Annotated in this window: 92 protein-coding genes, 1 pseudogene and 4 riboswitches; of the genes and pseudogenes, 30 read left to right on the top strand and 63 right to left on the bottom strand. The window is 35.9% G+C overall.

Annotated elements, in window-relative coordinates:
• The 3 genes from ACFFIS_RS16995 to ACFFIS_RS17005 form a co-directional block, all read right to left on the bottom strand.
• Positions 1 to 636: Rpn family recombination-promoting nuclease/putative transposase (locus ACFFIS_RS16995; protein WP_390188480.1), on the bottom strand; the 636-nt coding region annotated here is incomplete at its 3' end.
• A gap of 305 nt (positions 637 to 941) precedes the next feature.
• A complete protein-coding gene (locus tag ACFFIS_RS17000) occupies positions 942 to 1271 on the bottom strand; it encodes a CotD family spore coat protein (protein ID WP_320379687.1) in 330 nt (109 codons plus the stop codon).
• A gap of 259 nt (positions 1272 to 1530) precedes the next feature.
• Positions 1531 to 2820, bottom strand: a complete 1290-nt coding sequence (locus ACFFIS_RS17005; RefSeq protein ID WP_390188482.1) for an NCS2 family permease — start codon at positions 2818 to 2820, stop codon at positions 1531 to 1533.
• Between the two features lie 117 nt (positions 2821 to 2937).
• Positions 2938 to 3038, bottom strand: a riboswitch (purine riboswitch).
• Positions 3039 to 3270: 232 nt separating this feature from the next.
• Between ACFFIS_RS17005 and uvsE the strand changes: the two genes are divergently transcribed.
• Positions 3271 to 4224 (top strand): UV DNA damage repair endonuclease UvsE, encoded by a 954-nt coding sequence (gene uvsE, locus ACFFIS_RS17010; protein ID WP_320379688.1) that lies wholly within the window; start codon positions 3271 to 3273, stop codon positions 4222 to 4224.
• Positions 4225 to 4300: 76 nt separating this feature from the next.
• Here uvsE and ACFFIS_RS17015 read toward each other — a convergent pair whose 3' ends face one another.
• Positions 4301 to 4597 carry a transposase gene (locus ACFFIS_RS17015; protein WP_320379689.1) on the bottom strand — a complete coding sequence of 99 codons (297 nt, stop codon included), beginning with the start codon at positions 4595 to 4597 and terminating at the stop codon, positions 4301 to 4303.
• 116 nt (positions 4598 to 4713) lie between these two features.
• Positions 4714 to 5043, bottom strand: coding sequence for a PAS domain-containing protein (locus ACFFIS_RS17020; RefSeq protein WP_390188483.1), 330 nt, complete (start codon positions 5041 to 5043; stop codon positions 4714 to 4716).
• A gap of 234 nt (positions 5044 to 5277) precedes the next feature.
• Between ACFFIS_RS17020 and ACFFIS_RS17025 the strand changes: the two genes are divergently transcribed.
• Entirely contained in the window at positions 5278 to 6423 is a 1146-nt protein-coding gene (locus ACFFIS_RS17025; protein WP_390188484.1) for a VanZ family protein, read from the top strand.
• A 288-nt stretch (positions 6424 to 6711) separates the two neighbouring features.
• Here the strand turns inward: ACFFIS_RS17025 and ACFFIS_RS17030 are convergent, their stop codons facing one another.
• The 5 genes from ACFFIS_RS17030 to ACFFIS_RS17050 form a co-directional block, all read right to left on the bottom strand.
• A complete protein-coding gene (locus ACFFIS_RS17030; protein WP_390188485.1) occupies positions 6712 to 7827 on the bottom strand; it encodes an ABC transporter permease in 1116 nt (371 codons plus the stop codon).
• Entirely contained in the window at positions 7824 to 8708 is an 885-nt protein-coding gene (locus ACFFIS_RS17035; RefSeq protein WP_320379694.1) for an ABC transporter ATP-binding protein, read from the bottom strand. Before ACFFIS_RS17035 ends, ACFFIS_RS17030 begins: the two co-directional genes overlap by 4 nt.
• 24 nt (positions 8709 to 8732) lie before the next feature.
• Positions 8733 to 9968, bottom strand: coding sequence for a hypothetical protein (locus ACFFIS_RS17040; RefSeq protein WP_390188487.1), 1236 nt, complete (start codon positions 9966 to 9968; stop codon positions 8733 to 8735).
• Between the two features lie 267 nt (positions 9969 to 10235).
• The gene (locus tag ACFFIS_RS17045) at positions 10236 to 10826 is read right to left on the bottom strand and encodes a hypothetical protein (protein WP_320379697.1); all 591 of its coding nucleotides are present in this window, start codon (positions 10824 to 10826) and stop codon (positions 10236 to 10238) included.
• 117 nt (positions 10827 to 10943) lie between these two features.
• Complete coding sequence (locus ACFFIS_RS17050; protein ID WP_390188489.1) at positions 10944 to 11276, bottom strand: hypothetical protein; 333 nt, start codon at positions 11274 to 11276, stop codon at positions 10944 to 10946.
• 731 nt (positions 11277 to 12007) lie between these two features.
• Between ACFFIS_RS17050 and ACFFIS_RS17055 the strand changes: the two genes are divergently transcribed.
• The 4 genes from ACFFIS_RS17055 to ACFFIS_RS17070 all read left to right on the top strand — a co-directional run bounded on the left by ACFFIS_RS17055 (position 12008) and on the right by ACFFIS_RS17070 (position 15889).
• Positions 12008 to 12523, top strand: a complete 516-nt coding sequence (locus tag ACFFIS_RS17055) for a DUF4279 domain-containing protein (RefSeq protein WP_320379699.1) — start codon at positions 12008 to 12010, stop codon at positions 12521 to 12523.
• Positions 12524 to 13125: 602 nt separating this feature from the next.
• Entirely contained in the window at positions 13126 to 15189 is a 2064-nt protein-coding gene (locus tag ACFFIS_RS17060; RefSeq protein WP_320379700.1) for a thioredoxin domain-containing protein, read from the top strand.
• A gap of 152 nt (positions 15190 to 15341) precedes the next feature.
• A complete protein-coding gene (locus ACFFIS_RS17065) occupies positions 15342 to 15479 on the top strand; it encodes a hypothetical protein (protein WP_320379701.1) in 138 nt (45 codons plus the stop codon).
• Between the two features lie 29 nt (positions 15480 to 15508).
• Positions 15509 to 15889, top strand: a complete 381-nt coding sequence (locus ACFFIS_RS17070) for a hypothetical protein (protein WP_320379702.1) — start codon at positions 15509 to 15511, stop codon at positions 15887 to 15889.
• A 416-nt stretch (positions 15890 to 16305) separates the two neighbouring features.
• Here ACFFIS_RS17070 and ACFFIS_RS17075 read toward each other — a convergent pair whose 3' ends face one another.
• Together ACFFIS_RS17075 and ACFFIS_RS17080 are read right to left on the bottom strand one after the other, a co-directional pair.
• On the bottom strand, positions 16306 to 16545 hold the full coding sequence (locus ACFFIS_RS17075; RefSeq protein WP_320379703.1) for a ferredoxin family protein: 240 nt from the start codon (positions 16543 to 16545) through the stop codon (positions 16306 to 16308).
• 197 nt (positions 16546 to 16742) lie between these two features.
• Entirely contained in the window at positions 16743 to 18917 is a 2175-nt protein-coding gene (locus ACFFIS_RS17080) for a DNA topoisomerase III (RefSeq protein ID WP_390188491.1), read from the bottom strand.
• 496 nt (positions 18918 to 19413) lie between these two features.
• On the opposite strand from ACFFIS_RS17080, the gene ytaF reads away from it, so the two are divergent.
• From ytaF to tenA, 6 genes are all read left to right on the top strand, one after another.
• The gene (gene ytaF, locus ACFFIS_RS17085) at positions 19414 to 20061 is read left to right on the top strand and encodes a sporulation membrane protein YtaF (protein ID WP_320379857.1); all 648 of its coding nucleotides are present in this window, start codon (positions 19414 to 19416) and stop codon (positions 20059 to 20061) included.
• Between the two features lie 353 nt (positions 20062 to 20414).
• Positions 20415 to 20792, top strand: coding sequence for a GntR family transcriptional regulator (locus ACFFIS_RS17090; RefSeq protein WP_320379858.1), 378 nt, complete (start codon positions 20415 to 20417; stop codon positions 20790 to 20792).
• A 6-nt stretch (positions 20793 to 20798) separates the two neighbouring features.
• Positions 20799 to 21644, top strand: a complete 846-nt coding sequence (locus tag ACFFIS_RS17095) for an ABC transporter ATP-binding protein (RefSeq protein WP_512700599.1) — start codon at positions 20799 to 20801, stop codon at positions 21642 to 21644.
• Between the two features lie 6 nt (positions 21645 to 21650).
• Positions 21651 to 22322 carry an ABC-2 transporter permease gene (locus ACFFIS_RS17100; RefSeq protein ID WP_320379860.1) on the top strand — a complete coding sequence of 224 codons (672 nt, stop codon included), beginning with the start codon at positions 21651 to 21653 and terminating at the stop codon, positions 22320 to 22322.
• A 19-nt stretch (positions 22323 to 22341) separates the two neighbouring features.
• The gene (locus ACFFIS_RS17105) at positions 22342 to 22998 is read left to right on the top strand and encodes an ABC-2 transporter permease (RefSeq protein WP_320379861.1); all 657 of its coding nucleotides are present in this window, start codon (positions 22342 to 22344) and stop codon (positions 22996 to 22998) included.
• A gap of 523 nt (positions 22999 to 23521) precedes the next feature.
• Positions 23522 to 23624, top strand: a riboswitch (TPP riboswitch).
• A gap of 92 nt (positions 23625 to 23716) precedes the next feature.
• Positions 23717 to 24394, top strand: coding sequence for a thiaminase II (gene tenA / locus ACFFIS_RS17110; RefSeq protein WP_390188492.1), 678 nt, complete (start codon positions 23717 to 23719; stop codon positions 24392 to 24394).
• 223 nt (positions 24395 to 24617) lie between these two features.
• Here tenA and ACFFIS_RS17115 read toward each other — a convergent pair whose 3' ends face one another.
• The gene (locus ACFFIS_RS17115) at positions 24618 to 24773 is read right to left on the bottom strand and encodes a hypothetical protein (protein ID WP_390188493.1); all 156 of its coding nucleotides are present in this window, start codon (positions 24771 to 24773) and stop codon (positions 24618 to 24620) included.
• 222 nt (positions 24774 to 24995) lie between these two features.
• Positions 24996 to 25280 (bottom strand): hypothetical protein, encoded by a 285-nt coding sequence (locus ACFFIS_RS17120; RefSeq protein ID WP_320379864.1) that lies wholly within the window; start codon positions 25278 to 25280, stop codon positions 24996 to 24998.
• A 414-nt stretch (positions 25281 to 25694) separates the two neighbouring features.
• On the opposite strand from ACFFIS_RS17120, the gene ACFFIS_RS17125 reads away from it, so the two are divergent.
• Positions 25695 to 26897: a dicarboxylate/amino acid:cation symporter gene (locus ACFFIS_RS17125; RefSeq protein WP_320379865.1), complete on the top strand. Its 1203-nt coding sequence runs from the start codon at positions 25695 to 25697 to the stop codon at positions 26895 to 26897.
• A gap of 313 nt (positions 26898 to 27210) precedes the next feature.
• Positions 27211 to 27440: pseudogene (locus tag ACFFIS_RS17130) on the top strand (M3 family oligoendopeptidase); the annotation flags it as partial.
• A 115-nt stretch (positions 27441 to 27555) separates the two neighbouring features.
• On the opposite strand, the gene ACFFIS_RS17135 reads toward ACFFIS_RS17130, so the two are convergent.
• Positions 27556 to 28986, bottom strand: coding sequence for a uracil/xanthine transporter (locus ACFFIS_RS17135; protein ID WP_320379866.1), 1431 nt, complete (start codon positions 28984 to 28986; stop codon positions 27556 to 27558).
• A gap of 443 nt (positions 28987 to 29429) precedes the next feature.
• Between ACFFIS_RS17135 and ACFFIS_RS17140 the strand changes: the two genes are divergently transcribed.
• A complete protein-coding gene (locus ACFFIS_RS17140; protein ID WP_390188494.1) occupies positions 29430 to 30461 on the top strand; it encodes a trypsin-like peptidase domain-containing protein in 1032 nt (343 codons plus the stop codon).
• A gap of 274 nt (positions 30462 to 30735) precedes the next feature.
• On the opposite strand, the gene ACFFIS_RS17145 is transcribed toward ACFFIS_RS17140, so the two are convergent.
• The 20 genes from ACFFIS_RS17145 to fdrA form a co-directional block, all read right to left on the bottom strand.
• Positions 30736 to 31446 (bottom strand): GntR family transcriptional regulator, encoded by a 711-nt coding sequence (locus ACFFIS_RS17145; protein WP_320379868.1) that lies wholly within the window; start codon positions 31444 to 31446, stop codon positions 30736 to 30738.
• Positions 31447 to 31453: 7 nt separating this feature from the next.
• Entirely contained in the window at positions 31454 to 32476 is a 1023-nt protein-coding gene (locus ACFFIS_RS17150; protein WP_320379869.1) for a sugar kinase, read from the bottom strand.
• An 8-nt stretch (positions 32477 to 32484) separates the two neighbouring features.
• Positions 32485 to 33216 carry a 2-dehydro-3-deoxy-phosphogluconate aldolase gene (gene dagF / locus ACFFIS_RS17155; protein ID WP_320379870.1) on the bottom strand — a complete coding sequence of 244 codons (732 nt, stop codon included), beginning with the start codon at positions 33214 to 33216 and terminating at the stop codon, positions 32485 to 32487.
• Between the two features lie 3 nt (positions 33217 to 33219).
• Entirely contained in the window at positions 33220 to 34311 is a 1092-nt protein-coding gene (locus tag ACFFIS_RS17160; RefSeq protein ID WP_320379871.1) for a DgaE family pyridoxal phosphate-dependent ammonia lyase, read from the bottom strand.
• Positions 34298 to 35395 carry an amidohydrolase/deacetylase family metallohydrolase gene (locus ACFFIS_RS17165; protein WP_390188496.1) on the bottom strand — a complete coding sequence of 366 codons (1098 nt, stop codon included), beginning with the start codon at positions 35393 to 35395 and terminating at the stop codon, positions 34298 to 34300. The genes ACFFIS_RS17160 and ACFFIS_RS17165 overlap by 14 nt, the downstream gene beginning before the upstream one ends.
• Before the next feature lie 44 nt (positions 35396 to 35439).
• Positions 35440 to 36057, bottom strand: a complete 618-nt coding sequence (locus ACFFIS_RS17170; RefSeq protein ID WP_320379872.1) for a YesL family protein — start codon at positions 36055 to 36057, stop codon at positions 35440 to 35442.
• A gap of 33 nt (positions 36058 to 36090) precedes the next feature.
• The gene (locus ACFFIS_RS17175) at positions 36091 to 36987 is read right to left on the bottom strand and encodes a carbohydrate ABC transporter permease (RefSeq protein WP_390188497.1); all 897 of its coding nucleotides are present in this window, start codon (positions 36985 to 36987) and stop codon (positions 36091 to 36093) included.
• 12 nt (positions 36988 to 36999) lie between these two features.
• Complete coding sequence (locus ACFFIS_RS17180; protein ID WP_390188499.1) at positions 37000 to 37935, bottom strand: ABC transporter permease; 936 nt, start codon at positions 37933 to 37935, stop codon at positions 37000 to 37002.
• 275 nt (positions 37936 to 38210) lie between these two features.
• Positions 38211 to 39836 carry an ABC transporter substrate-binding protein gene (locus tag ACFFIS_RS17185; protein ID WP_390188500.1) on the bottom strand — a complete coding sequence of 542 codons (1626 nt, stop codon included), beginning with the start codon at positions 39834 to 39836 and terminating at the stop codon, positions 38211 to 38213.
• A gap of 312 nt (positions 39837 to 40148) precedes the next feature.
• Positions 40149 to 41180 (bottom strand): lactonase family protein, encoded by a 1032-nt coding sequence (locus ACFFIS_RS17190; protein WP_320379876.1) that lies wholly within the window; start codon positions 41178 to 41180, stop codon positions 40149 to 40151.
• Positions 41181 to 41243: 63 nt separating this feature from the next.
• Positions 41244 to 43154, bottom strand: a complete 1911-nt coding sequence (locus tag ACFFIS_RS17195) for a beta-N-acetylhexosaminidase (RefSeq protein WP_390188501.1) — start codon at positions 43152 to 43154, stop codon at positions 41244 to 41246.
• A gap of 283 nt (positions 43155 to 43437) precedes the next feature.
• On the bottom strand, positions 43438 to 44145 hold the full coding sequence (locus ACFFIS_RS17200) for an SDR family oxidoreductase (RefSeq protein ID WP_390188503.1): 708 nt from the start codon (positions 44143 to 44145) through the stop codon (positions 43438 to 43440).
• A 32-nt stretch (positions 44146 to 44177) separates the two neighbouring features.
• Positions 44178 to 45680 carry a glycerol kinase GlpK gene (gene glpK, locus ACFFIS_RS17205; RefSeq protein ID WP_390188505.1) on the bottom strand — a complete coding sequence of 501 codons (1503 nt, stop codon included), beginning with the start codon at positions 45678 to 45680 and terminating at the stop codon, positions 44178 to 44180.
• Positions 45681 to 46115: 435 nt separating this feature from the next.
• A complete protein-coding gene (locus tag ACFFIS_RS17210; protein WP_390188506.1) occupies positions 46116 to 47351 on the bottom strand; it encodes an MFS transporter in 1236 nt (411 codons plus the stop codon).
• Between the two features lie 274 nt (positions 47352 to 47625).
• Positions 47626 to 48345 carry a response regulator transcription factor gene (locus ACFFIS_RS17215; protein ID WP_390188507.1) on the bottom strand — a complete coding sequence of 240 codons (720 nt, stop codon included), beginning with the start codon at positions 48343 to 48345 and terminating at the stop codon, positions 47626 to 47628.
• On the bottom strand, positions 48346 to 50961 hold the full coding sequence (locus ACFFIS_RS17220) for a sensor histidine kinase (RefSeq protein ID WP_390188508.1): 2616 nt from the start codon (positions 50959 to 50961) through the stop codon (positions 48346 to 48348).
• A gap of 497 nt (positions 50962 to 51458) precedes the next feature.
• Positions 51459 to 52397, bottom strand: a complete 939-nt coding sequence (arcC, locus tag ACFFIS_RS17225) for a carbamate kinase (RefSeq protein WP_390188509.1) — start codon at positions 52395 to 52397, stop codon at positions 51459 to 51461.
• Positions 52382 to 53293 carry an oxamate carbamoyltransferase subunit AllH family protein gene (locus tag ACFFIS_RS17230; RefSeq protein WP_390188510.1) on the bottom strand — a complete coding sequence of 304 codons (912 nt, stop codon included), beginning with the start codon at positions 53291 to 53293 and terminating at the stop codon, positions 52382 to 52384. The genes arcC and ACFFIS_RS17230 overlap by 16 nt, the downstream gene beginning before the upstream one ends.
• Positions 53294 to 53306: 13 nt before the next feature.
• Positions 53307 to 54569: a YlbE family protein gene (locus ACFFIS_RS17235; RefSeq protein WP_390188512.1), complete on the bottom strand. Its 1263-nt coding sequence runs from the start codon at positions 54567 to 54569 to the stop codon at positions 53307 to 53309.
• Between the two features lie 95 nt (positions 54570 to 54664).
• A complete protein-coding gene (gene fdrA, locus ACFFIS_RS17240; protein ID WP_390188513.1) occupies positions 54665 to 56413 on the bottom strand; it encodes an acyl-CoA synthetase FdrA in 1749 nt (582 codons plus the stop codon).
• A gap of 368 nt (positions 56414 to 56781) precedes the next feature.
• Here fdrA and ACFFIS_RS17245 point away from each other — a divergent pair, with 368 nt between their 5' ends.
• Entirely contained in the window at positions 56782 to 57642 is an 861-nt protein-coding gene (locus ACFFIS_RS17245) for an alpha/beta hydrolase (protein WP_320379887.1), read from the top strand.
• Positions 57643 to 57739: 97 nt separating this feature from the next.
• Here ACFFIS_RS17245 and ACFFIS_RS17250 read toward each other — a convergent pair whose 3' ends face one another.
• From ACFFIS_RS17250 to ACFFIS_RS17265, 4 genes are all read right to left on the bottom strand, one after another.
• On the bottom strand, positions 57740 to 57946 hold the full coding sequence (locus tag ACFFIS_RS17250; RefSeq protein WP_320379888.1) for an alpha/beta-type small acid-soluble spore protein: 207 nt from the start codon (positions 57944 to 57946) through the stop codon (positions 57740 to 57742).
• 164 nt (positions 57947 to 58110) lie between these two features.
• The gene (locus tag ACFFIS_RS17255) at positions 58111 to 59073 is read right to left on the bottom strand and encodes a dipeptidase (protein ID WP_390188514.1); all 963 of its coding nucleotides are present in this window, start codon (positions 59071 to 59073) and stop codon (positions 58111 to 58113) included.
• A gap of 123 nt (positions 59074 to 59196) precedes the next feature.
• Entirely contained in the window at positions 59197 to 59904 is a 708-nt protein-coding gene (locus tag ACFFIS_RS17260) for a gamma-glutamyl-gamma-aminobutyrate hydrolase family protein (RefSeq protein ID WP_320379889.1), read from the bottom strand.
• Between the two features lie 107 nt (positions 59905 to 60011).
• The gene (locus ACFFIS_RS17265; protein WP_320379890.1) at positions 60012 to 61064 is read right to left on the bottom strand and encodes an asparaginase; all 1053 of its coding nucleotides are present in this window, start codon (positions 61062 to 61064) and stop codon (positions 60012 to 60014) included.
• Positions 61065 to 61413: 349 nt separating this feature from the next.
• Here ACFFIS_RS17265 and pflB point away from each other — a divergent pair, with 349 nt between their 5' ends.
• From pflB to cydC, 6 genes are all read left to right on the top strand, one after another.
• Complete coding sequence (gene pflB, locus ACFFIS_RS17270) at positions 61414 to 63657, top strand: formate C-acetyltransferase (protein WP_390188516.1); 2244 nt, start codon at positions 61414 to 61416, stop codon at positions 63655 to 63657.
• Positions 63658 to 64682: 1025 nt separating this feature from the next.
• The gene (gene pflA / locus ACFFIS_RS17275; protein ID WP_320379891.1) at positions 64683 to 65408 is read left to right on the top strand and encodes a pyruvate formate-lyase-activating protein; all 726 of its coding nucleotides are present in this window, start codon (positions 64683 to 64685) and stop codon (positions 65406 to 65408) included.
• A 391-nt stretch (positions 65409 to 65799) separates the two neighbouring features.
• Positions 65800 to 67200, top strand: a complete 1401-nt coding sequence (locus tag ACFFIS_RS17280) for a cytochrome ubiquinol oxidase subunit I (protein ID WP_320379892.1) — start codon at positions 65800 to 65802, stop codon at positions 67198 to 67200.
• Positions 67187 to 68203, top strand: a complete 1017-nt coding sequence (gene cydB, locus ACFFIS_RS17285; protein ID WP_320379893.1) for a cytochrome d ubiquinol oxidase subunit II — start codon at positions 67187 to 67189, stop codon at positions 68201 to 68203. The genes ACFFIS_RS17280 and cydB overlap by 14 nt, the downstream gene beginning before the upstream one ends.
• A complete protein-coding gene (gene cydD / locus ACFFIS_RS17290) occupies positions 68203 to 69936 on the top strand; it encodes a thiol reductant ABC exporter subunit CydD (RefSeq protein ID WP_390188517.1) in 1734 nt (577 codons plus the stop codon). The genes cydB and cydD overlap by 1 nt, the downstream gene beginning before the upstream one ends.
• A gap of 6 nt (positions 69937 to 69942) precedes the next feature.
• Positions 69943 to 71697: a thiol reductant ABC exporter subunit CydC gene (gene cydC / locus ACFFIS_RS17295; RefSeq protein WP_390188670.1), complete on the top strand. Its 1755-nt coding sequence runs from the start codon at positions 69943 to 69945 to the stop codon at positions 71695 to 71697.
• A 344-nt stretch (positions 71698 to 72041) separates the two neighbouring features.
• Here the strand turns inward: cydC and ACFFIS_RS17300 are convergent, their stop codons facing one another.
• The 7 genes from ACFFIS_RS17300 to ACFFIS_RS17330 form a co-directional block, all read right to left on the bottom strand.
• Positions 72042 to 72575 (bottom strand): chromate transporter, encoded by a 534-nt coding sequence (locus ACFFIS_RS17300; RefSeq protein ID WP_390188518.1) that lies wholly within the window; start codon positions 72573 to 72575, stop codon positions 72042 to 72044.
• Positions 72572 to 73129, bottom strand: coding sequence for a chromate transporter (locus ACFFIS_RS17305; RefSeq protein ID WP_320379895.1), 558 nt, complete (start codon positions 73127 to 73129; stop codon positions 72572 to 72574). Before ACFFIS_RS17305 ends, ACFFIS_RS17300 begins: the two co-directional genes overlap by 4 nt.
• A gap of 437 nt (positions 73130 to 73566) precedes the next feature.
• On the bottom strand, positions 73567 to 74520 hold the full coding sequence (locus tag ACFFIS_RS17310; protein ID WP_320380601.1) for an agmatinase family protein: 954 nt from the start codon (positions 74518 to 74520) through the stop codon (positions 73567 to 73569).
• Between the two features lie 120 nt (positions 74521 to 74640).
• Positions 74641 to 76143: a sodium/proline symporter PutP gene (gene putP / locus ACFFIS_RS17315; protein ID WP_320379896.1), complete on the bottom strand. Its 1503-nt coding sequence runs from the start codon at positions 76141 to 76143 to the stop codon at positions 74641 to 74643.
• 436 nt (positions 76144 to 76579) lie between these two features.
• Complete coding sequence (locus ACFFIS_RS17320) at positions 76580 to 77623, bottom strand: ribonucleotide-diphosphate reductase subunit beta (RefSeq protein ID WP_390188519.1); 1044 nt, start codon at positions 77621 to 77623, stop codon at positions 76580 to 76582.
• A complete protein-coding gene (locus tag ACFFIS_RS17325) occupies positions 77604 to 78038 on the bottom strand; it encodes a flavodoxin (protein ID WP_320379897.1) in 435 nt (144 codons plus the stop codon). The genes ACFFIS_RS17320 and ACFFIS_RS17325 overlap by 20 nt, the downstream gene beginning before the upstream one ends.
• A gap of 161 nt (positions 78039 to 78199) precedes the next feature.
• Positions 78200 to 80464: a ribonucleoside-diphosphate reductase subunit alpha gene (locus ACFFIS_RS17330; RefSeq protein WP_390188520.1), complete on the bottom strand. Its 2265-nt coding sequence runs from the start codon at positions 80462 to 80464 to the stop codon at positions 78200 to 78202.
• Between the two features lie 102 nt (positions 80465 to 80566).
• Positions 80567 to 80763, bottom strand: a riboswitch (cobalamin riboswitch).
• 143 nt (positions 80764 to 80906) lie between these two features.
• A riboswitch (cobalamin riboswitch) is annotated at positions 80907 to 81098 on the top strand.
• A 132-nt stretch (positions 81099 to 81230) separates the two neighbouring features.
• On the opposite strand from ACFFIS_RS17330, the gene ACFFIS_RS17335 reads away from it, so the two are divergent.
• Together ACFFIS_RS17335 and ACFFIS_RS17340 are read left to right on the top strand one after the other, a co-directional pair.
• Positions 81231 to 81719 (top strand): acyl-CoA thioesterase, encoded by a 489-nt coding sequence (locus ACFFIS_RS17335; protein WP_320379898.1) that lies wholly within the window; start codon positions 81231 to 81233, stop codon positions 81717 to 81719.
• A 284-nt stretch (positions 81720 to 82003) separates the two neighbouring features.
• Positions 82004 to 82867, top strand: a complete 864-nt coding sequence (locus ACFFIS_RS17340; protein ID WP_320379899.1) for a Cof-type HAD-IIB family hydrolase — start codon at positions 82004 to 82006, stop codon at positions 82865 to 82867.
• Between the two features lie 90 nt (positions 82868 to 82957).
• Here the strand turns inward: ACFFIS_RS17340 and ACFFIS_RS17345 are convergent, their stop codons facing one another.
• Entirely contained in the window at positions 82958 to 83173 is a 216-nt protein-coding gene (locus ACFFIS_RS17345; protein WP_390188521.1) for a DUF4083 family protein, read from the bottom strand.
• Positions 83174 to 84547 carry a leucyl aminopeptidase family protein gene (locus ACFFIS_RS17350; protein ID WP_390188522.1) on the bottom strand — a complete coding sequence of 458 codons (1374 nt, stop codon included), beginning with the start codon at positions 84545 to 84547 and terminating at the stop codon, positions 83174 to 83176. It lies immediately after the preceding gene.
• A 283-nt stretch (positions 84548 to 84830) separates the two neighbouring features.
• Between ACFFIS_RS17350 and ACFFIS_RS17355 the strand changes: the two genes are divergently transcribed.
• Positions 84831 to 85577: a DUF2935 domain-containing protein gene (locus ACFFIS_RS17355; RefSeq protein WP_320379902.1), complete on the top strand. Its 747-nt coding sequence runs from the start codon at positions 84831 to 84833 to the stop codon at positions 85575 to 85577.
• A gap of 58 nt (positions 85578 to 85635) precedes the next feature.
• On the opposite strand, the gene ACFFIS_RS17360 is transcribed toward ACFFIS_RS17355, so the two are convergent.
• Positions 85636 to 86295: an HAD family hydrolase gene (locus ACFFIS_RS17360; protein ID WP_390188523.1), complete on the bottom strand. Its 660-nt coding sequence runs from the start codon at positions 86293 to 86295 to the stop codon at positions 85636 to 85638.
• 201 nt (positions 86296 to 86496) lie between these two features.
• On the bottom strand, positions 86497 to 87432 hold the full coding sequence (gene cyoE / locus ACFFIS_RS17365) for a heme o synthase (RefSeq protein WP_390188525.1): 936 nt from the start codon (positions 87430 to 87432) through the stop codon (positions 86497 to 86499).
• A gap of 291 nt (positions 87433 to 87723) precedes the next feature.
• Here cyoE and ACFFIS_RS17370 point away from each other — a divergent pair, with 291 nt between their 5' ends.
• A complete protein-coding gene (locus ACFFIS_RS17370) occupies positions 87724 to 88176 on the top strand; it encodes an SRPBCC family protein (protein WP_320379904.1) in 453 nt (150 codons plus the stop codon).
• Between the two features lie 152 nt (positions 88177 to 88328).
• On the opposite strand, the gene ACFFIS_RS17375 is transcribed toward ACFFIS_RS17370, so the two are convergent.
• Positions 88329 to 88700 (bottom strand): ASCH domain-containing protein, encoded by a 372-nt coding sequence (locus ACFFIS_RS17375; protein ID WP_320379905.1) that lies wholly within the window; start codon positions 88698 to 88700, stop codon positions 88329 to 88331.
• Positions 88701 to 88943: 243 nt separating this feature from the next.
• Here ACFFIS_RS17375 and ACFFIS_RS17380 point away from each other — a divergent pair, with 243 nt between their 5' ends.
• Positions 88944 to 89192: a hypothetical protein gene (locus tag ACFFIS_RS17380; RefSeq protein ID WP_320379906.1), complete on the top strand. Its 249-nt coding sequence runs from the start codon at positions 88944 to 88946 to the stop codon at positions 89190 to 89192.
• A 56-nt stretch (positions 89193 to 89248) separates the two neighbouring features.
• Here the strand turns inward: ACFFIS_RS17380 and ACFFIS_RS17385 are convergent, their stop codons facing one another.
• Positions 89249 to 89521 carry a YciI family protein gene (locus ACFFIS_RS17385; RefSeq protein WP_320379907.1) on the bottom strand — a complete coding sequence of 91 codons (273 nt, stop codon included), beginning with the start codon at positions 89519 to 89521 and terminating at the stop codon, positions 89249 to 89251.
• A gap of 84 nt (positions 89522 to 89605) precedes the next feature.
• Entirely contained in the window at positions 89606 to 89815 is a 210-nt protein-coding gene (locus ACFFIS_RS17390; protein WP_390188527.1) for a hypothetical protein, read from the bottom strand.
• 327 nt (positions 89816 to 90142) lie between these two features.
• Here ACFFIS_RS17390 and ACFFIS_RS17395 point away from each other — a divergent pair, with 327 nt between their 5' ends.
• Complete coding sequence (locus tag ACFFIS_RS17395; protein WP_390188528.1) at positions 90143 to 91126, top strand: proline dehydrogenase family protein; 984 nt, start codon at positions 90143 to 90145, stop codon at positions 91124 to 91126.
• 294 nt (positions 91127 to 91420) lie between these two features.
• Here ACFFIS_RS17395 and ACFFIS_RS17400 read toward each other — a convergent pair whose 3' ends face one another.
• From ACFFIS_RS17400 to ACFFIS_RS17415, 4 genes are all read right to left on the bottom strand, one after another.
• The gene (locus tag ACFFIS_RS17400) at positions 91421 to 92698 is read right to left on the bottom strand and encodes an Nramp family divalent metal transporter (RefSeq protein WP_390188529.1); all 1278 of its coding nucleotides are present in this window, start codon (positions 92696 to 92698) and stop codon (positions 91421 to 91423) included.
• A 278-nt stretch (positions 92699 to 92976) separates the two neighbouring features.
• Positions 92977 to 93681 carry a DUF1028 domain-containing protein gene (locus ACFFIS_RS17405; protein WP_390188531.1) on the bottom strand — a complete coding sequence of 235 codons (705 nt, stop codon included), beginning with the start codon at positions 93679 to 93681 and terminating at the stop codon, positions 92977 to 92979.
• 240 nt (positions 93682 to 93921) lie between these two features.
• Positions 93922 to 95265, bottom strand: coding sequence for an MATE family efflux transporter (locus tag ACFFIS_RS17410; protein ID WP_390188532.1), 1344 nt, complete (start codon positions 95263 to 95265; stop codon positions 93922 to 93924).
• Positions 95266 to 95404: 139 nt separating this feature from the next.
• Complete coding sequence (locus ACFFIS_RS17415) at positions 95405 to 96322, bottom strand: LCP family glycopolymer transferase (RefSeq protein WP_320379912.1); 918 nt, start codon at positions 96320 to 96322, stop codon at positions 95405 to 95407.
• Between the two features lie 579 nt (positions 96323 to 96901).
• Between ACFFIS_RS17415 and ACFFIS_RS17420 the strand changes: the two genes are divergently transcribed.
• Entirely contained in the window at positions 96902 to 97291 is a 390-nt protein-coding gene (locus tag ACFFIS_RS17420) for a DUF2500 domain-containing protein (RefSeq protein WP_320379913.1), read from the top strand.
• Here the strand turns inward: ACFFIS_RS17420 and ACFFIS_RS17425 are convergent.
• The 3 genes from ACFFIS_RS17425 to ACFFIS_RS17435 form a co-directional block, all read right to left on the bottom strand.
• Positions 97286 to 98017: an amino acid ABC transporter ATP-binding protein gene (locus ACFFIS_RS17425; protein ID WP_390188534.1), complete on the bottom strand. Its 732-nt coding sequence runs from the start codon at positions 98015 to 98017 to the stop codon at positions 97286 to 97288. The two genes, ACFFIS_RS17420 and ACFFIS_RS17425, sit on opposite strands and share 6 nt — an antisense overlap.
• Positions 98014 to 98658, bottom strand: a complete 645-nt coding sequence (locus ACFFIS_RS17430; protein ID WP_390188535.1) for an amino acid ABC transporter permease — start codon at positions 98656 to 98658, stop codon at positions 98014 to 98016. The genes ACFFIS_RS17425 and ACFFIS_RS17430 overlap by 4 nt, the downstream gene beginning before the upstream one ends.
• A 119-nt stretch (positions 98659 to 98777) precedes the next feature.
• Positions 98778 to 99536, bottom strand: a complete 759-nt coding sequence (locus ACFFIS_RS17435; RefSeq protein WP_320379914.1) for a transporter substrate-binding domain-containing protein — start codon at positions 99534 to 99536, stop codon at positions 98778 to 98780.
• 301 nt (positions 99537 to 99837) lie between these two features.
• Here ACFFIS_RS17435 and ACFFIS_RS17440 point away from each other — a divergent pair, with 301 nt between their 5' ends.
• Entirely contained in the window at positions 99838 to 100683 is an 846-nt protein-coding gene (locus ACFFIS_RS17440; RefSeq protein WP_320379915.1) for an HAD family hydrolase, read from the top strand.
• 223 nt (positions 100684 to 100906) lie between these two features.
• Here ACFFIS_RS17440 and ACFFIS_RS17445 read toward each other — a convergent pair whose 3' ends face one another.
• From ACFFIS_RS17445 to ACFFIS_RS17455, 3 genes are all read right to left on the bottom strand, one after another.
• On the bottom strand, positions 100907 to 101782 hold the full coding sequence (locus ACFFIS_RS17445) for a GNAT family N-acetyltransferase (protein WP_390188536.1): 876 nt from the start codon (positions 101780 to 101782) through the stop codon (positions 100907 to 100909).
• A gap of 43 nt (positions 101783 to 101825) precedes the next feature.
• Positions 101826 to 101990, bottom strand: a complete 165-nt coding sequence (locus ACFFIS_RS17450) for a hypothetical protein (RefSeq protein ID WP_320379917.1) — start codon at positions 101988 to 101990, stop codon at positions 101826 to 101828.
• A 542-nt stretch (positions 101991 to 102532) separates the two neighbouring features.
• A complete protein-coding gene (locus ACFFIS_RS17455) occupies positions 102533 to 102667 on the bottom strand; it encodes a hypothetical protein (RefSeq protein ID WP_320379918.1) in 135 nt (44 codons plus the stop codon).
• Positions 102668 to 102915: the final 248 nt, after the last annotated feature.

Genomic DNA, 102915 nt, shown 5'->3' on the forward strand with positions numbered 1-102915 from the left:
TTCTTTGAAGATGTCATCATACACTTTCCCACCACGTCGATCAACTATACCGAGCAGTAAGAGCCATCTTGCAAGGATATCATCCCACGGATTCAACTTATCCTCTTTCCAATCACCAAGTAGTTTTGGCATTTCAACAAAATGGAATTCCATCACATCGGTCAACATAAACTTTTTTTCATCTTCATATAAATGGTAAGTCGTGTGAAAAGCATTCGTTTGTTCAAAAATACTAAAGTTTAGGATGTTAATAGAGATGACAGGATGTAATTCCCGATAACCCATCTTTGGTTTCATCGGTGAACGGTACACGCCTGCCCAATAATAAATAGAACGCTTAATCATATTGTATGGATTTGAGAATTGAATTTCGATATTTATCCATTCATCTGAATTGGTCACAACCAATAAATCTAGCCTGGATTGCTTATCTTCCTGATACTCTCCACCCGCTTCCGTATTTGAAAACACAATATCTTTAATCCGGTCACGACCCGTTTTTTGTAAAATTGCATTTAAGAAAACTACGGTGATTTCCTTATTCTTTTCACTTCCAAACAACTGTTTAAATGCGTAATCAATTTTTAAATCCATTAACTTTTCAAGAGGGATCCGTTTTAATACTTTCGATCGCATGATTTTATCACCTACCTTTTAGCCATTTCGTTAGCTTAAGTATAACATTTTCTTCATTAGCCATGTTAATATTGATTTTTGACTAGATATCCTTTCTTTGTACCTCAGTTCTATTTGCCATCCTTCCATTAGAAAAATACATTCACTTAGGGGCTTCCACCAGCCTATATTTTAGTATGTAAAAGCCCATTTGAAATAATTTCCAAATGGGCAAAACTGTTGATAAAACTGTTTTATTATCGTTTCGAGCAAGCGCAACTCTTAGACCGTACTGCTTTCGTTCAGCCATACGCAACTCGTAATTATTAACATCTTTTATTATTTACGGGTCTACAACGTGGATTATTTACATCACTACCGCAATTATATTCCTCGACAATATTTTTATTTTTTTCCGATTGTGTTACCGGAAAGAAGTTTTCAACCCTTGTAATATTACGATTAACATTCACGATATGCGTTGGATGAATTTTTCTTACTGTACGCCTCGTTGTAGTAGGTCTTATAACTGTTTCAGTAGGAAATACAATCGTCTCAACATCATTGTTGTTCCCGCGAGAATTGTTATTTCTATTACTAGCATTTGATCCAAGGATAAATTCGTCAGCATTTCTATTATTTCTTCCAAAACCCATTCATATCACCCCCTATTAGTAGATTCAATAATAATATATGTATAAGAAGTAGAGTTGACTAAACATACATAACATGAAACATAAAATCCGTGATGACCTAATCATGGTAGGGTTAGTTGATAGATAATATTAATTTGAGGGTGTTAGAACTGGATTTAATGAATTTACAATGAGTAGAGGTTTTCGAATTCCCCTACTCATTGTTAGTTGAACAAAATGGTTGAATCCACTCCGCATTGTATTTCACATAACGCTATTATTACAAAACCAAATATAATATAAATAATAAGCCTATCACATACATAATTGGATGTATTTCTTTAAAACGTTTTTGTGCTACTAAAGCTAATGGATAAAGAATAAATCCGAAAGCGATACCGGTTGCCACACTGGAAGACAAAGGCATCATAATGATAGTCATAAAAGCTGGAATCGAGACTTCCGATTTACTCCAGTCAATTTTACTCATCTCCATTGCCATGAAGGAACCCACAACAATCAATGCTGGTGCGGTCACTTCGGTAGTGATAACAGAAAGAATTGGTGAAAAGAAAAGTGCAATTGCAAAACAAGCTGCAATTATGACGGATGTAAAGCCTGTTCGCCCTCCAACTGCAATACCAGCCGAAGATTCAACACTTGTTGCGGGAGTCGTTGTTCCTAACAGCGCGCCAATTACACCCGCAGATGAATCAGCAAGTAGTGCTTTTCCTAAGTTCGGTATTTCATTATTTTTCATAATACCAGCTTGGCTTGTTAGACCAATTAATGCACCCGCTGTATCAAAAAAAGCTACAAATAAAAACGTAAAAATAACTGCCAATAATTGTGGCGAGAATATTTCATGCAAATGTGAAAGTACAACACCGAAAGTCGGTGAAAGACTAGGTATTTTTCCTACAACTGCAGATGGCGTATCAATTAATCCAATTATCATGCCAAGTGCTGTTGTCATAACCATTGCATAAAAGATTCCACCATTTATACCACGTACTAACATAAGTATCGTCATTACAAGACCAATTAAAGCAAGAGCTGTCATTGGCGAGGTTAAGTTTCCAATCGTAACAAAAGTAGCATCGTCTGGCACAATAATCCCTGCATTTTTCAAACCAATAAATGCGATGAAAAATCCAATACCAGATGCAATGGCATATTTTAAGTCTTGGGGGATAACATTAATAATCTTTTCTCTTATCTTCATTAAACTCAGTATAACAAAAATGATTCCTGCTATAAAAACCCCTGTTAAAGCAACTTCCCAATCTATTCCCATTCCGATACAAACCGAAAAAGTAAAAAATGAATTTAACCCCATGCTAGGTGCAATTGCAACTGGATAATTTGCAAGTAAACCGATGAATAATGTACCAATAATTGCAGTAAACGCGGTTGCAGTAAATACGGCTCCTTTATCCATCCCTGCTTGGCTTAGGATAAGGGGATTTACGATTAAAATATAAGATATAGAAAGAAACGTTGTAATACCTGCAAAAGTTTCCTTTTTAAATGTAGTATTTCTTTCGTTAAATTTAAAGTAGTTTTTCATTGATGATTATCTCCTATCCACCACTTTCATGTATCCCTCCTAAAAGAACTTAAACAAAAAAAACTTGGCCAGCTTTTAGCATGCCAAAGTAACTTATACAAGTATGGAAATAAAAAAAGATAATCATCCATTCCTTGTAGACAAGCTATTTAAGGTAGCTGGTAGAGACGTCCAAGCCATATTCTTGGACTTATACAAGTAGTAGCTATTCTATTTAGACAATAGAAAAATGATAGCAGGAGACGGATAACACGTCAACAGTAAATTTTTGTAAAACGTAATATTTACTTCACTCCCCTTATACGATAACCTTCTTTGATTTATCAGACTAGACATCGTTTTCATTCGTTAAAATTCAGATTCATCTTTACGCTGAATAATACTATGCTCTATCACAAATCATAAAGGTACAATTATATTTTTTATGTCATGTTGGAAAAGGAGAAAACAATGAAAGTTCGTTTTGGTTATGTGGCAAATGCATTAAGTTTATGGGATGCAAGCCCATCAAAGGCACTTACATTTACACGTTATTCGGAACTTCCAAAACAAGAAAGATTAGAGAAGCTTAAATCCGTTACTGCACAAAATTTATATCATACAAAAAGAATCTTGCACTATAATATTGCACACGAAATTAAACTTTATCGTTTTTCCAGCTCATTAGTCCCGTTGGCTACACATCCAGAAGTGAACTGGGATTTCATTTCCCCTTTTCAAAGTGAGTGGAAAGAACTTGGACAGCTTATTAAACAATATGAAATGAGACCCAGTTTTCACCCAAACCAATTCACACTCTTTACAAGTCCTAAAGACGATGTGACTAAAAATGCAGTAAAAGACATGGAATTTCACTATAAGATGCTCAAAGCAATGGATGTTCATCAATCAGCAATTATTAATATTCATATTGGTGGTGCCTATGGTGACAAGAAAAATACTTTAAAAAGATTTCACCATAATCTCCAAACATTACCGACTGATATTAAAGGACAAATGACCCTTGAAAATGATGATAAGACATATAATGTAGCGGAAACCCTCGCTACTTGCGAAAAAGAAAACATTCCTATGATATTAGATTATCATCACCATATGGCAAATCAAACGGAAAATAATTTATCCGTGTATTTGCCAAAAATATTTCATACATGGCATACCACGAATAAAACACCAAAAATACATCTTTCTTCACCAAAGTCAGATCAAGCTTTCCGGTCACATGCTGATTTTGTTTCATTGAAATTTGTGCTGCCCTTTTTTGAATTGGCAAGGGAACTCAATCAGGACTTCGATGTCATGATTGAGGCAAAACAAAAGAATGTTGCTATGCAGCAACTAGTAGAGGAACTAGCCTCCATTCGTGGTATCAAACGGATTGCAAGCTCCACTATTATGTGGTAATAAGTGTTCAGAGGTAAAATTAAGAAATGACAATTGTCCGACTTGGTTATGTTAAGTTGCTATGAAAAATAGTGTTTTATCGTGTATCCAAGTCTTCTAACGTCAAAATAAGCAATTTATAAACAATATAAACACCCAAATAAGCACCGGTAATTAAGAAAAGTGGATTTAAAAATAGCCCGTGGATATTCGTCATGAACACTGCATTTTCTTTGATTACTTGGTAAATCGAAGTCGAAGCAATATTACCAAATATAAGTGCAGCTATTATTGCAATTAAATTAAATATGAATTTGAAATTCATCTGATATCTTTGCAAAAGGAACATCAGAACAGGAAATATAACACTACCAAAGATTAGTAAAATTTTCATGAAGTCATCTCCTCGTGTAAAGATGTTATGTTATATTTCCCTACTGTTTCAAATTGATTCATAAAGTAAAAGTTCAATCCGCGCGGTCCAACAGCTGGTTAGTCCGCACGAATAAACTATTCGTCAAGTTTACGAAGTTCCCTTTTTACTTCCCTTGGTAAGTCCAAAAAGGGCTGGATATCTTGCACGTACTCTAAAATCCCTACATACTCCCCTTCATCATCAAATACAGCTTTATACGTAATATGAATATAATGATCACCTTTTCTGAACCACATATTCTCTGAGACACGTCTTTTTGTTTTTAAGTCCCGAATTAATCTCATTACCTTACTCATACTGTTAGGTGGGTGACAATTTGCTACATTACGACCAATTGAAATCGGTGTCTGAGCCATCTTTTCACTTCTTCTTAAAAATATGAAATGACTAGCTATTTCATCCATCTACTCCTATTAAGTATAAAAGGCTTTATTCAAAGTGTGCAATACGCAGTGAAAATGATTCACGAACCTTTCGAATACTCGACTATTATTGAGGCTAAAGATTAATTATTAGATTCACACTAAATTTAATGATATCTATATGAAGGGGTATAGTAAGAAAGTAAACAATGGTGTAATATGTATTTTGCTGAAGGACTGTTCTTCTATTTATATTTCTATTATAGAGGTGCCAATATGTCTGTATATTTATTTCCAATAAAAACTGCCTTTATTATATTTAGTCTAATAGGCTTTTTTCTTATTATCCCTTGGCTAATTTATAGTTACAGAAAATATGGTCATGTAAGTCTTTGGGCTTCAATCGTCGCCTATTCTTTTACTTTTTATATGTTAACGGCTTTATTTTTAGTTCTTTTGCCACTTCCAGATACCCGGGATACTTGTGCCTTGCAATCACCTGATACGGTGCATTATTCACTTGTCCCATTTTATTTTATCTGGGATATTATTAAAAGTAGTTCAGTCGTTTGGTCACAACCATCTACCTATATTCAACTATTTAAACAAAGTGCATTTTTGCAAGCAGCTTTCAATTTTCTATTATTATTACCTTTTGGTGTTTATCTAAGGTATTTTTTCCAAAAGAAAAGATATTGGAAGATGGCATTTGGTTTGGGATTTGTGTTATCTCTTTTTTATGAGATAACACAAATAACAGGTATTTACGGAATCTATAATTGTGCTTATCGGATATTAGATGTTGATGATTTGATATTAAATAGTACTGGTGCTTTATTCGGATTCCTTGTTGCTCCAGTCATACTTGCTTTATTTCCATCTCGAAAGAGCCTGCTGGCGAAAAGTGAGAAAATGCGGGAAAGTCATTTTGTACCACCATTATCGCAATTGGTGGCTATAACTATAGATTATCTATTGATTAAAGTTAGTTGGATTCTAATAGTTAGACTCTTTCCAACGAACGGATTCTTAGCATTTACTTATACAACATTTGGCTTTATTATTCTTTACTTTTTAGTTCCTCTTATTTGGAATGGCAAAACAATTGGAACAAATATAATGCGTTTCAAACTGATTAAATCTGGTGGAGAACCGCCTTCGTGGCAATCCCTACTGAAAAGGTTCTTTGCACTATATTTACCTTGGACAGTATCATGGTCACTGAATTTATTCAACAGTATTCAGTTAGACATGGATTCAAATCTTTATCCTTATCATGTATGGACCACCGTGGCTATATTTGCATTCCTAGTTATCATGTGGATTGTATTATTTATCCATGTTATGTTCATCTTAATTAGTAGAGGGAAACGAAACTTTTACTTTGACTATGTAGCGGATTTAGTACCGAGGAGAAAATAATATAATCTATAACAGCAAATCCCACTTTGGGGTTTGCTGTTATTTTTAAGGTTTATTTAAGAGGTTAAGGTGATGGGTTATGATGCGATAGCGAATTTTGCAATTTCGAAAATGCAATTGTCCATACAGTCATTGTGTTTATTCTCATTACAGTCGTTACCTCATTTCATGGATATAGATTAATTTATCGATTTAAGTTGGCGGTAACATTAATTTTCATACATTGTTTACTGCCTTCCCAACACAAAAGACGCAACGAATAAATTAGTGGAGCTTTTTGCATCCCCACTAATTTAAATTACGCTTTATTCTAATTATCGAAGCAACGATTAATAGCAATGTCGCCAATAAAGTAATTGGAATACCTTGGTAGAAAAGATGGTTATTTTGGTATAGGATTGCTTCTTTGGAGATTGTGTATTGAAATGGATTAACCCAAGATAATGCTTCCCAATTCATCCATTTCCCCAATTGATATCCTCCTAAAAGGGTAGCAATCATGGCTGATAATGCGGCGAGTATATGTTTGAATATGAAACTATAAAATATATATAGTGCAATGACAAACAGAAGCATGATAGTAAATAAAAGGACGACAAAATATATATAGTGTATCGTTGACAAGTAGTAGAAATGTCCCTCCTTCTCAACCAGTACAGGGTAAGCAAATGTCCCTTCTTGCCCGAATAGCTTTCCAATCATTAATCCGACAGCTATGATAAAGCTGAAAGTGAAAATTGAAATAATCAACGCACTTAAATACTTACTCCAAATTATTTTTGCTCGGCTTAATGGTAATGTAAATAATAGATTAATTGATTTATTCTCAAATTCTCTTGTTATGATTTCTCCTATAACAAGTAAGACGATCAAGAAACCACCATAATTTAAAAATAAATCTACTACTTGCTTGAAATAGTTAGGAAAAGCAGTACTGTAGTTTTCTGGTTCAGGGCGAATCCCTAAATCCAATAAGGTATGATTCATGGCAAGCCGGTATGAAATATCATCTTCGGAAATTGGATAATCCTCGCCTGTAGCTTTATATTTACGAATCGCTATGAATAGTCTATTTTCAACTGTTAATGTCGTTTTCCAATTATCTGTTGCCACTGCTCCTCGTAATTCCTCTACTAAACGCAACACGTGAAGGTTTAATTCTTTTTTCTCTTCCAATTCCTCATCGCTACCAAGCCGCTCTATTTCATTGGTATATGTATTATCTTTTGATTTACTTGTTTCAATGAATAAGGCTATTTCTGCATTTTTTTGTTCCTGTGCGTAATCCGCAAATAAAATATTTCGAATGAATAAAAATGCGACAGAACAGACGAGAGCTATTAGTACAACTAAAAACTTTTTAGTCCATGCAATCTTTTTTAATTCAAATAGAAATATTTTCATTCCGATACGGTCCCTTCAAACAATTCAAGGTATCTCTTTTCTGCACCGATTCGTATGATTTCAATATCTTCAACTAGAATGTCATGTTGGTTTAAATGGGTCATCACTTCTTGAAAGGATATCTCATGATCAGTAAATACAATTTGGTCATCCTTGTTCACTGTAAAAGTAAAGGGTAGGCGCTCTAAAGTTACTTTTGCTTGCACTAGATTATTTACGTTTAATACATATTGTTTCATATGGTAGTTCTTCAGCGATTCTTCTAAAATGACCCCATCCTTCATAAAATAAATCGTGTTGGTTAAGCGATCAATTTCATCTAAATTATGGGAAGAAATAATAATAGTCGTTCCTTCTTTGTGTAGTTCCAGTAAAATTTTACGCATATTAATTGCACTTGACGGATCTAAGCCATTTAATGGTTCATCCATCAAGAGTAACTTCGGACTGTTTATAATCGCCATTGCTAAAAGTAAATGTTGCTTCATACCAAGTGAAAGTTTCTGAACGCGTTTTTTTAAATAACTTTCCATTCCAACTCGTTCTGCTACTTCTATTATTCTAGAATCCGGTAGCTTCATGACACCACAAATAAATTTCAAATGATCATAGGCAGTTAAATTTTCATATAGTATGCGATTATCCTGTAAATAGGAAATATCATAAAACAGTGATGTATCAGTATGATCTTTTTCTAGTAATTTAATTGTCCCACTATTAATAGACAATAGGTTCGTCATGCAATTGAATAATGTTGTTTTTCCCGAACCATTTGGTCCAACTAATGCAACAATTTGTGGATGACTAATCTCAAATTGTACTCCTTGTAAAACCCATTCTTTTTTATATTTCTTTGTTAAATTATCAACTTGAACAATCACATCTAGATCCTCCCCTCGTAATCGTTATGTAGCCTTCCTGCTAAAAATGAAATAGGAAATGCAGACGATAATAAAGCTAGCGATGACCAAGCTGAAAATACCATTCCAAATCGTAAAGTTGAAATTTTCAGCGGTTAAAGCGTATTCCATTGTAATCATGTCGATAATATGAAAGTAATGAAAAGGATTTATTGGGGCTAAAGATTGATTCAGTACTATTTCAGAACCACTCAATTGTATACCCAAAACCAATGTTAATATGGTAAGCACAATAGCCATAAACGTTCGCTTTATTAGAACGGAATATAAAAACAGCCAGCTATAACAGAATATCAAAACAATAAAAAAGAGTAGTAAACATAAAAGAATAAAGGTTCCCATTTCCATAAATCGAAAAGAAAAATCAGGTCCATAAATAAGTACTGGATAATTCCAGTCACCAAAACGATCGAACATAACACTTAGGAGTATCCCCCATAGACTCGTTGCTAATAAGACAAAAAAAGTTAACATAACTAGAGTGAGCATCTTACTCCAGATAATTTTCCAACGTTTTAATGGTAGTGTTCCCAAAAAGTAAACGGGGCCATTACGGTCAAGCCCTTCCCTTGTAATTGTATTTCCAAATAAGAATAAAAAGAATATCGCCCCGCCAATGTTTAGACCGATTCCAACAAGAGAATATAAAAAGTATACGGAAGATGAATCGTGCTTATTATAAAAATCATAGGCAATTTCTTCTTCTGCAGCTGTATTGAACACTCTATCATAAGCTGTTATTTCTGAATTATTATGTATAGGGAAAATAGGTTGAATATGATGTTTCATTAACCATTTATTTTTCTCATAAACAACTTCATTTGTAAAATGGGTTGGCCATGTATAAACATTTTCCTCTGCTTGAGAAGGGGATAATCTAACTTGTTCTTCGCCAATATCTATCTCATGTTGAAGAATCGTCTTCCAATCATGATTCCTTGCTGCTTCAGAAAGCATATCAAGTTCCGCTATTTCATCGATAAAGAATTCAATTTCCTTTTCATTTGCAGCATTTCCCTCCGTACTACTTAACTCATCAACTGTTGATTGGAAATTTGATTTAATCGTTTCGTTTTTATAAATATAATCATCGACACGTTCCGTATGCACATAGCTATAAATAAAGTAAAAACTAACAAACACGATGAGTGCTAGAAGCATCATGATGAAATATAGACTTTTCATTGTTTTTTTACATTCAAATAATAATAAGTTTTTCATGAAAACACCTCCTAAACTTAAAACTGAGGAAAAGGCCCAGCAAACCGATTAGGCTGTATTTAAAACGTATTTTTTTAAAATACAAGTAGTAGGATCCCTATTTCTAGAATTTAGGGAAATTCCAATCAAGTGAGTGTTCAACTACCTTTATATTCCAATTCATTGAGACCTACACGATGTAGTTGCAACAAATGTCTTTGGTGGGATTTGTGACAATGAATCCCAAGGGATGGAGAGGCAAGGTCTACAATCAAATGCAACCTCCCTTTACCTCACGACTGTTCGAAAAGCATAATAGACTCTCTTTGTCTGCTCCTCATTCCAGATAATATGAATCAGGTAATAGTGTGCACCTTTTTTATCAGGCGCTGAAAATGTTATATCGTGCTCCACTAATTTACTGTTAATGATTTTTCCGTCATTATCACCGAGTCCAAATTCAGTAACTTCCACTTTATATGGTCCAGCAAAATCCGGCAATTCTTGACCTCCAGGAAAAATACGGATTTCTAGTTTTTCTCCCCTATTTGCTGATAATGGAAGTTCAGTAGATGACCTTTCTCTAGGATGTTCCGGTTTTAGTATACAGTCCTCTTCTACACTTTCATTCCAACAAAGAGCCGTTTCATATGCTCCAACAACATCAGTTCTACTATATACCGCAATTTCTTGATTAGGTTTTTCTGGGATATTTCTATCGTCATCTTTTTTATCCTTTTCATCTTTTCCTTCCCCTATTTCCACTTCAGGCTGTAATTCATTATACTCTTGAATGGGGACGACTATTTTGGCATCTGTACAACTAGTTAAAATGAATAGACTACCTATAAAAACTATTAACCTTTTTATCTTACACACCTCTTTTCTGGTGGAAGTGTAGGACGATTATGAGTTTTTATTAATCGTGATTAAATGGGAATGCTTCAATTAAATAAATGAAGCATTCCCAACTTTTTCCCAACTTTTCAACCTGCATTAATTTTGTTCATCTGCATCCAGCTCGGATACCATTCCACAAATTCCAGAACAATGGACCGTTCCTCTATACGTTGCAAGAATATGGTCACCCGTGGATTGTGTGTTAACCAAGTAGAGCGTCCCACTCCAACCAGCAACATTATAAGGAATTGATGATTTTACAGGTTTATTAAGACCATAAACTTCCGTCTTTGTTATTGTTTTAGTTTGAGTAGATTGAATAGATTCTTCCGAGTCTTGTGCAGATACCTGTGTCTGTGACGGTGCGAAAATGAATAACAAAGCGATTAAAATACCTGTAAAAATAGGAACAACTATTTTCTTCTTCATGCCAATTTCCCACCCTTCTTGATCTCCTATATATATAGATATTCTCTATTTAATAAAAAAGCCCTTTTATTTTTTAGAATTTATTATCCTCTTCCATAAAGATAAATAACTTATCATAAAACATGGGGATAGTTTATGGATTGTGAAAGAAATCGCTAGAGATTAATTAAAGAAAAATCTTTTAAAAGTATATTCTCCCATAACTACACCAAAATAATTTAGATTTCTATACATAAACCATCCCATTGTCGAGTATTTTTCCACTGTATTTTGAAATCTTGTACTTCAAGTAGTACGATACCGACTACCATCTTTTCTATCACTCTAATTACTTCATTGAATGTTTGATAAACCAACCCGTCTTCCTTTGACTTAAATATAATTATTTTGTTGCTAATTCATCGGATAAGTGTTTTACTATAGCCATATTATTGATAACTTCTTGATTGCTAACAATAAGTTATGCAAATTGATTCAGGTACATTTTTCTAACCTCTGACCATCCCATAGCTTTTATCGTCCTTTCCTTTCTACTGCAGACCATGTAATACTAATACCTTCTATCAAAATAAAGCTGGGTTTCATATGTACTTTGCTATAAACAAAATATATGATTCTAATTGTGGATTTTTAGATATTACGCTATAGTCAAATTATAGTTCAATTAAATAAGGAGCAAAGTGTACACTGGGTATACCTATATTTCCTATTAATGAGGGAGAATGACTAATTTGAACCAAACGATGATAATAGCATTTATGATATATAGCGATATAGATATAGAAGGTATGAAAAGGCATTTTGATCCACAATATTTAACTAAAAAGTTAGATGTAATACCTATTCACAGTCAAACTTATAATCCAAAATTCGATGGTAATCCTAGAACAAGAATGCCTGGCAATCCTTATTGCTCGTCTTGGATATATCGTATTACGGGTATAATGCTTGAGGAAAATAATACATCACCTGAATTACACATGATAAATCTATTAAAGGAATTGGATAGAACGCTATTTACTCCAGTAAATAAGAGGTTCATACGTGAGCTAACCGATAGTAATGACATATATTGCTCTGTAGATATTTATACATTTAATGTTGGGGATATGATTGCAATTGTGGACATTCCGCATAATATATTGAAATCTTTTATCGATATAAAAGCTGATTTATCGATTCATACACATAGTAAGCCCCTAAATGAATATGAATCTTACAGGTATAAAAAGCTATTTCAACTTTAATTTGAGATAACATCAATAGTTTAAGAATAACCATTAATCATAAAATATGCGCTAATAGTTTTTTGATTTCTGACAGTCTTTTTTCAATTACCTTTTTCAATTACTTTTCGTCAATTTCTACTCGAACTTCGTTATAAACGGAGTTCTTTCTTTGTTTCTCCTAACTCTAGCAATATTATAAGCAACAAGCTGGGTTAAACCGTTACCTCGAGATATGTAACGTAAAATCGTTCTTGTTCATAATCCTCATTTTCTTCTTTCCGAGAATGATATTGCCTTTTCCCTTAACACGCTAACCCTTATCTCATAAATATCTTGTTTTTCAAAGTACTTTTGTGCATAATAATACCCGAGATTGTATAATTGTTGAATCCCATCTTTCTAGTAACCAGTTAATTCCTCTTCCTCGTTGTTTTCACCAACTTCTCGATTTGTTAATAGCTTTTTATACTTAATTTTTTCAGACAACTTATTAGTTTGGTTTGTTTGTAAGTAGATCGGCCCTAGCATAAGTGATAAGGTAAAGGTATCATATAAGTTTCATTTTCTATTATTCGGTTAAAATATGTAATGGAAGGATTACTCGAGAAAGGGGCTAAAAAATGGCCACCATTAAAAATAAATTAATTAATGAAAAATCCCCATATTTACTACAACATGCTTACAATCCAGTTGACTGGTTCCCTTGGGGCGAAGAAGCCTTTGCAAAGGCCAAACAAGAAAACAAACCAATCTTCCTTTCCATTGGCTACTCTACTTGTCATTGGTGCCACGTCATGGCTCATGAATCTTTTGAAGATGAGGAAATTGCAAACATTTTAAATGAGCATTATGTTGCTATTAAAGTTGATCGCGAGGAACGGCCTGACATTGATTCAATCTACATGAAAATATGCCAAATGATGGCTGGACATGGTGGTTGGCCATTGACGATTTTTATGACACCGGATAAAGTTCCTTTTTATGCTGGAACGTATTTTCCGAAAGAAAGCCGCCACGGTATGCCTGGATTAGTTGAAGCGCTCGTGAAATTACATAAAAAATATGTAGAGGATCCTGATCATATTAGTGAAGTGACAGATAGTGTAAGGGATGCGCTTGAGCATACCGTAGAGGAAAAAAGTAATATCAGGCTTTCTAAGGATACGACAGTCCAAGCATCTGAACAATTAAGACGGATGTTTGATATGAAAAACGGTGGTTTTGGTGGAGCACCTAAATTTCCTCAGCCACAAAACCTGTTATTTTTGCTACAGGATTATCAATTTAACAATAATGAAGCTAGCTTAAAAATGGTGGAACATACGCTACAAAAAATGGCCCGTGGTGGCATTTATGACCATATTGGTTTTGGCTTTGCGCGCTATGCGACAGATAAAAAATGGCTTGTCCCCCATTTTGAAAAGATGTTATACGACAACGCTTTACTGCTTACAGTATACACAAACTGTTATCAAGTAACCCAAAATCCTTATTATCAACAAATTAGTGAGGAGATCATGACCTTCATTATCCGGGAAATGATGGGTCCTGATGGCGCATTTTACTCTGCAATTGATGCGGATTCTGAAGGTGTGGAAGGAAAATATTATGTTTGGGATGACGAGGAGATTTTTGACTTATTGGGCGAGGACCTGGGAGCACTTTATGCAGATACGTATGGCATTACCCCCCATGGCAATTTTGAAGGGAAAAATATCCCGAATTTAATTCACGTTGATCTTACTTCCATTGCAAAAGCGCATAGTATGACTATTGATGTAGTCAAGCAAAAATTAGAGACTGCTCGCGGAACCTTGTTAACGGCACGGGAGAAACGAGTCTATCCGCATGTAGATGATAAAATTTTAACGTCCTGGAATGCATTAATGATTGTTGGTTTTGCTAGCGCTGGTCGCATATTTGGTAACAATTCCTATATCGAAACTGCTGAGAAAGCAATGAAGTTTATCGAGGAGAAACTTTTTGTTGATAATCGTTTAATGGCACGGTATCGTCATGGTGAAGCCAAATTTAAAGGTTACCTAGATGACTATGCCTTCTTACTTTGGGCGTATGTGGAATTATATCAAGCGACATTTTCAACTGCCTATTTAGAGAAGGCAAGAAAACTAACGGATCAAATGATTGCTTTATTTTGGGATAAAAAAAATGGTGGGTTTTTCTTTAGCGGAAAAGATAGTGAACAGTTGATTTCCTCAGACAAAGAAGTGTATGACGGGGCGCTCCCTTCTGGAAATAGTGTGGCTGCAGTTATGCTTACCAAATTAAGTTATTTAACTGGCGCCGCCTCTTATTTAGAATTAACCGATGAGATGTTTTATACGTTTTTTCATGATGTAAATCGCCAAGCATCAGCTGCCTCCTTTTTCGTACAAAGCTTGTTTCTTGCGGAGTATCCGACAAAAGAAGTAGTCGTCATAGGATCGAAAAATGATCCGGAATACCAGCGTATTTTGCAAATTATTGGGAAACATTATTTACCGAATGTTACAGTATTAGCTGCAAATCAAGATAATAATTTGAGTAAAGTTGCCCCTTTTGTTGCTGATTATCAACAAATTGGAGATCAGACGACCATTTATATATGCGAAAACTTTTCATGTCAACAACCGACAACTGATGTGAATTTGGCTTTAAAACAGCTAGGGATCATGACAGATTAAAACGAAAAAACAATGAAAGGGAGCCCAAATTTGGTTCCCTTTTATACCTAGGTCTCTATTCATTTTCTATTTGAAAGTTACGACAATTGATTAGCCTTCAAACTAAAAAGTCTATATAATATAATTATGATGAAATAAGAGGAGGTATTCTAATGGTGAAAGTTAAAATGAACGTGCAAACGTCATATCGTGGAGATTTATTGCGCGCTGGAAAAATCTATGAAGTGGAAGAGGAAACCGCAAAACGCTGGATTGCTAGTCAACTAGCGGAAAAAGCTTGTGATGAATAGTAAACTGCCATTAAAGGAGGTGAAGTTGATTGCAACAAATACTGACTGAGATGCAAGGTGTGCTTGCAAAGCTAAAAAGGGAAATCAACAGCATAGAGGGAAGTGACTCAATAACGAAATTAAACGAACTATTAACCTTCCAACAGCGACTGATGGATGTCTTCCAACACATTCACGAAACACAGTTTGATGTTGAACAGGAGGTTTCATTACTTCGTGAGGAAAACCAACTTGTAAAGCAAGATATACATAAAGTACAAAAGGATAATCAACGATATAAAAAGGAACTAGCTAGGTTGAAAAAGGAACAGGCAGAAATCAGGCAAGAGCTTGCTATCATGCGTAAAGAATATAACTTGCGCGCTAAATACGGGGATCCACACTTTGGAATCGGCAACATTGTACATTAATTTCGATTTAAATTCTTTTCAAAAGAACCAGCCTACCATTCTCCTGAATTAAATTCCTGGAATCTATCATATTCTATCTTACTATTTAAAATAAAACTTCTATCAGTGGGACTTACATCATTAACCCGTGATAAAAGTTTCATCATTGAAGCGGTAAAATTCACTATCATTTGAAATCAAAAATCATGCATGTCCATTAAAATTCCATCTATCGATTAGCTTTTAAGACAAAGTTAGGTGGATGGCCATTTAAATGTTGGTCCTTGCATGAGTTCTCAAAATATAGTGGCAAATACTGTTTTAAAGCAAAAATATCATCACAACACAGCCCCCTATTGCATGAAATCGTAATGGAGGGCTGTGTTCATTCTATTTTAGATGTCCTAATAGCATGATCATATCCAGGACATTCTTATTTATTTGTTGGCAAAAAACTCCTCTGCCTTTTCTAAATATACTTCTTGGTCCGGTGTTAAATCGTATTCCTCAACGATAGCATCTACTGGGCAAACTGCTAAACATGCACCACAATCTATGCAAATGTCTGGATCTATATAAAATTGGTCAGGACCTTCCTCAATACAATCAACAGGACAAACACTGACACATTCCCCTGCCTTTTCACCTTGGCATGGTTCTAAAATTACAAAAGCCATCTATGTATACCTCCTTCATAACTATTATTCTCATATTACTTATGATAAATTAAATCTTACTTACATCATAACCGAAATAAGCTATAATAGTAAACTGATTAAAACAAAACTTCTTTGAAAATTAGATAAGCAGTAGTACATCGCAAACTATCTCTATTTGTTTGACAGAGATTGGGGTCTGACCCCCAACCTCTAGCCTATTTTTTCAATTTTGCTAGCGCCTCGGCAAATGGGTTGTTTTTAAATCCTTCGTCTTGTTTCTTCAAGTAACGATTTACATCTTTACGAGATACGTGGTTTTTCTTTTCTTTTTGTCTACGTTGATTAAAGGTGGACAGTTTTTCACGGTGACCACAAACGCATGTAAACATCTGCCCTTCCCCTTCACCACGTAATTCCATACGTTTATGACAGTTTGGACAACGTGCGTTTGTTAATTTTGCAATGTTTTTACGGTGACCACAGGCACGATCTTGGCAAACGAGCATGCGACCGTTACGGTTGCTAATCTCCAACATGAGCTTGCCACAATTTGGACATTTCGTGCCAGTTATATTGTCATGCTTAAACTTCTCATCCGTCTCTTTAATTTCATGGACAATTTCTTTTGTATAATGTTTGATTTCTTTCATAAACTGATTTCGTTTTAAACGACCCTCGGCAATTTGACTTAGTTTTTGTTCCCATTCAGCAGTTAAGGCTGGAGAACGTAAGTCTTCTGGTACGAGCTCTAATAATTGTTTTCCTTTTGAAGTGAGATAAATATGTTTACCTTTCATTTCCATTAATGAACTACGAAACAATTTATCAATAATATCTGCTCTTGTTGCGACAGTACCTAGTCCACCTGTTTGTTGCAATGTTTTTGCTAATTTCTTTTCATCCGTTTCCATAAATTTAGCGGGGTTTTCCATTGCTTGTAAAAGTCTACCCTCTGTAAAACGCTCTGGTGGCTTCGTTTGTCCTTCTGTTATATGATTTGTAATATCCGCTATAACAGTTCCTTGCTCTAAGTTTGGCAAATTACCATTATCTGTATCCTCGTCTTCTTCCATTCCACGATTATACACCGCTTTATATCCTTGTTTTTTGACAATATTTCCACGTACAGTGAACATTTCATTCCCGATTTTAGCAATGATTGTCGTTTGTTCATATTCGTATGGTTCTGAGAGTACAGCCAAAAATCTTCGTACAACGAGATCATAAATTTTGCGTTCGTTTTGATCAAGGTCTGCTAATATTACCGGTTGTTCTGTAGGGATAATCGCATGGTGATCACTTACCTTGGCGTTATCTACTACTGATTTTGGCAGTTTCCAATCCTTCCTTTGCAATACTTTTTTGGCAAGCGTTGCATATTGGTCAACGCCGCATGCTTGTAATCGATCTGTTAAGGTTGGTACAATATCCGTCGTGATGACACGTGAATCTGTACGTGGATACGTAAGAACTTTATGATGTTCATATAATTTTTGCATAAGATTGAGTGTCTGTTTTCCAGAAAACCCAAAAATACGGTTTGCATCACGTTGTAGTTCTGTTAAATCATATAACTGTGGTGAAAATTTCTTTTTGAACTGTTTCTCTACTCTTTCCACTTTCATAGACTTTCCTTGAAGCTGTTGTAGCCGTTTTTCCATATGTTCTTTTGAAAAACTGCGTGTATTTCCCTTTTGGTCTTGCCATGTTAGCATGAGTCCTCGTTTTGTCTTTGCTTGTAAACCGTAATATGTGCGAGGTGTAAAGTTCTTTATTTCTTCTTCACGTGTTGCGATAATTGCCAATGTCGGTGTTTGTACACGACCGGCAGAAAGTTGTGCATTAAACTTTGTTGTTAATGCTCGCGTTGCGTTTAGCCCTACATACCAGTCCGCTTCTGAACGTGCAATAGCAGATTCATATAAATGTTCATATTGCTTTCCTAGTTTCAAATTTTTGAAGCCATCACGAATTGCTTTGTCTGTTACGGATGAAATCCAAAGACGTTTAACTGGTTTTCTAATATGGGCCTTTTCTATAATCCATCGGGCAACTAGTTCCCCTTCACGACCAGCATCTGTCGCAATAATAATTTCCCCAACATCTTTTCGAGTTAATTGCGATTTTACAGCATTAAATTGCTTACCTGTTTTCCGAATAACAATTAATTTCATTTCATCTGGAAGCATTGGTAAATCCTCTAACTTCCACGTTTTATATTTAGGATCATAAGCTTCTGGATCCGCAAGTGTCACAAGATGACCAAGTGCCCACGTTACAATGTATTTATTTCCTTCTAAATAGCCATTTCCTTTACGATTACAGCCCAAAACACGGGCAATATCTCGAGCTACTGAAGGTTTTTCAGCTAATACTACGGTTTTACTCATATTTGAATTCCTTTCCATAAACATAATAAAAAAACAGATTCATCTTATATGTTAACTTTAGCATACTTTTTTTATTTACTAAATGAAGACACTTCTAACATTGTCAATTTGAAGATACTGGAATACTCCTATATTTGCCTCACCAATAATAGCATTAGACTTTTGTAGCCAATCATCTAACCTACGCATAAAATATAGCGCGTCATCACCGTCTTCGTACTTGAATAGGTAATTGGTTCGTTCTAGCAATTCATATTGGATTTTTTCTGAGATGCCACCATGTAGGTTGCAGCCTATACACTCCCGTCTCCACTTCCATACAATAACGTATCAATGCCTAAGGTCGTTAACAAGGATAAAAAATATATTGATTCTATTTTTTGTACCAACAATTGATAGACGCTACCTAACATTCATTTAAAAATTAGCTTTATCTTCATTCTAGTATCATATTTCTTACTCCATTTGAAGAGTCTAATGCAAAGGATTTGGTGATATGCTTTATTATGCAGGTTTGTTATTTTTGGTTATCGCAGTAAGTATAGACGGATTTGGTGTCGGAATGACGTATGGAATGAGAAAAATCCGTGTTCCATTTTTAGGTTTATGTATTATCATGTCTTGTTCAGGTGCTGTCGTACTTTTATCCATGACATTAGGAGATTATTTAAAATCATTTATTTCGCCACATTTAGCTGAAGTTTTTGGTGGGATAATTTTAATTTCCCTCGGGATATTTTCTTTCATAAATGCAATCCGTTCACAACGAAACAAAGATAAAGAGGAAACAACAGTCGTTGACAGCATACACGGTAAGGAACAACATGGTAAATTTAAATCTGTAACCTCGGTATTTTCCACACCTGATAAGGCTGATTTGGATAGATCGGGTATCATTACAGCTGGCGAGGCAACTATTTTAGGTACTGCATTAGCTATGGATGCTTTTGGTGCAGGATTTGGCGCAGCTATTATTGGCTATGCTCCGTGGTTAACATCCATTCTTATTGCGATTATGAGCGGAGGATTTCTTTACACTGGAATTAAGCTCGGCATGATCCTATCTAAAAATAAACGACTGCTAAACCTCGCATTTATAGCCCCTATATTGCTCATTACAATAGGAGTGTTGAATATCATATAAGCATTCGTTAATGTGAATATCTTTTTAAAAGACTGAAACTACTATAATTGCTGAAGTGACCCGCAAAAGTTAGATTACTATTCTAATTTTTGCGGGCAATTTATTTATTCCAATTAAATAAAAATCGTGTCCTTTTATATGTAATCATACATGGAAAGTGTAATAGGTTAGGAGCAACTGCAGTCAAAACCCCGATTTATATAATCAGCTAGGGTTGCGAGAGCCCCACTGTTTCCATTCATACAGCAACTACTTATAAAATTCCCTCCACCACTACCTATTGACATCACAACTTATTATGTATATATTGTATATAATGTGTATACACAATACAATTTAATGAGGGATTGCAAATGAATATTTTAATCTCAAACACAAGTAAGGAGCCTCTTTTCCAACAAATTAAAGAGCAAATTAAAGAACAAATTTTTTCCGGCATTTTAAAAGAGGGAGATGCGCTTCCTTCCATGCGTATTCTAGCTAAGGAATTAAAGGTCAGTGTTATCACAACCAAACGAGCGTATGAGGAGTTAGAGCAAGATGGTTATGTCGTATCTGCTGTTGGAAAAGGGACATTTATTGCAGGACAGCAACCGCATGTACTTCGTGAATGGCAAGTGCGTGAATTTGAAAATGACTTAGAACTTATTGTTCAGCGTGGAAAACGAATTGGGTTAACGAAGAAAGAAATGATTCATTTACTTGAGATTTATTTTGAGGAGGATATGTGAATGAATATCGTTGAATTTCACAATGTGGCAAAGAAACGGAAAGATTTTTCAATTGAAAACTTATCTTTTTCCATTCCAAATGGATATATTACCGGGTTTATCGGACCAAACGGTAGCGGAAAGACAACAACAATTCAAATGATGATGGATATTTTACAAATCGATACAGGAGATATTAAGCTATTTGGCACAAGTCATAAAAATTACCGTATCAAACAAAAAATTGGCTTTGTTTATGATGATTTATATATGTACGAAGATTTTACAATTAAAAAAATGAAAGCCTTTATCGCACCACTATATGAAACTTGGAATGAAACACTATTTCAGTCCTATCTTAAAAAATTCCAATTACCTTTCACGAAAAAATTAAAGCACTTTTCCAAAGGTATGAAAATGAAATGTTCTCTTCTATTCGCTTTATCTCATGAACCGGAGTTTATTATTATGGATGAACCAACCGCTGGGCTTGATCCAATCTTTAGACGAGAACTATTGGATATTTTACAAGAGATGATGACACGAGAAAATCAAACTATCTTTTTGTCTAGTCATATTACAAATGATTTGGATCGTATTGCTGACTATATCATCTTCATTCATGAGGGAAAAATTTTGCTTCAGGCAAGTATGGAGGAAATCCAAGAACAATATCATATTGTAAAAGGCGAACGAAATTTATTAGACGCGGATACAAAAAGGCTATTCATTGGCTTCCAAGATTCAACTGTTGGATTTCAAGCATTGTATCGTGGTGATTTAACATTGTTTGATGACGTATCAGATCAGCTGATTTTTGAAAAGGCGACACTAGAAGATATGATTTATTTTATGACAAGAAAGGGGATATAATTTCCTATGGTACAAATGATGAAGCGAGATTATATGCTAAATAAAATTTACTTTTTCTTTATATTGATTGGCGTACCTATCCTTTATATTTTTCAATATATCCCTACTACAATGTTTATCGTGATGACGCTTGGTTTGGTTTTTAATGTATTTTTCTATGAGGATCGAAATCACGTAACAAGGGCAATAATAAGTATGCCGGTATCGACATCGCAAGCTGTTGTTGCTAGATACATTTTTATTACACTTACTGCAGTCTGTAATATGATGTACTTTGCTGCATCTAGTTCCATTATCAAACATTATCCAAATATTATTGTTGGGAATCCAGCTTCATTTCAGCCATTAACTATTTCGCAAGGGATTCTCACACTTCATATCACGTTCATATTACTTGCGATTTCTTTACCTTTTTATTACTATTTTCAATCTGCCTACAAAAGTTTAATCATACAAGGTATAGTCGTATTTTTAAGTACATTAGCTTTTATCATCTTCATCAATTCACGGGCATTAGGGGTACTAGCAAATATACCTGATTGGTTCATTGCGAAAGTTATGTTTTTCGTGGAAAATCCGAATATAACCATTGGATTTGGTTTTGTTATTTCAATCGCATGTCTCTATCTATCTTATATTATATCTTTTCGATTTTTTACAAAACGAGATATTATCTAATTTGGAAAGGATGGCCAATATGCTTCAATCTATAAAAGCGGATGTCATGTTAAACTCGCCCCTACAATATCTATTAGTTTTTTTCCTTGTAGGGATAACTTACTTTTTAACAAGTACCCCGTCTTTCATATTAATTTTCGCAATCAGCAGCTTTATCATCACGTTATTTTATTATGATCGTAAAAAACATACTGAATCCTTCTTTGTAAGTTTGCCACAGTCTAAATTAGCAATTGTAGCAAGTAGATATGTCTCTTTTTTTCTAATTTCATTGTCTCTCATTATATTTCAAACTGGACTTGGACATTTATTTTATTTCTTTGATTATCAAGCTATTTACGTATATGGTTGGAAAGATGTATGTATATTACTTAGTATGAGTGTGAGTATTGCAGCTATCATCATACCGATCTACTTTGCGATTCGTTCTTTTCTATTCTCGACGGTAGTCGTCATTGTTTTATTCTTTATAGGATTTTATGCTTTCTTGGAAATGTCTACCTATGCACAACCTATTGATGGTTTTATACAATTAAATAACTTAGAACCATCCATTATAATCTTACACTACATTCCAACACATCCCATCCTTATTTTATCAAGTGTAAATATAATTTTGCTCATTGCTTCCATTTACCTTTCAAATTGGCTTTTTACACGAAAAGATATTCGCTAAGGAAATATGTTGACAAATAAATGTTTATATGAGATTATAGTAAGGTTGCTGTAACATGTGAGTAGCTGGCATTCTGCATTTGTTTTTGAGGATGCTTATTCACTCTGGCGCGACTAAGGGGTCGCAGGGACGTTAGAGTAGGTAGGGCTAACGTTGCTTAAGTTAGAAAACGAGAGTGGAACTTTTACCGCGGTTAACGTTGACCTTTTTTATGAAGGTCCGATGAAAGTTCTTTATAAAACGTATAAAGAAAAATATAAAACGCTTCCCATCGTGTCTATGGGAAGTATAAAAATATACTTGTATGTTACATTGAAACAGTAGGGGCCCCTTTATTAGAGGCCCCTTTCCAATTTCAAATTGTAAATTTGATACATAGTGCTTTCCATTAGATTTCCATTCACTTTTCAAATCCGATCTCTTTGGTTACCACGTAAAAACTCTTAATCTTCAATATTATCAAAGTGAAAACTTGACTTATTATGATTCTTTGCTAGCATAGGAGTTGAATCGAATATAATAATTTTTCTACTAGGGGCGCCATATTGGCTGAGATAAATGTAAATTTAGCACCCTTAGAACCTGATCTGGTTAGGACCAGCGGAGGGAAGTAGATTTTTCTTAAAATAGCTTTGCGCCCTATTTGTGCACCTTGCTTTATTTTGTAATGCTTCCTTCTACTAGTCTTTAGAAAAAAAGATTAGAGGAGGATTTTTTTATGCAGTTTACTGATCAATTGAAGATGGCTACAAAAGATAGCTGGGAACAAAGTTTGAATCATCCATTTGTTCAAGGGATTGTAAGAGGAGATTTACCGCTAGATACTTTTAAGTATTATATTTTACAAGACATTTATTACTTAAAACATTACGGTAAAATTCATGCGATTGCGGCTTCACAAGCAGATGACTTTAAACTAACAGCAATTTTGGCGAAAAAAGCAAGCTCTACTGCTGAAGCTGAATTAACGGTTCACAATGAACACGCAGCAATTTTAAATATCACGCAAGACGAGGTGGGAAACTTTAAACCTGCTCCGACAGCTTACGCATATACATCTCATTTATACCGTGCGACAATGTCCGGGAACTTAGCTCATACTGTCGCGGCAATGCTACCTTGTTATTGGCTATATGCTGACATAGGTAAGAAAAATGAAAACGCTACACCTGAACCGGATATTTATCGTAATTGGATTAAAATGTATGCAAGCGACTGGTTTCAAGATGCAACAAGCGAAATGATTGACATGTTAAATACACTTGTTGCAGACATGAATGAAAAGGAGAAAGAAAAAGTAAAAGAACAATTTGTTATTGCAAAAGAATACGAACTCCATTTCTGGGAAATGTCTTACACAAAGGAAACATGGTTATCCAATAAAAAATATACTTGAATATAAGATCAGGGAATCTAATAGTTAGTACTTTAAGTAACTGCGGTGTATGTTATGTGTTGAGGTTGGTAGGCTATAGAAGCCACACTCGCAAAAAGCGAAAAATTCTACAGAAGCGATATTTTAGCACTTAATCAGACGGGAGTATGTCTAAAAAAATAAGCTGGTGATAGGCCAGCTTATTTCTATTTGTTCTGCGTTTTGATTATAACCTAACATGTAGTTATTTACGCTTACGCTTGTTTTTCTTACCATCTAGGTTAAGAAATTCACTTTCCTCTGAGATCTCCACATCATGTTTTGGGCTCGTGTCATACTTATTCGCGATATTTTTCTGTTTTCCTTTATCTCTTCGACGATTTTTATTTTCCTCAGACATCGTAATAGCCTCCTTTGCATGTTTACTATGTCCTTTTATAACGAAAATTATTATTTTACCAATAGATGATAGCGTAAAGTATCTCATAATATGGTGTGGACGCAAATTCACTTTTTATACAGAATATCAAATTGATCCTAAAAAGCCCGAATTTCCCCATTAAAAAAAGAGCACACTTTAATATTACATGCACTCTTTTTCCATTCATATTTACTTCATTATTTAAGCAGTTGCACCTTGGAATGAATCGACAATGGAAGTAATAATAAATCCAATTGCAGATGCAAATAGGAAAGCTATTCCCCAGCCACCGAGGCCTGCCCCCATAATTGTTACCTTTCCAATCACGGTTGGAATTGTTACTAATATAATACCAGTACCAAAAATAACCATTGCAGGGTAATAAGGTAAGTATTTTGCTTTGCCTGCAGCTTTTGTTAAGACAATTCCAATTAAAACTAATACCGCAGCCATTACTGCCCCTATGATGACAACAGACTGTACCAAAGTATCACCTCATAATTATTCTATGTATTAATGATATTTCACTCCTTATAGTCTACATTTTCAAGTTGATAAAGTCAATAAAAACAAGGTATGCACGTTGTTTATGCTAAAAGCTATCTTGAAAAACATAGTAATTGTTTCGAATTATTTGAATACAATTGAAGTAAAGTATATTATTTGGTCTCATACACATACCCCACCACGTTGTATAAAGCCCATAACCTAAGTTCCGTCATTTTGTAAACGATTACATCATAAGGAGATGATAAAAAAATAATAGCATTTACTTGTTAACTCGTCATTTATAACAACACTTCATGGCCAGGTAGCGCCAATGCATGAAGTGAACACGAAATGAAAGATCAACAAATCACGTGAAAAAAATCTATTCTTTAAAGGGAGGGAATCTTTAGTATGAAGAAGCATTTTATTTACCAAATTATTGGCGCCTTTATATTAGCTATAATTGTTGGGGTCATCTTTGGTGATAACTCAAAATACGTACAACCACTTGGCGATTTATTTTTAAGACTTATTAAATTTATCATCGTTCCTTTAATTCTTTCTACTATTGTTGTCGGTGTAACTGGTGCTGGTGATGTAAAAAAACTAGGTCGCCTAGGTGGTAAAACAATTACGTATTATCTTGTAACGAGTTTCATTGCTATCTCACTTGGAATTTTAGCTGGAATTATTTTTTCTCCAGGAACTGGAACAGATTTAAACGTAGAATCTACAACGACGGAAGTAAATGAAACAGAAGGTGTCATCCAAACCTTGTTGAACATTGTACCAACAAACCCGATTGAATCTTTAATGACTGGCGATATGCTGCAAATTATTTTCTTTGCCATATTTTTAGGAATTGGCATCACCCTTGTTGGTGAAAAGGCAATACCTGTGCAGCGCTTTTTTGATGGGTTAGCAGAAGTGATGTATAAGATTACTGGCATTGTGATGAAATTAGTTCCGCTTGGGATTTTCGGACTACTTACACCAATTGTTGGTGCATATGGGTTATCTGTATTAATGCCACTAATGAAATTAATCATAGCTATGCTTGTCGCATGTATCGTTCATGCAGGAGTAGTCTATTCTGTTGCAGTTAAATCTTTAGGGAAAATGAATCCATTACAATTTTTCAAAGGGATATTCCCTGCTGCTACTGTAGCGTTCAGTACGTGCTCCAGTTCAGGAACACTGCCTGTTACAATGAAAAATACCGAAGAAAACCTTGGTGTATCAAAAGAGACTTCTAGTTTTGTGCTACCACTTGGCGCAACAATTAATATGGATGGAACCGCCATTTATCAAGGAATTTCGGTTATGTTTATCGCGCAATACTTTGGTACGGGATTAACATTTGCGCAGCTCCTCACTGTTGCCCTAGTTGCAACACTTGCATCTATCGGTACTGCCGGTGTACCAGGTGCTGGATTAATTATGCTAACGATGGTTTTAACAGCTGTTAATCTACCGCTAGAGGGGATTGCATTAATTGCTGGAATTGATCGGATTTTAGATATGATGCGGACATCCGTGAATATTGTTGGAGATGCATCAGCTGCAGTTGTCGTGGAGCAATCAGAACGAAAATATGATTCCGTTGCATCATAATATTGGATTTTGTATTATATTGTCGTCTTCGTAAAGTGAAACAACAACGGGCTTCCTTTTGCCGACATAAGGAATTGTAAGCCTCGTATGCAAAACTTTACAAGGGAGATTTGGGTTAACATTTTGTTAGCCCTTTTTTATTATTTAGGAGACATTTTTTAAAGAAGGCACGGAAAATATCCGGGTTTAAGTTCTGCCCTATTAATTTTGCGAAATATTACAAGGTCATATTTTTTTGCTTGCAGGATATTGTAAGTTATTTGTCGAATGTTACAAGGGTTAGGGCTTGCGAATTTAGTCGTGGGAGTCTCAAACACTAGCACAAATCTGTGCTTTTCAATTTTGGAATAAATCCCAAGAAGACCATGAAGCTGCATGGAAAGATTACATACATTTATGCAATCTCGGAGGATTTAAACCTTTTCTAGGACTTGTTGACAGTGCTAATCTTCTATCACCATTTCATTTGAAGAAGGCACTTTAGTAAATATCATCAGTTCTATTGAAACTTGGCTTAACCAAGTAGATGATCAAGCATTATAATAATGAAAACCGCCTCAGTAGAAACTTTTAGCAAAAGTTCCGTCCACTGTGGCGATTTTTTTATCTTTTAGTACGATAACAGCATATTTATTAGAACAAATGTATACGCGTAACTTTAGTAGGAATTTTTATCATTTAAAGCGTTGTTCATTTCCTCTTTTCCTTTTACACCAACTAAAGTTTCATGACTTTCATGGGAAAGGAAAACATGATGATACTGCACCTTGTTGGAAGCATGACCTTTCGATGGTTGATATGCATCCCATGAAATAAGATTTTCTAATAACAATGCCAAGATGATTCCAACTAATAAACCATTACTTATAAGTGGTTGCATGAGCTTTGGTAATGATTCAAAATACACAGGTGGCATAGTCATTATAACAATACCGACAAATAATGGGATTGCTGTTCGATACACATTTACCGTATTAAATTCTACTTGTTTGAAAAAATCCGATGCTGCATTAAATAACTGTAAATATGCAACAAATAGGACGGCACTTCCGACACTTAGTGGCATGAGAGAAAAGAAGTAACCAATTGTCGGAATACAGCCCATGATAAAAAACATGACCCCACCGATAATAAATGGTAAACGTCGTACATCATTCGTCTGCTTTAAAAATCCGATAGAAGACACATAAGGTGCATAGGGAACAATTCCTATGCACGCTGCACATGTATTTATCAAGCCTGTTAATACAAATGAATTGCGATATTCTTTATCGTTTGTCTGTTTTTGAAACATGGAGTCCGTTCCTTTTAGTGCACCAAATGTATTAGACATATTTAATAATCCCGTCACAATCACAGTCACAATAATGCCAGTATTCCATGTTGGCCGACCGAGTGGAAAAAGCGTGAATTCTAATTGCGATGTTGTACTGAGTCCAGTCGGTGTACCAATCATAACTTCATACATCCCCCAACCAATAAAAATACCAATAAGTAAACTGTACTTTCGAATATGTGTTGGTGCTTTTACACTAATGAATATAACAAAAGTTGCAATGACGATGGATAGCAATGCAATTGGAACTTGTATGTTAGCTTGGGCTGCATCACTTTCAAAAGGAATTCCTAACATTCCTTTCATAAAAATAAGGATTAATTGGCAGCCGAATAAAAACATAAAGACTCCCATCACTGTAGGCTTGAATAGTGTGGCCAATTTAGGTCCGAGTCCTACTAGGCCTATCAAAATAGTAATTAAACTAGATAGCAAAATACCAACTGCTAAACTACCACCAAGCTCTGTTAAAGGCATTCCTTGCGCAGCCGCTGTTGTCGCTAATGTTAAAATGACTCCCCACCATAAACCTGATTGTCCTTCCATAATTGGTCGTCCGTGCCCAAACAATGCTTGCAAAAGACAGGCAATCCCTGTCACGATAAATGAAAGTTGTAATAATAACACAACCCGCTCACTCGGCAAGTGAAATGCTGCACCTACTGTAATTGGGATTACAACGATATTGGAAAAAATAAAAAAGAGCCATTGTAAGCCCGAAATCCAAACATCTGATTTTGTTAATTCTTTCACTTTTATCACTTCTCCCTACAAACAGTTAACCCGCGATAAAACAATGAACATGATTTTTTTTATTCATCATATTATTAAATTATGACATAGTTTGAAACTGGTTCAGCGTCATTTTTTTATAAACTACGCAAATGCAATTCATTTTAAATGTAGCATTACAAAAACATTAAAATATAGCACAATTACATTAAAATAACATGACATAAACAGTGTATAATAAACCTTCTCATCAAGCAAATACGCTACAAACTGATATAGACCTTTTCATTTCAACACTATCATCATGAACTCCTTATCAACGACATGATATAATGAATAAAACCAGGCGTACAGCGATAAAGAGTCGTGTTATATCTAGGTTATCTAACTATTAAACTGTGAATAGATTTAACTCATTTGGAAAGATCATTGCATTTAATTACTCCGAAAAAGGGGAATCTCATATGCATTGTGCAAATTGCGGAAAGACTTTTGAAGAAAAAAGCCGTTTTTGTTCTTATTGTGGTTTGAAAGTTCCTAAACGTAGACGTACGTTACTCATTTTTTGGGGCATAACCGTCATGTTTATAAGTTTTTACTTGTTGAGCAACATGGGTAATCTGTTGCATACGAATAAAACCGCTATCCATCACACAACACTTCAAACTAGTGTGCATCATTTTTTTAAGGATACGTCATCATTAGGTTTCAAGCGAATATTTGCAAATGATCAACCACAACCTTATACAGATCTGATTTCGCAAGCACAAGAAACAGTCTACACCGTACTAACAGCATATAATCAAGGGTCTGGCTTTCTTTACAATGAAAATGGTATTGTCATCACAAATGCCCATGTTGTCGAAGGAGAAGTACAAGTCTTTGTAAGAACTTCGGATGGTGATGAATTTCTTGGTACTGTAATCGGCTATTCAAATGAAACAGATATTGCAGCCATCCAGGTACCACGTCTTATTGGCGTTCAGCCATTCTCTTTAGAAACAGCAAACAAACACGAAATCGGCGAAGAAGTGATTGCCCTCGGCAGTCCGCACGGTTTAGACAATACCGCAACATTAGGATATATTACAGGAAAAGACTATCATTTTATTATCGGCTTTTATCAATATAACGACTTATATCAAATATCAGCTCCAATTGCAGAAGGTAGTAGTGGTGGTCCTTTAATTTCCAAGCGGGATAAAAAGATTATTGCAATAAATGCTGCTAAAAGTCTTGAAGATGAGACAGTTGGTTTTAGTATCCCACTGTATACAGTGCAACAACTGATTCAAGATTGGCTTGATAATCCCATGTCAGAAGATGATGTAATTGAAACATTTTATCGTGCAGCAGGAAATTGGTTCTTTCAAAGTAAACCAACTGATAAACAATCCTTTCAAGATGATACTAATTCTGACGCTCAATCGGATTATTTTTGGCATGATAAAGGACATAATGAAGCGGGATTTACTCACTTTTTGAGTGATGTTTGAAATATATGGACCAAATTATTTGAATAGTCATAAGGGTTAATTTGAATAGAGAATACCAGACAGAATTTAAACATACGAGAGTTAAGGTCACGAGTGTGTCCACGTGGCCGCTACATCATTTTTCAATAAGAAGAAACAGTTATAAATGCCAGGCAAAACATATTTTATCAACAATAAAAAGGGTATTGAACTCGCCAATAACCCCCTTTTTGAATCAAGTTGCCGCATATTTTCTTTTATTATACCAACCACAATTACAACTCTCCCCCAAACCTTACACATCAAAGTTTACAATATACTTGTTAATCTCTGTATTATAAAAGGCAACAGAACATTCCACCACACGTTCATTAATATCAAAACTATACCTTGTTCGTTGTAACAAAGGTTTCAAATCAACATTTAAGATTTTGGCGATCCGTTCATCTGGTACTTCTACGCCAAATTCATCTTTAAACCGATTAAATTTAACTCCTTGCTGAAATAAAATCTCATATAAAGAATTTAATAATTGTTCCTGTTCATTTGGTAGTTTGATTGACTGTGAAATGTAATGCTTGAAATGAATGTATGGTTTTTCATCTAATGTATATAAGCGTTCAATACAGTAACATGTATCCCCAAAGAGTTTTGCTAGTTCAGTTCCAGCCTCAGGATGTACGATTGATAATGATGCAGATGCCTTTTTCAAATCATGTCCTTCAGATATTAAGTACTCTGAAAATCTTTGTCCCTTCGACAGCTTGGAAACCGCATGATTATCTAATACAGTTGTACCAATGCCACTTCGTTTTTCAACATAACCTTGTAATGATAATTGCTCTACTGCCTTCCTTATCGTAATCAAACTGACATCAAATTCATCTTTCAATTCCGGTTCAGAAGGAATAAGTGTATTTTTAGGGTACACACCATTAATAATACGTTCTTTCAAAATCTCTTGCACTTGCATATATAAGGGACCTTTTTTTAAAGATAATTTCATAGTATTTCTACCTTTCTATTTGTACTTCATTATTATTCATAAAGGACCATACTTCATCTTCTGTACAAATAGGCGAGTCACCGTAAGTTGTATGTGCTAGGACAGAAGCAACTGTAGCAAATTCAACAAGCTTCTCATGAGGATATCTTTCCACTAATCCATGAATGACACCACTTGAAAACCCGTCACCAGCTCCGAGTCGATCCAATATCTTTAATTTATATTCACTTGAAAAATGTATTGTTTCATCACGATAAATAAATCCTTGTAGCCATTGTCTATCTTTCATTAAATCATTTTTTCTCATTGTTCCAGCAATGGTATGAATCGCAAATTTTTTAGCAACCTTAGGAATTAAATCTTCAATTTGTTTTTGTTGCTCTGTTTCTGATGTTTCCATATTCAATATATATTGTGCATCTTTTTCCGCCATAAAACAAATATCCACATATTGTAATAGTTCCTTATAATATGGTCTTGCTTGTTCATATTGATTATCCCATAATTTCGGTCGATAATTAAAGTCGAATGCAACAGTAATTCCTAATTGTTTTGCTTTCTTTGCAATTGCTAATACACTTTCACGCGTTTTATCCGAAATTGCTAAAGCAATACCACATAAATGAATAAGCGATGTGTCTAGCAATAACATTTCTAAATCATATTCCGTTATGGAGGCTGTACAAAAGCTACTTTCATATCGATTCGAATACGTAACCTTTGTTGGTCTTGGATGAAAGCCATTCTCTAAAAAGTACATACCTAAATATTCTCCACCACGAATAATATCTGTTGTAGTAATTCCCAAAGAACGAATATACGCACTCGCTGCATCACCTAAACTATTATTTGGTAATTTTGTAATCATCGCAGTATCATGACCGTACTTACTTAGTGCACTCAAAATATTAACACCTGTACCGACATATAATACTTGTAGTTGACGTGCTTGTTCTAATTTCAAATAGTTTGGCGCCTCTAAACGCATCATGACTTCACCGAAGGCTTTTATTTTACCATCTACGATCATTTCTGTCCTCACCCAACTTTTTTCATTATTTTATAAAGTTGCGCCACATCTTCTAATCGTGTGTCACCAGTTTGCTTATCAATAATGGAAGAGTAAACATGTGGAATTACTTTTGGCACACCTGCATCTAATGCAATACGGACAATCTCCTCAAAGTTATGCAGATCAATTCCGCCTGTCGGTTCCAATGCAAACTGTTCCTTTCCACATACTTCAGCAATATATTTATAATGTTCGCGATGCTGCATCCCGTTAAGTGGAAATAGTTTAAGCGAGTTACCACCCATCTCTTTAATTAACGAAATTGCAGTTTGGATAGGTATGTTCGCACTTTCTCTTTCGGAAGAAAGCGGGCCAGTTGCAATATTGACATAGCCTATTTCTTCAGTAGGCTTCACTAGCCCATTAATAAAAGCCGATTTATTCTTTGTACTACAACGTGTATAACCAACAGCTGAAAAGACCTGATTAATATGAGCAACTTCTACTTCACGACTAATATGTGCAACCATTTCCGCTTGTTTCGGGTTACCAGAACCAAGTCCTAATGATATTGCACCTTCGACAGCATTAGCATACGTTTCTATACTATGAACAGCCTGCTCAACAGATGTATATGCACTTGATAAAAGACCAATGATGACATGTCCTTCCGTTGCTTCATAGATTTCCTTTGCATTTTCAACATGGTTTGCCAGAACATTTAAACAAAGTTTATCATGATAAAAATATGGTTCCACGTCTTACCCCTCCATTATATGTTGTATTCGTTCCACGATAGTTTGTATATCTTGTATTTGCAAAGAACGTGGATCAATATCAAAATATCCTTGTGCGATGCCATAATCTCTTGTATAAATTGCTTCAGGGCCATTTTTCAATAAATTGACAACATCTTGTGCTGACTTTGCTTCATTTTCACCTATTGTAATGCGTGCACGATGAATATTTCGCTTTGCTTCATCTTTAAGTATGGATACCGTCACACCTTCAATTTGATTTAAAACGGTTATTGGTTGTAACAACTCTAATTGCTCATCTGCACTTCGCTCATTATTTGGGTATTGTTCCATTGCTTTTAGTAAACCGAAAATAGCCTCTTTGCCAATTTTCATCGCTCTTCCTATCCCAACTTGATGGTTACGAACATATTGAATAAACTCTTTCTTTCCAGCTAAAATTCCCGAGGTTGGCCCCTTTAAAGCTTTTGAGCCACTAATAATATATAAATCTGCTTGTTTACGATGATCATAAAATCCTGTTTCTGCAGCAGCATCAACAATGAGTGGAATTTCTTTATGCTGTAAAAGAGAATACACTTCAGCTAATTTCGGCATATTGTTTTGTTGGCAATAATGTGATTGCACATAGACCATGGCAACTGTTTTATCTGTTATTGCTTTTTCAATATCTGCTAATGTACAGCCATTCTCATTTCCTACTTCCTTCACCATTCCCCCACCCAAATGAATCATTGTCTTAATAGGGGCGCCGTAATCGATTGCATGCCCAGTCATGATTAATACTTCTCGGTTTAACTCAAGGTCTGCATCATGTAACCGATGGACTGCTTCTTGTGAATCCTTCGTAATGAGACTAGCAACACTCTGTATGATGGCTGCCGATGCACAATTTGTTAAAAAAGCTGCTTCCGTATGTAAATATTGTGCCACAACTTTCCCCGCTTCCGCATGAAGCTGTTCCATTTCGAAGTAGTGCTGTCCCCCATGTTTCATCGCGGAAACTACTTCGTCTGATAAAGTGGATACTCCTAATTTCGTCATACGTCCACTAGCATTAATAACGTAACGCAAATTTAATTTATTCACACTCATAATATTCACCACCTATGATCACAGCGTATGGCTTTATCCGAACAGGGCTTACTAATATATTTCCTACTGAATCAATTAATGTTGTCTCTGCTTGTTCTATTGTAAAAAATGTTAAATCCGCAACCTTTCCAGGAGCTAATTTACCTAGAATTGGCTTATGTAATATATTCGCAGGGACTTCCGTTACACTCCTTATCACTTCTTTTAAATCATAACCTAAGGCTAAAAACTTTGTTAATGTTGTGGCCATATTATACACAGGTCCATATTTGCGATTTTGATCATAAATATCTGTACTTATACTATCGAAGAAGACATCCATTTCCTTCGCTTTTCTAGCCATATGGAATGAAAAACTTGATGTTCCATGACCAACATCAAGATATACCCCTCGGTTCATTGCCGCTTCTACTGCAGGTTTTAGTATTCCGCCGTCATAAAAAATATTATTTCCTTCTTTCTCATGAAAACAATGGGTGATAATATCACCTTTTTTTAATAACGATACAATATCTTCTAAAGACGGAGGAGCACTGCCAATATGTACCATTAAAGGTTTATGTAATCTTGTGCTAAATTCCCGTGCACTTTCTAATGGCTTTATCCCATTACTACCTACAACGCTTGCGCTCATTCTCGCTTTCATACCAACGATAAAATCTGGGTATTTTTTACAGGCTTCATTAATCCCTTCAAACGATATATCATCTAAATTGGCTAGCTCATTCCTCACTTCAAGCCCAATACGTGAAATATTTATAAATGCCAAGACATTGGTTATACACTCGTTCGCAATATCATATAATTCATGGATTGTATCTGCTCCAGAACTTCCCGCATCTACTACAGTCGTTACACCTGTTTTATACCCAATTTCATCTGGATGTGAGCAATAAGGTTGGAACTTCGGAAAGGCATGCGTATGTAAATCAATCCAACCGGGGGAGACATAGACATTTTCGGGTACATGAATCATCTCTCCCCCTTGTATAGGTTTTTCCGATATTTGCTTGATTTGACTATTTTCTATGACGATATTTTTTCTTTCTCCAGTTACTAATTTGACTCCTTGGATGTTTATCATATGCTTTGCTCCTTCGCCACTCCCTAATCCGCTCATTTATTCAATTAACCTTCGTTATATTCATACATTTGAAACGTTTGGGATACTGCCCATGATGTGAATAAGGCTGTTACACTCCCCCCGAAGAAAAACAACAGGGCCGGAATAGAAATCCACGTTGTATAGTAAACAATTCCTGTAACACATAATATAAACACCGTTAGGATTGGGTGTTTAATCCCAATAATGAAAGGCCATTTTAAGTAATCGATAAATTTCAACTTAAAGTGAACAAATATTGGAAAAAAGTAAATAACTACTACAATATATATCACAATCGTTACCAATACACTAAAACTTACAATCTGATAAACAATACTATCCTGTAAACGTAGTATATTAAATTCAATGATTAATAAATAACCAATCGCAAATAATATCATTCCAATACCGTTTGTCTTGAAAAACTCTGTCCGATACGTTTTCCAAAAGGTTGAAAATATCGGAATATCTTCTTGGCCTTGTTGCCATTTTCGGATGACTGCAAACATTGCTGTCGTTGCAGGCATAAATCCAAAAAGAACAAGGCCAAATATTGTAAACAGTACCCAACAAAAGTTTAAATAGGCAAGTCGCATTGTCCATAGTGAAAAACGATAATAGCCACCAACAAATCCACTCATCTATTTACCTCCTTTTGTACGTTTATCTATCCTTTACTCTTTTACAGAACCGATTAACACACCTTTTACAAAGAAGCGTTGTAAGAATGGATAAACGATTAACAGTGGTAATGCAGAAACAATAATAACCGCATATTTGACGAGAGATGCTGTTTTCACCTGATCAGCAAATGATTGGGCAGCTCCTGCAATTGATGCCGCACTGTCTGCACTTACTTCATTCAAAATTAATATTTGTCGTAAAATCAATTGTAATGGATATAGATTTTCATCCGACAAATAGATGAGTGCACTGAAATATTGATTCCATAGAGCGACCGCATGGAATAAAGCCATAACCGCAATAATTGGTAATGACAATGGTAATACAACTCTAAGGAATAAATAAAAGTCACTTGCACCATCTATCTTAGAAGCTTCGACAAGTTGATCTGGTATCGTTTGTTGAAAGAATGATCGTGCAACCAAAATCGACCATGCACCAACTACACCGGGGATTACAATTGCCCACATCGTATTTACCATATGTAAATTTTTTACGACTAAGTAAGTTGGTATTAATCCTCCATTAAATAACATCGTAAATAATATTACCCAAAGGAAAAATTTCTTCGCCATTAATTCCTTACGTGATAAAGCATATGCTGCTGGTAGTAGTAAAAATAAGTGAATACAAACCCCTACAAATGTATACAAGATTGTATTACGATACCCTACCCAAATTGCCTTGTTCTTAAATACACGAATAAAACCATCGAATGTAATATCAACTGGCCACAACCACATTTTCCCCGTATTTACAGCATGAGGATCACTAATGGATGCACTTACAACAAAAATAACCGGATAAATAATAATGAGTGTAACCAGGAGTACGAAGATAGTATTTAATCTATCAAATGCCCGGTCTGATAACGTAAATCTAGCCATCATGTAACCCCCTTACCATAAACTATTTTCACTTACTTTACGTGCAATCTGATTTACTGTGATGAGTAACACGATATTAATTGCTGATTCAAATAAACCTATTGCCGCCGCAAAGCTATATTGTCCTTCTAAAATACCTGTTTCATATACAAAAGTTTGAATAATATCTGATGTTTCCGAGTTTAAATTGTTTTGCATAAGTAGTACTTTCTCAAATCCAATTTGCATAAAGTTACCGATATTTAAAATGAATAAAATGACAATTGTCGGCATAATTGATGGTAAATTGATGCGCATAATTCGCTGAAATCTAGAGGCACCATCTACTTTTGCTGCTTCATGTAATTCTGGATTTACGCCAGCTAATGCAGCTAAATAAATAATTGTTCCCCAACCTAATGATTGCCACTGACCTGACCAAACATATACATGTCTAAACCAGTCTGGACTCGTTAGAAAAGGGATAGGATCCATTCCTAACCAACGAATGAGATGGTTAATAATGCCAGTGTTCGGATCTAGAAATGCAACTAGCATTCCTACCACAACAACGACAGAAATAAAATGTGGTGCATATGTAAGCGTTTGTGACCATTTTTTAAATGGACCATTTCTTAGTTCATTTAAAGATAGCGCAAAAATAATCGGTAATGGAAATAATATTAAGTTATACGCATTTAAAATAATCGTATTTTTTAATAGTCTCCAAAAGTAATAGGAATCAAAAAAACGCTCAAAGTGTTCAAACCACACCCACGGACTTCCTAGAATTCCGAGGTTTGCAAAATAATCTTTAAAAGCTATTTGTACCCCATACATCGGGACATAATGAAAAATAAAGAAATAAAGCAAAACTGGAGCGAGGAAAACATATAATTGCCAATTTCTCAGGAAATTTTTCCTTATTTTATAACCTCTTTTTTTACCTACACGCTGCTCCAACTCCATATTGTTTCCTCCTGTAAGTTCCAAATCTCACGAAATTGAAATCGTAATATTTTTTAATTACATATGGTGAGCAAGTCTGCTAACTTTCATTCATTTCTTATATATCTAGGTGGGATTATACATAGGTGGTATGCCATGAAATATCAAGTTATTAGATGAGCTTTTTACTATCGTACTTCACCAACATGATTAGCACTTCGTTCCCTTGCTTCATATTTATAAGGAGGAGGGCAAGGGGACCCCTCCTCCCTTTCAAATTTAAGGAATATTAATGATTAGCTTTCTTTGTATCTGTCATATGCAGTTTGATAGATTTCCATCAATTCGTCTAAACCTTGTTTTTCAATAGTTTCTACATATTCATCCCAAGTAGAAAGGTCTGCATCACCAGAAATAAATTTATCACGCATTTCTTCTACATACTTCGCAATATCTTGACCTTTTGATTGTAGGAATTTATTTTCATCAGCTGTAAAAGTAAATCTTGGCCATATCTCATCAGGTACAAATGGCTCTATTTTTTCTGCTGCTTCCATTGATTGAGGTGCTGATTCCCCACCTTGGAAAAAGTCTGCTTTAATGATTCCACTAATAGAACCAAGCCATGTTAATTGTTTCGCAATTGCTTGTTCAAAAGTCATGTCGCCTTCTGGATTTAAAATATGGTCCATATAAACTGCTTTACCATCTTTTTCTTCAAAAGTTTCCCCTTCAACACCCATATAATAAAGCTTTGCACCTTCATCGCTATAGAAATGGTCCATCCAACGTACTGTTGCCTCTGGATTTTTATTCTCGCTTGTTAAAACTAAGTTTGCTGGATCCCAAACAGAAGATGATAATTTATTATACGATTGATGACCTTGAGGTCCTTCTAATGCTGCAACACTATTATATTGTGAGCCAATTTCGTCCCCAAATAGTTCAATAGGATCATAGAAAATCATACTTGCATATAAGTTTTCAGACGCATTTGCTAAAAACTGTCCCCATTCAATCGAGAATATACTTTGTTCAATTAAACCTTCATCATATAATTTATGGATAAACTCTAACATTTGGCGATACTCATCTGTTGTAGCATAAAACCGTACTTTATTATTATCATTTGGATCTAAATCTAAGTTAGCGTTTGATGGTCCATGATTCATAACGCCAAATGAACCTGACAGCCACTGTACCAATTCTTGAATATGTGTTCCACCGTATGGAATCGTCTTTCCTCCACCGGCTGGATCCAATTCTTTAACTGCTTTTAAGTACTCATAAAACTCTCCAGTCGTTTCTGGAATCTCCATATCTAACTCTTTAAGCCAATCTTCATTAATCCATGGTCTTGCACTTAAACGTAGTGATAAGAAATCTTCTTCTATAAGAGATGGCATCGAATAAATATTTCCATCCGGAAACGTAATTGCTTTTCGAATACTTGGATCGTTATCCATTAAAGCAGTTAAGTTCGGTGCATATTTTTCGATTAAATCGTTTAACGGAAGGAAAACTTCTTGAGAACCATAACGTAACAAATCGGTATTAGGTATTTGTGCTAGGAAAAATGCATCTGGTAAATCTCCACCTCCAAGTGCAAGGTTCCTCTTTTCCTCCAAAGCATCTGGATTTTGTAGGTCCCATTTCACATTTATATTTGTATCTTCACTATATTTGTTCCAAATCAGAATGTCGTTCCAATCATTATCTTCGTTTTGAGCTGGTTTATTTGCAAAGAAAGTTAAATCAATTTTCTCATCTACAATTGGTAGCCCAGTCTCATTTACATTTTGTCCTGATTCGTCACCTTTTTTTGATTCATTTGTACTTCCTTTGTCACTACATGCGGATATTAACAAACTAAGAATAACAATCATAAGTAGCAGTAATCTCTTATTCAACTTCTTATTCAAAATAATCACTCCCCTGAATTAATTAATTTTTTCTGTAAATTCATGGTAGAAATTTGCTTATGAACATAAGCGATAATACGTATTGCAACTAATGCACCCCTTACTTGACAACCCTTTTCATCACCCCTTATATTTTTTCAGAAAGCGTTTTCAAGCTATATTCAAAATAATAATACTACTATTCTTTGTATAAGTCAATATAACATTATAATGTTTGTAACGAAATTTTTTTATGGAAATTTTCATTTCCATAATTTCACTAATTTCTCATCGCTAGATTTTAAATTTAGACATGTCTGGGGTACTAGATTTCTATTTTAATACTTGGACGCATACCGGTCTATTCAACTTATAACGTCCATTTGTTACTTCTAAACTACCATCTGACTGCCTTTTCATCACAACAAGTTCATGAGAATGTTCATTCGCTACAATCACATAATTACTATTTGGAAGAACTAGAAAATGTCTTGGCCAATTTCCCATAACCGAAATATCCGAGATTTTTTCTAATCTACCATCTTGTAAAACTTGGAAACTTGTAATCGAGTCATGCCCACGATTAGATGCAGATAAATATTTTCCACAACTTGATAACTGAATTTCTGCTCCATGACTCTTACCATGAAAGTCTTCAGGTAATGTTGCTATTTTTTGTTCAAGTTTTATGATCTTCTCATGCAAATCATAAGTATACACAAAAATAGTAGAACGATGCTCGTTTATGACGTACATCTTATTGTGCTGAGGATGGAAAGCGATATGCCTTGGTCCAGAACCTTGCGGCAAATCTTGGCTACACACGTCGATTAATTTCCCTTCTTCTTCCAAAAGCTGATAAAAGTATAGTTTGTCTTTTCCTAGGTCCGTCGCAACAAAATAGTTTGTGTTTGGAACATTTTTTATCATATGGACATGGGAAATGACGGAACTATCTACACCGTTATAAGCTTTAAAATCTGTTTCATTTTCTATTTCACCTGTGTCACGCAAACGGTGAACAATGACACTACCTCCACCATAATTAGCAGTAAATAAATGGGGCGTCTTTCCTCCGATTATGAGATGACAAGGTCCCCCTTTAGTTTGCTGGCGATTCATTTCTGTCAGATGATTCTGATGATGATCAATAGCAAAACTGATCACTTCTCCTTGGTCGACTTCACTAATTGCATAGAGACGGTCTGCTTTATCATTTACAGTTACAAATGATGGATTTTCCACGCCAGAAAATGATGATACATGATGAATAGCTTCTTCCGTTTCGTCAAATTTTAGCCAATGAATTGTTTCTTCATCACTATTACCATAACAACTAACAAATAGCTCATATTGCTTACTCATTGCAATCTTCTCCTTTAAAGAGCATTTTCAAAAGGGCGGTCTTACTATTTTTCATTACATGTATTAATAAATAGGGAGTACATGGAAAAATACGTTTGGTGATGCCATACGATAATAATAACTACACCAACCAAGACCTGTAGAGTTTTCTACCCCTGGTGAATAATATAATCTTTCTTGTTCTAGCTCATCGATTTTTTCAATTTCTCCATTCAAAAATTGCTTGATTCTATCGATTGCAGTATCGAGTCTATTAACTAATCCACCATAACGAATATCAATTACTTCCCAGCCAAATGGCTTATGCATTTGTAGCCATTGCGAGCGATGTGCATCACGTAATGATTTAACGCGTGTAATAATTTCAGGTAGTTGTTTATTCATGATTTCATTGAGTTCATCTACATTCCGTTCATCATATGCTTGTTTTAATTTTAGACCAATACTTGCCTTTAATGCTAAAACACGGCTTAGTTTTTCAGGAACAGCAAAAATATAATCTAATGGATTTTCCTTTTGTCTAGCATCACTAATTTCTTTTGCGACTTGATCATAATATGTCTGCAAATCTAATCCTTCGATATGTTTGTCAAACAGACCAAGTAATACATCTTGCCACAGTAAAAATTTAGAAGGATTCGTTTGATCTACATTATTCTCTTCTACACCTGGTGGCGTATCTAATTTATTTAATTGAACGAAAGAATCATAGTCGATACCTGTACAAAATTTCACACGTTGTTTTAATTTCTCTTCATCTAGTTTTTCAGCATAGGCGTGTTCCGCATAATATTGCAGTCCTAGTAAACCAACATAATAGTTACTCTCAAATCCATCATCGCCCCACATCGTAACAAAGACATCTGTTACACCATGTTGTTTACAGGATGTTAAAGCAGCTTCACTCGCTTGTAATGACAAGTGATAGTTCGGTACAAATGTATTCCATACCCACATACCTCCTGCAAAAGCTGGCATCTTCTGAAAACGCTTATGTTGCTCGATAATATGATGATAATGTGTCACATCTGTTTGGTTGTATTGCCAGTACATGAGTTGAATTTGCTTTGGCGTCTTTTCAACAATGTAGTCTGACAACTCAGTTGACTTATCGTAACGATCACCAGTATTATTAGCAAGCTTTAAAAACATGTCGCTCCACATCATCGCGTGTAAACCATACTTATCCGTAATTTCTAATACCTTTTCTAAATGCGTAACCATTAAATCAAATCTCGCTTTATATCCATGTTCATTTAAAAAGCGTCCTCTTCCAAGTTCTTCCGCTTCATCCATCCCAATGTGAATGCGCTTACTTCTAAATGGTGCTGTTACGGATTGAATCATATTATCAAGTAACTTGTATGTTGCTTCTTGTTCAAGCATTAAAGCACCACGAGTATCTTTATAATGATAAGCCGCATCCCACTTCAAAAATTCCTCTAAATGTGCAAGCGTCTGGATGCAAGGAATGAGCTCAATTCCGAACTGTGCTGCATAATCATCTAAAGCTTTTAACTCTTCATGAGAATATCTTCCACGCATATAACCGAAATATGGCTCATCTTTTATTTCATATGTGTCTTCCATATAAAGCATCGCACTATCTAACCCCATGACAGCAAGTTTGCGGAGGAGTTCTTGGAAAGCTTCGACCTTTAACACCGCATTTCGTGATAAATCGAACATTGGACCAACTGTTTGAAATTGTGGTGTCTCAGATAAGTGGAATGTTTCTTCCCCACTTTGCAGTTTTTCTAATAAAATACTAAAGGCCCGGAAGAACTGATTTTTCTTCTGGTACGTAATATGGGCCTGGCCATTATCATACGAAATGTGTATTTCATTCTCTTCATGTTGCTCACAGGTCAGCTCAATCTCCCCTGCTTTTGTTAATGTAAAATTGTATTCCTTTTCCAATGCTTGTAGTCCACTTAATAAATTATCATAATCACCTTGTAATTGTATGTTCATATCTTCACCCTTTTCCTTTCAATAAAAATTTTTATAAGAAATATCTTTCCCATTCTTAAACAGTTTCCACCCCTTTCATTATCAATATGGTAATTAGTAATTTTAAAAAAGTCAATATAATATAGATTATTCCGTAATAGGGTGAGCGGTTTTTACTCCATTTTAGGAAAACCCCTTCAGCATAGTAAAATGCTGGCACAAACAAACTATTTAAAGTCTAAAAGCCCTCTAAACACTATCGTTAGAAGGCTTTCAATGTATACATGATTATTCATATTTTCCCCTATACAGGTCTGACCGTTATTTCATTCACATTCACATACTCTGGTTGTGTCAAAGTATAGACAACTGCATTTGCAATATCTTGGGTAGCTAATTTCTTCCGCTCATTTCCCCACGTACTTTTGCTGCTTAATCTCGTGTCCACCATCCCCGGGGAAATATTTGTCACCCGGACACCTGTCTTCGCCAATTCTTTTTCCAAGCCCATTGATATCGCACGAACTGCAAATTTTGTTGCGCTATAAACAGTACTATTTTTTGTTACTTCAAATCCTGATACAGATGCAATGTTTATAAGATGACCCGTTGACCGTTCAAGCATCGATGGTAATACCGCGTGAATGCCATAAAGTACCCCCTTAATATTAACATCAATCATTTTTTCCCATTGTTCAACTTTTCCTGATGTCACTGTTCCTGTGAGCATTTGTCCTGCATTATTAACAAAAATATCAATATATCCGAAAGTATGTACAGCTTGTTGCACCATGTCGTCCACTTGTTTTTTACTAGCCATATCTGTTTGTACTGCTAGTGCTTTCCCATGAGTTTGCGTGTTAATTTCTTGTTCAATGTCCCGTAACTTTTTCATACTACGGGCTGCTAATACAACATTTACGCCTTCGCTTGCTAACTGTTTTGCTATTGTAGCACCAATACCGCTACTTGCCCCTGTTACAATAGCTGTTTTACCTTTTAATTTCTCCATTATTTTCCCCTCTTCCCAAAAATGATTTTCTGTTATATTTTAAATGTCCTTGTTGCTTCAACTGCCTTTTGCCAGCCAGCATATAATGTTGTGCGCTTTTCATCATCCATCTTTGATTGAAACGTTTTTTCTACTTTCCATTGCTGCGCAATCTCTTCTTTTCCTTGCCAAAATCCAACTGCCAACCCTGCTAAATAAGCAGCCCCTAACGCTGTTGTTTCTTGGACTTCAGGACGTTCGACCGGAACACCAAGGATGTCACTTTGAAACTGCATCAGAAAATCATTTTTTACGGCTCCACCATCAACACGTAATGTTTTTAGATCAAGATGTGCATCAGCAATCATCGCATCAATGACATCTTTTGTTTGATACGCAAGCGATTCTAATGTGGCACGAATAAAATGCTCTTTCGTTGTTCCGCGCGTTAAGCCAAACATTGCCCCCCGTGCTTCACTATCCCAATATGGAGTGCCAAGTCCGACAAACGCAGGTACGAGATAGACCCCTTCAGCAGAATCTACACGTTTTGCATAATTCTCACTTTCTGGTGACTGACGAATCATTCTCAATCCATCACGTAACCATTGAATGGCCGAACCTGCAACAAAAATACTGCCTTCTAATGCATATTCTACTTTTCCATCTAGCCCCCATGCTAATGTTGTTAAGAGGCCATTTTTAGATCGTACCCCTTCTTCACCTGTGTTCATCAGCATAAAACAACCTGTTCCATACGTATTTTTTGCCATACCCTCTTCGAAACATGCCTGCCCAAATAATGCTGCTTGCTGATCACCAGCGATACCTGCAATCGGTACTTCTTCACCAAAAAAGTGATAATTACGTGTAGAACCATAAATTTCTGAAGATGGTCGAACTTCTGGTAACATACTTTTTGGTATGTCTAAAATATGTAATAATTCCTCATCCCACTTTAAGTCATAAATGTTATATAAAAGCGTTCTTGATGCATTCGAGTAATCGGTAATATGTGTTTTCTCTCCAGATAATTTATATACAAGCCACGTATCAATTGTTCCAAACAGCAAATCACCATTTTTCGCCTTTTCCCGGGCTCCCTCTACATGGTCCAATATCCACTTTATCTTTGTACCAGAGAAGTAAGGGTCTAATAAAAGTCCTGTCTTTTCACGAAATAAATCATCGTGTCCTTGGTCACGTAATTCCTTCACAATATCTTCTGTTTGTCGTGATTGCCAAACAATTGCATGATAAATTGGTTTTCCTGTTTGCTTATCCCAGATGACTGTCGTTTCTCTTTGGTTTGTAATCCCAATTCCAGCTACTTGGCTTGCTTTAATATTTGCTTTACGAAGTGCATCCGTCATACATGATAAAACTGATGTCCAGATTTCATTTGCATCATGTTCTACCCAACCAGGATGTGGAAAGAATTGTTCAAATTCTCGTTGCCCCACACTCACCACTTCTCCTTGATGGTTAAACACAATCGCCCGTGAACTAGTCGTTCCTTGATCAATTGCTAATATAAATGTTTCCTTATCTGCCATGGTCTACCACCTCTATATTTTTACTATAGTTTAAACCAACTTTCGGGATATATGCTTTGCCAAAAGTTCAATTGCCTCCTGACACATTTTTCTTCTTCAATTATTATGCCCCAGCTATGATTTTCTTTATTCTATCATAACGAAATGAGTGAATCACTTTGAATAAATGAAACAGCAATGCATTCTACTATGTAATATCTATCTTATTTATGTTTCCGGCTTTTCATTACTATCTTACAGCGAAGGTTGAAAAGTATCCGATTACAGTAAGACTTTTTTTAAACGGTTTCCGTATGAAGCACAAAAAACTTACATCTCATTTCATTAGCTATAAAAACACCTTTTTAAATATGTATTTCTTCTTTGGCATAACAAAAAGGTTGGGATAGAAGGGTCTGTGCCCCTTCTATCCCAACCTTAACATATATCGATTATTTAATTTACTGCATCCTCTACATTCCGTCGGTGATTTTCGTCGATAAATAGTACCGAGATAAACGCGATGGCTAATAGTATAGCTGCAAAGTAAAAGCCAGCATTTAATGTTCCGGTAATATCAGTTAGTAGACCAGTAATATATGGTGCTAAGATTGATCCACACATTCCGATAAAGTTATAAACACCAAACGCTGTACTTAACGCATGTTTTGGAGCGTTATCCGCTACAACTGCAACTAAAACAGGGTTTGTACTAATTTTACCAAAAATACCGTAACCAATTAACGCAGCATATAAAACCCACATGCTATCAAATGCAACAATACTCACAATAGCAATAATGGAAAGGGGAATCATTACTAATAATACAGGACGACGTTTTCCCATTTTATCAGCAACCCAGCTGAACAGTATGGAACCTGGAATTGCTGCCCATGGAACTAAAGAAGAAACAACTGCAACTTCTGTACCATCAATACCACGTGCATGTTGTAAATAGTAAGGAATCCATGTTACAACTACGAAGAATGCATAGATTGCACAGAAAATTGTAATGTAAGCAAAAATTAAGTTTCTACTAAATAGGTCTTTCACTTTCAGTTTCTGGCCGCCATTTTCTTGTGCTTTTTGTTCTTTTGTCTTTGGCTTGTCTTTAATAATCCACCACATTGCAAGGCCAATTAAGACAACCGGAATCGCAATGATATAAAAAGGTGCTCTCCAGCTCATACCGTGTGTTTGGACAGTGTAGGTTGAAACGAAATAACCAATGGATAAACCAAATGCCATCCCACTGTTAATGATTGCACTACCAACAGTAATATGTTTTTGTGGAATAGCTTCAGAAGATAGTCCGTACTGTGGACCATAATAGAATCCTTGGAACACCCCAACTAGTAACCACGCAATCATAAATAAGACAAACGTTGGCATCATACCAGTTACAGCAGCGAATATACCAAAGAGAATGACACCTGGGACTAGAACCTTTTTCTTCCCAATTTTATCTCCTAAAATACCTGATGGAACGTTTAGTCCTGCATACCCAATAAAGAAGATACTACTAATCATACCTAATTGTGCTGCTGATAATCCAAATTCACCTTGAATATCGTCCATAACTGGATTAAGTACTGAGCGTGTTGCATAGATAGCTACCCAGCCTAAAAAGAATACAATAACTGCCTTGATCCAATACGGAATAAGTTCCTTTTTACCATTTGGCTCTCCCATAATCTTTCCTCCTAAATTATATGTCTTTATCATGAATAACAACGATTACTTTCATAATTGAAATATACGATAAAATGCATTACAGTCGAATAAAAATGAAAGTGTTTACATTACAAAAACATAAAAATTAATAAAAGAAAGAACCTATTCGCAAAAGAAGGATGTGTGGGGCGAAATTTGTCATACTTTGACGAGAAATATTAGTAATTCCCATATAAAAAAACTGTCTGAAGTGTTCATCATTGACTTAGACAGTTTTACAATGTTTAATTTATCAACTTTCTACTACTTGGATACTTTTTAACATATAGCCAAGTCCTGGATAGGTGACGATATATTCCTCCTTATTTGTTAATTTTTCTTTCATCTTTCTGCGTATTCTTGCAATTGCTACGCGTAAATATTCAATGTCATCGCGATATTCAGGTCCCCATACGTCTGTTAGTAATGTTTCGTGTTGCACTACTTTATCTAAATTTAATGCCAAAATCTCCATTAAAGAAAACTCGGTATAGGTCAATTTAAATTCTTTACCGTTGATCCAACTACGCTTACTAGCAATATCAAGCGAGAACTCCCCAGTTGTAATGATGGAGCTGTTCGTTAATTGTTGTTCTGGTATTGTCGGTTGACTTCTTCGTAATACAGCATTAACACGGGCAAATAGTTCATCAAGAGAGAATGGTTTTGTTAAGTAATCATCTGCCCCGACATTTAATGCTTGTACTTTATCTTGTGAATTACTTCGCGCTGTCAACATAATAACGGGAACATTCGTGAACTTTCGCAGTTTCTCTAACACGTAAAATCCATCATGCCCAGGCATCATGATATCTAATAATATCAAATCTGGTGAAATTAAATCATATGTTTCTAGCAGTTCATCTCCTGAACTAGCTGTAGAAACTTGATATCCCATGGAACGTAAGTTTGCGGCCACAAAGCGTAATATTTTTGGTTCATCATCGACTATACAGATTTTTTGATTTTTCATCTATTCTTCCTCCTCCCTTAATGGGAATAACAATGTAAACGTACTTCCCTTATTCAGTTCACTTTCTACAGTGATTTTGCCATGGTGTGCTTCCATTATTCCTTTACATATAGAAAGCCCTAATCCTGTACCGCCTGTTCTCCGTGTCGCAGTAACATCGACTTGATAAAACCGGGTAAATATTTTTTCAATATGGTCTTTTGAAATACCAATCCCGTTATCTGAAATGGATATCGTCACATGGTCGTTTGTCTTATCTAACACGATGTCTATTTTCTTCACTAATTCATCATTATAGCGAATGGCGTTCATAAATAGGTTAACGAGTACTTGTTGTATCCTAATTTTATCACCATAAAAATAGGTAGGTTCTTGTAAGTTATTTACGAATGTAACTTCTGTTTCCTTCTGTAGTTCTTTCGGTATTTGTTGTAGGGACTCTTCAATTATTTGATCTCCACGAATCATATTTCGCTCAATATACATCGATCCTGATTCTATTTTTGAAATATCCATCCAATCACTTACTAAATGTTGAATTCGCTCTATATCTTCATGAACACCCTCTAGTAGTTCACGTTCAAACTCTGGCTCCCATTGAACATCTGTACGTAATAGCGTTTCAACACTACCGCGTATATTCGTAATTGGTGTTTTAAATTCATGTGAGGTTAAGGAAATCAAATTATTTTTTAATGTGTCAATTTCAGCTTCTTTTGTTATATCGCGCAACAATAACCCTTTCCCAATCATTTGCTCATCGAGAACGACAGAAAAACTATGCAGCATATATGACTTTATTTTACCACTACTTTCCATATGCTCTAGTTTTAATTCCGCTTCATCTTGCTCCATAAAATCATTTAATTCCTCTTCACCTATGAGGAAGAGTTCCTCAAATCGTTTATACATACCCGACAAATCAACCAGTTGAAGATGTGAATCAGATGATACAATTTGTTGGAAGTACTCATTTACATATTCAACCTCATCTTTATTATTGAGTAACATTAATCCCTCTGACATACTTTCTAAAATAGCCTCAAGTTCAGCATGTTTATTACGTATCTTTTCAAATAAAAACTTATTTTCTAACATAATGGCAAGTGAGCTTGCAAATGTTTCTAAAAACTCTTGTTCACTTGCATTTATTTTTTTATTCGATTGTAAATCAACGACTAAAAAGCCTCGTAAATTCTTCCCAATTTGAATTGGTTCCATATGTTGTTCCCCAACAACTTTACTAGCTATATAATGTTCCAATTCCGTAATAGCAGTAATTTTCTCAGCAGTAACGGCGATATTTTGAAAAATAACATGAATTGCATATTCCATAAACGGCATAATTTGTACCAGACAATGTTGAATAAACTGTGCTAAATCTCGCTCTGTCGAAACAGAGGTAATTAACTTATTTACTGCCTTTAATTCCATGTTTTTATTTTCCAAAGTAACTGTTCTTTCTTTTACGCGGTCTTCTAATTCTTTGTTTAGTTTGATAAGTCCACGGCGATTTTCTTCCACTTCCTCAATTAAATTACCAAAATGATAATATAATTCTACTATTTCTGTTGTACCCCGCTGTGAATCTGGAAATGTAGGCTTTGTTTTAAAACCGCGTGTATAATCCTTATAATGTTTAATATAGTTCAATACATTTTGTAGTGCCTTTTCAAAACGATTTGCGAAAAAGAAACTAACCAATATCATCATGACCGTCGTTAAAAGGGCAAATAACAAAACTGTGGAAATCGAATTTTCATATGTATCATTTATATACTTCATGGGGGTTCCAATCCATACTTTCCACCCTAATTCATTATTTTTAGTATACGTAAAATATTGATCTTCTCCATTCTCTAACGCAATATAATCACCGCTATTGCGATTGTTCGTCTTTGCCAAGCTTTTCACTAAATCAGAATCCGTCAAATTTACAAGTTGCTCACGTGTATCAACATGAGGGTGGACGACAACATTATTATCTTGATCTAATACAATCGCAAAACTTTTTTCATCATTAATACGATTTTTCACATCATCTGCTAAAGCATTTAAATCAAATGCTCCTAATACATAGCCAATCATATTATCTTTTTCATCGAACATTGGAGCAACAGCTGTAACAAGCATGATATTAGTGCCAACTCGCCCATGAAATACGGATGACAACACGGGTTTTTTCGTTTGAAGGAGTTCTTGATAATAGGGGCGATCACTAAAATCGTGATTTTCCCGTTTAGCACCGTCCGAATATAGCTCTGGATAAAAGACAAGTGACTTTCCTGCTCCATTTCCTACATATAAATTAACAAAACCTGGGTATTTCAATTTTATCTGTTTGAGGCGTTCCTGAATAGCAGAAAAATCGCCTTTTTTAAACAATGGTTCAATATTAAATGCTAGCATTTCAATTGTCTTTTGATGATTCTGTATATAATTTTCAATATAATCATCTAAGAAAATAGTAGACTGAAATTGCTTTTCCTTACTTTCTTCCATAAGGTTCGACAATTGAAATATTTGAAACGCCCCAAGAATGACAATTGACGCTAGTGTAATAGTTAAAAACGATAGAATTAGTTCCTTTTTAAACGTTCTGGTTTTTTTCTGCAACTATTTCTCCTCCCTTCCATCCATTATTGTTAACATGCCACTCTTTTGATGTATGCTAGCGTGTTCAGGGTAATAAAATATTTGCCAATCAAAAGCAAACGATAAGAATACATTTTTTTACAAAAATCTTATATAAATTATATACTATTTTTTTACAAAACAACGATAATTTTCGCATAAATGTAGATAATATTTCTAAAAATAAAGCACACCTACAATCGCGGGATTTTCGCATGCTCCTAACAGACTGTTCATTAAACAAATAGAGTTTTCATTGACTATGCGTCCTTCACTTATCATTTTTTAACCCACCTGGAAACTCTTGATCTAGGGCGGGATGTTAGTGAGTTTAAGCTGCATACAAACCTTTATAATCATGATGTGGAGGGTGTTAAAATATCATACCGGATACAGCCGATTGACTCCTCATTTTTCATTACATATAAAGATGGTATTAGTAGCTACATGGGTATGCAGACTAATACCATATCGATTTATTAATTATGAACTTGTGTTCCGGCTTTACCTTCCATTGCTAAATCCGCTTCCTCAAGTGAGCAAATAATTGCTTTGCCACCTAGTTCTGCAAATTTAATAGCAGCTTCCATTTTAGGACCCATGCTACCTGCTGAGAATTGGCCTTCAGCTTGGTATTTTTTCGCTTCTTCTAACGAGATATTACCAAGAGCTTTTTGGTCTGGTTTACCATAGTTTACGTACACATTTTTAACATCTGTCAGTACCATGAATGTGTCTGCTTTCGTTTCAATAGCTAAACGGAAACCACTACGGTCCTTATCGATAACGGCTTCAACACCTTTGTATGTACCGTCTTCATTTTTCACAACTGGAATTCCGCCGCCACCACAAGCGACAACAATTGCATCAGATTCTACTAAACGTTTAATAGTAGGTGCGTCAACGATAGACTGTGGCATAGGTGAAGGAACAACACGTCTCCAACCACGACCAGCATCTTCTTTCACTACCCATCCTTTATCTTCCGCTAATTTCTTTGCTTCTTCTTCTGCGTAAAAGACACCAATTGGTTTATCAGGATTTTGAAACGCAGGGTCATCTAATGACACTTCAGTTTGCGTTAAAATTCCTACAACATCACGATCAAGACCTGCTTTACGTAGCTCGTTTTTCAATGTTTGCTCCATCATATAACCAATGAACCCTTGGGATTCTGCACTACAAACATCTAGTGGTAATGCAGGAACAACTGCTTTTGCTTCTTCATTTTGTCGTAAAATATTTCCGACCTGTGGCCCGTTACCATGTGTAATAATTACTTTATGACCTTGTTTTGCAATACGTGCGATTACTTCACTACTTTTGCGTACATTTTCTAGTTGATTTTCATACGTCGCTTCTTGTCCTGGTTGTAAAATGGCATTTCCACCAAGAGCGATAACTACTTTTTCTGACATACTTGTTTCCTCCTCCATGCTAGTAAGCCTAGTAAAATTCCAAAAATCGTATCCACACCAGAACTATGACCAACCTCTAATAAGCGTTCTAACGATGTCTCTAATTGTGCTTCATCATGAATTAAATCATGCATCACTTGCGTAACAGTCCTACTAAACTGACCGTGTACCGCATAATATAAATATTCTTTTGCTACATCGGTTGTAATAGACTCATTTTCTACTAAAGATAAAACAGTTTTTGGAAAAGTAGAAGTGAAAGCATGACTTGCAGCATGTACAGCTAATAAGCCAACAACATGATCATCTCCTGAAGGTGTAAGCCCTTTTCCTCTTCCTAACACATATCGAAGTGCTGCTTCAGACTTCATTTTATCTTTAGCAAATAACGTTTCCGCTAGTTTTTCTAATTGATTTGCTGTTTCGTTCATTTCTAGTCGGTTTGCTTGTAAATAATTTAAAACAAATGATTCAATTGATAGATCTAGGCCAGTCTTTGTGTCATCATCGTTTAATAACGTTGCTAATACAGTTTCTAAACGTGTACACATTTCACTTATTCTTCCTCTTTCATGCATCGTACAATCATAGACATTTGCCTTTTCAAAAGATACTATCAGTTCACCATCATTAAAAATGAGTGTTTGTTGTTCGTTTATCCATTTCACTGGGAATTGGCTGTTTTTCTCTACTAATAAATCGTAATACTTATCTTTTGCAAGATGTGCACCAAATGGTAGTTTTCCATTTTTTGTTGTTCCGATAAATAATAATCGATTGCCCATCTTAATGTTTAATCCGTTATTAAATACACTATGGATAAAGCCGGTGTCATTGTTAGAAAGTAAAAGAGGAATATTATGTGCATATTCCTCTATATAAATAGTTTTGTTCATTTTGTTCATTTCTTTAGATTAGGCCAAGTTTTTTAGCATATGCTTCTAATGCTTTTTCAAAACATTCCTTCGGTGCACGTACTGTACCTGCTCCAACTTGTCCAACTCCAGCTTCTTTATGAGCAATACCAGTATTTATAACTGGTTCGATACCTGTTTCAACAACTTTACGAGCATCGATTCCGAGACAAGCACCTTGGAAATCCCATGTAGGAATCGTAAAGTTACTATTTTGTCCCATACAAATTTCGCTCATTTCGTCGCTTGTTTTAAGTGCATCTTGGAAACCACCAGCACCAACAAAACGTGTAACACCTGGAGCTGCAATCATTGCCATACCACCGACACCAAATGTTTCTGTAATTGCACTATCACCGATATCTGGGTTTGCATCATCTTGGGAATATCCTGTGAAGAATAGTCCTTCTGGTGTATTTACCGGCGCAGTAAACCATTCGTCACCCATACCGCTAATACGAATACCAAAGTCTTTCCCATTACGGCACATTGCTGTAACGACAGTACCTTCTTCAATTGTTCTTGCACCATCCATTACGGCTTTACCTGTTGCCATGGCAATATTTAAGAAGAACTGATCTGTATCAGCTAAAAATTGAATAACATCTTTTTGATCTTTATCATCCATTTCAAGTTGAACAATATATGGGCTAATTTCTTTTAAGAAAATTAAGGACGCAGCAATATTACGTTGGTGGAATTCATCTCCCATTGTAATTGCTTTAGCAATCATTACATTTAAGTTCAAACCATCTTCTGTAAGTTTTAGAGCTCTTGCAATGGTCGGACCTAGAACATCCTTCATCCAGTGTAGACGGTTGACTACTTCTTCGGAGTATGCACCAAAACGAAGTACTTTTCCGATACCTTCGTTCATAATACAATAGGCTTCATTACCTTCAGAACGATTTTCAACAACGAATACTGGCATGTTAGCTGATGTAATTCCCCCCATTGGACCTACAGCGTTAACATGGTGACAAGGGATGAATGTTACTTCTCCATTTTCAAGCATGTTGCGAACTTCTTCTTCTGTTTCAGCCCAGCCTTCAAATAGGCCAGCGCCGACACATGATCCTTGCATTGGTCCTGTCATGTCTTCCCATTTAATCGGTGGACCTGCATGTAACAATACTTTTCCATTATTTAATTCATCTATTTTATCTTTTGCAGGTACAACATCAATTAGAAAAGGAGCAGAATTTACGATTTTTTCAACAACTGCTTCGTTTGCTTCTGTAACCGAATTGTATTTCATATTCATTTCCTCCTAGTGTTTTATAGGGAGCTGGATTCATATGTTGTTTCGCATAGGAATCCAGCAGCAACATCATTCATAACTTCGTTTACTTTTTATTTAAGTAAGTTCAAGATTTTTCTCATTTTTTCATTTCCGCCAGCAACTGGTCTCCAGTCGTATTGTACGACACGGCCACCGTAAGCTATAATTGCATCCGTGAAACTCTTTAATCCTACGTTAATAATGCTTGGCTTATTATTTAGTAGATTTATAATTTCCTCAGAGACAGTTAAATCGAAATCTTTCACTTCCCCTTCATAAGGAACAAGTACTTTGTTAGGATCTTCTAATTTAAGACCTACAATATTTAAAGCAGTACGTACTGCTTGGTTATTGCTATCTTTTACGATAATTCCAGCATCAATTAATTTTTTACGTTGGTCACTATAGCTTTGTGGATCATTTGTTGTACCACAAACAGATGCGACAACATGTAATGTTCTACCTTGATCTTTTGCTTTTGCAATTGCTTTTTGAATATATGGAAGTAAAGCACTTGCCATATCATCATGTGACCCATAGCCAAGTACGAAATCAAGGACAACTACAGCTGTGCTTGGATCATCTGCGGCTTGCTCAATAAAACGTGCTCTTGTTTCTGGATCGATCATTGGGTGTGGTTTACCTTGTGTATATTTGTCATCTCCAAGGTCAACAACTTCATACCCATCTTGTTTGAGGACATAACCATCTACGTTTGTAATATGACTACCTAAACCAAGTGCATCAGAAATTAAGACAGCTGTTTCAGAAGCTAATGTACCACCGGAAAATAATCCTTTAATTGTCTTTTGGCCTTCTGCAAGTTCAGCATGATCCACTGAATAATCTCCGTCAGCATAGTTTTCTCTTATATCATTTTTCTTCGCTAAATCTACTGCGATTAATGCTGTTTCTTCTAATGTATACGCCTGATAAATATTTCCTTCATGCTTAGTTGGCTTTTCACCAAGGAAGATAGCTACTACAGGTTTTGTTAAACTTTGAAGAAGTGCTTCTACTTCTTTACGTACTGACTCTGCTGGCGGCTTAGAAATAACAACAATAATTTCTGTTTGATTATGATTTTCTAATGCTTTAATTCCGTCCATCATCGTAATCGCACCAATTGGTTCTTTTAAGTCACGTCCACCTGTACCAATTGCGTGGCTTACACCTTCACCTGAACGATCAATAATAGCTGTTACTTCTTGAATACCTGTTCCAGATGCACCCACAATGCCGATACGCCCTTTATTTACAACATTAGCAAATGCCATCGGTATCCCATCTAAAATTCCAGTACCACAGTCAGGTCCCATAACGAGTAAACCTTTTTCATGTGCCTTTTGCTTTAATGCAACTTCATCTTCCATGGACACGTTATCACTGAATAAGAAAGTGTGAAGTCCCATATCTAGTGCTTGATGCGCTTCTTCTGCAGCATATTGTCCTGGTACAGAAATGAGTGCTACATTTGCATCTGGTAATGCTTTTTTCGCACGATCCCAAGTACGTACAGTTTCAAATGTTTCAGACCCACCACTAATGGATTGATCTTGTAAATATTGGTCAACTTTCTCCAATACTTCTTCTACTTTTCCAGCATCATCTGTATCCAATACAATCGCCATGTCGTTAGATTCAGCTGTCTCTAATTCTTTCGTGTATAATCCTGCACCTTTAAAAATATCTTTGTTTGCAGGTGTTCCCATCATAATTTGTACTTTGTTTACTCCATCTGTAGCAGCCACTGCATTAGTTAGGAGCATAAGGTTAATAGAATCTTGATAAGAATTCTTTTTAATAATTGTATGAATCACCTTTATCACCTCGTGTAAGAATTTTAGTAATCGCGCGTGTCCAAACTTCTCATTGTAATGGTATTTGAACAAGCACTTATACGCCGTCTCGCTTCATAAATAATGGCGACTTTTTCTTTGTACACTTGGAGTATATAACAGGCTTCATTACAATCGAATAAAATTGAAAGTGTTTACATTACAAAAACATAAAATTTTTGAACTAGCATGCTTTTCTAGTTATTTAACGTACTTACCCTATTAAAAAAACATTAAAAATAATCATTTTATCTTCCGTAGCTCCGTTTTTCATGTATCATTTATTACACACAGGAATTATATGATTACGAAATACGTACCGAACTAATAATAAAGGGGTGCAAACGATAATGAGTACTACATATGTATATAAAAAAGTAAATGATTGCGAAATAAAGGGAGATTTATACGCAGTTAAAGGGGAGCATGCACCTTTAATTGTTTATATTCATGGCGGTGGATTAGTTTGGGGCACAAAAAATGACATATTAAAAGAACAAATTTTATTATATAATGAAGCGGGCTACAACGTATTTTCCATTAATTATCGCTTAGCCCCAGAAGCAAAACTACCTGAAATTATAGAGGATATTGAAGACGCATTACATTGGGTAAAACATCAAACTGCATTCCATTTTGATCGTAGTCGTATCGGCGTAATTGGGGGTTCTGCGGGCGCATACCTTGCTTTAACAACAGGTACGTTAAGGGAAAAGCCAAATGTCATTGTTTCTTTTTATGGATATGGGGACATTCTTAGGGACTGGTATTTACAACCTAGTCCACATTATGTAAAAACAACGATGGTACCAGAAGCTTTAGCAAAACAATTAGTACAACCAAGCCAAATTTCTGAAGCACCGATTGAAAAAAGATATGCAATTTATTTATATTGCCGTCAACAAGGAAAGTGGTTAGATTATGTTACAAATGTAAATCCAGTTACGGAAAAAGAAACATTACTTAAGTATTGCCCAATTCACAAGATAGATGAGACATTTCCACCTACATTACTCTTACATGGTGATAGTGATGAAGATGTTCCTTACGAAGAATCTGTACGATTTGCGCAAGCGCTAGAAAAGGTCAATGTTCCTCACAACCTCATCACAATAAAAAATGGCAAACATGTTTTTGATCAAAACATGGGACAAAGCCGAGTAAAAGAAGCATATGAGGATGTATTGCACTTTTTAAAGCAATATGTATAAGTAAATGATGAAGTTATATCCGACAGTCGTTTTAACCTTAAGAAAAAAAGAGTTGCCTCTCACGTCGTTTACTCGACAATGAGGCAACTCTTTTTAGCTATTGGTCTTGATTAGCCATCGTTTCTTGGGCGATTTGGATCATTCGCTTTACCATCTCGCCACCCACCTTACCGTTATCACGTGCAGTTGTATCCGCTCCAAGTTCAATGTTCATCTCGTTTGCGATTTCTTCTTTTAAGTTGTTCACCGCATTTTCTGACCCTGGAACTAATAATTCGTTTGAATTACGATTACTGTCCGCCATCGGTGATCACTCCTTGTGGGATTGAACAAATATACTGTTCACGAAATTACTGCTAACCTATGCCATTTCGCTATTGAACAGAATAACCTGTTCATATATATCTTGTGAAAATCGTCCAATATGATTCATGGAAAAATGTAGGAACGTATTGTGTCCCACTATTCCTACTTACGAAGCAAATGTGGACGATGATCCAAGAAATTTTGCTGTGCAAATCCCTTTACATCTTCTTCCGAATATCTTTTAAGTAATTCATTGATTAAATTTTCATATTTTCCAGCATGTTCAAGGTCTTTCACATAGGTTGAAATCCCATCAAAATCAGATCCGAAACCAATTTGCTTTACACCGCCAAGCTCACATAAATAATCAATATGCTTTATTAAGTCATCAATTGTTGCAACTTCACTTCCTTTGTTTATAAACGGTGGATTGAAAACAACATGCATGAGTCCTTTTTTATCAAATAATGCTTTAATTTGATCATCATATAAATTACGTGGATGTTCACAAAGCGCTCGTACATTTGAGTGACTTGCAATTACAAAGTCTGCATGTTCCATAATATCCCAAAACCCTTTTACAGTGGAATGGGATACATCTGTGAACACGAGATGTTCATTATTTAATGCGACAACCTCTTTTCCAAATAAGGTTAAACCTCCACCGCGTGGCTCACCAGCACCGTCTGCACATAAATTTGCATTATTCCATGTTAAACCGAATGATAAAATACCTTCCCGATACAGTTGGCGAAGCCTCGTCAAATCATTACCAAACGGATCTGCACCTTCCAACGTTAAAACTGCGCCAATTTCTCCATCCTGTAAATCGTCAAAATCCGTCCATTTTTTTATATGTTTCATTTGCGGATGTTTTGCCAATACTTCTGTATGAAATAAATCGATTTGTTCTAATAAATGCTGCCATTTTTCATCCGAAGGAATGTCAGGTTCCAAAAACAGTGCAAAAAACTGTGTATAATACCTCCCTTTGTGTAATCGTTCGAGATTTGTATCAAGTTCTGGTCCATCTGTGAACGAAAGTGCTTGTTGATTGTAGTACTTTCCCCTTTTTGCTAATTGTAACTTATAAAGTGCATCACAATGTGCATCTAAAATCTTCATTTTTTTCGCCTCTTTTTATTTAACTAATTCGTATCGGTTTTTACTTTTTAAGCTATCTTGTTGCAAGACATTTTAAAAGTTTAGTTAAAACGTATCATTTAATTGCAATTTTTGACAACATATTTATTTACATGCTGCAATAAACCCTTCAAAAATTTTTATAGAAGCTTGGTCTCCGACTGGCATCATATTTTCTGGATGCCATTGTAAGCCAAGGACAAAATGATGTTTCGTACTTTCAACCGCTTCAATAACGCCATCATTCGCTTCTCCACTTACTTGAAGTGGTGCAACTACGTTTCGATTTGCTTGATGATGGCGACTATTAACTCGAAGTTTTTGACTACCAGTTAATCGGTGTAACAAACTTCCATCTGCTACATGAACAAAGTGTGAACCATGTCCCTGTGGCGCTTTTTGACTATGTTGTAATAGTTGCCTGTCTATTTGCGCATAAATATCTTGGTACATATCTCCACCAGCAGCAATATTTAAAATTTGACACCCTCGACAAACACCAAGAATTGGTTTATCTTGCTTCAACATTTCTTTAATAAGCGCCATTTCAAAAGCATCTCGCGTAGGAATGATTGTCCCCAGTTTTGGGTGTGGCTCTTCGTCAAAAAGTGTTGGGTCAATATCATACCCACCTGTTAGGTACAATCCATCCAATTTTTCAGCAATTGCATACACATCCGCTTCTGTCATAAAATGTGGTAGCATGACTGGCAGACCCCCAGCATGCATGATTGCCTTTACATTATCATTCGCAACCATGTAATACGATTCATCTACTTCCATTGACGATGATATTCCGATAATTGGTTTCAACACACTCTCCCCCATCCATTTCAATTTTAAAAACTATTCGTAAAGTGAAGTGCTATTATTACAGATGTACCTAGCATCGCTCCCCTACGATTTCACGATAAAACAGATTACGATATCCCCCATGTATGCAATACCCCTTTTTCAATATGTAATGAGAAATGAGCTTGAATGGTGCCAATCGTTTCATCTCGTGCATTTTTAACTGGTGCTTCATGATAATGGGCTAACTTATCCCAGATGACATCATTTCCGATTTGTAATTGATGCAATACTTCCATCGTTGCAACAGTTGTTGCCCTCGCATTACCATCTGCAACTTTAATTGCGACACCAATTCCCGTTTCCTTATCCCCAAAACAATGCACACCTTCTGCACCACCTTTTGCAACAACTCTTCGATTAAAAGCTTGCATCAAATCCGTATCAAATTGTTTTGTACCCGCAACCATTTCCGGAAACATTGTCATCGCCTGACAAACACGGTGTAAGGATTTTTTCCGTTGGTCATTGTCAGTAAGCCAAACTTCCGGTTTCGCAAGTCTCGCATAAGCAAGTGCAACATGCTCTAATGGCATACGATGTACAGGAACACCACAACCATCGACTGACATACCAATTGATTTACACTCAATATCGGCGACCTCCGCAATTACTTCTAATATTTGTTGCTGATATGGATGATTTATTTCTCGATATGTCGCAATGTCAAATCCTTGTTTTTTACAACCAACAAGCATTCCACTATGTTTTCCAGAACAATTACTATAAAGCGGATTTAATTGCTTTCCAGCACGGACTAATGCATCATAGCTTTTCATATCACGTGGCACATGGGTTCCGCATTGCAAATCATAAATTGTTAGTTGTAATTGATCTAATACATGTTGTACCGTTTCGCGATGAATCGGTTCTCCGATGTGACTTGCGCAAAATAGTGCTAACTCTTTTTCACTAAAATGAAAGCTATCCAATGCTCCTGATTCTACAATCGGCACGGCTTGAAAGGGCTTCATCGATGAACGAGCAAAGACTTGTTGCTTTGGATCCCCGTAATGAGCGAGTAAATCCCCTTCTGTATTTACGACCGCAACTGCAATTTCATGTGTACTTTCTAAATATTCACCACGGTAAACTTGAATGGGCTGCTTGCTACTAATCAATGTTATCTCTCCTACATTGTCACAGTTTTTCATCGGAAAACTTTCATGCAATTTTCAGATAAATAAATCGTAACATAATCAAAATTCATTGTCATTTCTAAATAATCATTTTCTATTACAATCCGATAACTCCCATCTGTTACACTACAAAAATGATTTGTATTAATACAGATGAGGTTGCTATAAAACCCTATAGAATCAATAGATTACCGGAAACAAATTGCACATTCATAAATTTGTTACATTTAAATCATGTTATTTATCTTCGCTGTGTTATACTAATGTTAGAGTAATTGTTCAGCATTTCACAAACTTACTCGAAGATCATTTAATATTAGGAGGTATTCCAATGTTAAAGAAACAACAAGCTTGGGCAGACTTTCGCAGTGGTAAATGGCAATCAGAAATTGATGTACGAGACTTTATTATGAAGAACTTTAATCCCTATGTAGGGGACGAATCATTTTTAGCTGAACCAACGGAAGCAACCCGTGAACTTTGGGATGAAGTAATGGAACTATCCAAACAAGAACGTGAAAATGGTGGCGTTCTTGATATGGATACAAAAATTGTTTCAACAATTACCTCACATGGACCAGGATACTTAGACAAAGAAAAGGAAAAAGTTGTCGGTTTTCAAACTGATAAACCTTTTAAACGTTCTCTTCAACCATTCGGCGGTATTCGCATGGCGGTAAACGCTTGTCATGCATATGGCTATGAAGTAGATAAAGAAGTAGAACATACCTTTACTGCATATCGCAAAACACATAACCAAGGTGTATTTGATGCATATACACCTGAAATGAGATTAGCTAGAAAAGCAGGTATTATTACTGGTTTACCTGATGCTTATGGTCGTGGACGAATTATCGGCGACTACCGTAGAGTTGCTTTATATGGTGTCGATCGCCTTATTGCAGACAAAAAAATGCAATTAGAAATTACTGGTGGAAACGGTGTCATGTTAGAAAACGTGATACGTGATCGCGAAGAAATCACGGAACAAATTCGCGCACTTCATGAATTAAAAGAAATGGCCATGTCTTACGGCTTCGATATTTCTAAACCAGCAACAAATGCACATGAAGCATTTCAATGGCTCTATTTTGCTTACCTTGCAGCCATCAAAGAACAAAATGGAGCAGCGATGAGTCTTGGACGTGTATCTACTTTTTTAGATATTTATATCGAAAGAGATTTACAAAACGCCCTTTTAACAGAAGCAGAAGCGCAAGAATTGGTTGACCATTTTGTTATGAAACTTCGTTTAGTTAAATTTGCACGGACGCCAGATTATAATGAATTGTTTAGCGGCGATCCAACTTGGGTAACAGAATCAATTGCCGGAATGACAACAGATGGCACACCACTTGTAACGAAAAACTCATTTCGCTTCTTGCATACTTTAACAAATTTAGGTCCTGCTCCTGAGCCAAACTTAACTGTACTTTGGTCGGAGCATCTACCAGATAAATTCAAACGTTATTGTGCGAATGTTTCAATTGAAACAAGTTCCATTCAATATGAAAACGATGATATTATGCGTGATATTTATGGTGATGATTACGGAATTGCCTGCTGTGTATCTGCCATGACGATTGGTAAACAAATGCAATTCTTTGGAGCACGAGCAAATTTAGCAAAAGGTCTCTTGTATGCGATTAATGGTGGGGTTGATGAAAAGTTACTTATTCAAGTTGGACCTAAATATGCACCAATTACTTCTGAATATCTAGATTATGATGAAGTCATGGAAAAATATGATACAGTCCTAGATTGGCTTGCAGGACTTTATGTTCATACATTAAACGTTATCCATTTCATGCATGATAAATATAGTTATGAACGAATTGAAATGGCATTACATGACCAAACAATTTTACGTACAATGGCTTGTGGTATTGCTGGATTATCGGTAGTTGCTGACTCACTTAGTGCCATCAAGCATGCAAAAGTAAAAGCAATTCGTGATGAAAATGGCTATGCCGTTGACTTTGCAATCGAAGGAGATTTTCCTAAGTACGGCAACAATGACGATAAAGTTGATGAAATTGCGGTAGATATCGTGAAAAACTTTATGAATAAAGTAAAGAAACATCCAACATATCGTGATGCTGTTCCAACACAATCTGTCTTAACGATTACATCGAATGTTGTTTATGGAAAGAAAACAGGTAACACACCAGACGGTCGTAAAGCCGGCGAACCATTCGCTCCAGGTGCAAACCCAATGCATGGTCGTGACAAAAAAGGTGCGCTAGCTTCATTAAGTTCCGTAGCAAAATTACCATATGATTATGCACTAGATGGTATTAGTAACACATTTTCAATTGTGCCGAAAGCGCTTGGTCGCGATGAAGATGATCGTAAAGTTAACCTTGCTGGCTTATTGGATGGATATATGATTAAAGGTGGGCACCATTTAAATATTAACGTCTTTAATCGGGAAACATTAATTGACGCGATGAATCATCCAGAAGAATATCCACAACTAACAATTCGTGTTTCAGGTTATGCCGTTAACTTTATTAAACTTACAAGAGAACAACAAATTGATGTCATTAATCGCACATTCCATGAAAGTCGGTAATGATTAAAGACTTTACAGATTCATTTTAATGATGTGAATAAAGGATATGAACAATACACTTTCTAAACTGTCCATATCCTTTTCACAAAAATCATCTTTTCAATAACCTTAACGCAGTTGACCCAAACTGTTCAGTAGTGAAAACTTGCCTTACTAATATCGCTCCGGAAAAACACTGCGCTTTCCGCGGGCGGCTGATGAGCCTCGGGCCAACAGGACGTTGGTCATGAAGGCGTAGCGACAGGACGTCGCGTTCTTAGCCTTCCATCCCTATGACGCACTGCGGGGTCTCACCTAGGCCGAGCGAAGAACACGACGTTCTAGTGTCGGCATTGGTCACAGGACGTGACCGATCTTAGCCGACCTCCCGCAGGACAAGGAATGCTTCGGCAGCATGACATCGTACGAGGAAAAGACGTTTTATCTTTTTCGAGTCTCCGTGTTTTTCCTCCGCTGGTGTAGGTATCTTTATCCAGAGCTGATTTTTTACTAGTTTATTGAATGGCATAGTTAAGAGCTGAAAATCTATTCCCCGTAGTGTAGTTTTTCGTAATAAGACTTACAAAGATTGACTCGCATAATCACGGCGGTTGTTTGGAGCGGAGGACCGTTGACTCCTCAAAAATGCAAAGACCGCATTTTATCGTGCGATGTTTTGCTATCGTAGATTTCCTTGTCCTGCGGGAAAAGCAACAGCTGAAAATCCCACAGGAATAAATTTAAGGAGGGCCGACTAAATACGGCCTTTGCGGCCAACGTCGGCATACCCCAATGTTGGGGCAAGGCAGGTTAATTTCGCAACGTCCTGTTGCAACACCTGCACTAGTACTTCCTGTACGTCGGAAGTTGAAGCGTTGCCCGCGGAAAGCAACGGTCCGTAGCGGAAAACAACCTAGCACGTTACGAGACAGTTTGGTTTTATTATTCATTTAATGAATAGTATACGAAAGAATTTTTTTATCACGATACTCAAGTAAATAAAACACCCTAACCAAAGTAACTTTGAAATTCGAGGAGGTATTACAATGATTGGTCGCGTTCATTCAATCGAAACATGTGGTACATTAGACGGTCCTGGTATTCGCTATATTGTGTTTTTACAAGGTTGCCCCCTACGTTGTCAATTTTGTCATAACCCAGATACATGGAAAATGGGCGATGGAAAACAAATGACAGTTGAAGAAATAGTTTCAGATATTAAATCATACCTCCCCTTTTTCAAAGCAACAAATGGCGGGGTAACCGTTAGTGGCGGAGAACCGCTCTTACAAATTAAGTTTCTAATTGCTCTATTTAAGGAACTAAAAAAGCTTGGTGTTCATACGGCGATTGACACAGCTGGAGGATGTTTCTCCCACTCTCCTACATTTTTAAATAACTTGGATGAACTACTTACACTAACTGATTTAGTTTTATTAGATTTAAAACAAATAGATTCCGCGAAGCACAAAGTATTAACTGGTATGCGCAATGATCATATTTTAGAGTTTGCTCGTTATTTATCTGACAAAAAAGTGCCAATGTGGATTCGCCACGTACTTGTTCCTGGTGGTTCTGATAATGATGCAGATTTAGAAAACCTTTCTACATTTATCAAAACATTAGATGCCGTGGAAAAAGTGGAAGTTCTCCCTTACCACAAACTCGGTGTATATAAGTGGGAAGCATTGGGTTATGCATACCCACTTCAGGGTATAGAACCACCTACAGAAGAACGTGTACAAAATGCAATGCAAATTTTAGGTTGTTAGTTTTAGTATGACAGAGGCAGGGGTCAGACCCTGCCTCAAGTAGCCTTTCTCCCTCCTCTTCCATCCTCACAAAAAAAACTTAACATTTTGTTCACATTTTCACATGTCGCGTCATCGTTGATTTGACGCGATTTATTTGCCTGTTCAATAATACGTCATGGAATCTTCAACTTTTTGTAACACTTTGTGAAAAACATAACAAGATTGTCGTATATAATATTAAGTAAGAATTATTATTAATTAAGTATAACATTTTGGAATTCACCTTTATCTTTAGGCATTCCAACATATGCATAGTGTTTATGTTATCAATATAAACGAGCTATTTTTAAATAACTTGTTTCATTATAAATCTTAAAGGATAAACCTTTGTAAAAGGAGAGGTCACGATATGGATCCACTTTGGATAGCTAGATTGCAATTTGCTTCAACAACTATTTTTCACTACTTTTTTGTTCCTGTTTCCATTGGCTTAGCGTTCATTATTGCAATCATGCAAACAATTTACGTCAAAAAAGGCGATGAAATGTATAAACGCATGACAAAATTCTTTGGACACCTGTTCTTAATAAACTTCGCAGTTGGCGTGGTAACTGGTATTCTTCAAGAATTTCAATTCGGTATGAACTGGTCAACTTATTCCCGTTTTGTAGGGGATGTCTTTGGACCATCGCTTGCTATTGAAGGCTTACTTGCTTTCTTTATGGAATCAACTTTTATCGGACTTTGGGTATTCGGCTGGGACCGTTTATCTAAACGTGTTCACTTAATATCGATTTGGCTCGTATCGATTGGTACGATGTTATCAGCATTTTGGATATTATCCGCTAACTCATTTATGCAAGCCCCTGTTGGCTATGAAATTGCCGCAGATGGCCGTGCTCAAATGAATGACTTTTTTGCGATTATTAAAAACCCGCAATTATGGGTACAATTCCCACACGTTCTAGTTGCAGCTCTTGCAACAGGGGCATTTTTAGTTGCTGGGATTAGCGCCTGGAAAATAGGGAAGAAGCACGATATTACGTTATTTAAAAAGTCATTTAAAATTGCCGTCATTGTTGCTGCAGTGTCTTCTTTATGTCTAATTATTACCGGACACCGTGAAGCACAACACTTAATTGAAACACAACCAATGAAACTTGCTGCAGCTGAAGCACTATGGGAAACAGCTGATCCAGCACCATTTACGGCCATTGCCCATATTGACACAGAAAACCAAGAAAATAAATTTGCTTTAGATGTACCATATGCATTAAGTTTTCTTTCATATAATAAATTCACTGGTCAAGTAAAAGGCCTACTCGATTTACAGAAAGAATATACTGCAAAATATGGCCCTGGTGACTATATTCCACCTGTTAAAACAACATTTTGGAGTTTTCGCACGATGGTGTTAAGTGCAGTTTTCATGGTTCTTCTCTCTTTATATGGTTGGATACAAACACGTAAAGATAAATTAGCCTCAAGTCCAAAATATTTAAAATTAATGCTTTGGGGCATGTCTCTACCGTTTATCGGCAATACTGCAGGATGGATTATGACAGAAATGGGTCGGCAACCGTGGGTTGTATTTGGTGTAATGAAAACAGAGGATGCAGTATCACCTTCTGTTACAGCAAATGAAGTACTATTTTCATTCATTTCCTTTACACTAATTTATGCCGTTTTAGCAGCTGTATCCATTTATTTATTTGTTCGTTTTATTAAAAAGAACGATCAGGGAGATAAAAAGGAAACAATCTCTACTGACCCGTTTGACAAGGAGGTAACCGAAGTTGTCCCTTCATGAGTTATGGTTTTTATTAATTGCTATTTTGTTTGCGGGCTTTTTTATACTAGAAGGATTTGATTTTGGTGTTGGTACGGTCGCGCGCTTTCTAGGTAAAAATGACCAGGAAAAACGTGTTTATATTAATACAATTGGACCTGTGTGGGATGCAAATGAAGTATGGCTAATCACTGCAGGTGGTGCGATGTTTGCAGCATTTCCACATTGGTACGCTACCATGTTTAGTGGCTTTTACATCCCACTAGTGTTTATGTTACTTGCACTTATTTTACGTGGAGTGGCCTTTGAATTCCGCGGCAAAGTGGATCATCCGAAATGGAGAAATCTTTGGGATTGGGCGTTATTTATCGGTAGTCTTCTCCCCCCTGTTTTATGGGGAGTTGTTATCGCCAACTTTATGACAGGAATGCCAATCAACGCCGATAAAGAAATGGTTGGTGGCTTCTTACAGTTCCTTCATCCATTTGCATTACTTGGTGGTGTGATGTTTTTACTTGTTTGTATCGTTCATGGTCTCCAGTTTATTACATTAAAAACAGAAGGAGAATTACAAGAGCGTGCCAGAGTCCTTGCTAAAAGATTAGCACCCGTTACGTTAATTGCCGTATTGGCATTTGCGATTATCGGTTTAATCAAAACAGATATTTTTACAAATCATGGAAATATGTGGATTGCGCTACCTATTTTAACATGGCTCGCATTATTAGCAGGTAGTATACTAAATGTGAAAAAAGCCGATGGTTGGGCATTTACGATGACAACTTTGACAATCTTATTTTTAAGTGCAAGTCTTTTCATCGGCATGTTCCCGAGAGTGATGATTAGTTCATTATCAGATGCGTATAGTTTAACCATCTATAATGCCGCATCTGGACCATACACATTAAAAGTAATGAGTTATGCAGCATTGACATTGTTACCGTTTGTCCTGGGCTATCAAGGGTGGAGTTATTATGTATTTCGTAACCGTGTTAAAAAGAAAGACCATCATCTCACATACTAATGAATAATCGACCAAAATTACCATCCTTCCCAGGGAGTAACATTGTTTATATTGGTTTAGCTTGTTTGACATTATTAGAAACAATCACTACCATTGCCCAAGCAGTTTTTTTAGCTCGGGCAATTACTTTTTTATTTCAAGGAGAAACAATAACAGCCGTTCTTTCGGATATTTGTTATTTCATTATCGTATTTGTATTACGACATTTGTTTTCCTTAATAAAAGATAAATGGATTGAGAGCTTTGCTGAAAAAATTGGTAACGAAAAACGGCAAGTGCTAGTGGAAACATATTTTAAACAAGGTCGCTCCTTTACGCAAAACTTTGGTACAGGGCGCCTGGTCACACTTGCAATAGAGGGTATCGACCAATTTAAACAGTATGTCATCATTGCGGTACCACGGATGATTCGTACGTTAATTATCCCAACACTACTCGTCATCTATATTTTTACGATTGATAAAGTGTCAGCCGTTATTTTAGTTGTCACCGTACCGATTATTGTTGTTTTTATGATTTTACTCGGGATGGCAGCACAAAAAATGGCAAATAGCCAATATGAAACATACCGAATTTTATCTAACCATTTCGTTGATTCTCTTAAAGGTTTAGAATCATTAACGTATTTAGGTCGAAGTAAGCAACATGAGAAAAAAATTGATAAGGTTAGCGATCAATATCGTCGTGCTACAAATCGGACATTACGTGTCGCTTTTTTATCGTCATTTGCGCTTGATTTCTTTACAAGTCTTTCGATTGCCTTTGTTGCTGTAGGACTTGGATTTCGCCTCATTGACGGTCATATCGATTTACTACCAGCCTTAACAATTTTAATTTTAGCACCAGAATATTTCTTACCTATTCGCCAACTCGGGAAAGACTTTCATGCTACATTAGATGGGCAAGTCGCGATGGAAGAAATAGAAAAAATCATTATTGAAAATCATAATGACCCAATAGATCCTGTACAAATTCATTGGAATTCTAACCGAACATTGCAAATTGAAAATATATCTGTCCATATAGATGAACAAACATTATTGCAAAATATTACGTTCTCAACAACAGGTAATCGTATTATCGGTATTGTTGGACCTAGTGGTGCAGGTAAATCAACACTTATTCATGTTTTAGCAGGATTCCTTCATCCAAACCAGGGCACAATGAAGATTCATACTGATGATAAAAATGTCATTACTTTGGCATCACTAAAAAATGAAAGTTGGCTAGAAAATATTGGTTATATCCCACAGCATCCATATATTTTCCCAACTTCACTCGCTAATAATATTCGTTTTTACATGCCCGATGCTACGGATGATATTGTAAACGATGTTGTAAAAAAAATTGGGCTTACTGATTTTGTCGCTTCTTTACCAAACGGAATACATGAGCCTATTGGCGAAGGTGGGCGTACATTAAGTGGTGGTCAAGAACAGCGTATCGCCATGGCACGCGTCTTATTAAGTAACAAACCTATCTTGCTACTAGACGAACCAACTGCTCATTTAGATATTGAAACTGAATATGAAATCAAACAAGTAATGCTTGAAATTTTCAAAGATAAATTAGTCTTTTTGGCAACACACCGCACACACTGGATGAAAGATATGGATCATATTCTAATGCTCGATCATGGCCATGTTGCTGCACAAGGTACGCACCATGACTTAATGGCCAAAAAAGGTGTGTACTACAAATTCATTTTAAACGAACATGTCGAAAGGATGTGATGGATGATGAAAAATTGGATCACGCCATATATGAAACAATTCAAGTTGCAATGGTTCCTAACGCTACTTTTCGGACTTTTAGGAATTGCATCTGGTGCTTTGCTTTTATTTACATCTGGTTATTTAATTTCTAAATCCTCACTGCGTCCTGAAAATGTCATGCTCGTTTACATTCCAATTGTTGCAGTAAGGGCTTTTAGTATTGGGCAGGCATTGTTTCCTTATTTAGAGAAACTTGTGAGTCATGATCTCGTATTACGTATTTTAGCGATGATGCGTACAAAATTGTATAAAATGGTAGAACCGCAAGCATTATTTCTTCAATCCCGTTATCAAACAGGTGACCTCTTAAGTGTACTTTCTGATGATATCGAACGATTACAAGATTTATTTTTACGAACCATTCTACCTAGCATCTTCAGTGTAATCATGTACACTGTTTTCATCGCAGTCATTGGTCTATTTGATATGACTTTTGCTATCATGATGGCCCTTGTGTTAGGGGTAATTGTTTTTCTTTCACCCTTCTTATCATTATTTTGGTTGCGCCGTTATCATATTAGCCAAAAGAAAGTGAAAAACCGTTTATATGAGCAATTAACAGATGCAATATTCGGTATAACGGATTGGCAAGCGAGTGGACGAACAGCTACCTTTTTAGAAGACTTTCGTGAAACAAATGCAGCTTTACAAGGATATGAGCGCAAATTACAAAATCGCCATCACATTCGTAGTGCCATAATTCAACTCGTAATTGGCATCGTCATGATGAGCGTTTTAATATGGTCAAGTATCCAAGTCGGGGAAGGCGTTTTTGCCCCAACTATGATTGCAGCCTTTACACTGATGATTTTAAATATTACCGATGCACTTGTTCCGATTTCCGATGCAGTTGAACATTACCCATTATATGTCGATTCGATTAAACGAATTAATCAGATTCAAGATGGTGAATTTTTAATGGATCGTACACCTCTTGATGCACAAAAAATAAATAACAAGAAGCTAGAAAATACCTTTGTAGAGACGAATAAAGTAAATATAAAAATAGATCATGTACACTACCATTATCCGCATACAGATAAAACTGTATTACAGGACTTCACACTAGCAATACCAGCTGGAGAAAAGTTAGCAATTTTAGGTAAAAGCGGAACAGGTAAATCTACGTTACTCAAATTATTAACAGGCATGATTTTACCAGACAAAGGTGTCATCACGATAAATGAAAAAAAGGCTAGTCCTGAATTTTTGTCTACTTACATCAGTGTCTTTAATCAAAAGCCTCATTTATTTGATACGACGATTGGGAATAATATTCGAATTGGAAAACCAGACGCAACGGACGAAGAAGTTTGGGATGTGATAGAGCAGGCACAATTAACAAGTCTTGTTTCTTCATTGCCTCAAGGACTCGCCACACCTACTCGTGAAATGGGAAGTCGCTTTTCAGGTGGTGAACGTCAGCGTATCGCCTTTGCACGGGTTCTATTACAAAAAACACCCATCATTTTAGTCGATGAAGCTACGATAGGATTAGATCCAAAAACTGAACATGATTTAATCGAAACCATGCTGCACGCAACGAAAGATAAAACTGTCATTTGGGTTACACACCACTTGGCAAGTGTTGAAAAGATGGATCGTGTCATTTTCCTACAAGACGGAAATATAGCGATGGATGGATCACATGCAAAGTTACTCGAAACGAACGCCCGTTACCAGAAGTTATACGAAATGGATTACGGGATTCACAATTGAGTAAGTAAGTTTTAGAAGTTCAGTTAACAATAGCGTGCTAAAGTGCAGTTAGTGATTGCGGAACAAACTTGAAAGTCATTCATTACGAACATATTATCTTGGCTGAAGGTAAAACAAAAGCTAAGATGTAAATGAATCATCCATTGACTTTGGAACAGAATTAAAAATAAAACTGCGTGAATGTTTATAAACTGCAACTAACAATGAGTAGGGATTTAGGTACCTCCGCTCATTGTTAGTTGCATGAATTAAATTTTTACTCCTATTGATTCCTACTTTTTAAATCCTTGCATGATTGAAATGGGGTTCAGCGCCAGTTGACCTACAATAAAGGCTGTAGACGATTATTGTCCAAGAAAGATTGCTCCATACGTAAGTGCACCGAGAACTACCCAAACTGGACTCACCTTTTTCACTTCTAAAAAGAAATATCCTAGGATTCCAATCATTGCTGTATGCAATATTCCTACCCCTTCATACGAATGAAAAAAGAAATCGTACGTCATCACACCGAGTAACACAGCAATTGTCGGTCTTACAATTTGTGTAAGTCGCTTTACCTTGGGTGACGTTTTATATTTCATTAATAAACCTAATAACGCAATCATCATGATGAGGGATGGGGCAACAGATGCAAACACTCCGATTGTTGCACCTAACATACCACCTTGATCATAGCCAATATAGGCTGCAAGTTTCGTCGCAATCGGTCCAGGTAATCCGTTTCCCAAGGCAACCATTTCACTATATTCCTGGGTTGTAAACCATCCGTATCGATCAACTACCTCATGCTCTAAAAGCGGTATAGTTGCAGGTCCACCGCCATACCCTAATATATTTGCAACGAAATTTGCTAGGAAGATTTTCCAATAAATCATGACCCGCTCACCTCTCGCTTTTTATCTTTTGAAAAAAAAGCCGATCCAATGAGCGCAACGATTACGATTGCAGGATGAATTCCTAATAGTTCCATCGCCACCAAACTTATGACGGTGAAGATAATCGTTGAAAGCCACCCTAATCCCGTTTTTGATTTTTTAATAAAATCCCATGCTAATACACCAATCATAACCCCTGCAATTGGTAAGACACCTTGGGACATGCCGTGTACCCATGGTTTATCTTTATACGCATTTAATACTGTTAATAATAGAATCATTAAAAGTGCTGTTGGTAAAACTGTTGCAATAAGCGCATTGATCAATCCCCAAAACCCGGCAATCCGCCATCCAATATAACCGGCCATTTTTGTATTAATCGGGCCAGGTAAAGTATTAGAAAGTGCCAACACATCAGAGAATTCTTCATCATCCATCCATTTAAATTTGTGAACAACTTCGTTTTGCATAAGTGGAACAGCCGAAAGACCACCACCATAACCAAGCATACCAGCCCGAAAGAAGGCCATAAAAATATCCTTTTGTTGTCTCATTTTATCCCCAACCTTTTTTGTATTACCTGGTCCCCGTTTAAATGTATTCCTTACACATGCTCAGACGGGTGTTCATATATTTTTATTAGAAATATTACTTTATAACGTGATACTGTATTCCACAGGGCTTCGCACTTCTCCTACTGATGTCCGTTCATGATATTGGGCTTTTACTCGTAGTTCCCCCTCTTATTGTGCCCATTCCTCTAAATTTCCCAAATGGGCCTACAATAAGTTAACTTGCGATAAAATACGTTACAGTTTGTAGCCTATAACAATGGACATTCTTATGTCAAGCTCCCCCTGTTTGAAGTTCTGACAATTGCAGCTTCTTCATTTCAGAAATGAAGAAGTTTGGGGACATATTTAGTTTTTAAAAACAGCAAAATAGGGCGGAGTATCGAGATACCGCCCCATTTTGCTTGATTAATAAAAACTTAAACTTTTTGATCATAAACAGCTTTTCCGGCAAGTGCATATAATATGGCATACGTTACGAAATGTGAAGAATGGTCATTCGCGTCCTGTTGTGGATATACTTCAACATAATCTAGTCCGTGTATACCAAGTTTGGCAAACTCATAAATAAGTTCCAGTAATTCAAATGAAGTTAAACCATTTCCGTCAACTGGACCACCTGGATTGTAAGCAAAATCAAGGACATCACTACAAATACTTAAATAGACAACATCAACTTCCTTTTCAGCAATTTCATATGCGGCTTTTGCAATATCTTTTAAATTTCCCGCCTGACGAATATCACGAATCGTAATCGTTGTTGCCCCAACTTCTTGTGCGTATTTTCCAGTAATTGGCTCATTTCGCGGCCCATGAATCCCCATATGCACAATACTTTCATTACGTACATGCTCATTTTCATATAATCGGTGAAACGAGGTATTCCGCGCATATCGTTCGCCTTCATATTGTTTATGATTATCGTAATGTGCATCCAAATGAATGATGCCAACTTTCCCTTGGATATGCTTTCCAAGCGCCTTTACAATCGGATACGTAATCGTATGGTCGCCACCAAATGCGATAGGAAACTTTCCCGACTTCCATACGTTTGTTGCAAACTCTTCAATCCGATGCATCGTTTCTTTTGCATGTGTAGGAACAATACTAACATCACCTACATCACCAATTGTATAATGCTCTAACACATCAATATGATCCAGTTCTGGAAGATATCCTGAATATCGTGCAGAATTTAAACGAATGACTTTTGGCCCCAATTCACAGCCCGTATAATCCCCCCATGTAACCGCACCTTCCCATGGAACACCATAAACGAGTATATCTGTTTTTTCTAGTTGCTTTTGATCATGAATATCAACGATGTTACTATTTAAAAAACAAGGTGTATTACCATAAATATGTTGTGTCAATTTCTCTCTCCTCTTCCTTTCTAAATTGTGTTTTGTTTCCATACGAATTGCATAAAATTGTAGTTGGCAACTATTTACTTTCCAAAAAGCATACATTGTGGATCATTTTTTTGGTCTTGATTACCCCACTTTTTCTACCACTCTATCATACTCCTCGAGCATTTTCTCAGACGGTCCTTTTCCAGTTAAACTAAACAATACGATTGCAATACTAGATAATAAAAATCCAGGCACCATTTCATATAGTTCCGAATTCGTTAACGGCCATAAGAAAATGGTGACACCTCCAACAATAATTCCTGCCAATATGCCATTCCGGGTTGTTCTTCTCCAAAACAATGAAAACAATATCGCTGGTCCAAAGGTTGCACCAAACCCTGCCCAAGCATAAGAAACCAAATCTAACACAGAGCTTGATTCATTCCACGCTAGTGCTAAAGCGATGAGGGCAATAAGTAATACGGAAAATCTTCCAATCCAAACAAGCTCTCGCTCACTTGCTTTCTTTCTAAAATATCGTCGATAAAAATCTTCGGAAAGAGCACTAGATGATACTAGTAATTGTGAATCTACTGTACTCATAATTGCAGCTAACACAGCGGCTAAAAGAATTCCCGCAATCCAAGGGTTATACGCTATTTGTACGAGCTGTATAAAAACTTGTTCGGAATCCGCTAACGGTTCCTGTATTGTCACAATCCCAATCATTCCAACGATAAGTGCACCATACAATGGAACGACCAATCCGAGTGTTACACTGATGAGTCTTGCTTTTCGCACCGCTTTATGTGTGCGGATGGCCATAAAACGAGCCAGTATATGTGGTTGCCCAAAATATCCTAATCCCCAAGCTAAAGCAGACACAATTCCTACAAAACCTATTGGACCAGCAGCTTGCCATAGTACACCACTTGGTTCGTCATATGTCGTATCGGCGAATGCATCAATTAAACTAGGGCTAATTGAACCAAGCTTGTGAAACAATTCCCCAAAACCACCAATACTAATCAATCCGTAAATAGCTGTAAAAGCAAGCGCAACTGTCATAAGCAATCCTTGAACTAAATCCGTATAACTAACAGCAAGAAATCCACCTAAAAATGTATACGTCACAATGATGAGTGCCCCGATTATAAGCGATGTATGATAACTAATGTCAAATGTGCCTTGAAATAATTTTGCCCCAGCAACTAAACCGGAAGCTGTGTAAAATAAGAAAAACGCAAGTATAAAAACAGCAGAAATCACACGGAGTAAATGGGATTTGTCACGATAACGATTTTCAAAAAACTCAGGAAGTGTAATCGAATCTTTCGCAAACTCCGTATATACACGCAATCTCTTTGCAACATATTGCCAATTAATAACTGCCCCAATCGCAAGACCAATCGCAATCCACAGACTCCAAGTGCCTAGTCCCGCTGCATATGCTGCCCCAGGTAATCCAATTAATAGCCAACCACTAAAGTCACTAGCAGATGCAGAAAAGGCTGTCACCCAACTGTTTAACTTTCTACCACCCAATACATAATCCGATAACGTGTTTGTCATACGATACGTTACAAATCCAATTACGATCATAACAAAAAGATAGATTGTAAAAGTGATAAAAGTTGGGCTCATCCGTCATCCCTTCCTTCAGTAAAAAAGGTTATCGTTACCCAAACTGCTAACAATGGCATTGGAATAAAAAACCAAAAAAAGCTCCACCCCGACAGTGCATATTCCAAAATTGCAACCTCCTTATGGTTTCATTTAAATCTGTGCTTTCTTAAGAGAATTTTCTATTAGTCTATTCCCCTTCTTTTTCTAATATGAAAGAAATAATCGGATCCATATAAAGGAGAACCTTCATGAATAGTGGAAAATCAAATGCTGTTCTCATCCATCCATAACGTTATGCTGCACGACTAGCGGAACTTCAACATGTATCTTCAACACATTTGACTCTTTCTTCAACATGCATAGCATCAACTTCAACATAAGCCACATTTCTCCAACAAAACATAAAACCGCCCCCAATATTCCTTCAAATATTGGGGGCGGTTCTTATTTAAAATTACAAATCGTCAAAGCCGTTTAAATCACTCGTTTTTGTATATTGGCGTGATTTTTGTTCAAAAAAGTCCGTTTTTGTTCCATCAAAATTATCGACGTAAGCATGAATCCATTTCATTGGGTTTTGCACATGTTCTGGATAAATTTCTTGTAATCCCAACATCCGCAACATTTTATTCGCACGATATTTGATATATCCTTCCATTTCTACAAAGTCTATTCCAGCAACATCTGCCAACACATAATGAGACCATTCCGTTTCTAATGCTACAGACTCTTTAAAATGATCGTACACCCAGTTGGTTAGTTTCTCGTTATTTTGTTCTGGATGTTCCGCCAAAGTTGCTCGAAATAGTTCACTAATGAATCGTCCATGTTCTAATTCATCACGATTAATATAACTTACCATTGTCGATGTACCTACCATTTTATTATGTCGTGCCAAATGATAGAAAAAGGCAAATCCTGAGTAGAAAAACATTCCTTCTAATAATGCAGTATAAACCATTGTTTTTAAAATATTTTCTATGGTAGGCTCTTCTACAAATCCATTATATTGTTCCATAATATGTTGATTTCTTTTCAATAGGACTGGATCTTTTCTGCCGAGTTCAAATGCTTCATTTTGTTCATCAAGTGAAACAACAGATGACAACACATAAGAATAACTTTCATTATGAACCGCTTCTTGCTGTGCAATAACTGCCATAATCGATTGAACAGACGGATCTGATGCATACAACGAAATTAGCAAGGCAATACGCGTTTGTGGTGCATCTAGTGTAGATAGTAACCCGATAATTTTTAAATAAGCATCCTTCTCCGCTTTAGTCAAAGTTGGGAATTGCTTAATATCACTCGACATATTCACTTCGTCAGCTTGCCAGTAATTACCCACAAGTCGTTTATACATTTTATACCAATGTGGATACGCGATATCATTCCAATTTAAAATACCACTTGATTTTCCTCCAAATAATCCAGTTGATTTATTTGGATTACGTGGTTCTAATGTTTTCGCTTTTTCAAGCAATAACTGGGACATTTTGTATGACTCCTTCCACCCATTTTTCAACATTTACTTCTTGTGATCCTCTTGGGGATTGTTCAATTTTCAAACCTTGCCATTTACTTTGATAAAAATGGCACAGTCGGTCAACTGCACAACAGTATAAATCATCTCCACCAAATTGTGTATCTCCAGTACCAAAAATAGCAACATTTTCAGGTTTATAACCAACCTCTAAAATAAAATCTTTTACTTCATCCGGAATCCGACCATATTCCCATGTAAACGTTCCTAAAAAGAGGAAATCATAACTTTCTGCGTGCACCGGCGGATCAATTCCTATCCGGTGCATATCGACTGTAAAACCAGCCGTTTCTAGCTTTTCAGCTATTAGGTTTGCTACTTCCTCTGTGTTTCCACTATAGGATAAGTAGGCAATGACTGCTTTCACGTTTCTCCCTCCTTGTAAGTATCTTTTTTCTAACTTTATTTACTATTGTCTATCCAAAGATCAGAGGTAGTGTCTCCGAAGTTTCTTACGGTCTGACAAATAAACGTTAAAGCTCCCTTTTTGATACGACTTCCATTTTCAAGTTTTTTAGACAAGCGCGATTAACTATGACACCATTCACATTCTTCCACGTCATTTGCTGTTGAACGAACATAATAAGTTGTCTTAAGTCCTTCTCGCCATGCTTGTACATGTAAATCTAACAGAACGGAGGCACGAATATTATAAGGTACGTAAAAGTTAAATGAGATACTTTGGTCAATATGTCGTTGACGTTTCGCATTTTGTTTAATCGACCAGCGCTGATCAACGATATATGCACTTTTTCGGTATACATCATATGTTTTCGGTGTTAATTCAGGTGCCGTAACTGGTATTTTAAAATCCTTTTTCTCTTCATAGTAAAACGGCTTAAATACTGGATCGATACTTGCAGTTGAACCAGCAATCATCGCCGTTGAAGAGTTAGGAGCAACTGCTAGTAAATAGCTATTACGAATACCGTTTTCTTGCACTTCATGTTTTAATGATTGCCATTTCGCATCTGTATAGTTCCTTTCATCGAAATAAGCGCCAGTTTCCCACTTACTTCCCGCGAATACTGGATATCTCCCTTTTTCCTTACTTAATGCCATACTTGCTTGAATTGCATAATAAGCGATTTGTTCATATAAGGAATCCGCATATGCTACCGCTTCTTCCGTTTCCCAGTGAATTCCCTTCTTTGCCAATAGATGATGCCACCCAAATGTTCCAAGGCCTATCGCACGATATTTTTGATTCGTTAACGTCGTTTGTAGGATAGGTAATGTATTTAAATCAATGACATTATCAAGCATTCTTACTTGAATGGTAATTAACCTTTCTAGTACATTTTCAGGAATTGCTCGTCCTAGATTAATCGAGCTCAAATTACAGACAACAAAGTCACCAGCGCGATACTTTTTCACTATCAATCCATCTACTACTTCTTCGGCGACAAGTTCTGTTGAAGATTGATTTTGAGTAATTTCTGTACAAAGATTAGAACAATAAATCATCCCTTCATGTTGATTCACATTACGACGATTTACCTCATCACGATAAAACATAAATGGTGTACCTGATTCTAATTGCGATTTCAAAATCCGCTTCATAATTGAAATTGCGGGAACGACACGCTTCGTTAACGCCTCATTTTCAATACAAGCTTCATACCGCTTTCGCCATTCGCCATTCCCCTTTTTTTCATCAAAAAAATCTTCCAATGAAAAGCCCATCACTTGTCTTACCTCATGCGGATCAAATAAATACCAATCCCCGCGATTTTCCACTTGTTCCATAAAATAATCCGGAATACAAACACCAGTAAAAATATCATGTGCTCGCAATCTATCATCACCGTTGTTGAGCTTCAAATCAAGGAATGGTTCAATATCGGTATGCCAAACATCAAGATAAACAGCAATGGCACCTTTTCGCGTTCCTAATTGATCCACACTAACTGCCGTATTATTGAGCTGTTTTATCCACGGAACAACACCACTTGACATTCCTTTAAAGCCCTTTATTGCACTTCCTCTCCCACGAACTTTTCCCATGTAAACACCGATACCACCACCGTTTTTTGATAGTTTTGCAATATCTGTATTACTATCATAAATAGATTGTAAACTATCATCGACAGTGTCAATGAAACAACTTGATAATTGCCCATGGGTTTTCCCCGCATTATTGAGTGTAGGCGTTGCAACTGTCATATATAAATTACTCAATGCCCAATAGGCTTCGATAACATAATCAAGTCGGTTTGTCTTTTCCTCATCTTGCATTAAATGCATTGCAATAATCATCCAACGTTCTTGTGGTAATTCATAAGGACTTTTATCATGATCTGTTGCTAGATAGCGTGTAGCTAATGTGTAGATAGCTAAATATGTAAAGAGGCGATCACGTTCTGGATTTATTTGCTTTGCTAAATAATCGATTTCCTCTTTATCGTATTTATTTAAAATACTTTCCGTGTAAATTCCTTTATCTGTTAACATTTTAATTAAATCATAAAATCCTGCATACGGTTTTTCTGGATCAAGTTTTCGATTCACTGTTGCTTTTGTATATAACTTTTCTAAATATAATTGCGCAGCTAAATAAGTCCAATCGGGCTCTGCTTCGTCTATATTTTCCAATGCTAGTGAGATACTCGTTTCTAATGCATCTTCGTAACTAACTTCTTCCTGTAGCACTCTATTAATCTTTTCCATATATGTAGTATAATCTAAAGCCAAATTCCTTTTTTCTTTTTCAATAAACCTTTCCAGGCTTTCTTTCGCAGTTAAAGTAACTTTTAAAGTCATCTCTTTCCGTCCTCCTTCATTTTCTCCCATAAAAAAACGCCCACCCTTCGAAAGTGTGCGAAAAACGACAGAAAAATCCTATAAAAATAGAATGAACCCCTATCGTTTCGTTTTCTTTCACCCCGAAGAAATGAAACTTTATGTAGATAGGCAGGTCTCCTGACTTGTGTATTATCCCTACTAAGGTCCTTCCCGTATGAATGCCTTTTGAGCATTTCATACAGTGGATTTCCTGTTTGTACACACATACAGTTGCGGGGGCAGTTCTGGACTTTGACCAGATTCCCATTTTAAGACATGGACTGTCACCATTTCTACAAACACAATATATAGTGATTTATTATGTATCTATTACAATATGTTGTATAGATAGGGTAACATAATCTATTTTAAAAATCAATCATTCATTCTAGAATTAATTCCACTTATCAAATTTTCTTGTACTCTGCTATACTAATAACTAAGATTTTAAAACTTCATAAGGCTTAATGGTGACTTGTTCAGATACAAGTTTAAAAGGGAAGTTTGGTTAAATTCCAACGCGGTCCCGCCACTGTATTGCTGAGAATCTTTGGTTCATACCACTATTTCAATCTGAAATGGGAAGGTTCAAAGAGTTTCGATGAAGCAAAGCCAGGAGACCTGCCATTAAGAAGAACATTTTATCCTACGGGAGATAGGAAGGTGTTGCGCATTCGGCACATTTCATTATTTAAGATGAAATATATTTTTTGTAGATTACGCATACAAGAACCTTCTTATGACAAGAAGGTTTTTTATTTAGGAGGATACGACATTGGATAAAATTGCAATTACAGATACAAAAACAGTCCAAACACGCCTTGTCTTACCACCAGATACAAATCATCTTGATACGATTTTTGGTGGTAAAGTTTTAGCTTATATTGATGAAATAGCCGCACTAACAGCAATGAAGCATACACAATGTGCAGTAGTTACAGCTTCTATAGACTCGGTTGACTTTTTATCATCAGCAAAAGTTGGTGATGCATTAACATTAGAAGCATACGTCACGTACACAGGCACTAGTTCAATGGAAGTGTACGTAAAAGTAACCGCACACGATTTAATTAAACATATTGAAACACTAACAACTGAATCTTTTTTAACGATGGTTGCAGTAGATGAAAATGGTAGACCAACACCTGTGCCAAAAGTTTATCCGGTAACGGAAACGGAGAAACAACTGCATGAATCCGCACCATTAAGAAAAAAACATCGTGAAAAGCGGGTAGCCTTTAACCCAAAGAAACCGCAAACTTAATCATAATAGAATATGGAAAAAATGGAGTATATCGCTAAAGAAACCACTCTCTTTTTAAGGTACTATCCATGACACGTGAGGCAATACATGTTACTGTTAAATAGGACATAAAGTGAGACTTTCATCAGTGGATTTCTTAACATTTTCCTACTGATTAGTAGTTGAACAAATCAGGCATATACTGGCTGTCGATCTTCCACTTGATATTCTTTCATTCTAGCATTCTTGAGGTTGGGTCTTACAGTCAGTTGAGCCTTTGATAAAAAAATGACTGGAGAGATTACATGAGACTCATTGCTACCGACATGGATGGTACGTTATTAAATGAAATAGGAGAAGTAAGCAAAGAAAATGCTGCAGCAATAACCCGTGCATTAGAACAAGGTATTGAAGTTGTTGTAGCTACGGGAAGAGCATATGAATCTGCTATTCGGCCTCTACAACATGCAAACTTACAATTACCTATCATCTCCTTAAATGGAGCAATCTCATATACAGAAGACAAACAAGTAGTAAGTGAATATCCACTCACAGCTGAACATGCCAAAATCATTCTACAAAGTTGTCAGCGTCATCAAGTATATTATGAAATGTTTACGAATAAAGGCCTGTTAGCTACAAATGGGGATGACTTCATTCAAATTATGCTCGAATATATGCAGGCTACGAATCATGAAGTTGACTCAGCTGATATTGAAGCAAAAGTACGCCAACGATTTGTAGATGAAAACGTAACATTTACAAGTGACTTTGATCAAATCGTTCATGATTCTAAAATAGAGATTTTTAAAATCCTCGTCTTTACGAACGATCAAAGTAAAATCAATCAAATAAAAGCCGAATTAGGGGATACACCGATAGCCATTACAGCCTCTTCGTCGATTAGCTTAGAATTTAATGATACAAAAGCACAAAAAGGAATTGCACTACAACAATTTGCTACGAGTAAGGGAATAGATATGCGTGATGTCATGGCATTGGGGGATCATTTAAATGATTTATCGATGTTAAAAATGGCAGGACGTGGTGTTGCAATGGGGAACGCTACTGAAGAAATTAAACAAATTTGTAAACACATCACAAAAACAAACGCAGAACACGGAGTTGCTGTTGCAATAGAAGAAATACTTCGTACCCAAGTAATATAGAAAACAACGAGACCGGAACATAAGGGTCTGACCCCCTCAAAAGTTTAGCGCTTCATACCGCATGTAGTAATTGAGGGGGCTGACACTTGTTTAGTTCCAGCCCGTTGTTTTATTTTTCATCGTCAGTTTTTCAAGTAGCGTAATCACGCGGTCAAGCTTTGCTTCAATCTTTTGTTCACGATCATTCTTTTCTCTCATATTTTTCATTACGGAGCGAATCATCACAAAAAGTGCCGTAAAGAATAAAACGATAAGTAACAAAAAAACTAATTGTATGATCATATCACCAAAACGAAACATGTGCATTTACTTTGACACGCGTTCTGTAAAATCAGCTAGTAATCTTGCACCAAATCCTGTTGCAGAATGACCATAATAACCCTTCTCACGACTCATCATCACTCCAGCCATATCTACGTGTAACCATTTGGCTGATTCTGGAACGAAATGGCGTAAAAATAACGCAGCTGTAATGGAACCAGCTTCTCCTTTTGAGCTAATATTACTAAAGTCAGCATAATCACTATTTAAATAGCTTTCATAGTCATCTACAAGAGGCATCGGCCAGACAAAATCACCATTTTCATCGCCAATTTTCTTCATTTCCAGTTGCAATGCTTCATCACCAAACACTCCTCCAAGTCGTGAGCCAAGTGCATTAGCAATTGCCCCTGTAAGCGTTGCAATATCAACAACATATTCAGCACCTAATTCGCCTGCACGAATAAGTCCATCTGCTAAAATGAGACGACCTTCTGCATCGGTATTACCAATTTGTACTGTTTTGCCGTTTTTATATTGAATGACCTCGCCTGGTAATACAGATTCTTGATCAGGAATATTTTCAGCCATTGGAATAAGTGCAACAACATTTACAGGTGCATTTGATTCCGCCAATAATTTCATTGCTCCTGCGACTGCAGCAGCGCCACCCATGTCCATACGCATGCTACTTAGATCTCTGCTTCCTTTTAAACTAATTCCACCCGTATCAAAAGTGACACCTTTACCGACGAGCGCAACTAATGGCTTCGTATCATCGCCACAATAAGCTAGTTCTACAAATGATGGATCATATTTACTTCCTTGGCCAACTTTTAATAATCCGTGCATCTCACGTTTTTCTAGTTCTGCTTTATCAAATACTGTGACACCTATTCCCGTGTTTGCGTATTCTTCTTGAAGTCGATCGGGAAATGTTTGCGGATTTAATACATTCGATAGCTCATTCATTAAATCTCTCGAAAATGCCGTTGCCTCTGCACGTAATTTTCCTTTTGCTACAAAGTCAGCTACATGGTGATTATCTTCCATCACTAGTTCTGTTTTCTCTGATAACGGATTCTTTGATTTATATGTAGCAAATGAATAAGTACCAAGATGCCATCCTTCAGTAAATGCGGTTATTAACACTGCTTTATCAACAAGTGGAAAAGTCTCTGTTAATGTTTCAACTGCTACTATTGCCTGCTTTATCTCCCGTTTACTAACATCTCTTGCAATAGCACCCGCAACCATTCTTACTTTTTCAGCAGTCTGCTTTTTCTCAGAAACTTCTTTTAAAACGACATATAATTGATCAGATAATAATGTAACCACATAATCTCCACTGCTCTTTTTCACATATTGTTTTTGCTCTTCTTTTTCTAAGTTATTGAAATTAATAATAGATATTTTCATTCCTATTCCCCCTTCAAACTTTTACTACTATTCTATATTAATTCGCCACACGAAGTGAAATTCCTGCTTTTTTTACAAATGTTTTTTAAGTTCGACAATGTTTGTTGCCTGCATGCTACAATGATAACTTCCGAATTGCTCTATCCTTCATTTTTATGTACACATATATGATGGTATTCAAAAAGAATATATAAATGACCGTTCCATGTACATAGGACAACTTCATCGTGAATAAAATAAATTGATGGGCTGAAGAAAGGAGTGAAAAGATATATCGAACTATTTGCATCAAGCCATGTTTGAACATACATTTTGGTTGCAAGTATTTCGTGATCATGCAACTTTCATCCATGATTCCTTTACACCATCTCATAAAAAAGATACTGCAATTGCTAAATATTTTATAGATGTATTCACAGACCTCCTACATGAAGTGGAGTTATTACATTCATCCAATGCGATTTCATTTGCGAAAGAGGCGGAAGACATAACTAGTGATTTAAAGCGTTATAAATTATCTATTATAAAAAGACAATTAAACGGCGAGCTCACTTTTCATTTAACCCCTACATTTGTGAATCATATGACTTACGAACTGGAAGAGTATGAACACCTTCTACGTTACTTAAAAAATGGTGAAACACCACCAGCTTTTCATGAGCTCCATCATCATTTACTTTGGCTTCGTATTTCAGCAACGCATGCCAAGATGATAAACGAATGCTTAGATCATGTAGAAGTAAAGCTAAAAGAGCAATGTGAACAGTATCGAAAAATTTTTGAACACTTCTATTTAAGAGCTGTTGAATTAAATGGTTATCTTAGAATAAATATGGAAACTTTCCCTGCTTTAATAAAATTCAATCACGATGTAAAAGCAGAAATAAATGACTTTCAAAAACTTATTCTTGATATATTGACACGAAAGGAAGTTGAACATACGCCAGATAATTTTACCTTCCTACTGGCTAAACATATAGAACGTGAAGGACAATACTATATAAAGAAGATCTTTCAAACTGCAAACTAAATAATAGACATAAGGGGTCTGACCCCTTATGTCCCAGCGTCATTTTTGGCACAACCTTTTATTCAAAAATTGGCCATTGCCTTTTATCAGCAATTTCTTTCATATCTGCCTTTGGATTAACAATAATAGGATGGTTAACAAATTGTAATAACGGAATATCACTTTTACTATCTGCATATGCCCAAACTTCTACTTGATCATCTTTTGCATGTTCGTATAGCCATTGTTCCACACGCCTTAACTTTTCATTTCCATGAATGATTGGACCGGTCTCTCCTGTACAAATTCCATTTGGGTAAAACATTAATTCTGTCCCGATGATATGTACATCTAGATTAACTTTATGAACAAATGCCTGCAAAAATGGCTTCAATGCACCAGATAGCACAATAACAGCATGACCTTGTTGTTGATGTCGCTTTATTTCCTCAACTAGTTTATGGTTAATATCTGCTGCCCCTAATTCAACTAATTGCTCAAAAAAGATGTCCAATTGTTCAGCAGTTTTACCTTTAAACGTTTTTGCAAATCCTTTAAAAAACGCATGACGAAACGCGTCTTTTCCTCGCGTAACTCCGAGTGCACTAGCTTTTATAGTAGAACTTGCGACAGTTCCCCATTGCTTGTAATTAAACGCCTTTTGTCCTGCTTCAAACATGACATAAAATGAATTACCTTGAAATAATGTTCCATCAAAATCAACTGTTACAACACCCATCCGCCCTCATCCCCTTTAAAATCATTTTACAAACATTAAATTTAATACTACTTATCGTACCAAGTACAAGTTGCTACTGCAATGAATTCGTGCAATAAAACGATTGCAACATGTTTTGATACATATCGTAAGCCGGTTTTTCCCATAAAAAAAGAGATTGGAACAGGAGGGTCTGACCCCATTGTCCCAATCTCTAAATTTCTATACGATAGAAATAACGATCATTAAAAAGAAAAGAATTGTTAAATAGATTAATGATGAACGAAACATCATATTGGCCCACTTTACATCGTCTTGTAAATAAAATCCACTTATCGTAATTACAAGCCAGATTACATTTGCTGTTGTAGCGATGATAACAAAAGCAAGTCCTAGTGATGTCATGAAAAATGGGATTGGAAGTAATGCCAAAATCCAAACGAGCATTTGTCTTTTTGTTACAGCAAATCCAGCCACGACTGGTAGCATCGGTACGTTTGCAGCTTTATAATCATCATATCGCCGCATTGCTATCGCAAACGTATGTGGAATTTGCCAAACAAACAATAGAATGAATAACATAACCGGGATAATGTGGTAAGTAGACGTAACAGCACCCCAACCAATTAATGGTGTAACTGCGCCCGAAACACTACCAATTACCGTATTTAATGTATATTTACGTTTAGACCAAAATGTGTATAATACAACATACGTAAACCAGCCGATAAATGCATAAAATGCAGCTTCTAATGTTGTAAATAATATAAGTGCAAATCCAATTGTTGTAGTTGCAATTCCTAACCATAGAACCGTTTCTAACGAAAAATGTCCCGTAACAGTAGGACGATTTTCTGTGCGAACCATATGTCGATCTAAATCTACTTCATACCAATTATTAATAATAAGCGCACCAGCAATAATCAACGTACTCGCTAAAAGTATTAATAATATGTTACCCACATGTTCAGAAACATGACCACCAGTAAAATACAAAGCTAATAAATAGCCAGCCAGTACGGGCATCACATTTAATACTAAAACAATTGATTTTACAAGAGACTTTAAGTCACGTAGAACACTTGTTAATGTCATATTCTCTGTACTTGTTTGGATTGGAATCCCCTCTATTGTGGTTGTATCTTTTAATTTACTCATCACTTGCACCCCTTGTAAGTGTTCATGAATAGTCTTATAAATTTTGTACACTAAAATTAATTTTATCATGAATTCAAGTTTGTTTCTAGAAAAGATTGTTACAGGTTTAAGGACATTTTCCATTTCCCGGGCAATATTCGACAGATTACAAGTTAATCATTGACATCATTTGCATATTTTACAAGAAATAAACTGTTCATTTTTCACCCCTCCTCATTCTAATAATTTTATTGACACATATAATAGGATTTCAGGTAAAAAGATGGTTGTAAATTTAAAGGAGGTTTCTGAATGGCCTGTAGTCAACATGAGTTAGTTATCCAGGCACCAATTGAGGAAGTATGGGCGCTATTTAGTGATATGAATAGGTGGGCTCCGCTTATAACCGGTTACAAAAATCATCGTATAGTAAATGAGCAACAGTCAGCATGGACATTTAAAGGGGAAGTAGGTAAAGTGAAAAAAACAATTCACATTAAATTATTCATAAAGGAATGGAAAAAACCGCATCAAATCGCTTTTGAATTTAGTAATGACAAGTTAAAAGGGAACGGACATTTTAAAGCGACGAATAAGCAGAACGAAACAATCATCCTTACTTATTTGCAAATTGCAGGTAAAGGGATGCTTGGTCCTATCATAAATCCTATTTTAAAGTCCCTTTTGCCAAAGACATTAAAGGATTTAACAGAGGCGATTGCAAAAGAGGTTACCAAACGTCAGCCGGTCCAAGCGACTACATAAAGTGAAGTTTCCATGAGTGGTATTTCCCCTCGCGCACACGGAGTAGTTTGTTGAACGAATCAGACGTTTATAGGCTATTGACCCCTTCTTGTATGTTAGGGGCCGATAGCCTGTTATTACTGTAGTAAAGGAGCCAATTGCATGACGTTTCGTTAAATTAGCTTAAATTCATGTACCCAAACTTTTAATTTCGGATTCCAGTCCATTCCTCCATGAATTGCTGAAATAGCACGTTTATACGCAGCTAAGTCTTTATACCCTTCTTTTATAGCATCTGCATCTGTAACTTCTTTTAAAGATTGACGATAAACATGCGTTACTTCGAGTGTCACCCCTTGAAGTTCGAATGTATCACCAACATTTGCAAATTGATTACTACGTCTAACGGCCGTTTTTTCACCTTTTATTACTTTGGCAACATCATCTTGTCTCGTTACGAGTTGTTTGATTTCCTTCAGTTTAATCGGTTTATTTTCTGTACCATCTTTACCCATTTTTTCAATCCTTTCATATCTATTGATCATTTTAGATGCATCCAACTATTACCATTAACAAAATTTTTCGGTTATTACTAGCTAAACTACAAAAAGTTCGTTAGAATAAAAATAGGTATAAAGTAGTTCAATTGCATTATTTATTGGATGTAAATACCCATACTTTTGTAAATATGCTTATGTAATAGGAGATTTAACTTTTCATTTAAGTTATTGATACATCCTTTTGTATGTAAATCTTCATATTCGCTAAAAACTAAAGGAGTTTGAGATATGAAAAAGTTAAATGCTTGTGAAATAAAGTTCTTAAAAGATATCCTGCATCACAATGATGCGCTAATTGAAATGAATAATAAACGTTACTATCTTTCGTTAGTTGAAGAACCAGCCATTTCGGTTCAGAAAAAAGATATTTGCCAAGATGTTAAAGAAAAGTACTACCAACAAAGGAAGGATTTGCTTAGTGGCAAAGACTTTTCAATAGATGACATATTCGAAATGATGGAGCATGGTATCTTGTAAATAGTGTGCTCCTATATTTTTACTAACTATTTTTCCCACTAAATGGACGAGGTGCTTTATTCCCCTTTACCTACTTCCATTTTCCATTCTCGGATTTCATACTCTCTTGCCCCATTTATCACATAAGGATCAAGTTTTACAAGTTTTTCAGCTGTCGAAATATTATCTACTTGATAAACGACCAAGCCACCTGAACCGTCCATGAACGGACCTTTAGCAAAAACTGTCCCTTGTTTCATTTGCTCATCTAAAAATTGTAAATGATCTGCGCGGAATTGTTTATTTTTCTCTTCATCCTTCATTGTTAAAAACACCGCAAAATATTTCATCACTAGCCCTCCAAAATATAGTTATTATATTTCATAGTATCATGAATTACAATTCAATGTATGATAGAACCACCATCACATGCATCAGGCACTATCATGCTTTTTTTCTACAGCTAAAATATTCGCAACTGCAAATCTCCTTATTTTTTTTCGCCAATAGCAATATGCAATCAAGCTACTTTCATCACATTTCAACACACGAATAAATCGTTCGGTAACTTGCCCTGCTTGATTTATATAAAATATTTTAAGTACATTATGATTTTCTTCAGCTGCTTTGAGCAATCTTTTCATACAATCACACCGCCCCTATTAGAACATTTGTTCTTATTATAACATATTCTCCTACGGATACAATATTCATTTACTTTTTCGAAGTATACGCAATCTAATACGTTCTGATACCATTTTTTCTGACCCAAAATCTTATTATCAATATCCAGTGCCTACTTTCTCTTCTTTTTTTGACAAAATTCGATAATGAAACTATCTAAACAGTGACACTAACTGGTATAATTAATGATAAAGCCTATTCATTCCATTAGAAGATATCGGAAGAATACAACATGACTGTTGACGGCAATATATTGTTAATTTCAAGATGAAGTTGGGAGGATTAAAATGAGTTGGACAAAAGACTTTTTTATTTATCTTTCGCAGAACAATGTATTAAATAGCGGTGCAAAAAAATGGGGTCTTAAACTAGGGGCACAATCTGTCGTAGCCGGGACAAATCTTACGGAAATGATTGAAAGTGTAAAAGAATTAAATTCACATGGCATATCTTGTACAATAGATAACCTTGGCGAGTTTGTTTCTGAAAAGTCCGAGGCAACTGCTGCTAAAAAGGAAATTTTAAGTGTCATTGAAGCAATTCACGAACATCAAGTTGATGCTCATATCTCCTTAAAACCAACACAATTGGGACTTGGTATTGATTATCAATTTTGCTTAGATACATTAAGGGAAATTGTTGCAAAAGCACAGGAGTATAATATTTTCATTAATATTGATATGGAAGATTATAAGAACTTACAGCCTTCATTTGACCTTTTTGATGAGCTTTTAAAAGAGTATGATAATGTCGGAACAGTTATTCAAGCTTATTTCCATAATGCCGTAAAGAACATCGAAAAATATAAAGATCAACGACTACGTCTTGTAAAAGGTGCATATAAAGAATCAGAAGAAGTAGCCTATCAAGACAAAAAAGAAATCGATAACAATTTACTTAAATTAATCGAATATCATTTATTAAGCGGTAAATTTACATCAATTGCTACACATGATCATCGCATCATTCATCAGGTAAAAGAATTCGTAAAAGAGAATAATATATCTAAAGATAAATTCGAATTCCAAATGCTTTATGGCTTTAGAAAGGAAATGCAACTTGCATTAGCAAAAGAGGGATATAATTTCTGTACGTATGTACCATATGGTGATGACTGGTATGGCTACTTTATGCGCAGACTGGCCGAACGCCCACAAAACTTAACGCTTGTCGGAAAGCAAGTATTCAATAAGAAAACGAATACAGCAATCGCTGTTGCAGCTGGGGCATTTTTGCTAGGGCGATTAACAAAAGGTAAGAAGAAAAAATAAAGCGGAAGATGTTATTCTTTCAAACGAATCGTTCGCATATGAAAGAATAGCGTACATCAAGTATCTTGCATATCCTGCAATCAGCATGATTTTACAAAAAAGAGCTCCCTAGAGTTCTGATAGGTACTACACTCCAGAATAAGAGTTATACTTTAACTCCTGGGATGTAATACCAATCGGAAATAGAGGAGGCTCTTTTTTTGAACAAATTATAATCAAAGCCACTTAAATAAACTATCATTCTCCCACTTTGACTGATGTATATTTAAAAAGGAGGGAGAAAACTTGCTATTCTCAAATGACACCAAATAAATCCAAAAATACACGGACAGCCAATAATGTAACAAAGATTAAAATCCCACCATACACGATATTTTGCCGTGTATTATTCACAGCAGCGCCAAGAAATTCCTTTTTATTACAAAGTATGAGTACTAATCCAGCTACAAGTGGTAAAGCTAATCCATTTAATGATTGTGCTGTAATAATAATAGAAATAGGTACTTCACTAAACAGTAAGATGATGCCGATTGGTACGAGGCTCGCGACTATCATCACAGCACGGCTTCTTGGTGCTTTAAAATCTAATTCTTTTCCAATTGATTCGTTCATTAAGCGACACGCTAAAGAAATTTGATATAGTCCGGAAGAAAAGCCTGCCGCCCATAAACCTAATGAAAATAAGATACCTGCATATCTACCTAAAATAGGTGTTAGCTGCATGGCCATATCTGCAGCACTTTCGACTTCTATACCTGTTGGAAAGATAACTGTGCCCGCTGAAACTACAATCGCACCAGAAATAAATACAGTCGCAATCATATTAAATCGTAAATCAAACTTTGAAAGTTTAATTTCTCGTTTCACTACAATATTTTCCATCGTAGCATATCTTTCTTTTATAAACGTTGATAAACCAAGCACAATATTTGGTGGCATTGTCGTTGCAAGTAATGCTAAAATGAGCCAATAATTGCCACCCAACATTTGAAAAGAGAATCCCTCTTTCACAAGCTCACCAATATTCGGCCCAGAGAAGAAAGCTGTTAAAACAAAAGCTAATATCATTAAGGCAATCAGTACTTTATTAATATGTTCCAGTAATTTATAAACACCAATCCAAACAATTACTAATGCTGTAAGTGACATTGATGCCGCCCAAACAGTTAAGGATATATCTGGTACAAAATAATTTAAGGCTAATGCAGCTCCAGTAAAGTTTCCGGCTTGAAAGGCAATTGCTCCTATTAATACCGTCACGAAAAGAAATATAGCAACTGGTTTCCCAATATGGTCCCGAATACCATCCATAATAGATACCCGCTTATGTAACGTAATTCGTGTTGCAGGCTCTTGATAAAAATAAGCAAAAATACAAGCTAAAACAACAATCCACAATGCTTGATAACCATAACTTGATCCGACAACCGACATCGTCGTAATTGTACCTGGCCCAATAATACCCGCTATAACAATGACAGCTGGGCCAAGTGCTTTTACGCGGTCTCCTATTGTTATTTTATGTGAATTTGGTATGTCCAAACTAATATCCTGTTGTTCTTTCAATTGCATAAGCACCCTCCTTTTTGACAATAGTTTTGATTATAACGGAGGATGTACAATGCGTAAAGCAGTAAAATTACGCTTAAAGTAGAAAATTTACGGTAGTTTTCTATGTTTACATAGGATAATTCTTAAAAACCAAACATTTATAAGCGAATACGAGCAAATAGTCCTAAATTGCCTACTTGCAATTTATTTAGATTTTTGTATTATACATAAAAAAGATATCTACTATGAAAATATAGATATCTTTTCTCATTTACTACTAGCGTTTTCATGTTATTTTATTAATCTACATCAAGCTTTAATTCCCTTTTCGTAACATCATCTAATCGCCCAGTAGGATGTTGATATGTTGGTAGTGATGATACAAAAGGAAATAATTCCTCTCTTGCGATTTCGTATATTCTGCGCAACTCTTTGACTGGATCAACGTGTTCATCGACTCGTAAATCTACTAGCGGATATGCTTCGGTTCCAACTACTTTTAATGCTGCAGATTGTCTGCCACGGCGGTCACCACCAGCTTTTTGCCCCGCTTCTAACGCTTGTAAAAGACGCGCTGCTAATGACATATCGCTCTGTTCTGTCTGCTCAAAGACTTCTAACATGTGCTGAATTGTCGCTTCTCCCACAAGCAAATTACCTGCAACAGCTACATGGTCACCAACAAGGTGTCCATGCCAATCTAAACATTTCTCACCTGTATACGCTACAGCTTTACCGGTCTTATCAACAATACTAAATTGGCGAATTTCGGGGATTTTCTCCTCTTGTAAAATCTTTTCCAATGTCTGCTCAGCTGATAGCCCCTCTTTTAAATATTTCAAACCGTGAATACCAATGTACGGATTAACATAAGACTGTGATGCAATTGCTCCAACTCCTGCTTCTACATATGGACATAAGCTGCCGACTGCTGGTACTTTGGTTGAGACTGCTATACCGAATTGCCCTGTTTGTCTACATCTTGCCGTAATTGAAAATGTCATTTCCATTCCCCTTTTCTTATTTATGATAAGTTGCCATCTAAAAGATAGCCCCCTTTACACAATAGAACCAAACTGTCTCGTAACGTGCCTGTTAATTTACTTATATTTATTGAAGATACTGCTGATTCCCCCGCTTCGGCAGAATGCTTCGCTTTCCGGAGCGATATTAGTAAGGCAAGAAGTTTTCACTATTGAACAGTTTGGGGCAATTGTGACTGTGAGAGAACACAAAAGTCTATTTTATAGATTCCGCAGTTTTAAACCACGATCCATAACTCCTGTTCTGCCAAAGATTATTAATACAACTGCAACTATTGCCTCTGCAATTGGCAAGGCTAACCAAATGCCTGTAATCCCAAAATAATACGGCAATATGAGTAACATACCAATTAACAAAATATATCCGCGGAATACTGTGATTCCAATGGAAGGTCTTACGTAACCAATAGATTGAAAATAGGTCATATAAATAAAGTTTATCCCCATAAATAAATAACCTAGGAAAAACAGCTTGATCCCTTTTGTTGCCAATGCCGTAATTTCCGTAGAATCGACTCCAAATATCGCAACTAAATAATCCGCACCAAACCAGCCAATTAAAATAAATAGTATGCCTAGTCCCAAACCAGTTACTTCCGCAATTTTTACTGTTTCCTTAATTTGTTTAAATTTCTTTGCACCATAATAAAAGCTAATCATCGGCTGAATACTTGAGCCAATTCCGATGAATGCAAGAAACATAAATGTATGTAAATAATTAATCACTGAAAATGCTGCAAGTCCATTCGTACCGACATAATATGCCATTGCGATATTATAGCCCATCACAAAAATACCCATGCCTACTTCCGACAAAAAGCTTGGGAAGCCAATAAACGAAATCCTTTTTATCTCTTGTGGTGACCAAGTAAATTTTATAAATCTTAAGTTTGTATTTTTTCGAAATAACTGCAAGCATAAAATTAGTAATCCGATTAACGTTGCAAGTACTGTCGCTAACGCAGCCCCTGTTACTTTTAAATCTAATATAAAAATAAACCAATAATTGAGCATAATATTCATGATTGCGGATGCAACTAACCCAACCATTGCTAGCGTCGGTGCCCCATCATTACGAACAAAAATACTAATTGTACTTTCTAAAGCAATAATAATCGAAAAGCCAAGTAAAACTATCATATAATCTTCTACATAACCGAATGTTTCTGAATTTGCACCAAATATATATGCGAGTCTTTCCAAATTTAAATAACATATGAAACTAATAATCAAAGTAATAGCGGTAACGATTACAATAGATATGGTGAACAGCTTGTGGGCACGTTTCTGATTTCCTTCCCCTAATGCCATGGCGTACATTGTTCCACCGCCAACACCAATCAACAGTGCAATAGATATAATGATTGAAAACACAGGAACTGCAATATTTACACTTGCTAAAGCTACTGCACCAACACCATTTCCAACAAAAATCCCATCAATTACAATATTAATAGACATCAGCATCATGCCAAAAAGTGTTGGGATAAAATATTGAAAAAAGCTTCTTAAAGCAGACTGTGTATGTAACCTACTATTTTCCATTCCTATATCTCCAATCATTATAAAGTAATAAACAACCTATTAACCTACCCTATCACGATATAGTTAACAGCGTAAACCGATAATCTCCATTTGTATAAAAGCACCGTCATCCTAAGATAACGGTGCTTTCCAATATAGTCTATGATTTTATTTCTGCTATCATCCCATGAACTTTTTCCACTTCTTCATCTGGAATAATTAAATAGTAAATACCATTTATCTTCGTCCCTGTTCCCTGTAACATGTAATTATCTACGTTATGTCTAGTGCTGCGATAGTTGTTGAATAGATCTTTCATATCATCAAAATCCATACTTGTCGCCATATTTTTACCTAAAATTTTAATTGTGCTATTAATCTTTGGAATAGAGCCTACAGAAGCTCCACGATTTATAATCGCCTCGATAACTTGTCTCTGACGTTTTGTACGGCCAAAATCACCTGCTGGGTCTTGCTTCCGCATGCGTACAAAACTTAATGTTTTATCCCCATCCATGGCAAGTGGCCCTTTTGTAAATTCGTATTTTCCATCGGTCCATTCAATTTCATTATCAACCGTAATGTTCCCTAATTCATCCACAAGTTCCTTTAAACCTTCCATGTTTAAATTTACGTAGTAGTCAAGTTCGATATCTAAGAAGTTTTCCACCGTAGCTACGGCCATATCGCTACCACCAAATGCGTATGCGTGATTAATTTTATCTTCCTTACCTTTACCAACAATCAATGTGCGTGTATCACGTGGAATACTTATAATTTGCATGCGATCGTTCTTAGGATCAAGCGACATGACCATTAGCGCATCCGAACGTCCTCTTTCACCTGGTCGTGCATCAATTCCAAGTAATAATACATTGATAGGTTTCGATGCTTTCACTTTTTTCTTTGCAAGATCCGTATCTATCGAATTAACAGGCTCATGCATTTTTTCGTTTACCGTTTTCTTTGCATTATGATAAATAGAATATCCATAACCACCTATACCTAATACAATGACTAATATAACTACTAAACTAATCTTCCACCAGCTTCGTTTCTTTTTTGAACCTTTTCCCACTAGCTCATACCTCCCATATTCCCCGTTATAATGTATATCATTTTTCCTATTATCTCTCTATTAGAATCAAAAATAATTGCTTTATGTTGCTATATTGGAGAACTTAAATTAATAATCCATTACATCTTTCATATTATCGCACAATTCTACATATATTCCAAGACTTTTATAGTCTATCAAAGTAGTTCTTTTTTCCTATATTATTAAAATTGACTGAAAGATTTATTCAACTAAATGAATAAAGCGAGACTTCAACATGTAGTAGAATTCGCATTTTCCCTACTCACTATTGGTTAAATTGCTTGAACTTGTACTGGCTGTTTTTTTTCTCCACTTTTCATCTCAAAACATTCGCGAATTCTGGGAAAAGAACGAACAACTCGTAAAACTTATAACATGATTGAAACCTTCTTTCATTCATTTCGTAATATAATATGAGAATTAATGGAAGGGTTAGCATGTAGAACAGGATTTAATCAAGAAAAAACCTTTACCCTAGAAGTTAGATTCTCTCGGGTAAAAGTTGCGTTTTTTATCATAGTATGATGGATATCATATAGCAAATTGGAGGTAGTTAACATGATGGATACTTTTGGCCCTCAAGGTACATATTTCGATGCTGGTTCTTCATTGTTTGCAATTATTTTTTTCATTATTTTTGGTATCATTATTTTCAATGTAGTAAAAGGTGTAAACCAATGGCATGAAAATGAACAGTCGCCACGTTTAAGTGTTCCGGTTACAATAACTACAAAACGCACGAATGTAGATAATCATATGCATCATGGAAATATGCATACGCACACAACAAGCTCAACCACATATTTTGTAACTGTAACATTTGCAAGTGGTGATCGTAGTGAATTTCACATAACAGGTGAGCAATACGGTCTTCTAGCGGAAGGTGATACAGGTATCCTCACTTTCCAAGGTTCGCGTTTTTTAGACTTCAAACGTAATAATCTATGATAAAATTTTACTTAAAAATGCTCGTGTACGTTCTTGTTGCGGATTATGAAATAATTCATTCGGCTTGTTTTCTTCTACAATTCGGCCGTCATCGATAAATAAAACCCGATCACTTACCTCACGAGCAAACCCCATTTCATGTGTCACGACAACCATCGTCATTCCTTCCTTCGCCAATTGTTTCATCACGTGCAATACCTCTCCAACCATCTCCGGGTCAAGTGCAGAGGTTGGTTCATCAAAGAGCATAATCTCCGGATTCATCGCGAGTGCACGCGCAATTGCAACACGTTGTTTTTGCCCACCTGACAAATCATTTGGATAACTCTCAGCCTTATCACGTAAGCCGACCTTTTCTAATAGTTCAACTGCCTTATTTCTGGCTTCCTCTCTTGGTGTTTTTCGTGCTTTCATCGGTGCTAACATAATATTTTCCATCACGGTCATATGCGGAAATAAATGAAAGTGTTGAAATACCATACCGACTTCTTGCCTTATTTGATTGATTGGCGCGTGATCTTCCGTAATATCTTGGCCATTAATCCATACTTGCCCTTCTGAAACTTCTTCTAATTTATTTAAACAGCGTAGAAACGTACTTTTTCCTGAACCAGATGCACCTATCACACAAACTACTTCCTGCATTTTAATGGAGACTGAAATATCATTCAAAACTTCTAAAGTGCCATAATTTTTCCGGAGATTTTTCACTTCGATTAAATTCATCGTAAAGCATATCTCCTTTCTAAATATCTTGATAATAAGGATAGGATATAAATCATAATGAAATACATCACACCAACAACAAGCCAAATTTCAAATGCACTAAAAGTAGCCGCAATGACGACTTGCCCCTTTTGTGTTAAATCTGCAATGCCAATAACAGATAATAAAGAAGTATCTTTTAAACTAATAATGGCTTGATTCGTAAATGTTGGTAGCATACGACGAAATGCTTGTGGCAAAATCACATGGCGCATCGATTGACTACTCGTAAGGCCTAAAGAACGAGCTGCTTCATCTTGCCCCTTATCAATCGATTCTATTCCAGCCCGAATATTTTCCGCAAAATAGGCACCGGCATTTACAGCAACAGTTAAAATCCCTGCAGTCGTGCGATCAAATGAAATAAATGCCAATGAATTTAAGCCAAAATAGAAAAAGAATAATTGAACTAAAATAGGTGTTCCTCTTATCGCGTCTATAAAAGCTTTTGCTAGCCATCTCACTATGTTCCATGGTGATAACCGTAATAAAGCAACAACTAATCCAATCAAAAATCCAATCGTAATAGATATTAAAAAGACATATAATGTAACTTTAAAACCTTCCCAAAGGTACGGGAGAGCTTCAATGATGACATCCATTTGAACAACTCCTCGTATGAAATGCTAAGTAGATTTGGAGTGAGGTATTCAGCAAAACTCATGCCTATACTTGTTTTCATATATATTTTATTTAACGTGTTACACCAAGCAATCGATTTTTATTCTCCTAAATACGTGTTCATTATTTCATCATATTCTCCGCTATCTTTTAATGCTGCAAGACCAGCATTAATTTTTTCAAGTAACTCGTCATTTTTTCCCTTCAATACAGATATGCCATAATGATCTCCATTTAATCGTTCACCTACAACTTGCAAATCTAGCCCACTTTGAGCAATTGCATACGTAATAACTGGATAATCTTCAATAAGTGCATCTGCACTACCATTGGATACTTCTTGAAACATACTCGTGCTATCATTCACTTGTACAGTTTCATAGCCATGTTCTTTTTTATGTTCCTCTGCAAATTTTGCACCAGTTGTGCCATTCTTAATGACAACAACTTTTCCTTCCAAATCTTCTAAGCTATGAATGCTTTCATTATCTTTTGCAACTACAAGTGATAAACCTGCTTCAAAATAAGGATCAGAAAAGTCTACCTTCTCCTTTCTTTCATCAGTAATACTCATACCACCCATTCCAATATCAAGTTCCCCTGCTTGCATCGCTGGTATGATTCCACCGAAATCCATTGCTTCTATTTCAATCTTAATCCCTTGATCTTCCGCAATGGCGTGAATTAAATCAATATCAATCCCTTTATATTCTCCATCTTCTTGATATTCAAAAGGTGGATAAGTTGTATCTACCCCAACTTTATATACTTTATTTTCATCGAACTCCTTATTTCCACCACATGCGCCTAACATTAGCAGTACTAGAAATCCAACGAGTAAGTAAATTCCTTTCTTCATCATAACCTCCTCATGTTATATCAGCCTTATTATCATATGTATAAGTGGACAAGTTGTCCTATTCCTGTAAATTTTTACAAATACCTTTGTTGGTGAAATATATTACCTCTATCAAGTTTGTAGACCATGCAATTTTGGAAGATGTCATGCAAATAAAGTGTCACACATTCCAAATTTCTATGGAGTACTAAATATTTTTGTGGGAATAAAATAAATATAAAATCTGTTATTTTCCCTTGTAAGTGACAGATAATATGAAAAATGATATATTTTTAATGGACATAATGAAGGAGAGGACAACATGTTACAAGACATAAAGGTAATCATCTTTGACTTAGACGGTACTGTATACCAAGACACACATCATTTTAAATATTATGCACAGCGACTTTGTGAGAAATTACCGCAAGAGGTTCATGAAGCTTTTTGGCGTGATTATGATGCTGCAGTTGGAGGGACACATGCACTTCAAATAGGTACAATTTACGATGTGAAAGAAGATCTTATTTTAAAACAAAAAGATAATGAAGTAGTTGCAGGATTAACATGGGATGGTAATGAAGTTTCCAAGGAGAAACTTCAAGAAATTTACGGTGGTCGTACACTTTCCTATGATTTTAATACGATGTTAAATGTAGGAGATTTATGGTGGATTCCAGGTTCTATCTCAAGACATTATGGTATCAATGATGAAGACGCCCAAACATCATTTGGTGAAACAAGGTTATACATGATGACCGAGAAATTTAAGATGGAGCAAATTCCTGGATTCAAAGCATTACTTCATAGCCTAGCTGATAAAGTAAAAGTAGTCCTACTTACGAATTCTCCTGAAGAAGATAGTGAAGTTATTTTACATAAAGTCGGTATTGCTGATGTGTTTGATTATAAAATTTTCAATGGTAAGAAACCAATTCATACGAAAAAACATTTGCAGTCTGTTAAAGACCGTTACGATGTAGATTTTCATGAAATTTTAAGTATTGGGGACAATGCGATTAACGAAATTATCCCTGCCAAAGAACTTGGCTGCAAAACAATTTTAATCGACCCACACCACATTTTTGCAGGAGAAGGCATGGCAAATTTTGCTGACATGAGAGTGGAGAATATTGAAGGTTATATGGAATTATTAAAACAGAAGTAAAAGGCATGACGGGTTGGAACATAAAATAGGGGAACTCTCCCATTACTACACTTCGTATGAACGGATGATCATCGTAAAAATGGGAGGACCGCCCCCCTAAAGTCCAACCTTTTTTGTTTTTTAAAAGTTCATACCATATCAAAACCGCTGTCCGCTTTTTTACTTTTTCCATTATAGGGTAGGTCGTCCTATAGTACTTGCTCATAAATTGCAATACCCTACGTTAAATCTTCTTCGTATACGCACATAATGCGTGCATTTGCTTGAAGCCTACTTTCTTATATAATCGAATCGCATTTTCATTCTTTGCGTTCACACAAAGATTTACAGAAGCTATCTCATGAAATGAAAATATCCAATCTAAACCTGCCTCTATCATTTTTCCGCCGATACCTTTTCCTCTTTCTGTTTCTTTCACAGCAAAAAATTCAATACTCGCATCCCCGAATTCGGGCTCAACTTCCATATAAATATATCCTAATAAAGCTTGCGTAGGATGCGTCATAATAAAGACTTTTCGATGATCATTCATACGATTCAATATTTGTTGGCCATGATAGTAAGCTTTCGGAAATGTTTTGTTATGGAGTTGTTGAAATTCAGAAAAATACTGTTCAGATAACGCCGTGATTGATGGGTGTAGGGACTTTCTTTTACTTTTACGGGAATATACAAGTATTGCTTCCTTGCTAATTTTATTAAATTGACGTTCAGTTGCTAATTGCTGCACATGTTCATTCTTTTCATTAGGGAACATCATGAGTTCCTTTATTTCATGCGGTAGTAATTCCATCATCTTATCCCACATACTTAGACGAATGCCCCAATGCCCTGCCATTATAAAAGGACCCCAGATTTCAGCTACTTTATTTTCCAAATCAGCATCAAATCCAGCTACACCAATTAGCGTATCTTCTTTCATTGCAAGGACGAAGCAATCCGTATAAGGTATGTCTAACTCAGTCTCAAAATAATGCATAATAGATTGTTTATCTGTATCACAATAACCGATATGTGATGCTGCACAGCGATTTAACTTGGCAATGAATGAAGCAACACTGCCAAGATCATTTTCTGCCATTGTTCTTATATTTATCATAGCTCATTTCCTCGTTATCTTTTATTGGGCATCATATCGTATTTTAATTTTCCTTTTCCAACTCATTCACTCTCGTTTCTAGTCTTGCAATTTGTTCTTTTAACGCTTGATTTGATACCGTCACTCTATGTACCAAACTTTTAAAAATCGATATAATTGCAATAACTAAAACGACTAATCCGATAACATACATTAAAATAATTTCCAAAACAGGACCTCCTTTTCTTACTAGCTTAACTGTCCTAAGTCCCAGTTAAGCATTCTCTTTCTCATACACTCTTTTCGTACTTTTTAGTCTATTAACTCATTCGTACGTTAGTTTGTGCACATTTTTCTATATGCTCTACTCCTATATTAACATAAATAATTCTGATTTTAGACTAATTTATTGAATCTTACATATTTCGTTTCAAATTACGATAGCTAAGAAGCCTCCATTTTTCAGTGCGGTTAATGGCACCATCACTGGAGAAAGGGAGCATGGTTGCTTTCGTCATGGAACGGGTAGGTATTTCAATCGTGAACGAAGTCATGCAAAGTTTACGTAAAAGAAAAGACCAATATAACGACGAGTTGCGATAACTCACACTGGATTGGATTGACCATTTTTTATATGTATTATTTAAAATCCAACTTTCATGGGGCACTACCAGGTAACAGCTTTATAAAGTGCAAGGTTGAGGAATTTAAGGCTCTACGTCAAATGACGTTGGTATTGAATGTTAGTCGATTTTAAAATGTATTTGGATATCACACTCTAGGAAAGTTATGCTGCCCTTGAGTGTGTTTCCCTTTATGTTGTCCATACGTTACTGCATTTTCGCTTATATAAATATTTTTATCTTGAATATCTAACATATTTCTTATATCATTTGATATAGACAAGTGAGTTCCCTCCTATGAATTGGTTTTCGTCGACTTTAATTCTACAGGGAATCTCACTTGTTTTCTATTTATAAATCATTTTCATAAACATCATCCCACAATACTAGTTGTCCGTAATGAAAATGACCGACTCCTGTGGGAAAGCACATGTCTGAAGACCCCACAGGAAGTGGGTTTCTTCCGAGGAGGCTGAAGCCGTGCCCACGGAAAGCGTGTCAATTTTCATGTAGGACAACGGCATGCACGCT

The organism is Paracerasibacillus soli, from assembly GCF_042432965.1.
GTDB lineage: Bacteria > Bacillota > Bacilli > Bacillales > Amphibacillaceae > Paracerasibacillus > Paracerasibacillus soli.

Excerpts from the sequence above, each read along its gene's own strand:
- ACFFIS_RS17000 (WP_320379687.1), bottom strand. The coding sequence starts at position 1,271 with ATGGGTTTTGGAAGAAATAATAGAAATGCTGACGAATTTATCCTTGGA.
- ACFFIS_RS17005 (WP_390188482.1), bottom strand. The coding sequence starts at position 2,820 with ATGAAAAACTACTTTAAATTTAACGAAAGAAATACTACATTTAAAAAG.
- uvsE (WP_320379688.1), top strand. The coding sequence starts at position 3,271 with ATGAAAGTTCGTTTTGGTTATGTGGCAAATGCATTAAGTTTATGGGAT.
- ACFFIS_RS17015 (WP_320379689.1), bottom strand. The coding sequence starts at position 4,597 with ATGAAAATTTTACTAATCTTTGGTAGTGTTATATTTCCTGTTCTGATG.
- ACFFIS_RS17020 (WP_390188483.1), bottom strand. The coding sequence starts at position 5,043 with ATGGATGAAATAGCTAGTCATTTCATATTTTTAAGAAGAAGTGAAAAG.
- ACFFIS_RS17025 (WP_390188484.1), top strand. The coding sequence starts at position 5,278 with ATGTCTGTATATTTATTTCCAATAAAAACTGCCTTTATTATATTTAGT.
- ACFFIS_RS17030 (WP_390188485.1), bottom strand. The coding sequence starts at position 7,827 with ATGAAAATATTTCTATTTGAATTAAAAAAGATTGCATGGACTAAAAAG.
- ACFFIS_RS17040 (WP_390188487.1), bottom strand. The coding sequence starts at position 9,968 with ATGAAAAACTTATTATTATTTGAATGTAAAAAAACAATGAAAAGTCTA.
- ACFFIS_RS17050 (WP_390188489.1), bottom strand. The coding sequence starts at position 11,276 with ATGAAGAAGAAAATAGTTGTTCCTATTTTTACAGGTATTTTAATCGCT.
- ACFFIS_RS17060 (WP_320379700.1), top strand. The coding sequence starts at position 13,126 with ATGGCCACCATTAAAAATAAATTAATTAATGAAAAATCCCCATATTTA.
- ACFFIS_RS17065 (WP_320379701.1), top strand. The coding sequence starts at position 15,342 with ATGGTGAAAGTTAAAATGAACGTGCAAACGTCATATCGTGGAGATTTA.
- ACFFIS_RS17075 (WP_320379703.1), bottom strand. The coding sequence starts at position 16,545 with ATGGCTTTTGTAATTTTAGAACCATGCCAAGGTGAAAAGGCAGGGGAA.
- ACFFIS_RS17080 (WP_390188491.1), bottom strand. The coding sequence starts at position 18,917 with ATGAGTAAAACCGTAGTATTAGCTGAAAAACCTTCAGTAGCTCGAGAT.
- ytaF (WP_320379857.1), top strand. The coding sequence starts at position 19,414 with ATGCTTTATTATGCAGGTTTGTTATTTTTGGTTATCGCAGTAAGTATA.
- ACFFIS_RS17090 (WP_320379858.1), top strand. The coding sequence starts at position 20,415 with ATGAATATTTTAATCTCAAACACAAGTAAGGAGCCTCTTTTCCAACAA.
- ACFFIS_RS17100 (WP_320379860.1), top strand. The coding sequence starts at position 21,651 with ATGGTACAAATGATGAAGCGAGATTATATGCTAAATAAAATTTACTTT.
- ACFFIS_RS17105 (WP_320379861.1), top strand. The coding sequence starts at position 22,342 with ATGCTTCAATCTATAAAAGCGGATGTCATGTTAAACTCGCCCCTACAA.
- tenA (WP_390188492.1), top strand. The coding sequence starts at position 23,717 with ATGCAGTTTACTGATCAATTGAAGATGGCTACAAAAGATAGCTGGGAA.
- ACFFIS_RS17115 (WP_390188493.1), bottom strand. The coding sequence starts at position 24,773 with ATGTCTGAGGAAAATAAAAATCGTCGAAGAGATAAAGGAAAACAGAAA.
- ACFFIS_RS17125 (WP_320379865.1), top strand. The coding sequence starts at position 25,695 with ATGAAGAAGCATTTTATTTACCAAATTATTGGCGCCTTTATATTAGCT.
- ACFFIS_RS17140 (WP_390188494.1), top strand. The coding sequence starts at position 29,430 with ATGCATTGTGCAAATTGCGGAAAGACTTTTGAAGAAAAAAGCCGTTTT.
- ACFFIS_RS17145 (WP_320379868.1), bottom strand. The coding sequence starts at position 31,446 with ATGAAATTATCTTTAAAAAAAGGTCCCTTATATATGCAAGTGCAAGAG.
- ACFFIS_RS17150 (WP_320379869.1), bottom strand. The coding sequence starts at position 32,476 with ATGATCGTAGATGGTAAAATAAAAGCCTTCGGTGAAGTCATGATGCGT.
- ACFFIS_RS17160 (WP_320379871.1), bottom strand. The coding sequence starts at position 34,311 with ATGAGTGTGAATAAATTAAATTTGCGTTACGTTATTAATGCTAGTGGA.
- ACFFIS_RS17165 (WP_390188496.1), bottom strand. The coding sequence starts at position 35,395 with ATGATAAACATCCAAGGAGTCAAATTAGTAACTGGAGAAAGAAAAAAT.
- ACFFIS_RS17170 (WP_320379872.1), bottom strand. The coding sequence starts at position 36,057 with ATGAGTGGATTTGTTGGTGGCTATTATCGTTTTTCACTATGGACAATG.
- ACFFIS_RS17175 (WP_390188497.1), bottom strand. The coding sequence starts at position 36,987 with ATGGCTAGATTTACGTTATCAGACCGGGCATTTGATAGATTAAATACT.
- ACFFIS_RS17180 (WP_390188499.1), bottom strand. The coding sequence starts at position 37,935 with ATGGAGTTGGAGCAGCGTGTAGGTAAAAAAAGAGGTTATAAAATAAGG.
- ACFFIS_RS17190 (WP_320379876.1), bottom strand. The coding sequence starts at position 41,180 with ATGAGTAAGCAATATGAGCTATTTGTTAGTTGTTATGGTAATAGTGAT.
- ACFFIS_RS17195 (WP_390188501.1), bottom strand. The coding sequence starts at position 43,154 with ATGAACATACAATTACAAGGTGATTATGATAATTTATTAAGTGGACTA.
- ACFFIS_RS17200 (WP_390188503.1), bottom strand. The coding sequence starts at position 44,145 with ATGGAGAAATTAAAAGGTAAAACAGCTATTGTAACAGGGGCAAGTAGC.
- glpK (WP_390188505.1), bottom strand. The coding sequence starts at position 45,680 with ATGGCAGATAAGGAAACATTTATATTAGCAATTGATCAAGGAACGACT.
- ACFFIS_RS17210 (WP_390188506.1), bottom strand. The coding sequence starts at position 47,351 with ATGGGAGAGCCAAATGGTAAAAAGGAACTTATTCCGTATTGGATCAAG.
- ACFFIS_RS17215 (WP_390188507.1), bottom strand. The coding sequence starts at position 48,345 with ATGAAAAATCAAAAAATCTGTATAGTCGATGATGAACCAAAAATATTA.
- arcC (WP_390188509.1), bottom strand. The coding sequence starts at position 52,397 with ATGTCAGAAAAAGTAGTTATCGCTCTTGGTGGAAATGCCATTTTACAA.
- ACFFIS_RS17230 (WP_390188510.1), bottom strand. The coding sequence starts at position 53,293 with ATGAACAAAACTATTTATATAGAGGAATATGCACATAATATTCCTCTT.
- ACFFIS_RS17235 (WP_390188512.1), bottom strand. The coding sequence starts at position 54,569 with ATGAAATACAATTCGGTTACAGAAGCAAACGAAGCAGTTGTTGAAAAA.
- ACFFIS_RS17245 (WP_320379887.1), top strand. The coding sequence starts at position 56,782 with ATGAGTACTACATATGTATATAAAAAAGTAAATGATTGCGAAATAAAG.
- ACFFIS_RS17250 (WP_320379888.1), bottom strand. The coding sequence starts at position 57,946 with ATGGCGGACAGTAATCGTAATTCAAACGAATTATTAGTTCCAGGGTCA.
- ACFFIS_RS17255 (WP_390188514.1), bottom strand. The coding sequence starts at position 59,073 with ATGAAGATTTTAGATGCACATTGTGATGCACTTTATAAGTTACAATTA.
- pflB (WP_390188516.1), top strand. The coding sequence starts at position 61,414 with ATGTTAAAGAAACAACAAGCTTGGGCAGACTTTCGCAGTGGTAAATGG.
- pflA (WP_320379891.1), top strand. The coding sequence starts at position 64,683 with ATGATTGGTCGCGTTCATTCAATCGAAACATGTGGTACATTAGACGGT.
- ACFFIS_RS17280 (WP_320379892.1), top strand. The coding sequence starts at position 65,800 with ATGGATCCACTTTGGATAGCTAGATTGCAATTTGCTTCAACAACTATT.
- cydD (WP_390188517.1), top strand. The coding sequence starts at position 68,203 with ATGAATAATCGACCAAAATTACCATCCTTCCCAGGGAGTAACATTGTT.
- cydC (WP_390188670.1), top strand. The coding sequence starts at position 69,943 with ATGAAAAATTGGATCACGCCATATATGAAACAATTCAAGTTGCAATGG.
- ACFFIS_RS17300 (WP_390188518.1), bottom strand. The coding sequence starts at position 72,575 with ATGATTTATTGGAAAATCTTCCTAGCAAATTTCGTTGCAAATATATTA.
- ACFFIS_RS17305 (WP_320379895.1), bottom strand. The coding sequence starts at position 73,129 with ATGAGACAACAAAAGGATATTTTTATGGCCTTCTTTCGGGCTGGTATG.
- putP (WP_320379896.1), bottom strand. The coding sequence starts at position 76,143 with ATGAGCCCAACTTTTATCACTTTTACAATCTATCTTTTTGTTATGATC.
- ACFFIS_RS17320 (WP_390188519.1), bottom strand. The coding sequence starts at position 77,623 with ATGTCCCAGTTATTGCTTGAAAAAGCGAAAACATTAGAACCACGTAAT.
- ACFFIS_RS17330 (WP_390188520.1), bottom strand. The coding sequence starts at position 80,464 with ATGGGAGAAAATGAAGGAGGACGGAAAGAGATGACTTTAAAAGTTACT.
- ACFFIS_RS17340 (WP_320379899.1), top strand. The coding sequence starts at position 82,004 with ATGAGACTCATTGCTACCGACATGGATGGTACGTTATTAAATGAAATA.
- ACFFIS_RS17345 (WP_390188521.1), bottom strand. The coding sequence starts at position 83,173 with ATGCACATGTTTCGTTTTGGTGATATGATCATACAATTAGTTTTTTTG.
- ACFFIS_RS17350 (WP_390188522.1), bottom strand. The coding sequence starts at position 84,547 with ATGAAAATATCTATTATTAATTTCAATAACTTAGAAAAAGAAGAGCAA.
- ACFFIS_RS17360 (WP_390188523.1), bottom strand. The coding sequence starts at position 86,295 with ATGGGTGTTGTAACAGTTGATTTTGATGGAACATTATTTCAAGGTAAT.
- cyoE (WP_390188525.1), bottom strand. The coding sequence starts at position 87,432 with ATGAGTAAATTAAAAGATACAACCACAATAGAGGGGATTCCAATCCAA.
- ACFFIS_RS17370 (WP_320379904.1), top strand. The coding sequence starts at position 87,724 with ATGGCCTGTAGTCAACATGAGTTAGTTATCCAGGCACCAATTGAGGAA.
- ACFFIS_RS17375 (WP_320379905.1), bottom strand. The coding sequence starts at position 88,700 with ATGATCAATAGATATGAAAGGATTGAAAAAATGGGTAAAGATGGTACA.
- ACFFIS_RS17380 (WP_320379906.1), top strand. The coding sequence starts at position 88,944 with ATGAAAAAGTTAAATGCTTGTGAAATAAAGTTCTTAAAAGATATCCTG.
- ACFFIS_RS17385 (WP_320379907.1), bottom strand. The coding sequence starts at position 89,521 with ATGAAATATTTTGCGGTGTTTTTAACAATGAAGGATGAAGAGAAAAAT.
- ACFFIS_RS17390 (WP_390188527.1), bottom strand. The coding sequence starts at position 89,815 with ATGAAAAGATTGCTCAAAGCAGCTGAAGAAAATCATAATGTACTTAAA.
- ACFFIS_RS17395 (WP_390188528.1), top strand. The coding sequence starts at position 90,143 with ATGAGTTGGACAAAAGACTTTTTTATTTATCTTTCGCAGAACAATGTA.
- ACFFIS_RS17400 (WP_390188529.1), bottom strand. The coding sequence starts at position 92,698 with ATGCAATTGAAAGAACAACAGGATATTAGTTTGGACATACCAAATTCA.
- ACFFIS_RS17405 (WP_390188531.1), bottom strand. The coding sequence starts at position 93,681 with ATGACATTTTCAATTACGGCAAGATGTAGACAAACAGGGCAATTCGGT.
- ACFFIS_RS17410 (WP_390188532.1), bottom strand. The coding sequence starts at position 95,265 with ATGGAAAATAGTAGGTTACATACACAGTCTGCTTTAAGAAGCTTTTTT.
- ACFFIS_RS17420 (WP_320379913.1), top strand. The coding sequence starts at position 96,902 with ATGATGGATACTTTTGGCCCTCAAGGTACATATTTCGATGCTGGTTCT.
- ACFFIS_RS17425 (WP_390188534.1), bottom strand. The coding sequence starts at position 98,017 with ATGAATTTAATCGAAGTGAAAAATCTCCGGAAAAATTATGGCACTTTA.
- ACFFIS_RS17430 (WP_390188535.1), bottom strand. The coding sequence starts at position 98,658 with ATGGATGTCATCATTGAAGCTCTCCCGTACCTTTGGGAAGGTTTTAAA.
- ACFFIS_RS17435 (WP_320379914.1), bottom strand. The coding sequence starts at position 99,536 with ATGAAGAAAGGAATTTACTTACTCGTTGGATTTCTAGTACTGCTAATG.
- ACFFIS_RS17440 (WP_320379915.1), top strand. The coding sequence starts at position 99,838 with ATGTTACAAGACATAAAGGTAATCATCTTTGACTTAGACGGTACTGTA.
- ACFFIS_RS17445 (WP_390188536.1), bottom strand. The coding sequence starts at position 101,782 with ATGATAAATATAAGAACAATGGCAGAAAATGATCTTGGCAGTGTTGCT.